The organism is Kitasatospora sp. NPDC048365 (genome assembly GCF_043200835.1).
GTDB lineage: Bacteria > Actinomycetota > Actinomycetes > Streptomycetales > Streptomycetaceae > Kitasatospora > Kitasatospora terrestris.
In genome coordinates this window covers 1-113,498 of record NZ_JBICYJ010000027.1, presented here as the reverse complement: position 1 = coordinate 113,498, position 113,498 = coordinate 1, and the positions used below count along the sequence as shown (strand labels likewise).

Sequence of the window (113,498 nt, the reverse complement as noted above, 5' to 3'; positions counted from 1 at the left end):
CCACCGGGTGGTGCCTCAGCTTCACCCTGGAGGCGAACCGGCCGCCGTCCTCCGGCTCCGACGGGGTTTCCAGGACCCGGCCGGAGACGTCGAACTTCCAGCCGTGGTAGATGCAGCGCAGCGCGCAGTCCTCGTTCCGGGCCAGCGCGAGCGAGGCGCCGCGGTGCGGGCAGGCCTCGTCGAAGCAGCCGATCCGGCCGTCCGCGCCGCGGAACAGGACGTACTTCTCGCCCAGCAGCTCCACCGTGAGCGGTGCGCCGCCCGGCTCGGCCAGGCGTTCCGCGCGCATCACCGGGAGCCAGTACTCGCGGAGCAGCCGGCCCATGGGCGTGCCCGGTCCGACCCGGGTCAGGGATTCGTTGACCTTCCGCGTTGCCACTGCGGGCCTCCGTCTCGATGGGTCGCGATGCGCCGATCGCGATGACCGGTTTCCACTCCTGAGACGATTCGGCCGCCGCGGATGTGACACCCCACGTCACCGGTGGTGGTGAACCGGCGTTCGGCATACGGTGATTGACGGTCCGTCCGGGAACGGTCCAAGATTGAACCGCCGCGAGCCCCGGCGCCGACCGCCGGGTGCTCCGCAGAGCCGCGACGAGACGCCCGGCCGTTGGCCGGCGGTGCGCCCGTTCGGGCCGTCGTCCCGGAACACCCCCCGTCACCCGAGTTCCGCGTGCGACCGGCCATGTCCGCGACCGCGCTCGACGATCAACCGGAGGGCTCACCATGGCACTTGACCCAACCGGCCGGGGCCGCGCCGTGCACGTGTCGGCCCCGGCCCGGCTGAGCTTCACCCTGATCAGCCTCGACGCCTCCTCGCAGCGCCGCAACGGCATCGCCGCGATGGCCGTCGACCGGCCGGGCCTGAGCGCCGAGGTCCGGGAGGCGACGGACGGGATCGTCGCCGTGACCGGCACCGCGGAGGAGACCGCCCGCGAGGTGTCCGCCGCGCTGGAGACCCTGCGCAAGCTCTGGGACGGGCCGCCCGCCCGGGTGGACGTCCTGGAGGCGCTGCCCCAGCACAGCGGGTTCGGCTCCAAGACCAGCACGCTGGTGGCCGTCGGAGCCGCCTACGGCCGGCTGTGCGGGGTCGAGCCCGACCTGCGGGAGCTGGCCCGGACCCTCGGCCGCGGCCGGACCTCGGGCGCCAGCACCGGGCTGGCCGCGTACGGCGGCTTCCTGGTCGACGGCGGGCACGTCAACCCGCCGGACTTCGCCGACGAGCCGCGCAAGTACCTGCGGCCGAGCCGCTTCGCGCAGCAGGAGGCGCCGCCCCGGCCGGTGGTGCGGCTGGACTTCCCCGACTGGCCGGTCCTGGTGCTGCTGACGCACGGGCGGCACCTGGGCGGGCAGCAGGAGCTGGACTGGTTCCACTCCGTCACGCCGATCCCCGCCGAGGAGTCCTGGCGCACCTCGCACCTGGTGTTCATGGGGCTCGCACCGGCCGTCCTGGAGCAGGACTTCGACGCGTTCTGCGCGGCCGTCAACGAGATCACCTTCACCGGCCACTTCAAGCAGGCGCAGATCGCCTTCCAGGGCGAGGCGGTCGCGGGCGTCCTGGCGGCCGGCCGGGCCGCGCCCTCCGTCGACGCGATCGCGCTCAGCGTCACCGGCCCCGCCTGCTTCGCCTTCACCAGGCGCCCGCAGGCCGCCGAACGCTGGGCCTGGGACCTCAAGCGCCGGGGCGCGATCCGGGACTTCTGGTTCACCCGGGCCAACAACCACGGCCTCACCACCACCGCCGCCTCCTGACCCACGCCACCCCACCGAATCGGAGAACAGGGCCATGAAGACCGAGATCCCCGACGTGCTGGCCGCGCGCTACGCCTCGCCCGAGCTGGTCGCGCTCTGGTCGCCGGAGCACAAGATCCTCCTGGAGCGCCGGCTCTGGCTGGCCGTGCTGACCGCCCAGCGCGACCTCGGCATCGCCGTGCCGGAGGGCGTGGTGGCCGACTACGAGAAGGTCCTCGACCGGATCGACCAGGCCTCCATCGAGGCCCGCGAGCGGGTCACCCGGCACGACGTGAAGGCCCGGATCGAGGAGTTCAACGCCCTGGCCGGGCACGAGCACATCCACAAGGGAATGACCTCCCGGGACCTCACCGAGAACGTCGAGCAGCTCCAGGTCCGGGACAGCCTGGTCCTGGTGCACGGACGCTGCGTCGCGCTGCTCTCCCGGCTCGGCCGGCTCGCCGCCGAGCACACCGGGCTGGTCATGGTCGGCCGCTCGCACAACGTCGCCGCCCAGGCCACCACCCTCGGCAAGCGCTTCGCGACGGTGGCCGACGAGGTGCTGGCCGCCGTGCAGCGCCTGGACGAGCTGATCACGCGCTACCCGATGCGCGGCATCAAGGGCCCGATGGGGACCGCCCAGGACATGCTCGACCTGCTGGGCGGCGACGGGGCCCGGCTGGCCGAGCTGGAGGACCGGGTCGCCGCCCACCTCGGGTTCGCCCACCGGCTCACCAGCGTCGGCCAGGTCTACCCGCGCTCGCTCGACCACGAGGTGCTGAGCCTGCTGGTGCAGCTCGCCGCCGGACCCTCCTCGCTCGCCAAGTCGATCCGGCTGATGGCCGGGGACGAACTGGTCACCGAGGGCTTCGCCGAGGGGCAGGTCGGCTCCTCGGCCATGCCCCACAAGATGAACTCCCGCTCCTGCGAGCGGATCAACGGCCTGATGATCGTGCTGCGCGGCTTCGCCTCGATGGCGGCCGAGCTCTCCGGCGACCAGTGGAACGAGGGCGACGTCTCCTGCTCCGTGGTCCGCCGGGTCGCCCTCCCGGACGCGTTCTTCGCGCTCGACGGCCTGCTGGAGACGATGCTCACCGTCCTGGACGAGTTCGGCGTCTTCCCGACCGTGGTCGGCGCCGAACTGGAGCGCTACCTGCCGTTCCTGGGCAGCACCAAGATCCTGATGGCGGCGGTGCGCGCGGGCGTCGGCCGGGAGACCGCGCACGAGATCATCAAGGAGCACGCCGTCGGCGCGGCCCTGGCCATGCGGTCGGACGGCGGGGGCAACCTGATGCTCGACCGGCTCGCCGCCGACGAGCGGCTGCCGTTCGACCGGGCCGCACTGGACGCCCTGCTGGCCGACCGGATCGGCTTCACCGGCGCCGCCACCGACCAGGTCGCGACCCTGGTCGGACGGATCGCGGAGCTCGCCGCCCGCCACCCGGAGAGCTCCGGCTACCGCCCCGCCCCGCTGCTCTGAGCCGCTCCCGTTCCAGGGCCCGACCGACTTCGAGGGATTGGACTCCCGTGCGACAGGTTGAAACCGACTCTTTGGTGATCGGCTCCGGCGGCGCCGGGCTGCTGGCGGCCTGCCGGGCCGCCGACGCCGGGCACCGGGTGCTCGTCCTCGAACGCACCCCGGAGCTGGGCGGCACCACCGCCGTGTCCGGCGGCATGGTCTGGGTGCCCGACAGCCCGGTCATGCGCGAGCACGGCATGCCCGACTCCGCCGAGGACGCGCTGCGCTACCTCGAACTCGTCACCGAGGGCGAGACCGACCGCGGACGGCTGGAGCAGTACGTCGGGACGGCCCGCGAGATGGTCGACTACCTGCACGCCGAGACGCCCGTCCGGCTCTTCCCGATCGACCGGCCCGACTACCACTCCGACTGGCCCGGCGCCCGGGACGTCGGCCGCACCCTGGACAACGTGCCGTTCCCGACCGCCGACCGGCCCGGCCTGGTGGACCGGATCCGGCGCGGCAGCCACTTCGACGCCGTCACCTACGACGAGCGGCACCGCTGGCAGATCCCCGGACGCTACGACCACGCCCTGGTCGCCCGCCGCCGGGCCGAGGGCGTGCTCACCGTCGGCGCCGCGCTGGCCGCCGCCCTGGTGGCCGCCTGCGACGACCGCGGGGTCGCCTTCGAGACCGGCGTCCGGGCCCGCGGACTGCTGCGGGAGGACGGCCGGGTGGTCGGCGTCCGGGCCGACACCGCCGACGGCCCGGCGGAGTACCGGGCGCGCGCCGGCGTGGTGCTCGCCACCGGCGGCTTCGAGTGGAACGAACGGCTCAAGCGGGCCCACCTCGGGATCCCCGGCACCCGCCCGGTCAGCCCGCCCTGGAACCACGGCGACGGCCTGCTGATGGCGACGGAGGCCGGGGCGGCGCTCGACGGCATGTCGCAGGCCTGGTGGGTGCCGGCGGTGTCCGGCCGGGGCGAGGAGTACGACGGCGTGCCGCTCTCCCGGCACCTGGTCGGCGAACGCTGCCTGCCCGGCTCGATCATGGTCAACCGGCACGGCCGGCGCTTCGTCAACGAGGCCGTCAACTACAACGACGTCACCAAGGCCTTCCTGGCCTTCGACCCGACCCGGCACGAACGCCCCAACCTGCCCGCCTGGCTGGTCTTCGACGAGGGCTTCCGCCGGCGGTACCCGATCGCCGGCGAGCAGCCCGGCGCCGCCGCGCCCGGCTGGTACACCAGCGCCGGCACGCCCGCCGAACTGGCCCGGCTGATCGGCGTGGACGAGCAGGGCCTCACCGAGACCCTGGCCGCGTTCAACCCGGACGCCGCCCGGGGCGTCGACACCGCCTTCGGCCGCGGGACCACCAGCCACGACCGCTACTACGGCGACCCGCTGCACGGGCCCAACCCCTGCCTGGGGCCGCTGGTCGAACCGCCGTTCCACGCCGTCCGGGTCGAACCGGGCATGCTCGGCACCAAGGGCGGCCTGGTGACCGACGGGCGCGGCCGGGTGCTGCGCCACGACGACAGCCCGATCCCCGGGCTGTACGCCTGCGGGAACGTCGCCGCGACCGTGATGGGCCCCGGCTACCCCGGGTCCGGGGGCACCCTCGGCCCGGCCCTGGTCGGCGGGTACCTCTGCGGCACGGCCATCGGCAAGGAGGAGCAGCGGTGACCCGGATCGTCGTCGTCGGAGCCGGTTCGATCGGCAGCTGCGTCGCGCTGCGCCTGGCCCGCCGGGGCGCGGACGTGGTGCTGGTGGACGCCCGGGAGCCCGCCGAGGGGCTCTCCGCGCACGGCTTCGGCTGGGTGAACGCCGTCGACAACGGCTCCGACCCCTACTACCGGCTCTCCGCGGAGAGCCTGCGGGCCCACGAGCGGCTGGCCGCCGAGACCGCGGACGGCGCGCCGTGGTTCTTCCGGCACGGCAACCTGCACTGGGCGGACAGCCCCGAGGGCGCCCGGCGGCTGGCCGCCGTCGCCGACGGGTACCGGGCCAAGGGCTACCCGGTCGAGGAGGTCGACGCCGAACGGGCCCGGCGCGAGCTGCAGCCCGGACTCGCGCTCGACCGGCTGCACGGGCCGCTGGTGCACTACCCGGCGGACGCCCACGTGGTGGCCGACCGGTTCGTGGCGGCGGTCCAGGAGCACGGCCGCCGGGCCGGCGTCCGGCTGCGGATCGGGAGCGCCGTCACCGGGCTGCTCGGCGGGCAGCCCGGCGGCGGCCGGGTGCGCGGCGTCGAACTCGCCTCCGGGGAGCGGATCGAGGCGGACACCGTGGTGAGCTGCGCCGGGCGCGGGACCAGGGCCCTGCTCGGCCGGGCGGGCGCCGACGTGCCGATGGTGGAGCCGGGGGACGGCTCCGGGGTGACGGTGGTGGGACTGCTGGTGCGGACCACGCCGCTGCCCGTCCGGGTGGACCGGGTGCTGCACGCGCCCCACCTGAGCATCCGTCCGCACAGCGGCGGCCGGGTCGTGCTGCACTGCCACGACGTGGACGAGGAGCTGACGCACGTGCGGCAGGGCCCCGCGGCCGCCGAGCGGGTGCTGGCCCGGCTGGCCGAGGTGCTGCCCGGGACGGCCGGGGCCGGCGTCGCGGTGGAGGACGCGTACGTCGGGGTCCGCCCGATGCCGGTCGACGGGATGAGCGTGGTCGGGCCGGTGCCCGGCGTCGAGTCGCTGTACGTGGTGGTGACGCACAGCGGGCTCACCCTGGCGCCGGTGCTCGGGGAGATCGTCGCGCAGGAACTGCTGGACGGACCGTCGCCGCTGGCGGCGGCGTTCCGCCCCGAGCGATTCGCGGCGGTGTGACGGTGCGGACGGAGGAGCCGAACGTGGGAACCCTGGCGGTCACCGGAGCCGGATGCCTGCTCTCCGGCGATCTCGCCGCACCGGTGGTCGACGGCGCGGACACCGTCGTCTGCGCCGGCGGCCGGATCACCGCGGTCGGCCGCGCCGCCGACCTGGCCGGCGAACTCGCCGCCGCCGACCGGGTCCTGGACGCGGCCGGGGCGACGGTGGCCCCCGGGCTGATCGACTCGCACGGGCACGTCACCTTCGGCGACTACTCGCCCCGGCAGAAGGCCGTGGACTACCTGGAGGGGTACGTGCACGGCGGCATCACCCGGACGATCTCGGCCGGGGAGGTGCACGTCCCCGGGCGGCCGCGCGACCGGGACGGCGTCAAGGCGCTGGCGGTCGCGGCGCGGGCCTCCTTCGACAACTTCCGCCCCGGCGGGATGCGGGTGCACGCCGGCAACGTCCTGCTCGAACCCGTGCTCGACGAGGCCGACTTCGACGACCTGGCGCGCTGCGGGGTGTGGCTGGCCAAGTTCGGGTTCGGCGCCTACGAGAAGGCGGCGGACGGCGTCGAGCAGATCCGCTGGGCCCGGGAGCGCGGCCTGGTGGTGATGTGCCACGCCGGGGGTGCCAGCGCCGCCGGGTCCGCCTCGCTGACCGCGGACGACCTGCTGGCCCTCGCGCCGAACGTCTGCGGGCACGCCAACGGCGGCCCGACGGCGCTGCCCGACCACGACGTGGACCGGCTGCTGGCGGAGAGCCGGATGGCCCTGCAGGTCGTCCAGGCGGGCAACCTGCGGGCCGGGCTGCGGATCGTCCGGCGGGCCGTGGAGGAGGACGCGCTGGACCGGATCGTGCTCGGCTCGGACACGCCGTCCGGGTTCGGGGTGATCCCGCTGGCGGTGCTGAAGACGGTGGTGGAGCTGTCGGCGCTCTCCCCGGTGGACCCGGCCCGGGTGTGGGCGCTGGCCACCGGCAACGTCGCGGACGTGTGGGGGCTGCCCGCCGGCCGGCTGCGGGTGGGCCAGGAGGCCGACCTGCTGGTCCTCGACGCCCCGCGCGGCTCGGCGGCCGGCACCGCGCTGGAGGCGCTGGCGATCGGGGACATGCCCGGGATCTCGGCGGTCGTGACCGCCGGCGAACTGCGCTTCCTGGCCAGCCGCAACACCCCGCGGGCCGCCCGCCCGGCGGTCCTGGTCCGCTGACCGGCCGGGCCCGTCGTCGATCACCGGGTAAGGTGGAACCGCCCTGTCCGGGAACCGACGACGGGCCCAACGGCCGTGCGGAACAAGGCCGGTGACCTGGCCCGACGGAACGAGGAGTGCTGATATGACGAGCGGGACGCAGACCCCCGGCCTGGCCGAACTGCTCGGCCGGTACCGGCCGCAGGGCCCGGTGGAGACCGCGGACCACGAGCGCCTGCTCGGCCTGGTCGGCGCGTCCGACGCCTGGGACCGCTCGACCCCGCTGCACTTCACGGCCTCCGCGCTGATCGTCCACCCGAAGACCAAGCGGGTGCTGCTGCGCTGGCACGTCAAGCAGCAGGCCTGGCTCCAGGTCGGCGGGCACGGCGACCCGGGCGAGACGCTGCCGCTGGACATCGCGCTGCGCGAGGGTCGGGAGGAGACCCACCTCACCGACCTGGTGCCCTGGCCCGACGCGTCGCTGGTGCACGTCACCGTGGTGCCGGTGCCCGACTCGCCGCGCGAGCCCGCGCACGAGCACGCCGACCTCCGGTTCCTGCTGGCCACCGAGTCGCCCCAGGACGCGCGGCCGGAGAACCCCCAGTCGCCGCTGGAGTGGCTGACCCTGGCCGAGGCCCGGGAGCGCACCACCGAGGAGAACTTCCGGGAGACCCTGGACCGCGCGGGCCGGCTGCTGGACGCGGTCTGACCCGCGCCCCGCACGCCGTTCGCCGTCAGGCCGGATCGAACCCCAGGGTCCGCCCGTAGAGGGCGAGTTCGGCCTCCAGGCAGCGCACCACGGTGTCGCTGCGGCGGAAGCCGTGCCGCTCGCCGGCGAAGAGCAGGTAGCCGTGCGGGACGCCCGTCCCGCGCAGCCGCTCCACCAGGCGCTCGGCCTGGGCGGGCGGGCAGATCGGGTCCAGTTCGCCCTGGAGCAGCACGATCGGCACGGACAGTGCCTCCGCCCGGTTCAGCGGGGAGCGCTCCTCGTAGCGGGCGCGCTGCTGCGGCCAGGGGCCGATCAGGGCGTCCGCGTACCGGGCCTCGAAGTCGTGGGTGCCGCCGGCCCGCCAGCCGACCGGGTCGAGCACCGGGAAGTAGAGGCACGCCGCCCGGTACAGCCCGGGCTCGGCGATCGCGGACAGGACGGCCGTCCAGCCGCCCGCGCTGCCGCCGCGGATCGCGATCCGGCCGGGGTCGGCCAGCCCCTCGGCGACCAGGGCGCGGGCGACCGTCGCGCAGTCCTCGACGTCCACCACGCCCCAGCCGCCCCGCAGCCGTTCCCGGTAGGCCCGGCCGAAGCCGCTGGAGCCGCCGTACTGGACGTCCACCACACCGATGCCCCGGCTGGTGAAGTACGTGATCTCCTGGTTGCGCACCGGCTGGCTGCGGCTGTTGGGGCCGCCGTGGACGAAGACCAGGTACGGGGGCAGCTCGCCGGGAGGGCCGGTGACCTCCGGGTGGTGCGGCGGGTGCAGGTAGGCGTGCACGGTGGCGTCCGGCCCGTGGAAGGCGCGCACGACCGGGGCGGACGCGTACTCCTCGTGGGCCCGGTGCGGGGCCCGGACCACCGTGGTCGAGCCGTCGGCGGGATCGATCAGCAGGACGCCGCGGCGGTGCTCCGGCCCGGCCGCCACGGCGGCGATCCGGCGGCCGTCGGTGGCGACCGAGGACCACTCGGTGTACGGGAGGTCGAGGTCGGTGAGCCGGCCGTCCGGGGTGAGCAGGCCGAGCCGGCGCCGGCCCGTGCCGTGCACGGTGGCGAGGGATCCGTCGCGCAGCGGCAGGCACCAGCGCAGGCCGATCCGCCACAGGGCCTCGCCGAACTCCTCCTCGGCGGGGCGCAGGTTGCGGACGGCGCCGTCGGGGCCGATCTCGTGGACGTTCCACCAGCCGTCCGGGTCGCCGACGGCGTAGAGCCGGCCGGAGCCGTCGGCCGCCCAGTCGGCCTGGACCACGGACTCGCGGTCGCCGCCCATCAGCCGGACCGGTTTGCCGGGGATGCCGTCCGGACCGATCGCGGCGGCCATCAGCTCGGTGCCGTCCCAGGGCATGTTCGGGTGGTCCCAGCCGATCCAGCAGACCCGGGTACCGTCGGGCGAGATCCGAGGACCCGTCAGGAAGTGGTGGCTGCAGGCGAGTTCGCGGACCGCGGCGGGATCCTCGGCCGCGCCGCCGTCCAGCGGCAGGGCCACCAGGTGGCGCTCGACCCGGGTGCCGGCCTCGTCCAGGACCCGCTCGCGCAGGCACCAGACCTCGCCGCCGCGGACGGCGAAGTCGCAGTAGCGCAGCTGGACGCCGGCCGGTGCGGTCGGGCTCAGCGGCACGGGGTCGCGCCCCGGGCTCCACCGGTAGGCCCGCTGGTCGCCCCGGTGGCTGAAGACCAGGCCGTCCTCGGCCCGGTCGGAGAGCGCGGCCCACGGCCGGCCGCCGTACTCGATGACGCCGCTGCGGACGTCCCAGCCGGGCGGCAGCAGTTGGGCGGGTTCGCCGTCCGGGCCCTGCCGCATCAGGGCGTTGCGCCCGCCGTCCTCGGGCAGCGCCTCGGTCCAGCAGGGATCGGCCCCCAGGAAACCGACCCATTCGACGAGGGCCCCGCCGCGCGCCGCCTCGGCGGGGGTGACGGGGGAGGGCCAGGTGCCGTACGGGGCGGTCCGGGCGCGGTCGGCCATGCGTTCTCCTCGGCGGTCGTGGGGCCGGGCGGGTCGCGGGAGGTGCGGGCGCGCAGGGTCGAACCCGCCCGCGGTGCGGGCGGGTCGACGGGTGGGAGCGGGACGGGGGTGCCGGCGGGCCCGGGGCGGCGGACGTCGGGGCCGGACCCCTCCCACGTGGTCATCCTGCCACGGGCCGGTCGCTCGTGGCGGTTGTCCGGACGGCTTCCTCCGGACACGGAGGATTTCGGCCACGCCGCCACGGGCGCGCGGGCGGCCGAGTGTTGACGGTTGAACAGCAGGTTCCCCGGGAGCTCCGACATGACGAAGTGCGCCCGGAGGTGACCTGAAGTGACCGGTTGACATGTCCTTGAGGGCAAATCATGCTGGTGATGAGCCAGGGGGCAGCGGTACTGACGGTGCCCCTGTCGTTGGAGAGTCACCGCTGTCAGGCGCGGTTTGTTGTCTCCGTCCTTTCTCCGTGCGCGTTCATGCCGCGGGAGTTCCTCGTACACATGATTGACGGCCGCTCGGGCGGTAATGGATCTGCACGGCCATTCATCCGGCAAGGCAACACTGGAGGAGTCCTGTGGCGAAGCGCCATGTGCTTTTCGTGAACCTGCGGAGGATTCAGCGGGAGGGCCTGGAGTCCCTCCTCGCGGCCCGCCGTCTCGGTTATGGTGTGGTGTTCCTCGGACGATCCATCCCGGAGTTCGCGAAGCCCCTCGTGGACGAATTCCACCAGGTCGACACCTACGACCGGGAGGCCTCGCTGGCGGCCGCCAGGGAGCTCGCCGGGCGGTACGATTTGGCCGGCGTCGCCAACTTCACCGAGGTCGACGTGCAGCTCGTCGCGGCGATCGCGGCCGACCTCGGCCTGCGCGGCATGTCCGCGAGCGCCGCGCTGCGGGCCCGCAACAAGTACGCGATGAAGGGGGCGCTGCGCCACCTCGGCGACGTGCTGCCGCGCTTCGCCCGGGTCACCGGCCTGGACGAGCTGCGCAAGGCGCTGGAGGAGGTCGGGCTGCCCGCGGTGGTGAAGCCGACCGGCGCCTCCGGCTCCAAGGGCATCTTCGAGCTGCGCGCGCCGGAGGACCTGGAGCCGGCCATGGAGCGGCTGGCGGAGATCGCCCGGCCGGACTTCGACCCGGTGTTCCGGCAGTTCGGCGCGGAGTTCATCGTCGAGGAGTACCTGGAGGGCGACGAGCTCAGCGTCGAGGGCTTCGTCGCGGGCGGCGAGGTGCACGTCGTCACCGTCACCGACAAGGCCACCAGCGTCCCGTACCACCTGGAGCTGACGCACAAGGTGCCCAGCGCGCTGCCCGCCGACGCCCGGGCCGAGATCGCCGCCACCACCAAGGACATCGTGGCGGGCCTGGGCTTCGACCACTGCGCCTTCCACCTGGAGGCCAAGTGGGGCGGGCAGGGGCTGAGGTTCATCGAGATCGCCGCCCGGCCGGCCGGTGACTACATCGGCTCGCACCTGGTGCCGCTGGCCACCGGTGTCGACTACTTCGAGAACGTCGTCCGGGTCGCCACCGGCGACCCGCTGCGGCTGGAGCACGACCGGGAGCTCAACGCGGGCCTCGCGTTCGTGCTCGCCGAGCACGCCGGGCGGTTCGAGGAGGTCGGCGGGCTGGCCGGGATCTGCGAGCAGGCGGGCTTCGACCACGTCTTCGTCGAGGTTCCGGCCGGCACAGAGGTGGCGCTGCCGCCGCAGAACTTCGGGCAGCAGCGGGTGGCCGCGGTGATCGCCCGGCACGTCGAGCGGGCCGGGCTGGACGCCCTGCTCGGACGGGTGTCCGCCGAGGCGGTCGCCCGGGTGACCGCGACCGACGGCGAGTAGCGGGTGACCACCCGACAGCGGGGAGGCCGCTCGTGAAGGCGGCCCTGGTGGGCTGTGGGCAGATGGGCCGGGCCGCCGCCTACGCACTGGCCACCGCCCCCGGCACCACCGGGCTGACGGTGTGCGACCGGGACCGCGGGCGGGCCGCCGGGCTGGCCGACTGGCTGGCCGGCTCCGGCGGCTGCCCGGTCCGGGTGGTGGAGGACCCGGCGGCCGCCGTCGCCGGGGCGGACGCCCTCGCCACGGCGCTGCCCTGGGCGGCGACCCGGGCGGTGATCCGGACCGTGGTGCGCACCGACCCGGCGGTGCCGGTGGCCAGTATCACCCGGCCGCCGACCGAGGAACTGCCCGACCTGGACGCCTGGTTCGTGGCCGCCGGCGTCACCGTCCTGCTGCCGCTCGGCCTCGAACCGGGCCTGACCGAACTGCTCGCCGTGCACCTCGCCGAGCGCCTGGACACCGTCGAGTCGCTGGAGATCTGCTGCGGCGGCGTGCCCGAGCAGCCGCGCGACCCGCTCGGCTACACCGCGTTCTTCGGCGGGGAGAACGAGCACCACCTGCCGATCGCCCAGCGCGAGGCCCTGGCGCTGAGCGGCGGACGGCGGGTGCGGCACGCCCGCTTCTCCGGCGTGGAGACCCGCGAGGTGGAGGGCGTCGGCCTGCTGGAGGCCTACCACGACGGGATGGCCCCCTGGCTGGGCGAGCACCCGCTCCTGCGCGGCGCGGACTGCACCCAGAAGACCCTGCGCTGGCCGGGTTTCGCCCGGACGGTGTCCGACCTGGCCAGGCTCGGCCTGCTGGCCGAGGACGCGGTCGAGGTGGACGGCGTCCTGGTCCCGCCCAAGCGCGTCGTCGAACGGGTGCTGGCCCCGCAGGTCAGGGCCCGGGCCGGCGACCGCGACCTGGTGGTGCTGGAGGTGACCGCGCACGGCCGCCTGGGCGGCCGTCCGGTGAGCCTGCGCAGCACCGTGCTCGACTCCGCCGACGAGGCGACCGGCCTGTCCGCGATGGCCCGCACCACGGGCTTCGCACTGGCCGAGGCGGCCCGGTTGCTCGCCGACCGGGACGTCACCGGGCCCGGCTGGCGAAAGCCGCACCGCGCCCTGTCCGCAGCACATTTCGAACAGCTGATGGAATCACTGACCGCTCGCGGAGTGACCTGGGTACCGGCCCACGAGATCAGCTGACAATCGCCCTAGTGGCAACGGGAGAGAAAGCATGAGTGAACTGCCGGAGACTTTCGATCTGCTGGGTGTCGGTATAGGTCCCTCGAATCTGAGTCTCGCGGCACTGACGTCGGGGGAGCGGGGCCTGTCGACCGTGTTCCTCGACAGCAAGGACCGATTCGAGTGGCACCCGGGCCTGATGCTGCCGGACGCCGAGATGCAGGTCCATTTCCTCAAGGACCTGGTCACCCCGGTCGACCCGACCAACCCGTTCTCCTTCCTCGCCTTCCAGGTGGCCACCAAGCGGCTCTACCGCCTGCTGGTGACCGGCCGTTCCAAGGTGCCGCGCCGGGAGTTCGAGCAGTACTGCCAGTGGGTGGCGGCCGGCCTGGACAACCTGCGCTTCGGGCTGCGGGCGGAGAACGTCGAATGGGACGGCAGCGCGTTCGTCGTGCACACCGGCGAGGGCGTGCTGCAGGCCCGCAACATCGTGGTCGGCACCGGCCTGGCCCCGCGGCTGCCCCGCAGTGCCCGCGGCCACGACCCGGAGAAGGTCTTCCACACCGACCAACTGCTGCGGCGGCCGAGGGACTTCGCGGGCAAGCGGGTGGCCGTGGTCGGCGGCGGGCAGAGCGGCGCCGAGGTCGTCAACTACCTGCTGGGCGGCGAGGGCCGGCGCCCCGAGCGGATCCTCTGGGGCACCCGGCGCAGCAACCTGCTCCCGCTCGACGACAGCCCGTTCGTCGACGAGCTCTACCTGCCCGACTACAGCCACCACTTCTACGCCCTCCCGGAGGAGGAGCGCGCGGAGACCGTGGAGCGGCTGCGCCTCACCAGCGACGGCATCTCCATCCCGCTGCTGGAGGACCTCTACCGGCGGCTGTACGACCTGGACCTGCTGGAGGGGCGGGAGCGCAGCTGCCGCATCCTGCTGGACCACGCCCTGGAGGACCTGGAGGAGACGGCCGACGGGCTGGTCATCGGCTGGCGGCCGACCCGCGGCGGGGAGGTGGTGCGCGAGGCGGTGGACATGGTCATCTGCGCCACCGGCTACGAGCACGGCATGCCCGACCTGCTGCTCGGACTGAAGGACCGGCTCGCGATCAGCGACGGACTGCCGGTCGTCCGGCCGGACTTCAGCCTCCGGTGGGACGGCCCGGCGGAGCACCGGATCTACGTGCAGAACGCCGCGCGCCGCGAGTACGGCGTGGCGGACCCCAACCTCAGCCTGCTCGCCTGGCGCAGCGCCGTGATCACCAACAGCCTGCTCGGCCAGGGGCGTTACGACACCGGCTCGGTCAGCACCGCCCTGGACTGGGCCGGACCCGGCCCGCAGGAGGCTCCGGACGGGCCCGCCGGACTCGCCCTGAACACCTCGTACTGACGGTTCCCTTCGCGCACACCGACGTTCCGACGACGACCTCGGGAGAGGAGCTGGGGGGCGGATCCGCCCCCCACCACAGCATGGACATCGTGACCGTTCCGCGCACCGTCGACGACCTGGACCTGCCGGACTTCGTCCGGAGCGTGCAGCCGGCCTGGGCGCAGGATCCCGAACTGCCGGTCAACGTCCGCCGGGTGACCCTGCGCCCGGGCGAGACCACGGCCCCGCACAACCACCACGACGTCGAGGTCTGGGTGGTCCTGGACGGCCGGGGCGAGGTCACCTCGGACGGCCGGACGGCGCAGCTGGCGGCCGGTGACGCGGTCCGCCTGCCGCCGCTCGGGGTGCACACCCTGCACAACCCGGCCGCGGACCGGCCGCTGTCCTTCCTCACCTTCTGGTGGGAGGACCTGGCGGCGCTGGAGGCCGAGCACGACCGGCGCTCGGAGCAGGCCGGGGAGGAGGGCCGCCCGGTCCTGCTGCTGCCCTCCTTCCCGACCCCCAACGGCGAGCTGCACCTGGGCCACCTGGCCGGCCCGTTCCTCAACGCGGACCTGCTGCGGCGCGGCCTGGCCGCCCGGGGCACCCCGGTCGGGCTGCTGCTGGGCACCGTCGGCCACCAGAGCCAGGTCGCGGCCGCCGCGCAGGACCAGGGGCTGACCTTCTACGAGCTGGCCGAGCGGAACACCGACGCGATCCAGGAGGCGCTGGCCGCGGCCGGCGTCGCCTGGGACGTCTTCGTCCGGCCGTCCTCCCCGCGCTACCCGGAGCTCGCGCTGGAGGTGTTCGAGCGGCTGCGCGCCGACGGGACCGTCACGGCGAAGACCGTCCGGTCCAACTACTGCGTGCCGTGCGACAGCTGGCTGTTCGAGGCGTTCGTCGCGGGGGCCTGCCCGCACTGCGGCTCGTACGACACCGCCGGCATCGAGTGCGAGGCCTGCGCGCTCCCGTTCGCCGACCACGAGCTGCTGGAGCCCAGCTGCCGCAGCTGCGGCACCCCGGCCGAGCAGCGTGAACTCACGCGCTACTACATGCCGTTGGAACCGCTGCGGAAGCGACTGACCGACTACCTGCGGTCGGTCGCGATGAGCGCGCGGCTGCGCTCGTACGTCGACCGGGTGCTCGCGGCCCCGCTGCCCGACCTGCCGGTGAGCACCGTCGCCGCGGACGGCATCCTGCTGCCGGCCGACCCGTCCGGGGCGACCGCCGGCCAGCGGATGTACTCGGCCTTCGAGCTGGCCGCCCGGTACCTCACGGCGGTCGACGACCTGGCCGGGCAGCAGGGGATGGCGGGCTGGGAGGAGTACGCGCAGGCCGTCCGGCCACGCACCGTGCTCTTCTTCGGCTTCGACAACGCCTTCCTGCGCGCCGTGGTCTTCCCGGCCGTCCTCGGGGCCTTCACCGACCGGCTGGAGCTCGCCGACACCATGGTGTGCAACGAGTTCTACCTGCTCGACGGGCAGAAGTTCTCCACCGGCCGCAAGCACGCGATCTGGGGCCGGGACGCCTTCCGGCCCGAGACCCGCGACCAGCTGCGGCTGTACCTGGCCGCCACCAGTCCGGACATCCGGCGCCGGGACTTCTCCCTCGCCCAGTACGAGCGCTTCGTCCGCGAGGAGCTCTGCGGGCAGTGGGAGGGCTGGCTGGCCTCGGTGGACGACCGGCTGCGCAAGTCCTTCGACGGCCGCGCCCCGGAGGCGGGCAGCTGGAACCGCGAGGCCGAGCAGTTCTACGGCCGGATCAAGGCCTTCGCCTCCCGGCTCGCCAAGGCCCTCCGGCCGGAACGGTTCTCCGCCCGGGCGGCGGCCCGGGAGGTCCGCGACTTCGTGGCCGAGGCCCGCCGCTTCACCGAGGTCTGCGAGGACGTCCTCGCGGTGCAGCCGGTCTCGGCCACCGCACGGACCTGCATGGCGCTGGAGCTGATGGCCGTCCGGGCCCTGGCGGAGGCGGCCGGACCGCTGCTGCCGGAGCTGGCCGCCCGCCTCCGCGGGAAGCTCGGCGCACCCGCCGGCGGCACCCCGGCGAGCTGGGTCGCACCCGGCACCGCCGTCGACCTCACCGGGCCGTACTTCGTGCCGGACGCGCTGATCCGCAGCGCCGGCTGACCACCCGAGCACCGTTCTTCCACCCGTTTCCCGCGGCCGAGAGGCCCGTCCCGAGGGGCTACCCGTGAACACCGAGAAGTCCGCCGCCCTGTACGCCCGCGCGGTCGAGGTCATGCCGGGCGGCAACAGCCGCACCGCCGTCTACAGCTCGCCCTACCCCGTCTACGTCCGGTCCGGCAGCGGCGCCCGGGTCACCGACGTCGACGGCGTCGAGCGGATCGACTTCCTGAACAACAGCACCACGCTGATCCACGGCCACGCCCACCCCGAGATGGTCGAGGCCATCGCGGCGGCGGTCGGCCACGGCACCAGCTTCGGCATGCCCACCCCGGTCGAGGTCGAGTACGCCGAGGCGCTCTCGGCCCGCAACGCCACCTTCGAGCACGTCCGCTTCACCAGCTCCGGCACCGAGGCCGTGATGATGGCCGTCCAGGCCGCCCGCGCCCACACCGGCCGCCCGAAGATCGCCAAGATCGCCGGTGCCTACCACGGCGCGTACGACGCCGTCGCGGTCAACAACGACGGCTCCGGCAACCTGATCAGCCACGCCGTCACCGGCAACCCCGAGGGCGTGGTCTCCAACACCGTGGTCATCCCGTTCAACGACCCGGAGGGCTCGCTGGAGGTGCTGCGCCGGCACGCCGACGAGCTCGCCTGCGTGCTGATCGACCCGGTGCCGTGGCGGATCGGCCTGCTGCCCGCGAGCAAGGAGTGGCTCGACGCACTGCGCGAGTTCTGCGACACGACCGGTGCGGTGCTGATCTCCGACGAGGTCGGCTCCTACCGGGTCGGCTACCACGGCGCGATGGAACTGCTCGGCGCCGAGGCGGACATCACCGTCCTCGGCAAGGTCATCGCCGCCGGCATGCCGATCGGCGCGGTGGCCGGCCGCCGCCGCTTCATGAGCGTGTTCGACCCGAGCAAGGGCAAGCCGGCGCTGCCGCACTCCGGTTCCTACAACGCCAACCCGGTCAGCATGAGCTCCGGCCTCGCCTCGCTGCGCCTGCTGACCCCCGAGGTGCACGAGCGGATCGGCCTGCTGGGCGAGCAGGCCCGGGTGGCCATGCGCGGCGCGCTCACCGACGCCGGGCTGGACTGGGAGGTCAACGGCCTCGGCTCACTGTTCCGGGTGGTCGCGACCAGCGCCCCCGCCGGCTACGACAGTTCGGCCGCCGCGATGAAGGCCCTCTACTGGAAGCTGCTGGAGAACGGCATCCACGTCGGCGACAGCGGCCTGGGCTGCATCTCCACGCCGATGGGCGAGGAGGAGGTCGCCGAGTACGCGGCGGCCTTCAGCACCAGCCTCGACCAGGTCCTGGCCGAGGGCCGGGCCTGACCGCGCACGCGAACCTGCTTCCGGTGCGGGGCCGCCGTCCCGGCCCCGCACCGGAACAGCCCTGGGAGGCAGCACCGTTGTCCGGCCCCGTCCTGGAACACCCGCAGCAGCACGAGCGGGAACACGAACACGTCCCCGCCCCCGACGAGCAGTTCGAGCGCCAGCGTCCGCGGCTGCTGGCACTCGCCTCCCGGCGGGTCGGCTCCGCCGAGGAGGCCGAGGACATCGTCTCCGAGGCCTGGCTGCGCTGGTCCGCCGCGACCGGCGTGGAGAACCACGCCGCGTTCCTGGCCACCGTGGTCAGCCGGCTGTGCGTCGACCACCTGAAGTCCGCGCACACCCGGCGGGTCTCCTACGTCGGCGCCCTGGTGCCCGAGGAGGTCCTGCCCGTCGGCGGCGAACCGCACGAACTGGTCGGCGACGAGGACGAGTTGCGCGGCCGGATGACCTGGCTGCTGGAACGCCTCTCACCGGCCGAGCGCGCCGTCCTGCTGCTGCGCCGCGCCTTCGACTACAGCCACCGGGAGATCGCCGCCGCGCTCGGCATCAGCGAGGCCTACAGCCGCAAGCTGTACGGCCGGGCCTGCGGCCGCCTCACCGCCGACCACTCCCGCTTCACCGTCGCGCCCACCGAACGCACCGAGCTGACCCGGCGCTTCCTGGCGGCCAGCCGCGGCGGCGAACTCAAGCCGCTGGAAGACCTGCTCGCCGCGGCGATGGCCGCGTGACCCGCCACCACCACGACCACCCCCCGCACCTGGAGGAACCCGCCATGCGACCCACCGTGCTCCTGATCGGCTCGATGTACGCCGCCGAGGCCGAGGAACTGCTGGAGCAGCACGCCGACGTGCGCCGAGTGGACGACCAGGACCGGCCCGCGATCCTCGCCGCCGTCGCCGAGGCGCACGGCATCGTCGCCCGCTACCCCGCCCGCATCGACGCCGAGCTGATCGCCGCCGCCCCGAACCTCGTCGCGGTGCTCTCCAGCGGCCGCGGCGTCGACAACATCGACCTCGACGCGGCGACCGAGGCCGGCGTCGTCGTCGCCAACAACCCGGGCCTGGGCGGCAAGCCGGTCTCCGAGCACGCCCTCGGCCTGCTCCTGATGGTCACCCGCGGCCTCACCGCGATCAGCCGGGACGGGATCGAGAAGGCCTGGGAGGACCGCCTCACCACCCACCGGGTGGAGCTGACCGGCAAGGTGCTCGGCATCGTCGGCCTCGGCAACGTCGGCGGCTGGATGGCCCGCCGGGCGCACGGCGGCTTCCTGATGCGGGTGCTCGCCTACGACCCCTACGTCCCGGCCGAGAAGATGGCCGAGGTCGGCGCCGAGAAGGTGGACACCCTGGAGGAACTGCTCTCCCGGGCCGACGTGGTGACCTGCCACCCGGAGCTCAACGACGAGACCGAGCAGATGTTCAACGACAAGACCTTCGCGCAGATGAAGGCCGGCGCGTACTTCATGAACACCTCGCGCGGCCGGGTCGTCGACGGCGAGGCACTGGCCCGCGCACTGCGCAGCGGCCACCTCGGCGGCGCCGCGCTGGACGTCTACGAGGACGAGCCGCTGCCCGCCGACAGCCCGCTGCTGGGCATCGGGAACCTGGTGCTCAGCGCCCACATCGCGGACTTCACCGTCGAGACCAAGCGGGCCCTCGCGCTGTCCGCGGCGACCCAGCTGGCCGGCGCGCTGGCCGGCAAGCAGCCGCCGGCGGTGCTCAACCCCGACGTCTGGGGCCGGGCCGCCGAGCGCCGCCGCGCCCTGCTGGCCTGAGACCGACCGACCGGCCTGAGACCGACCGACCGCGAGAACGAGGAGTGCCGCCGTGCTGAAGGCGATCGTGGGCCTCAACTGGGGCGACGAGGGCAAGGGAAGAATGGTCGACAACCTGTCCGCGGAGGCCGACTTCACCGTCCGCTACCACGGCGGCAGCAACGCCGGCCACACGATCCACACCGACCGGGGCAGGTTCAAGCTGCACAGCCTGCCCAGCAGCGTGCTGCGCCCCACCGTGACCGGCGTGCTCGGCCCCGGGATGACCGTCGACGTCGAGGGCTTCCTCGCTGAGTTCGAGGCGCTGCGCGAGCACGGGGTGCGGGCCGACCGGCTCCTGGTCGCGGGCGCGGCCTCGGTCTGCTTCCCCTTCCACCGCGACCTGGACGGCGCCGAGGAGGAACGCCTCTCCGACGGCCGGTACGGCTCGACCCGGCGCGGCATCTCGCCCGCCTACGGGGACCGGGTGATGAAGAAGACCCTGCTCGTCCGGGAGCTGTTCGACCGGGCGAACCTGCCCGGCCGGCTCGCCGCCGTCCTGGACTGGGCGAACCAGCGGACCGAGCGGATCTACGGCGGCGCCGCGCTCGCCCCCGACGAGGTCCTGCGCTGGGCCTCGGACGTCGCCGAGCGGCTGGAGCCGCACGTCGTCGACGCGACCGCGCTGCTCGGCAAGGCCCTCGACGAAGGGGCCACCGTCATCGCGGAGGGGCAGCTCGGCGCCCTGAAGGACCTGTACTACGGCATCTACCCCTTCACCACCTCGTCCACCTGCCTGGCCGGCCACGCGCCGGTGGGCATCGGCGTCCCGTGGGCGCGGGTGGACCGGACGGTCGGCGTCACCAAGGCGTTCTCCTCCTGCGTCGGGGCGGGGCCGTTCGTGACGGAGTTCGACGAGGAGCGCGCCGACCGGCTGCGCCGGCAGTGGGGCGAGTACGGGGCGACCACCAACCGCCCGCGCCGGCTCGGCGCGTTCGACGCGGTGGCGACCCGCTACGGCGTGCGCGTGCAGGGCGCCGACGAGGTCGCGATCACCAACCTCGACCAGCTGAGCGGCACCGGCGAACTGCAGCTGTGCGTGGCCTACGAGCAGAACGGCCGCACGGTGCGCGAGTTCAGCCCCGTCCCGGCCGACCTGGCCGCCGCCACCCCGGTCTACGAGACCCTGCCCGGCTGGGACGAGGACCTCACCGGCATCCGCACGTACGAGGAACTGCCCGCCGGTGCGCGGGAGTACGTCGAGGCGATCCAGGACCTGCTCGGTGCGCCGGTGCGCCACGTGTCGGTCGGCTCGCACCGCGACGCCCTGATCGAGATCAAGTGAACCGGCTCAAGGAGGAGCGCTGACATGCTGGCCGTACTCGCGGTGAGCGACAAGCGGAACATCGAGCCGCTGGCCGCCGGACTCGTCCGGCTCGGCTGGCGGGTCGCGGCCACGGAGGGCACGTACCGGCTGCTGCGGGACGCGGGCCACCCGGTGGAGGGCATCGCCGACCTCGCGGGCGTGCCGACCCTGCTGGGCGGCCGGGTCAAGACGCTCACCGTCTCCGTGATGGGCGGCATCCTGGCCCGGGAGACCGAGTCAGACCTGCGCGAGATGGCGGAGCACGGCATCCCGCGGATCGACCTGGTGTGCAACAACTACTACCTGCTGCCCGAGCCGGGGCAGGAACCGGCCGCCTTCCGCGAGAAGGTGGACGTCGGCGGGCCCGCGATGCTGCGCGGCGCCGCGAAGAACTTCGAGCACGTCATCCCGCTCAGCGACCCGGACGACTACGACGAGGTGCTGAAGCTCCTGGAGGAGGGCGGCGGCAGCCCGTCCGCCGTCCCGGTGGAGTGCCGGCTCGCCCTGGCGGAGAAGGCGTTCCGGATCAGCAGCGCGTACGACGCGTCGGTCGCGGAGCTGTTCGGCGCCCGCGGGGGCCGGCCGTGACGGGCCGCGCCGGGCTCTTCCTGGCGTACGAGCTGCCCGACGCGGTGTCGGCCGGCCGGCCCGCCGACGTGGTCGCGGCGGCCGAGCGGGCCGAGGCGGCCGGGGTGCACGCGCTGCTGCTGAGCGACCGCCCGGCCGCCCGGCCGGGGCGACCCGCCGCGCCGGCCGCGATCGTCACCGCCTCGGTGCTCGCGGTGCGCACCCGGCGGATCGGCCTGGTCGTGGACGCCGCACCGGCCTACCACGAGCCGTACAACCTGGCCCGGACGGTGGCCTCGCTGGACCACGTCAGCGCCGGCCGGGCCGGCTGGCGGGTGGTCACCGGACCCGACCCGGAGGCGGACGCCAACCACCGCCGCGAGGGCGCCGACCCGGTGGACGGGCGGGCGGCGCGCGAGGCGGAGTTCGTGCCGCTGCTGCGCGACCTGTGGGACACCTGGGAGGACGGCGCCTTCGTCCACGAGAAGGACACCGGGCGGTTCATCGACCCCGGCCGGGTCCGGGTGCTGGACCACCGGGGCCCGGCGCTGCGGGTGCGGGGGCCGCTCAACCTGGTCCGCCCGCCGCAGGGCCACCCGGTGGTGCTGGCCCCGGCCGGCCACCCGGTGCTCGCCCGGGAGGCGGACGTCCTGCTGGCCGGCAGCCCCGAGGCCGCGGCCGCCGCCGACCGGCCGGTGCTGGCGACGGTCACCCCGTTCGTCGCCGGGACGGAGGCGGACGCCCAGGAAGTGCACGCCCGGGCGGGCGCGCCGCGGTCGGACGCGGACGCGGCGGTGCTGGTCGGTGACGGACCGTCCGTCGCGCGGCGCCTGCTCGAGTGGGCCGACCGCGCGTCCCTGCACGGCTTCACCCTGCGCTTCCCGCAGCCCGAGGGGGTCGAGGCCTTCACCGCCCTGGCACTGCCCGCGCTGCGGGCCGCCGGAGGGCTCGTCGACGGGCACGGGCCCGCGACGCTGCGCGGACACCTGGGACTGGCCAGGCCCGAGAACCGGATCGTCGCCCGGCTGACGGCCGCCGGCACGGAGAGGAGCCGACCGCGGTGAACGAACGGGAACTGCACCTCGGACTGATGTTCTGGGCGACCGGCACGCACGCCGCCGGGTGGCGCCACCCCGACGCGGTCGCCGACGCGGCCTACGACATCGAGCTGATCCAGGAGGTCAGCCGGAGCGCCGAGCGGGCCAAGCTCGACTTCGTCTTCCTCGGCGACCGGCTCGCCTCCGACCCGGCGCTGCAGCACAGCAACCCGGCGCAGATCTCCCGGCTGGAGCCCTTCGCCACCGCCGCCGCGATCGCCGCCGCCACCACGCACATCGGGGTGGTCGTCACCGCGAACCCCACCTACTCCGACCCGTACGGCATCGCCCGGCTGCTGGCCTCGCTCGACCACCTCAGCGAGGGCCGCGCGGCCTGGAACCTGGTGACCGGCGCGGACCCGGCCGCCGCGCTCAACTTCGGCCGGGACGCGCACTGGGACACCGAACGGCGCTACGACTGGGCCGAGGAGACCCTGGCGGTGGTCCGCGGGCTGTGGGACGCGGCCCCGGACCCGGACGGCACCGGCTCCCGCCGGATCGACCACCGCGGCCGGTACTTCTCGGTGGACGGACCGCTGGACGTCGCCCGGCCGCCGCAGGGCCACGTGGTGGTGTTCAGCGCCGGCACCTCCGACCGCTCCCGCGAACTCGGGGCCCGGGACGCCGACATCGTCTTCGCCGGGCCGCAGCCGACCTTCGCGAAGCGCAAGGAGTACTACGCCGACATCAGGGCCAGGGCGGCCCGGCACGGCCGCGCGGACCGGGTGGCGGTGCTGCCCGGGCTCACCCCGATCGTCGCCCCCACCACCGAGGAGGCGGTCGCCCTGCACGACCTGCTCAACGCGCTGCTGGTGCTCGACCCGGAGCGGGAGGTCGGCGACATCGTGCGGGCCGGCGGCATCGGCGAGGGCCACCGGCGCAACCTCACCTCCGCGTCCGAGGTGTTCGGCGTGGACGTGCGCGGCCACGACCTGGCCGACGCGGTCCCGGCCGACGTCCTGGCGGGCGTCTCGGAGGAGGGCGCCCGGCGGCTCGCCGAGATCACCCGGCTCACCCGGCGCACCGTCGGCGGGCCGGTCCCGATCACCTACGGCGACCTGGTGCACGCCACGCCCGCCCAGCTCTCGCACGTGGTGGTCGGCAACCCCGAGGAGGTGGCCGACATGATCCAGGAGTGGTTCGAGGAGGGCGCCGCGGACGGGTTCAACATCTACCCGGCGTACGTGCCGGGCGCGGTCACCGCCTTCACCGACCTGGTCGTCCCGGTGCTGCAGCGCCGCGGGCTGTTCCGCAAGGAGTACCGCGGACGGACGCTCAGGGACCACCTGGGGCTGGCCCTTCCGCCGCGCTGAGCAAGGACCGACGGCGACGGCCCCCGGAACCGCCCGGTTCCGGGGGCCGTCGCCGTTCGCTCAGTGCGGTGCGGCCGCCTCCGCCGGAGCGGGCGCGGCCGCCGGGGCGGCCGTGAAGCCCCGCCGGCCGAGCGCGAGGATCGTCAGGGTCACCAGGGCGCCCGCGGTGCCGCACAGGGCCGCCCAGTGCGCGTCGGCGTGCGCCAGCACGGTACCGACCGCCGCCGAGCCCAGCGAGGTGCCGGCGGCGAACAGCGTGACCAGCCAGGCGAAGGCCTCCGTGGTGGTGCCCGGCGGAGCCAGCTCGCCGACCAGCACGAAGGTGACCGTCAGCAGCGGGGCGAGGAACGCCCCGGTGAGCAGCATCAGCCCGGCCATCCAGCCCGGCGGGGGCAGCAGCACCAGCAGGCCGTACCCGACCACCAGACCGCCGGCGAACAGCAGCCCGCGGCCGGCGAGCGTGCCCGGCCAGCTGCGCGAGCCGTACACCAGCACACCGGCGAGCGAGCCGAAGGCGTTGAGCGCCAGCAGGGTGGGCGCGCCGCCGGGCACGTGCCAGTGCTCCGCGTACGAGACCACCAGGACGTTCAGCGAGCCGATCGCGAAGCCCACCCCGATCATCGCGCTCAGCAGGGTGACCAGCCGCCCGCTGCGCAGCGGGCCCAGCCAGTCGCCGGACCGGGTCTCGGCCCGCCACTCGCGGGACGGCCGCGCGCTCGCCACCACCGCGACGCCGAACAGGCCGAGCAGCGCCTGGACGTACAGCGCGGCGGTGGGGGACCAGATCGCGACGCTGCCGGTGACCACCAACGGACCGGCGACGAAGACGAGTTCCTGCGCGCTGGAGTCCAGCGCGTACGCCGATTCGAGCTTCCCCTCGGGGGCGATGGCCGGCCACAGCACCCGCAGACAGGGCTCCAGCGGGGGCGTCATCGACCCGGCGAGCACGGCGCCGACCAGGACGGCCACGGGCTCGCGCGGTGCCAGCGCGATGGCGAAGAAGCCGGCGGCGGCGAGCAGCGCGGTCGGCACCAGGATCCTGGTCTGCCCCCAGCGGTCGACCAGCCGGCCGAGCAGCGGGGAGCCGACCGCCGCCGCGATCGCGTAGGCACTGGCCGCCGCCCCGACGAAGCCGTACCCGGACCCGGCCTCGCGCAGCGCCAGCGGGATGGTGAGCGCGGCCATCGCGGAGGGCAGTCTGCCGACCCAACTGCCCAGCAGCAGACGGGTGACGAAGGGGGACCGGAGTAATGCCAGGAAGCTCATGAGCTCTACCTTAAGAGGATCTACGCGCGGATACACCGCGATTCATCGGTTGGCCTGTACATGAAGTCTGAGGATCGCCGGACGGTCCGCGCGGGTGCCGACCTCGATGTCCGCGGCACCCACCACCCGGTGGTGGGCCAGGCCCGGCGCGGTGGTGATCCAGACGTGGCAAGTGGCGGGGTCCGCCCACCACGCCATGCCCGCTCCGCGGGCCGTGCTGTGCCAGAAGTACCGGTGCTGCTGGCCGGGCGGGAGGACGGCGACCAGGGCCGCCGGCGCGTCGTACAGGTCGATGCCGAGCAGCCGGTCCCGGTCGTCGAAGGTCAGCCAGACCGTGCCGCGGTAGCCGATCCGGACCAGCGGCCCGGCCGCGGGACCGCCCGTCGCGGCGTGCAGGAAGCCCGACTTGGGATCCCAGCTGACCCCGGGGGCGGCGGTCGGGGCCGGCCCGGCCTCTGCCGGGTGCCGGCCCAGCTCGGCCTCCGCCCGGTAGTCGGCGGCCAGCCGGTGGACCAGGTCCATCCGGTCCGCGGCCAGCCGGCGGGCCGGCTCGGTCAGCAGCTCCCGCTCGGTCCGGACCAGCGCCTCGTAGAGCTCCGGCAGGGCCGGGCGCGGGTGCCGGCCGGCCGGGGCGTGCCAGCGCGGCCCGCCGCCGGCGAGCGTCCGGTGGAGCCCGGCGGCGCCCATCGCGTCGATCCGCTCGGCGTCCAGCACGGCCGCGCCGTACGGCACTTCGGCGGCCGGCGGGTCGGGGTCGAGCAGCGTCAGCAGGTCCCGGTGCAGCGCGTCGGGCACCCCGGAACGGCTCAGGAAGTCGACCGCGTCGGCCCGGCTCGGCGCCACCGGGCCGTCGGGGCCGGCCGGGCCGTGCGGGGCGTCCGGCAGGCCGAAGCGGTGGTAGAGGTAGGCGGCGCAGCGGGCGGTGCCCGCGGCGAGCCCGGACTCCTCGGCGATCCGGCCCGCCAGCTCGGCGGTCCGGGCCAGGTGTCCGGAGTCGTGGGGCGCGGCGAGCGCGGCCAGGTCGGTGAGGGTGTGGTCGTGCAGGCGCTCGATCATCGACGTCACGGCCTTCGGACTCCTCGGTCCGTACGGGTGCGGGGCGTGGGGGCGACCTGTGGGCGGCGGCCGGTCCGGCCGGACCGGACCGCGCCGGGGCGGAGAGGCGGAGGGGCCGGCTTCTCTCCTGGGCCGTCCGTCAGCATCGTTCGCGCAGAACCGACTGTCAAGGACGCGTCGCGGCCCGGCCCGGAACGGACTGACGGACCGTCAGGAAAGGCGCCCCCGGCCGGAATCGACCCGGAACACCGCCGCCACGTCCGCCGCCAGCGCCGGAATCTCCGGCAGGGCCAGGCCGGAGACGGTCACCCGCAGCCCCGGCGCCGACTTCAACCGGAACGGCGTGCCCGGGGCCACCGCCCAGCCCCGCTGCAGCAGCGCCACCACGGCGGAGGTCTCGCTCCGCGCCGGGATCCAGACGTTGAAGCCACTGCGCCCCCGGGCCGGGACGCCCTGCGCCGCCAGCGCGCCGATCAGCGCGCCGCGCCGCTCGGAGTAGTGGGCGGCCACCCGCGCCCGGTCCACCGACGGGTCGGTGAGCAGCCGGGCCGCCGCCCGCTGGAGCACGTGGCTCACCCAGCCGGTGCCCAGTCGCTGCCGGCCGCGCAGCCGGTCCACGGTGTCGGCGTCGCCGCTCAGCACGGCCAACCGCATGTCGGGGCCGAGGAGTTTGGTGACCGAGCGGATCACCGTCCAGCGGTCGGTGACCGGGCGGCCGTCCGCCGCGCACACCGCCCGGTACGGGCTGTCCGCGATGGCGTGGCCGAAGTCGTCCTCGACCAGCAGGACGTCGGGGTGGGCGGCCAGCAGCGCGCGCAGTTCGGCGGCCCGGGCCGCGCCGATCGACGCGCCGGTGGGGTTCTGCGCGCGGGAGGTGACCACCACGGCGGCGGCGCCGGCTGCCAGGGCCGCCGCGACGTCCGCCGGGAGCGGCCCGTCGTCGTCCACCCCGATCCCGGTCATCCGCAGGCCGAGTGCGGGGAGCAGGTCGTGCAGGCTGCCCCAGCCCGGGTCCTCGACCGCGACCAGGTCGCCCGGGCGCAGCCGGGCCTGCAGCACCCGCTCGATCGCGTCGAGGGCGCCCGAGGTGACGGCGACCGACTCGGCGGGCACGCCGTCGGCCGTGAACTCCCGCCGGGCGACGGCCAGCAGGCCCGGGTCCAGGGCCGGTCCGCCGTAGAGGATCGGGGTGCGCAGCTGCTCGTCGGCGGCGAAGGCGAGCGCGTCGGCGAGCGGGGGCAGCAGCTCGCGGGCCGGGTTGCCGTCGGTCAAGTCGCGCACACCGTCCGGGACTTCGAAGCGTAGGTGGTCGCGCGGCGTGTGGGCGGGCCGGGCCAGGACGCGGGTGCCGCGCCGCCCGTCGGTCTCGATGACGCCCCGGTCGCGCAGCAGCCGGTACGCGGCCGCCGCGGTGTTGGGGTTCACTCCCAGATCGGTGGCCAGTCGGCGGAGCGAGGGCAGTGCGCTCCCGGGGCCGAGGCGGCCGGAGGTGACCGCCTGCTCGATGTCGGCGGCGATCTCCGAGGCTCGACGCCCACGAATCTGATGCTGCTCTGGCATGATGAACATTCTGCACGACCGCAGCCCCGCACGGAGGTTGTCCGCCCACGTCCGAGAACGGCGGGCCGGGGTCGGGTGCGGTCTTCGGTGCAGCCTTCGGCGCACTCACGTGAGGTGGATCAGATGCTCATGGGCCAGACGCTCGTCTTCGACGCCGACGACACACTGTGGGAGAACAACGTTCTCTTCGAGCGCGTCATCGACGGCTTTCTGAACTGGGTGTCGACTCCGGAGGAACGGACCCGTACCCGGACCCTTCTCGACGAGATCGAGGCGAAGAACGCGGTCACCCTCGGGTACGGCGCGGAGATGTTCCGGCAGAGCCTCGCGGACTGTCTGGAAGAGGTCACCGGGCGGACCCCCGCGGCCGAGGACCGGGCGCGGATCGAGGAGCTCCTCTCCCCGCTCACCAACCGCGGGGTCGAGCTGATCGAGGGCGTCGAGGAGGTCCTGCCGGTGCTCGTCGGCCGGCACGACCTGCTGCTGCTCACCAAGGGGAACCTGGCGGAGCAGCAGCGGAAGGTGGACGCGTCGCGGATCGCCCACCACTTCCGCAGCATCCACATCGTCGCCGAGAAGAACGTGGACACCTACCGGCAGCTCGTCGCCGAGCTCGGGCTCGACCCGGAGCGGACCTGGATGATCGGCAACTCTCCCAAGTCGGACATCCTGCCCGCGCTGCGGGCCGGCCTGAAGGCCGTCTACATCCCGCACGAGCACACCTGGGTGCTGGAGCACGAGGTGTTCCGGCCCGAGGAGGCGACGCTCGCGCTGGGCCGCTTCGCGGAGCTGCTGGAACACTTCTGACCCCCCGTCAGTCATGTCATGTCCACTTCTAAACCTCTCGACGGCCCTTTCTTTCCGGTGATGCCCGTGCAAGACTTGCCGCACCGCTGATCATCAAGTCCTGGCACGGATTCGTGCCCGATCTCATGAGAGCGACCCGTGGCTTCCTTGAACGTGGATAACGTGACTTCCCGTACTCCGGACATCGAGGGCCGTAGCAAGAAACTCTGGCATCTCGACGACGGCCGCTGCCTGATAGAGATGATTCCGTCGCTGCGGAGTTTCACATTCGATCGCGACGAGCTCGTCGACGGCACCGCCGAGTTGCGCCTCGATTTCTTCGAGTACGTTTCCGCCCGGCTCGCCGAATACGACGTCCACACCGTATTCGGCGAGCGCGTCGGCCCGACCACCTACATCGCGGACTACCGGCCGGCCCCGCCCTTCGAGGTCATCGTCAAGAACCGGGCCACCGGCTCCACCATCCGCAAGTACCCCGGACTGTTCGAGGAGGGCCAGGTCCTCGACCGCCCGGTGGTGAAGTTCGACTACCGGACCGACCCCGAGGACCAGCCGATCGGCGAGGACTACCTCCGCCTCCTCGGCGTGGACGTCGAGCACCACCGGAAGCTCGCGCTGGACTGCAACGCCGCCCTGCGCAAGCTCCTCGACCCGCTCGACCTCTGGGACTTCTGCCTCGTCATCGCGCCCGACGAGACGCACGGACTGGTCGTCAACTCCGAGATCTCACCGGACTGCATGCGCCTCAAGGCCGCCGACGGGCGCCCGTACGACAAGGACATGTTCCGCGAGGGCGCCGGCCGCGAGGACATCCTCGCCCGCTGGGCCGAGCTCATCGCGATGGTCTCCGGTGCCTGATCTCCCGGGCCCCCTGGCCCTGGTGACCGGCAGCAACCGCGGCACCGGCCGGGCCATCCGCAGCCGGCTGCTGGCCGACGGCTACGCCGTCCGCTGCCTCAACCGCACCTCGTGCGCCGACCACACCGACCCCGTCACCGCGGACTTCGCCGACCCCGACGCCGCCGCCCGGGCCGCCGTCCTCGCCCTGGCCGGGGCCCCGCGCCTGGACCTGCTCGTGGTCAACGCGGTCACCCGCGGCTTCGGCACCGTCGCCGAGGTCGGCGCGCGGGACTGGGACGAGGCCGTGGCGGTCAACCTCACCACCCCGGTCCGCGTCGTCCAGGCCGCACTCCCGCTGCTGCGCCGCAGCGAGGGGCACATCGTGCTGATGGGCTCGCACGCCGGCTCCCGCCCGTTCGAGGGCGGGCTGGCCTACTGCGCCACCAAGGCCGCGCTCAAGCAGGTGGCGGAGGTGCTCCTGATGGAGGAGCGGCGCCACGGGGTGCGCACCACCCTGCTCAGCCCCGGGGCGATCCGCAACCTCGACGACGACGACTCCGCCTACAAGATGAGCGTGGAATCCGTCGCCGACGTGGTGTCTTGGGCGGCCGCCACACCGCGGGACACCGTCCTCGGGGAGATCGAACTCCGACCCGGCCGGCTGGACCGGCCGCCGGTCGTCGGGCTCGACCGTCTCCAGTACGTCTGAAGGTGCATCGATCACGACCAACGGGGGTTGATCCGTGGAAGGACACGCCGGCCCGGCGGGGCTCCGCAGCGTGCAGGCCGAGTGGGACGAGGAACGGCACCGGGTCCGGGCCGAGCTGCGGGCCGACCCGGACGCGCCGGACGCGGCGCCGATGTCCTTCCGGAGCATCGGCTGGGTCGCCTTCGGGGCGTCGGGCGAGGTCTCCTCGATCAACGTCCACGACATCCCCGTCGAGGTCTCCGACCGGCTGCCCCGGGTGGACGGCGACGACGTGATCGGACGCGGGGTGGTGGACACCCAGTGGCTCTGGGTGCCGCTCGGCACCGGGCCGACCACCCGGCGGTGCGCGGGCACCGCCGACGTCGAACTCGTGCTCACCGCCGAAGGGTTGGCCCGGCTGACCCTGCGATTCCTGGAACCCCCGGCGGAGGACTGGCCATGGCCGACGGCTATCGGCTGCTAGCCTGCGACCTCGACGGCACGCTGCTCGATTCCCGCGGCGAGCTGCCCGCCGCGGTGTCCGCGGCACTCGACCGGGCCGCGGCGGCCGGCATGGCCGTCGCGGTGATCACGGCGCGGCCGCCGCGCGACGTCCCCCCGCGGGTCCGGGCGGGGATCCCGGCGGCGGCCTACTGGGCGCACGGGAACGGCGCGCTGGTCTTCCGGCCCGGGCAGCGCCTGCCGAGCCGCCAACTCGTCTTCGGGGCGGGCGCGGTGGGCCGGATCCACGCGGTCCTCGGCGCGCGGCGTCCTGGCTGGGCGCTGGCCTTCGACCTGCTCGACGGGACGGTCGTGCAGCCGGGCTTCCCCGCGGAGCTGACCCGCGGCTGGGCCGGGGTCGAGTGGCGCGGCGGGGCCGAGCTCGCGCGGGCCGTGGTGAAGGTGCTGGCCTGCCCCTTCCTCCCGTGCGACGCCGAACTCGTCGACACGGTGCAGGACATGGTGGGCGAGGAGGCCGAAGTCACCGCCTCCGGCGAGCACTTCCTGGAACTCGGCCCGCGCGGCACCGGCAAGCACGGCGTCCTCGCCTGGATCGCCGCCGACCTCGGCCTGCTCACCGCCCAGACGGTGGCCGTCGGCGACGGGCTCAACGACCGCGACATGCTCCGCCTGGCCGGCCTCGGCGCGGCCCCCGCCAACGCCGGAGCCCCGGTCCGCGCCGCGGCGGACCGCATCCTGCCCAGCAACGACGAGCACGCGGTCGCCCACCTGGTCGACCAGCTGCTCGGCTAGGTTTCAGGCGCCCTTGCCGGCCTCGGCCAGGGCGTCCAGGGTGCGGGTGAGGGAGGTGCCCAGGCCCCAGCGGGTGGAGAGCGACTCCAGGGTCATCGGGTCGATCGGCTCGGCGGGCAGGGCCGGGTCGAAGGCGGGCAGCGGGACGTCCCGGGCGACCTCGACCACGGTGGGGGCGACGTCCAGGTAGGCGGCGCCGTCCAGCAGGTTCTTCCGGCGGGCCGGGGTGATCTTCGAGGCGGGGTCGAGCGCCGCCGCCCGCACCCCGGCCAGGTCGCCGTAGGTCTGCAGCAGCTGGGCGGCGGTCTTCTCGCCGATCCCCTTCACCCCGGGCAGCCCGTCGCTGGTGTCGCCGCGCAGTGCCGCGAGGTCGGCGTACGAGGCGGCGCCGACGCCGTACTTCTCCTCGATGTACGCGTTGTCGACGACCTGCGGGTGGCCGACGCCCTTCACCGGGTACAGCACGGTGACCGCCCGGGCGTCGTCGACCAGCTGGAACAGGTCGCGGTCGCCGGTGACGATCTGCACCGGGCCGGTGGCCGCGGTGGCGAGGGTGCCGATCACGTCGTCCGCCTCGTAGCCGGCGACGCCGACCCGGGCGATGCCGATCGCGTCCAGCACCGCCTCGATCACCGGGACCTGCGGGGCGAGGGTGTCGGGGACCTCCTCCTCGCCGTCGGCGGCCTCCTCGGCGAGGCGGTGGGTCTTGTAGGAGGGGATCAGGTCGACCCGCCACTGCGGGCGCCAGTCGGCGTCCATGCAGGCGACCAGCTGGTCGGGCCGGTGGTCCTGGACCAGCCGCGTGATGAAGTCGAGCAGGCCGCGCACGGCGTTCACCGGCTGCCCGTCGGGGGACTTCATCGACTCCGGCACGCCGAAGTAGGCGCGGAAGTAGAGGCTGGCGGTGTCGAGCAGCATCAGGCGCGGTGCGGTCACCTTCCGAATCATGCCCTACCGGGCTGACAACGCCTCAGTGCCGGTGCGGACCGGCGCGGTGGACCGGGCCGTGGGCGTCCGCGCAGTGGTCGCGGTCGTCGTCGTCGCCGGGGCGGGTGATCTGCAGCAGCCCGTCGACCTCCTCCTCGCCGACGTGGTCGACCTGCAGGGTGGAGTGGCTGATCCGGTAGTCGTCCCGGAGCTGCCGCTGCAGGTCCCGGCGGACCGCGTGGCAGTCCCCGCCGGGGGTGACCAGGATGTGCGCGGAGAGCGCGGGCTGGCCGGAGGTGATCTCCCAGATGTGCAGGTCGTGGATCTCTTCCACCAGCGGGGCGGCGACCAGCTGGTCGGCGACCGTGTCCGGGTCGATGCCGGCCGGGGCGGCCTCCAGGAAGATCCGCCCGGAGTCCCGGACCAGCCCGATGCCGGCCCGGAGCATCAGCACCACCACGACCAGCGAGGCGATCGCGTCCGCCTCCACGAAGCCGGTGAGCATCACCACCGCACCGGCCACCGCGGTCGCGATGAACGCGTACAGGTCGGTCAGCACGTGCTGGAAGGCGCCCTCGACGTTCAGCGAGCTGCGGTTCGCCTTGGACATGCACCAGGTGGCGGCCAGGTTGACCACGATCCCGACCAGCGCGGTCACCAGCACCAGCGAACCGGTCACCTCCGGCGGGTCGATCAGCCGCTGCACCGCCTCGTAGCCGAGCCAGGCCGAGAGGACCAGCAGCGTCACGCCGTTCGCCTGTGCCGAGAGGATCTCGGCCCGCTTCAGCCCGTACGTGTAGCCGCCGCGCGCCGGACGGGCCGACAGCCGCATCGCGACCAGCGCCAGGGCGATCGAGGCGGCGTCGGTGAGCATGTGCGCCGCGTCCGAGATCAGTGCCAGCGACTGGGCGGCGAAGCCGACCACCACCTCGCCCGCCATGAACACCAGGATCAGCAGCAGCGCGCTGACCAGCCAGCGGCGGTCCGCGTCGGCGGAGACAGCGTGCGAGTGCCCGCCGTGCCCGCCGTGCCCGCCGTGCCCGCCGTGCCCGCCGTGCCCGTGGTCGTGGTCGTGCTGGGCGCCCATCGAGATCCTCCCGGTCGAGGTGGAGTCCGCACCGGAAGTGAACCCCAGATCGGACGAAGATCCAAAGGCTGCACTGGTGACCGTTGTCGTTCGCACGAGTGACCACTTGCTCCGATAGGGTCTGCGCCGGTCGAACGAGGGAGGACGCAGTGCAGGAGCGGGTCGGGCTGGTCACCATCGCCCGGGAGTGGGGGCGGATCGGGGTCACCGGGTTCGGCGGACCGCCCGCGCACATCCTGCTGCTGCGCCGGCTCTGCGTGGAGCAGCGCCGCTGGCTGAGCGCCGCCGAGTTCGAGGACGGCATCGCCGCCACCAACCTGCTGCCCGGCCCGGCCTCCACCCAGCTGGCGATCTTCACCGCCTGGCGGCTGCGCGGGACGGCCGGCGCCCTGGTCGGCGGGGCCGCGTTCATCGTGCCCGGCCTGGTGCTGATCCTGCTGCTCTCCGCCCTCTTCCTGGCCGGCGACCCGCCGCGCTGGGTGCTCGGTGCGGCGGCCGGCGCGGGGGCCGCCGTCCCCGCGGTCGCCCTGCAGGCGGCCACCGCCCTCGTCCCCGCCAGCCGGCAGCGCGCGGGCGGCGGCGCGGCCCGGTGGCGCTGGTACGGCTACCTCGCCGCGGGGGCGCTCGCCGCCCTGCTCACCGGGCCCTGGCTGGTGCTCGTCCTGATCGCCACCGGAATCACCGAGATCGCCGTCCGCCGTCCGGGTGGCGGCACCCCCGGACGGCGTCCGCGCGGGCTGCTGCCGCTGCTGGCTCCCGCCGCCGGCGCCACCGGCGGGATCGGCGCGCTCGCCTGGGTGGCGCTCAAGGTCGGCGCGCTCTCCTACGGCGGCGGGTTCGTGATCATCCCGCTGATGCAGCAGGACGCGGTGCACCGCTACCACTGGATGACGGACGGCCAGTTCCTGAACGCCGTCGCGCTCGGCCAGATCACCCCCGGCCCGGTGGTGCAGACCGTCGCCGTGGTCGGCTACGCCGCCGCCGGGGTGGCCGGCGGGCTGCTGGCCGCCGGCGTGGCCTTCGCGCCGTCCTTCCTGTTCGTGCTGTTCGGCGCCGCGCACTTCGACCGGCTGCGCGCCGACCGGCGGGTGCAGGACTTCCTCACCGGCGCCGGGCCCGCCGTGATCGGCGCGATCGCCGGCTCCACTGTCCCGCTCGCGTTCGGCCTGCACGCCTGGTGGCAGGCGGTGGTGCTGGCCCTCGCGCTGCTCTGGCTGCTGGCGCTGCGCCGCTCCGTCGTCCCGTGCCTGCTGGCCGCCGGCGCGCTCGGCACCCTCGCCGTCACGGCCGGCCTCCCGCTGCCCTGACGCCCCGTCGGGCCCGGCCCGCGTCGGGCCCGAGAATCCCGTCGGGCTTCAGCCGGCCGCGGTGATCAGGGCCGTCTCCCGGACCAGCGAGGCGGCGCGGACCAGGGCTTCGGCGAGGCGGAGGTCGGCGGGGTCCTGCTCGGGGTGCCACTGGACACCGAGGACGAAGCCGGCCGGGGCCTCGATCGCCTCGACCGTGCCGTCCGCGGCGTACGCGCCGACCGTGAGCCCCTCGCCCAGCCGGTCCACGGCCTGGTGGTGGAAGGTCGGCACCACCACCTCGGCCTCCGGCAGCAGTCCGCCGAGCAGGGTGCCCGGCACCGGCCGCACCGGGTGCCGCCCGTACGCGTTGGGCGGGCCGACGTGGCCCTCGTGGCCGACCACGTCCGGCAGGTGCTGGATCAGCGTGCCGCCGAACACCACGTTCAGCAGCTGCATGCCGCGGCACACGCCGAGCACCGGCTTCCCGGCGGCCAGCGCCGCCCGCAGCAGCGCGGCCTCCCAGGCGTCGCGCTCCGGCGCGTTCGCCACCGTCAGGGGGTGCGGCCGGGCACCGTACAGCTCCGGGTCCACGTCCTCGCCGCCCGCGACCACCAGGGCGTCCAGCCGCTCGACGGTCTGTGCCGCGTACTGCGGGGCGTCCGGCGGCAGCAGCACCGCGACACCGCCGGCGGCCCGGACCATCGCCGGGTACCGCTCCGGGAGCAGTACGGCGCGCTGCCGGTCCCAGCGGCCCCAGGCGGCGTCGAGGAGTTGGGTGGAGATGCCGATCACCGGGCGGTTGTCCATGGCGCGCATTCTGCCGTGCGCGGGGCCGGGGCAACGACTCGGTTCGGCCGTTGGGAGTTCTCACCGGAATCTCATCGAATCCCGGGCCGTTTCCGGGCCGCGCTGATATCCCGCTTATCCGCGTGCCTTTAGATTCTTTGACGTGAGCGAGCAGCAGATTCCCGCCGGGTGGTACCCGGATCCGAAGGACACCACGAGCGACCCCCGGCCCGAGCGCTGGTGGGACGGCACGGGCTGGACGGGCACCACCCGGCCCGCCCCGGAGTCCGCCGCGCAGCCGTCCGTCGAGGACACCGCCGTGCTGGAGGGCACCGTGCTCGACAGCGGCCCGGCGGTCCGCTACCCCGAGCTGCCGCCGGTGACCGACCAGGTGCCGGCCCCGGCGGGCGCGGTGCGCAAGCCGGCCCGGCCGGTGCTGGTCGCCGCGGCGGTCGCCGCCCTGATCGGCCTCGCGGTCGGCTCCGGCGTGACCTACCTGGCGATGGACGGGCGCGGCGACTCCGCGGCGAGCGACCGGCGCGGTCCGCGCCTCGGCGGTGGCTACGGCCCGGGCAGCCAGGACGGCCAGAACGGCCGCGGCGGGCAGAACGGCGGGGGCCAGAACGGCGGCGGCGGGCAGAACGGCGGCCAGAACGGCCAGGGCCGCGGCGGCCAGCAGGGCAACGCCGCGCTCGACCTGGTCAACGGCCTCAGCCTGCCGGTCCCGTCCGGCTGGGAGGCCGGCACCACCAAGGACGGTTTCGCCGTACTCTCCATCGGCCAGTACACCTGCGCCGACGGCAAGAGCAGCTGCACCCTCGGCGGTGCGGTCACCGGCCGGCTCCAGGGCACCGACGCCAAGCAGGCCGCCCTGGAGGACATCGCCGCCGCCGCGAAGGAGTCCTACAACCAGGTCAACGGGCACGAGGAGCTGAAGTCCGAGGCGGTCAAGGTGGCCGGCCGGGACGGCTACCTGGTCCGCTGGAAGGTCGATGCCGCCCAGGGCAACGACGGCTACGTGGAGACCGTGGTCTTCCCGAGCACCGACGGCAAGGCGCTGGTCTCCGTCCACCTCGGCTTCGACATCGCCGACAAGGCCCCCGACGTCGCCCAGATGGACACCATCGTCAGCGGCATCGCCGAGGCCAAGGGCGGCCCGCTCGGCAGCGCCGGCGGCGGCACCCGCACCTGATTACAGGTACGTCCGGCCCTCGCCGCGGTAGGTGGGGACGGTGCGCACCACCCGGTCGCCCTCGACCAGGTGCAGCTCCGCGAACCGCTCGCACAGCTCGCCCGCCTTGGCGTGCCGGAACCACACCCGGTCGCCGATCAGCAGGTCGTCGGCGGCCGAGCCGATCAGCGGGGTCTGCACCTCGCCGGCGCCCTCCTGCGGGTCGTAGGACAGCCCGGCCGGCAGGTACGGCACGGGGGAGCGGTCCGCCCCGGCCGCGCCGGAGGCCGGGTACCCGCCGCCCAGCACCGTCACCACGCCGACGCCCGGACGCCGGACCACCGGCTGCGCGAACAGCGCGGCCGGCCGGCCGGTGAACGAGCGGTAGTTGTCGAACAGCCGCGGCACGTACAGCCCCGAGCCGGCGGCCACCTCGGTCACCGCCCGCTCGGCCACCGTGGACTCCACGCTGCCGGTGCCGCCGCCGTTGACGAACTCCAGGTCCGCCACCTGCCGCAGCCGGCGCACCGCGGCGGCCCGGCGCTCCGCGAGCTCGGTCCGCGCCTTCGCCTGCATCAGCCGGATCGCCGCCGAGCGCAGCGGCCGGCCGCGCACCGCGTCGCCGACGCCCGCGATGTGGCCCTCGTACGCCATCAGCCCGACGACCCGGAAGCCGCGCCGGGTCTGCACCAGTTCCGCCAGCGCGCCGAGTGCCTCGGGGGTGCGGAGCGGGGAGCGCCGGGCGCCGACCCGGACCCGGCCGCCGAGCAGGTGCAGCGAGGTGTCCAGCTCCAGGCAGACCCGGACCTCGGCGGAGCCCTCGCGGGCCTTGTCGATCAGCTCCAGCTGCGCCGGGTCGTCCACCAGCACGGTGATCGCCCGAGCCAGTTCGGGGTCGGCGGTCAGCTCGGCGAAGGCGGCCCGGTCGGCGGAGGGGTAGGCGAGCAGGATGTCGTCGAAGCCGGCGCGGGCCAGCCAGATCGACTCGGCCAGGGTGAAGCTCATGATCCCGGCGAAGCCGTCCGTCGCCAGCACCCGCTCCAGCAGGGCCCGGCAGCGCACCGACTTGCTCGCCACCCGGATCGGCTTGCCGGCCGCCCGCCGCACCAGGTCGGCCGCGTTGGCGTCGAAGGCCGCCAGGTCGACGATGGCCAGCGGGGCGTCGAGGTGCGCGGTCGCCCGGTCGTAGCGGGCGCGGTCGGAGACGGTGCCCGTGCCGGTGGCGGGGGCGAGGTCGAGGGCCATGGGCGCAGACTGCCACATCGGACTACCCGTGGGTAGAGGCGAAGGCCCGCACCGCGGCGGACGCCACCGACTCGACCAGCGCGATGCCGTCCTCCTGGGTGGCCGAGCCGTCGCTCACCACCGAGACCAGCAACTCCCGTCCGCCGTAGTCGATCCGCCCGATGCTGTTGACCACCCACAGTCCGGTGGAGGTCCGCGGCAGCCAGCCGTTCTTCAGCTGCGCGGCGCCGCCCTGGTCGGCCGCGGAGACGCCCCAGTCCTGACCGTCCACCACCTGACCCATCAGCTGCCGGAGGTACGTCCGGGAGTCCGAGGTCAGCGGCGAGTCCTCGGTGAACACCGCCCGCAGCAGCCGCACCTGGTCGGCGGCGGTGGTCGAGGTCAGCCCCCAGTAGCCGTCCGTCCCCGCGACCGTCGCGGTCAGGCCGAAGGCCGCGTTGGCCTCGTCCAGCCCGGACGCCCCGCCCGCCGCCTCGAACAGCGCGGTCGCCGCGTCGTTGTCGCTCTGCTCGATCATCAGCGCGGCGGCGCTCCGCTGGCCGTCCGTCAGTTCGCCGCCGGTCCGCAGCAGCAGCGCCGCCAGGATGTCCACCTTGACGATCGACGCGGTGACGAAGGAGTCCTCGCCCCAGACGGCGTCGGTGCCCGCCGCCGGGTCCGTCACCGCGACCGCGAAGTGGCCGACCAGCCCGCTCACCGCCGCGCCCAGGACGGCGTCCAGGTCCACCGCCGGCGCCGAGGCCACCGCGGAGGCCGAGGTGGCCGCCGACGCGGCGACCGGCACCGGCGTGCTCGTCGCGGGCCGGGAGAACACCAGCCAGGACCCCAGGACCGAGAGCGCCACCACCAGCACCACCACCCGCCTGATCCGCCTCGTACGGCGCCGACGCCTGCGTACGGTCGCCCGCGAACTCGATGGTGCCATCATGCCCACGATGCTCGGCCGCACCCCTTGGACCGCGATGAGCTGCGGATGAGCCCGCGCTGAGAAGCCGCCGCCGCCCGGTGGCATACCCTCACGGGGTGGAGCGCAAGAACATTCCGAACCCCGGATTCGCCGAGGACGACGGCACCGCCGACCCCAGGCTCGCCGCCGCCCTGGCCGCCTGGGCGGCCGACGGCGCCGCCGCCGAACCCGAACTGCTCGCCGCCCTGGCCCCCGGCCGGCTGATGGTCCCGATCGTCGCCCTGCTCGGCGAGGTCGAGGTCGACGCCAACGGGCACAAGCACGAGAAGACCAGCGACATGGCCGTCCCGCTGGTCGAGGCCGCGGACGGGCGCCGCGCCCTGCCGGCCTTCACCTCACTGGAGACCCTCGCCCGCTGGCGCGCCGACGCCCGGCCGGCGCCGGTCGCCGCGCCGCAGGCCGCGATGGTCGCCTACTCCGAGCAGGCCGACACCCTGCTGATCGACCCCGCGGGGCCGGTCGCCTTCCAGGTCACCGGGGCCCGGCTGCGCGCGCTCGCGGAGAACCGGCCCTACCTGCCGCCGCTCACCGACCCCGCGGTGCACGAGGCGCTGCGCGGGCTGCTCGACACCACCGGTGTCGTCACCCATGCCTACCTGGCCCCGGCGGACGACGCGGACGGCACCCTCGCCGTCGTCCTCGTCCCGGACGCCGACCCCCGCCCGCTGATCGGCGCCCTGTCGAGCGACCCCGTCCTGCGGGTCCGCCTGGACACCGGTCTCCAGCTGGCCGTCCTGCGCGAGCCGCTCCGCGGGGAGCCCTTCTACACCGCGGGCTGAAAACGCCCGGGGGCGCGGCCGAGCCGCGCCCCCGGGTCCCGCCGCCGTGCGGTGCTCAGCTGTAGACCGGGCCGGTGAACTTCTCGCCCGGGCCGGTGCCCGGCTCGTCCGGGACGACGGAGGCCTCGCGGAAGGCGAGCTGCAGCGAGCGCAGCCCGTCCCGCAGCGGCGCGGCGTGGAAGTTGGAGATCTCCGGCGCGCCGGCGGTGACCAGGCCGGCCAGGGCGGTGATCAGCTTGCGGGCCTCGTCGAGGTCCTTGTCGGCCTCGCCGCCCTCGGCGAGCCCGCACTTGACGGCGGCGGCGCTCATCAGGTGCACCGCGACGGTGGTGATCACCTCGACGGCCGGCACCTCCGCGATGTCGCGGGTCAGGTCGTCGAAGCCGATGGCGTCGTCGGTGTTCTCGGGCTGGCTGGTCAAGGTGGACTCACTCCGTCGTGCCGGTGGACGTACAACAGGGAGAGTACAAGGAGCGCTCGCGCGGGCCGGAATACCGGTCGGGTGGGGAACGCTGCTATGCTTCGAGACTGACCGGCCAGGTGTTCCGTATGGGCGCCCGGCCAGCAAGTGGAGGCTCCACACAGTCTCCCACCCGCTTCGTCCCACGGGTCGACGGGTCCGGTCGCGGCAGTGTCCTCGTCGACACACGCCGCCTGTGACGCCAGTCCGCTGGTGTCCCGGTTGTGGAGCCCCGCATGCGCGGGGCTTTTTTCGTTCGTCCGGTGCACACACCGGCAGCGGAGGAGCGAATGAAGCCCCGCACTGTGATCCAGAATGGTCACTACGTGCGACCGCCGTCCGACGGCCGCATCGAATGAAGGTGCAACCGAGGAGGCCCCATCAGCACCGAGCCCCGCATCAACGACCGGATCCGCGTCCCCGAGGTGCGACTCGTCGGTCCCAGCGGCGAGCAGGTCGGCATCGTCCCGCTCGCGAAGGCGCTGGAGCTTGCGCAGGAGTACGACCTCGACCTGGTCGAGGTCGCGGCGACCGCTCGGCCGCCGGTCTGCAAGCTCATGGACTACGGCAAGTTCAAGTACGAGTCGGCGATGAAGGCCCGTGAGGCGCGCAAGAACCAGGCGCACACGGTCATCAAGGAGATGAAGCTCCGGCCGAAGATCGACCCGCACGACTACGACACCAAGAAGGGTCACGTCGTTCGGTTCCTCAAGCAGGGCGACAAGGTCAAGATCACGATCATGTTCCGTGGTCGTGAGCAGTCCCGTCCCGAGCTGGGCTTCCGACTGCTCCAGCGGCTCGCCGACGACGTCCAGGACCTGGGCTTCGTCGAGTCGGCGCCGAAGCAGGACGGCCGCAACATGATCATGGTGCTTGGCCCGCACAAGAAGAAGACCGAGGCGATGGCCGAGGCCCGCGCCCTTGCGGACGCCCGCAAGGCGGAGCGCCAGGGGCGCACGGCCACCGACTCCGCCGAGGAGCAGGACGAGATCGAGGCCGACGAGGCCGCGGTCGAGACCCTGGAGGCCGACGAGGCCGACGAGGCTGCGGAGGCCATCGAGGCCGACGAGGTCGTCGAGGTCGTCGAGGTCGAGCAGCCGGCCGAGACCGCTCAGGACGCCTGAGCCCTCGGGCTCAGGGCGGATCCGAGCGGATCGGCCCCGTGGTACCGGGGCACCCGCCCCGGAAACCGAGATCAACCCGGTTCCGGCCCGCGTCGCAAGGCGCGGGCCGGGACGGACCGACGAGGAGAAACGGCGACATGCCGAAGCAGAAGACCCACAGCGGCGCCAGCAAGCGCTTCAAGATCACTGGCTCCGGCAAGGTGCTGCGCGAGCGCGCCGGCCGTCGGCACCTGCTTGAGCACAAGCCCTCGACGCTGACCCGCAAGCTCGCCGGCACCGTCGTGCTGGCCGCGCCGGACGCCAAGAAGGTCAAGAAGCTTCTCGGCAAGTGATCGCAGCCCGCGGCCCCGGCCGTGGGACCCAGCTGATCCTTCCCGACCGAATCGAATAACGGACCGCCGGCACGAACCGCGGTCCGGAGCCAAGGAGTAATCAAGTGGCACGCGTCAAGCGGGCAGTCAACGCCCACAAGAAGCGCCGGGTCATCCTCGAGCGGGCCAGCGGTTACCGCGGCCAGCGCTCCCGCCTTTACCGCAAGGCCAAGGAGCAGGTCACCCACTCGCTCGTCTACAACTTCAACGACCGCAAGAAGCGCAAGGGCGACTTCCGTCAGCTCTGGATCCAGCGCATCAACGCTGCGGCCCGTGCCAACGGCATGACCTACAACCGCTTCGTGCAGGGCCTGAAGGCCGCCAGCGTCGAGATCGACCGCAAGATGCTCGCCGAGCTGGCCGTCAACGACTCCAACGCGTTCGCCGCCCTCATCGAGGTCGCGAAGAAGGCGCTGCCGGAGGACGTCAACGCCCCCAAGGTCGCTGCCTGATCCAGGCCCACGCCTTGACTTCCCGGACCCGCAGGCAGGCAACTGCCTGCGGGTCCGTCGCGCATTCCACAGAGAACGAGAGCATGCAGAGCACCGACACCCCCCTGCTCACCTCCGTCCGCTCCCCGCGCGTCGTGGCCGCCCGCCGGCTGGCCAAGCGCAACCAGCGCAGCAAGGAGCGCCGCTTCCTCGCCGAGGGTCCGCAGGCGGTCCGGGAGGCCGTGGCGTACGGGCGGGCGCCGGGCTCGGACGAGCACGCGGTGGTGGAGGTCTACCTCACCCAGGAGGCCGCCGGGCGGCATGCCGAGATCGTGGCCGCGGCGCGCGCGGAGGGCCTGCCGGTGCTGACCGCCACCGACGAGGTGATCGCGGAGATCTGCGACACCGTCACCCCGCAGGGCATCGTGGCGCTCTGCCGCTTCATCGACACCCCCTTCGAGGACGTGCTGGCGGCCCGCCCGCAGCTGGTCGCCGTGCTGGCGCACGTGCGCGACCCCGGGAACGCCGGCACCGTGCTGCGCACCGCCGACGCGGCCGGCGCCGACGCGGTGATCCTCACCGACGCCTCGGTCGACCCGTACAACCCGAAGGCGGTCCGGGCCTCGGTCGGCAGCCTGTTCCACCTGCCGTTCGCCACCGGGGTGCCGGTCGAGGAGGCGGTCCGGCGGCTGCGCGAGGCCGGGGTGCGGGTGCTGGCCGCCGACGGCGCGGGGGAGCGCGACCTGGACCAGGAGCTCGACGAGGGCACCCTGGGCGCGCCCGGCGCCTGGGTGTTCGGCAACGAGGCCTGGGGACTGCCGGAGGAGACCCGCGCACTCGCCGACGAGGTGGTGCGCGTGCCCATCCACGGCCACGCCGAGAGCCTCAACCTCGCCACGGCCGCCGCCGTGTGCCTCTACGCCTCCGCGCGCGCCCAGCGCTCCCCGGGAGGCTGTCGCGCGGCAGGGGACGAGCGCTAGGGTCTGCTGCGGGGAGGGACACGGCAGGGGGAGGACGTTGCCGATGAGTGGCGGATGGGCCGGGCTCGACCCGGACGACGTGCCGGACGGGCTGGTGGTCGCGGACGCGGACGGCCGGGTCGTGGTGTTCAACCGGGCCGCGGCCCGGATCACCGGGATCGGCTCCGGGGCCGCCCTCGGCCGCCCGCTGGAGCAGGCGCTGCCGCTGGAGGACCTGGACGGCCGTCGCTGGTGGCAGCTGACCGACCCGTACGGCGGCCTCGCCACCCGCACCGGGCAGCCCGAGCGCAACCTGCTGCTGCCCGGCGGCCGCGAGGTGCTGGTCTCGGCCCGGTACGTCCGCGAGCGGCCGCTCGGCCCAGTGCGCCGGGTCGTCGTCGCGGTGCGCGGCACCGAGGCGCGCCGCCGCACCGAGCGCAGCCACGCCGAGCTGATCGCCACCGTCGCGCACGAGCTGCGCTCCCCGCTGACCAGCGTCAAGGGTTTCACCGCGACCCTGCTGGCGAAGTGGGAGCGGTTCAACGACGGGCAGAAGCGGGTGATGCTGGAGACCGTCGACGCCGACGCCGACCGGGTCACCCGGCTGATCGCCGAACTGCTGGACATCTCCCGGATCGACGCCGGCCGCCTGGAGGTCCGCAAGCAGCGGATCGACATCGCCGCCGCGGTGCGCCGGCACGTGGAGGGCAAGGTCGCGGCCGGGATCGCCCCCGAGCGCTTCGACATCCGGATCACCGAGCCGCTGACCGAGCTGTGGGCCGACCCGGACAAGGTCGACCAGGTGCTCGCCAACCTGCTGGAAAATGCGGTGCGGCACGGTGAGGGAACTGTCACGATCGAGATCGCGCCCGCCAAGGAAGTGGTGGAGGCGGCCGGCTGGGAGCCGGCGGGCACTCCGCCCCGGGTACTGGAGGGCACGGCGGTCACGGTGAGCGACGAGGGCAGCGGCATCCCGGAGGAGTCCATGCCGCGCGTCTTCACCCGCTTCTGGCGCGGCTCCAAGCGCGGCGGCACCGGCCTCGGCCTCTATATCGTCAAGGGCATCGTCGAGGCCCACGGCGGCACGATCCGGATCAGCCGCGCGCCCGGCGGTGGCGCCCAGTTCCGATTTATCCTGCCCGCCGGGATTCCGGACTTCATGCTCTGAGAGCAGGGTTCGAAGCACCCGAGCGGGCCACCAGACGGTCACCCGCCGTAGGCGCCTGCGCGCTGCGACTACACTCGTCCTTTGGCGTTGTGGGACGGCCTGCGGCGAGCAACACCCCCTGATCACGAGCAGGAGCACGGGAAAGATAGAGATGTCGGCACCCAACAAGTCGTACGACCCGGTCGAGGTCGAGGCACTCAAGCCCGAGGTGGTGGAGCAGGCCCGCGACGAGGCGCTCGCCGCGTTCGCCGCCGCCACCGGTCTCGACGAGCTGAAGCAGGCGAAGGTCGCGCACACCGGCGACCGCTCCCCGCTCTCCCTCGCCAACCGGGAGATCGGCGCCCTGCCGCCGCACGCCAAGGCCGCCGCCGGAAAGCTGATCGGCCAGGCCCGCGGCGCCGTCAACCAGGCGCTGGCCAAGCGCCAGACCGAGCTGGAGGCGGAGCGCGACGCCCGCGTGCTGGTCGAGGAGGCGGTGGACGTCACGCTGCCGTACGACCGCGTGCCGCGCGGCGCCCGGCACCCGCTGACCACCCTCGCCGAGCGGATCGAGGACACCTTCGTGGCCATGGGCTACGAGGTCGCCTCCGGCCCCGAGGTGGAGGCGGAGTGGCTGAACTTTGACGCCCTCAACCTGCACCAGGACCACCCGGCCCGCTCGATGCAGGACACCTTCTTCGTGCAGGCCCCGGACGGCTCGCCCGACTCCGGCGTGGTCCTGCGCACCCAGACCTCCCCGGTGCAGATCCGCACCATGCTGGACCGCCAGCCCCCGCTGTACGCGGTCAGCCCGGGCCGGGTCTACCGGACCGACGAGCTGGACGCCACCCACACCCCGGTGTTCCGCCAGGTCGAGGGCCTCGCGGTGGACGAGGGCATCACCTTCGCCGACCTCAAGGGCACCATCGAGGTGCTGGTCGAGAAGCTGATCGGCACCGGCCTGGAGCTGCGCTGGCGCCCCTCGTACTTCCCGTTCACCGAGCCGAGCGCCGAGATCGACCTGCAGTGCTTCGTGTGCCGCGGCGAGTCCGTCGGCAACCCGGACCGCCCCTGCCGCACCTGCTCCTCCGAGGGCTGGATCGAGCTCGGCGGCTGCGGCGTGGTCAACCCGCGGGTGCTGGTCGCGGCCGGTGTGGACCCCAACCGCTACAGCGGATTCGCCTTCGGCCTGGGCCTGGAGCGAATCCTGATGAACCGCCACAACGTCGCCGACATGCGCGACATGGTCGAGGGTGACGTCCGCTTCACCCTCCCGTTCGGGATGGAGATCTGATGCGCGTCCCGCTTTCCTGGCTGCGCGAGTACGTCGACCTGCCTGCCGGGGAGACCGGCCGCGACGTGGCGGCCCGGCTGGTCCGCGCCGGCCTGGAGGTCGAGACCGTCGAGCAGCTCGGCGGCGACCTCAAGGGTCCGCTGGTGGTCGGCCAGGTCCTCTCCATCGAGGAGCTCAGCGGCTTCAAGAAGCCGATCCGGCACTGCTTCGTCAACGTCGGCGACGCCAACGGCACCGGCGAGCCGCAGGAGATCGTCTGCGGCGCGACCAACTTCGCCGTCGGCGACAAGGTCGTCGTGGTCCTCCCGGGCGCCGTGCTGCCCGGCCCGTTCCCGATCGCCGCGCGGCAGACCTACGGCCACACCTCGGCCGGCATGATCTGCTCCGCCCGCGAGCTCGGCATGGGCGACGACCACAACGGCATCATCGTGCTGCCGCCGGAGATCCAGCCCGGCACCGACGCGATCGAGCTGCTCCAGCTGGTCGACGAGGTCCTGGACATCGCCGTCACCCCGGACCGCGGCTACTGCCTGTCGATGCGCGGTGTGGCCCGCGAGGCCGCCGCCGCGTACGGCCTGCCGCTGGCCGACCCGGCGCTGCTCGACGTGCCCCCGGCCAACTCCTACGGCTACCTGGTCAAGGTCGCCGACCCGGCCGGCTGCGACCGCTTCGTCGCCCGCACCGTCACCGGCATCGACCCGGGCGCCAAGTCGCCGATCTGGCTGCAGCGCCGCCTGCAGAAGGCCGGCATCCGCCCGATCTCGCTGACCGTCGACATCACCAACTACGTGATGCTGGAGGTCGGCCAGCCGCTGCACGCCTACGACCGCGGCCGCGTCGACGGCCCGATCCAGGTGCGCCGCGCCGAGGCCGGCGAGAAGATCACCACCCTCGACGGCGTGGAGCGCAAGCTCTCCGCCGAGGACCTGCTGATCTGCGACAACTCCGGCCCGATCGGCCTGGCCGGCGTCATGGGCGGCTCCACCACCGAGATCCTCGACCCGGTCCTGGACCCGGAGACCGGCCTGACCGCCGGCTCCACCGAGGTGATCATCGAGGCGGCGCACTTCGACCCGATCGCGATCGCCCGCACCGCCAAGCGGCACAAGCTGCCCTCCGAGGCGTCCAAGCGCTTCGAGCGCGGCGTCGACCCGGAGGCCGCCCGCGCCGCCGCGCAGCGCGCCGTCGACCTGCTGGTCCTGATCGCCGGCGGCACCGCCGAGGCCGGGGTCACCGACATCGCCGCCCCGCACCCGGTGCGCACCATCGCCATCGCCGCGGACCTGCCCGACCGGGTGGCCGGCACCGAGTACGGCCGCGAGACCGTCACCCGGCGCCTGCAGGAGGTCGGCTGCTCCGTGGTCGGCGCGGACGTCCTGGAGGTCACCCCGCCGTCCTGGCGGCCCGACCTCACCGACCCGTACGACCTCGCGGAGGAGGTCATCCGGCTCGAGGGCTACGACAACGTGCCCGCCCGGATGCCCACCGTCCCGCCGGGCCGCGGCCTGACCGAGACCCAGCGCTTCCACCGCCGGGTCGGCGTGGCGCTGGCCGGCGCCGGCTACGTCGAGATCAACGCGTACCCGTTCCTCGGCGACGCCGCGTTCGACGCCCTCGGCCTGGAGAAGGACGACGAGCGCCGCCGCACGGTCAAGCTGGTCAACCCGCTCAACGACGAGGAGCCGGCGCTGCGCACCACGCTGCTGCCCGGCCTGCTCGGTGCGCTGCGCCGCAACATCGGCCGCGGCAACACCGACCTCGCGCTGTTCGAGACCGGCACCGTCTTCCTGCCGAAGGCCGAGCTCAAGGTCGCCCCGCGGCTGTCCGTCGAGCGCCGCCCCAGCGAGGAGGAGCTCGCCGAGCTCAACGCCGCGCTGCCCGAGCAGCCGCGCCGGGTCGCCGTCGCGCTGGCCGGCGAGCGGCTGCCGTCCGGCTGGTGGGGCAAGGGCTCCGGCGCGGTCTGGGCCGACGCGATCGAGGCCGCCCGTACGGTGGCCGCCGCCGCCGGTGTCGAGCTGACCGTCCGCCAGGCGCAGCACGCGCCGTGGCACCCGGGCCGCTGCGCCGAGCTGGTGGCCGGCGACGTGGTCGTCGGGTACGCCGGTGAGCTGCACCCGCGGGTCATCAAGGCGATGCACCTGCCGGAGCGCACCTGCGCGATGGAGATCGACCTCGACCTGGTCTTCGAGGACGGTCGCCGGGTGCACGGCCCGACCGTGTCCGCCTACCCGGTCGCCACCCAGGACGTCGCGCTGATCGTCGACTCCTCGGTGCCGTCCGCGGCCGTGGAGGACGCGCTGCGCGAGGGCGCCGGCGAGCTGCTGGAGTCGATCCGGCTGTTCGACGTCTTCACCGGCGAGCAGGCGGGCGAGGGCAAGAAGTCGCTGGCGTACTCGCTGCGCTTCCGCGCCACCGACCGGACGCTGACCGCCGACGAGGCCACCGCCGCCCGCGAGGCGGCCGTGGCCCTGGCGGCCAGCCGCACGGGTGCCGCGCTCCGCGCATAAGCAGCGGACAGGGGCGCGAGGAACCGCGCGACCGGCCACGCTCCACGTGAGCGCACGGCCGGACGCCCGGTTCCTCGCGCCCCTTCCGTTTTCCCGCGGCCGACCGCCGCGCCGTGCCCTTCGGGGCACCGGGGTCCAGGCTGGAGGGTGGGTCCACCCGGTCACACTCCCGGAGGCGACGGCGCCATGAACATCCACCGGATCGGTCGCGACATCAGCGTCCTCGGCGACTGCCTGGAGGTGCCCGGCCTGGGGTTCCTCCCGGTGAACGCCTTCGTCCTGCGGGCGGCCGAGCCGGTGGTCGTCGACACCGGGCTCGGGCTGCCGGACCGCGACTTCGTGGCGACGGTCGGCGAGGTGCTCGACCCGGCCGACGTCCGCTGGATCTGGCTGACCCATCCCGATCGCGACCACACCGGCGGCCTGTTCGCCCTGCTGGAGGCCGCCCCGCGGGCCCGGCTGGTCTCCACCTTCGCGGGCGTGGGCATCATGTCCTGCGAGCGCCCGGTGCCGCTCGACCGGGTCTTCCTGCTGAATCCGGGCCAGTCGCTGGACGTCGGCGACCGGACGCTGCACGCCTTCCGCCCGCCGCTGTTCGACAACCCGGCGACGGTGGGCTTCTACGACGACCGCTCGCGCACCACCTTCAGCTCGGACTGCTTCGGTGGCGTGATGCCCAGTGCCGAGGTGGCGGCCGGGCCCGACGTCCGGGTGCTGCCCGCGGACGAGCTGCGCGCCGCGCAGCTGCTCTGGGCGTCGGTGGACAGTCCGTGGCTGGCGGCGGTCGACGCCGAGCGGTTCCAGACCTGGGTGGAGCCGGTGCGCGCGCAGGGTGCGGAGACGGTGCTGTCCACCCATCTGCCGCCGGCGCAGGGCATCCTGTCGGCCCTGCTGGACACGGTCGGCGGCGCGCCCGGGCTGGAGCCGTTCGTCGGCCCGGACCAGCAGGCGCTGGAGCGGATGCTGGCGGGCTTCGAGCCCGCTGTTTGACGTCGGTTCGTCAGACCCCTTGCGGTGGGTGGGCGTTCGGCGCTTCAATCTGGTTAGGAAAGTTTCCTAACAGCTTTCGCCCGGGCACCCCCTTGCCCGCGCCCCGAAGCAGCCGGAGCGTCACATGCGTCCTGCCCTGCACCGCACCGCCCGTACCGCCCTCGCGGTCCTGCTCACCGCGATCCCCCTGACCGCCGTCACGGCCGGCGTCGGCCACGCCTCGACCGACACCGCGGCGGTCGCCGCCGTCGGCCTGGACGACGCGAAGAAGAAGGAGATCGCGATGGAGCTGGTCTCCAGCGCGGAGAACTCCTCGCTCGACTGGAAGGCCCAGTACAAGTACATCGAGGACATCAAGGACGGCCGCGGCTACACCGCCGGCATCGTCGGCTTCTGTTCCGGCACCGGCGACATGCTGGACCTCGTCGAGCACTACACCGACCTCAAGCCCGGCAACATCCTCGCCAAGTACCTGCCCGCCCTGCGCAAGGTCAACGGCACCGAGTCGCACTCCGGCCTCGGCTCGGCCTTCACCAAGGACTGGGCCACCGCCGCCAAGGACAGCGTCTTCCAGAAGGCCCAGAACGACGAGCGCGACCGGGTCTACTTCAACCCGGCCGTCAAGCAGGCCAAGGCCGACGGCCTGCGCGCGCTCGGCCAGTTCGCCTACTACGACGCCATCGTGATGCACGGTCCGGGCGACTCCTCGGACAGCTTCGGCGGCATCCGCAAGGCGGCCATGAAGAAGGCCAAGACCCCCGCCCAGGGCGGCGACGAGGCGGCCTACCTCAAGGCCTTCCTGGACGCCCGCAAGGTGATCATGAAGCAGGAGGAGGCCCACGCCGACACCAGCCGGGTCGACACCGAGCAGCTGGTCTTCCTCAACGCCAAGAACTTCGACCTCAACCCGCCGCTCAAGTGGAAGGTCTACGGCGACCCGTACCAGATCCTGAGCTGACCGCCGGCCCGCCGGAGCACCGTCACCCGTGGCAGCGGCCGCGGGTGACGGCGCGTCGGATAATCGGGTGACAGTCGCGAGCGGGTGCCGATAGCGTCCGCGTCGTGGCGAAACTCAATCAGATCATCGCGGTCGAGAAGGGCGTCAAGTCCAAGTCCTTCCAGGAGCTGACCCAGGCGCACCACGGCCTGCAGAAGCCCGCACTGCTCGCCGGCATCTCCCGGACCTACCAGCCGAAGGACGAGGAGGGCGAGCAGCTGCCGCCCGAGTCGACCCGGGTGCAGGTGCGCGCGGAGGACATCCTGCGCGACACCGCGGCCTCGCTCGGCAAGCTGTTCGACGTCACCGCGACCAAGGACTGGGCGAACTGCTCGGCCCGCGCCGACGTGGTGGTCGACGGCAACCCGCTGCTCAAGGACGTGCCGGTCACGTACCTGCTGTTCCTGGAGAAGCAGCTCACCGACCTCTACACCTTCGTGCGCAAGCTGCCGGTGCTGGACGCCTCCGAGGCCTGGAGCCCGGACCCGTCCACCGACGCCTGGAAGACCGAGCCGGTGCGCACCATCCGGACCAAGAAGGTCCCCCGCAACCACGTGAAGGCCGAGGCCACCGAGAAGCACCCGGCGCAGGTCGAGGTGTACTACGAGGACGTGCCGGTCGGGTACTGGACCACGGTGAAGTTCTCCGGCGCGCTGCCCGCCCGCCGGGTCAACGAGCTGGTCCAGCGCGTGGAGAAGCTGCAGCAGGCCGTGCAGTTCGCCCGCGAGGAGGCCAACGGCGGCGAGATCACCGACCGCCGGGTCGGCGACGCGGTCTTCGGCTACCTCTTCGGGTAGCCCAGAGACGCCCCTCGCGCGAGCGGAGGGGTGCGCCGGGGAAGCCCGGCGCAAAGCTGAAACTGACAGTTGAAGCTGAACCGAGGCAACGGTGGAGGTTCGAATCCTCCCCCCGGCACCACCGGCCGGGGTGGCCCAAACGGCAGAGGCAGCCTCTCAGACTCAGACTCTCGCTCCAGTCTCAGTATTCGCCGCCGAGTGCCGGATCGACCGGACGCGGACCTCCAGCGTCGGATGCGGGTTCAAGTCCCGCCTGTGCCTCTGCCCTGGCACGGTAGTTCAAAGGCAGAACACGACGCTCTGACACTGATCCACGTCCTTAAACGTGCCGGTGCGAGCAATTGGGTGGCATCTCAGGGGCCCGGGAGCTGGATACTGCTCCCGGGCCCCGTCACCGTTGCGCCCGTGCCCCGCCCCGCCCCGCCCGGTGCCCCGCGGCACCTGTGCCGGTCCGGCGTGCCCGGGGGCGGCGGGAGCGCGGACAATGGAGGGGCCATGGACGCGGTCGGCGTACTCGTCGCGGCCCGGCGGTCCCATCGCCGCCAGGCCTGGGCGGACGCGTGCGCCGGGTTCGCGGAGGCGGACCGGACGGCGCCGCTGGGGACGGCGGACCTGGAGGCGTACGCGGAGGCCTCGCACATCCTCGGCCGCGGTGAGGAGGCCGCCGGGCTGCTGGCCCGGGCCTACCGGGCCAACACCGACGCGGGGCGGACCGGCGCCGCCGTCAAGTGCGCGTTCTGGCTGGCCGAGGTGCTGATGATGCGCGGGGAGCCGGCCGGCGCCGGCGGCTGGCTGGCCCGCGCCGCCCGGATGGCGGCGGACGAGCCCGCGTGCCCGGAGCGCGGCTGGCTGCTGCTCCCCGAGGCGGACCGGCAGCTGGACGCCGGCGACGGCACGGCCGCGTACGACACCGCCGCCCGGGCCCTGGCCGCCGGAGGCGGCGCCGACCCCGACCTGGCCGCGCTGGTCGCGCAGCTGCAGGGCCGGGCGAGGATCCGCCAGGCCCGGGTCGAGGAGGGCCTGGCGCTGCTGGACGAGGCGATGCTCGCCGTCACCACCGGCGAGACCTCGCCGCGGACCACCGGCTGGGTGTACTGCGTGGCCATCGCCGCCTGCCGCGAGCTCCAGGAGCTCCACCGGGCCCGCGAGTGGACCCGGGCCCTCGACGGCTGGGCCGACGCCCACCCGCAGTTCACCGGCGGCTACTCCGGGATCTGCCTGATCCACCGCTCCGAGCTGTGCCGGCTCGGCGGCGACTGGCCGACCGCCGTCGTCCAGGCCCGGGAGGCGTGCGAGCGGCTCACCCAGGGCTACGCCGAGTTCCTGGCCGGCGAGGCGTACGCGCAGCTCGGCGAGGTGCACCGGCTGCGCGGCGAGTCGGCCGCCGCCGAGGAGGCGTACCGCACCGCCGCCCGGTACGGCTGCGACGCCCAGCCCGGACTGGCCCTGCTGCGCCTGGCCCAGCACCGCGCCGAGGCCGCCGCGGCCGGCATCCGGCGCGCCCTCGCCGAGGCGGTGGAACCACTGGCCCGCGCCCGCCTGCTGCCCGCGGCCGCCGAGATCGCCCGGGCCACCGGCGACCTGGCGGCCGCCCGCGCCGCCACCGAGGAGCTCGGCGAGATCGCCGCCGCCTACGGCCGCCCCGCGCTGCAGGCCCAGGCCGCCGCCGCCCGGGCCGCCTGGCAGCTGGACGACGGGAACCCGCAGGCGGCGCTCACCGACGCCAGGGCCGCATGGCGGTTCTGGCGCGAGCTCGGCAGCCCGTACCCGGCGGCCCGCGCCCGGCTGCTGGTGGCCCGGGCGTGCCGGGCGCTCGGCGACGAGGAGGGCGCCGCCACCGAACTCGGCGCCGCCGCCGAGGCCTTCGAACGGCTCGGCGCCGCCCCCGACCTGGCCGCCGTCCGGGCCCTGGCGCCACCCGCCCGCACCGGCGCCGGACCGCTGACCGCCCGCGAGGTCGAGGTGCTCGGGCTGGTCGCCGAGGGCCGCAGCAACCAGGAGATCGCCCACGCCCTGGTGCTCAGCGAGAAGACGGTGGCCCGGCACCTGAGCAACATCCTCGCCAAGCTCGACGTCCCGTCCCGGACCGCCGCCGCGGCCTGGGCCTACGAGCACGGGTTGGCCCGCGCCTGGACATAACCACCCACGCGAGGGCCGGCCCGGATGGGCCGTTCTCCCGACGCGGCGGCCGCCGGGCGCCGCGTAGCGTCGAAGACGGGTCCGAGAAGACACCGGGGGACGCACGGAGCGGAGGCACCGGCGATGACCACCGACAGGCAGACCACCGCAGGACAGGGCGCCGCAGGACAGGGCGCCGCAGGACAGGGCACCGAACGGCACGACACCGTCGTGATCGGCGCCGGGCAGGCCGGACTCAGCACCGGCCACCACCTGGCCCGGCGGGGCCGCGAGTTCCTGATCCTCGACGCCAACGAGCGGATCGGCGACAACTGGCACGCGCACTGGGACTCGCTGCGCCTCTACACCCCCGCCCGCTACGACGGGCTGCCGGGCATGCGCTTCCCGGCGCCCGGCTGGTCGTTCCCCGGCAAGGACGCGGTCGGCAACTACCTCGCCACCTACGCCGAGCACTTCCGGCTGCCGGTCCGGCTCTCCACCCGGGTCCGGCGCCTGGCCCGGGACGGCGCCGGCTACCGGCTGACCACCGACCGCGGCGACCTGCTCGCCGACAACGTGGTGGTCGCCACCGGCACCTTCGGCCGGACCCCGAAGCTGCCCGCCTTCGCGCCCGAACTCGCGTCCGGCATCCACCAGCTGCACTCCACCGAGTACCACGGCCCGTACCAGCTGCCGACCGGCCCGGTGCTGGTGGTCGGCGCCTCGCACTCCGGCGCGGACATCGCGTACGAGACCGCGAAGGCCGGGCACCCCACCGTGCTGTGCGGCCGGGACACCGGGAAGATCCCGTTCCCGCTGGAGGCCCGGGCGTCCCGGGCGGTCCTGCCGCTGCTCTGGCTGGTCGCCCGCCACCTGCTCACCGTCCGCACCCCGCTCGGCCGCCACGCCCGGCCGGAGATCCGCGAACACGGCGGCCCGCTGCTCCGGGTCAAGCCCGCCGACCTGGCCGCCGCCGGCGTGGAGCGGACCACCGAACGGATGGCGGGCGTCCGCGACGGCCGCCCGGTGCTGGACGGCGGACGCGTCCTGGACGTCGCCTCGGTCGTCTGGTGCACCGGCCTGCGCCAGGACTTCGGCTGGATCGACCTGCCGGTGTTCGACCCCGACGGCTGGCCGCGCGAGCGCGAAGGCGTGGTCGCCGACGCCCCCGGGCTCTACTTCACCGGTCTGGCCTTCCAACGGGCCTTCAGCTCCATGCTGATCGGCGGTGCCGGCCGCGACGCCGAATTCGTCGTCCGCCACCTCTGCGCCCACCGCCCGGCACCCGACCGGGATGTCCCGAAATCCCCGGACATGCGCCCCCACCAGCGAAAACTCCTTGGCACACGGTGAACGGCAGGCGCTAGGTTGGCCGACCGTACCCCACTGGTCCAGACCTGGAGCCTGCCTCGATGCCCTCGCCGGCCACCTACAACCCGCCGCGTACCCCCGCCACCGTCGCCGTGGTCCTGCTCTCGGTCTGCGCCGCCGCCGCGCTGCTGAGCCTGGCCGCCCTGGTCAACCAGTACGGCCTGCTCGGCGACCTCGCCGCCGGGGCCTCCGCGGTCTCCGACGACGCGGTCGACCGGTCGGACCGGATGGTCGCTGCAGCGAGCTTCCTCGAACTGGCCACCATGCTGGCGACGGCGGTGGCGTTCATCATCTGGTTCCACCGGGTGCGGGTGAATGCCGAGCTGTTCGACCCGAGCGGGCACCGGCGCGGGCGCGGCTGGGCGATCGGCAGCTGGTTCACGCCGTTCGTCGCGCTCTGGTTCCCCCGGCAGATCGCCGGCGACATCTGGCAGGCGAGCATCACCCCGGACGAGCGGGGCGTGCGCGCCCGGGAGTCCCAGGCGCTGCTCAGCCTCTGGTGGGCAGCCTTCATCGGCTTCAACGTGCTCAGCCGCCTGGGCTCCAAGACCGGTGACACGGGGGCGGACATCGAGTCGCTGCGCACCGGGACGGCCCTCCTGATCGTCTCCGACGCGGTAGAGCTCGCCGCTGCCGTGCTGGCGATCCTGGTGGTCCGGAAGCTGACGGCCATGCAGGAGCAGCAGTACGGCACCGTGATGGCCCGCGCCTACGGGATGCCGCCGGCCGGCGTCCTGGGCTGACGGCCGAACGCCCGCGCGCCCCGCCCCCCGGAGACCTCCGGGAGGCGGGGCGCGCGGGCGTCCGGCGGCGGGGTCAGGCCGTCGCGGTGTAGTCGTAGAAGCCGCGGCCGGACTTGCGGCCGAGCAGGCCCGCGTCGACCATCCGGGAGAGCAGCGGGGGAGCGGCGTACAGCGGCTCCTTGTACTCCTCGTACATCGACTCGGCGATGGAGACGATGGTGTCCAGGCCGATCAGGTCGCACAGGCGCAGCGGGCCCATCGGGTGGGCGCAGCCGGCCTCCATGCCCTTGTCGATGTCGGCGGCGGTGGCCACGCCGGACTCGAACATCCGGACCGCGGAGAGCAGGTACGGCACCAGGAGGGCGTTGACCACGAAGCCGGCCCGGTCGCGGGCGCGGATCGGGTCCTTGCCGAGCACCTGGACGGCGAACTCCTCGGCCCGGGCGGTGGTCTCGGCGGAGGTGGTCAGGGTCGGGATGACCTCGACCAGCTTCTGCACCGGTGCCGGGTTGAAGAAGTGCAGGCCGATGACCTGCTCCGGGCGGGAGGTGGCGGCGGCCAGCTTCACGATCGGGATCGAGGAGGTGTTGGAGGCCAGGATCGCGTCGCGGCGCTCGACCACCCGGTCGAGGGTCTCGAAGATCTTGATCTTGATGTCCTCGCGCTCGGCGACCGCCTCGACCACCAGGTCGCGGTCGGCGAAGTCGGACAGCTCGGTGGTGAAGGACAGCCGGGCCAGGGCCGCGTCGCGGTCCTCCTCGGACAGCTTGCCGCGCTTCACCGCCGTCTCCAGCGAGTTGGTCAGCCGGGTCCGGCCGAACTCCAGGGCCTCGCCGGTGGCCTCGGCGACCAGGACGTCCAGGCCGGAACGGGCGAAGACCTCGGCGATGCCCGACCCCATGAGGCCGCAGCCGATCACTCCGACGCGCGCGATGTCACTCACTCAGTTGCCCTTCACGGTGGTGCTGGGGGTGGCCCAGCGGGGTGTCTCGGCGTGGCACCGGCAGTGGTGTCCGGTGCCGCGCCCCGGACGACGGTACTACTCCGCTTAACGCCCGTTCACCACCGCCCGCTCCCCGGACGCTCCCCGAATGTCCGCGGACCGCCGGAACCGCGCGTTCTCCGTCACCTTCGGCCGAACGGGTGACACTCCCCGGGCCGCGTGTGAGCCCCGCCCGGGCTGGAGACGGACGGGGAGAAGGCGCGCGCAGTCGAGGAGGGAGCACGGGACATGGGCACGGGATCGCTGACCGGCCAGGTGGCACTGATCACGGGGGCGGGTCGCGGCATCGGCCGCGAGATCGCGATCGGACTCGCCGCGGAAGGCATGGCCGTCGGACTGATCGGCCGCAACCACCCGCCGCTGGTCGAGACGCTCCGCACCTGCGTGCGGCACGGCGCGCGGGGCGTCGCGGTCGCCGCCGACGTCACCCGGCCCGGCAACGTCCGCGAGGCCGTCCGCGCGGTGGAACGCGACCTCGGGCCGGTCGACCTCCTGGTCAACAACGCCGGCCAGGTCGACCGGGACGAGGTCCCGCTCTGGGAGACCGACCCCACCCAGTGGTGGCAGGTCGTCGAGACCAACCTGCGCGGCCCCTACAACCTGCTGCGCAACGTGCTGCCCGGCATGGTCGAACGCGGCCGCGGCCGGGTGATCAACCTCAACAGCGGCTTCGCGCTCCGCCCGGACGGCAACTACACCGCGTACGCCACCTCCAAGGGCGCCCTGCTCAAGCTCACCGACAACATCGCCGACTCGGTCGGCGAGCACGGCGTCGTGGTGCTCGACATCAGCCCCGGCGCGGTCGCCACCGACATGACCGCCGGCATGCCGATGTTCCACGACATGAAGGCCTGGGGCTCGATCCCCTACATGGTCGCGGTCACCGTGGACGCCGCCCGCGGCCGCTTCGACGCGCTGCACGGACGGTTCATCCACGTCGGGCGGGACAACCTCGAGCAGCTGGTCGACCGCGCCGCGCAGATCCGCGAGTCCGACGCCCGGACGCTGCGGCTGCGCCCGTACGGCCCGGACGACCCGATGGCCTGAGAGGTCTGAGCGGTTGAGAGGCCTGAGAGGCCTGAGAGGCCTGGGTGGCATGAGTGGCCGACCAGGGAGGTCGGGCAGGGCGGTCAGAGGTCGAGCAGGGCGGCCAGCTCGGCCTCCGGGAGGCTGCCCGGGGCGCGGCCGGTGCGGGCGAACTCGTTGGCGAGCCGCTGCAGCGCCGCGTTCACCGGCGTGGGCACCCCGTGCAGACGGCCCAGCAGCACGATCTCGCCGTTCAGGTGGTCCGCCTCGATGTCACCGGTGCCCCGGGCCAGGCTCTGCCACGAGGAACCGCCGCCGCGCTCCTCGCCCGGCAGCGGCAGCAGGGTGATCCGGTCGCCGCGGGTCGCCCGCTGCTGCTCGGCCCCGACGGACGCGATGCCGGCCGCCGCCAGCGCCGCCCGGCCCTCCTCCTGCACCCGCCGCCAGACCGCCGTCCGGGTGTCGCCGTCGATCGGACCGGCCACCGCCTCCAGCGCGTTGCCGAGGTTGCCCAGCAGCTTGGCGTACTTCCACGCCATCACCTCGGCGGTGACCGGCGCGTCGAAGTGCGAGGCCGCCAGGTCGGCGGCGATCGCCGCGGCGGTGTCATCGGTGCCGGACGGGAAGCGCCCCAGGTGCAGCATGCCCGAGCACGGCGAACCCGCCGCCGACACCCGGCCGGGCGCCAGGTGGGTGGACGGCAGCCACACGCACATCGCGTACACCCGGCGGAAGCGGCGCAGCGCGAGCCGCTCGTTCTCCACGCCGTTCTGTGCGCACACCAGCGGCAGCAGCTCGCCCGCCGTCCCGGCCGGACGCCCGTCGGGGCCGGACACCGGCTGCACCGACCACTCGTCCAGCAGCGCCTGCGAGTGCTGGGTCTTCACCGCCAGCACCAGCACGTCCTCGGTGGTCAGCGTGACGTCCGCCGGACCGCCCACCGCCGGGACCGGCAGCAGCCGGGTGCCCTCCGGCGTGGTGAACCGCAGGCCCTCGCCGCGCAGTGCCGCAAGGTGCTCGCCCCGGGCGACCAGCACCACCGGGTGGCCGCTCTCGTACAGCCGGCCGCCGATCGTCCCGCCGACCGCGCCGGCGCCGATGATGAGATAGCGCATGCGCCGAGCATGCCACGCCCGCCGACCGGATCCGGGGTTGGGCCCGGGTGTCCGTCAGGAGCAGAGCTGGCTGGCCGTCACGGCCTGCAGGCCGCGCCCCGCCAGGCCGTCCAGGATCGCGGGCAGCGCCTCGACCGTCCCCGGGTGCCCCATGTGCAGGGCGACGACCGAGCCGCCGGACACCCCGCCCAGCACCCGCTGCTGCACCGCGTGCGCGCCCGGGTCGGCGTAGTCGTGCGGATCCACGTCGAAGGACAGACAGTGCTGGTAGCCGACCTGCCGCGCCTGCTCGCGCACCATCGCGTTGGCGAACTGCGCCGCCGAGGGCCGGAACCAGCGGCCGATCGAGCCGGTCAGCCGCTGCAGCCGCTCCGCGCACTCGGCTATCTCGGCCCGCGCCCGGTCCGCGCTCATCGAGGAGATGTCCCGGTGGTTCTGGGTGTGGTTGCCGAGCTCGTGACCGCCCGCCAGGATCCGCTGCGCCATCTGCGGCTGCTGGTCGAGCCAGCTGCCCACCACCATGACCGTCAGCCGTGCCCCGTGCTTCTCGGCCGCCTCCAGCACCGCCGTGGCCAGCGCCGGATCGCCCTGGCCGTGGAAGGTCAGCGCCACCATGGTGCGGTCACGCGGGCCGTTGACCACCTCGGCGGGCGTGGACGCCGCGAGCGGCGGAGCGGCCGGCGGCGTGGTCGGGGCGATGCTCGGGGTGCTGCCCGGCGTCGCGGCCGCGGAGCTCGGCGCGCCGCCGGTCTCGGGCACCGTGCCGGCCGCCGGGTCGGTCCCCCCGGTGGTGGTCAGCTGGGTCGGCTGCGGACGGGCGGCCACCGAGGTCGGCTCGGCCGATCCCGGCTCCAGGGCGGAGGCACAGGCGGCGAGCAGCCCGCCGGAGGCGGTCAGCGTGGCCAGGCGGGCCGTGGAACGCAGCACGGTGCGTCGGTCGACAGTCATCGCCGCTCAGCCTATGCGGAGCCCGAACCCCCGGCGATCCGGTCTACGCCCCTGCGGGTTGCTGCTGGGTGGCGCGCCAGGCGAGGTGGGCGGTGTGGAGTTCGGACCAGAGCCTGCTCCGCTCGGCCGGGCCGAGCTCGGGGAGGGGCAGGTCGAAGCGGTCGGCGAGGGCGGCGAACCACTCGTGCTCGCTGGTCAGCTCGCGGGTGGTTCGCTCCTCGGCGTCCTGCTCGGTCAGGACGAGGCCGATGAGCGCGCGGTAGCTGTCGGGAGTGCGGCGGATGGCCAGCGGCACCTGGGTGAAGAGGGAGTCGGGGGAGGTGGAGAGGCGTCGGTGGTTGGGCAGGAAGTCGCCGGTGGTGACGGGGCGCGGGTCGAAGTCGAGCCCGGCCGAGCAGGCCCGGTCGTCGTGGTCCAGCCGCCATCCGCCCGGGACCGCGTCGGACGGCCGCAGCCGGTAGCTGAACGGACCCTGGCGGTGGGTGACCGACCGCTCGGCCGGGGCGGCGTCGGGGTGGGGGAGCGGCAGCGGCTCGGACGGGCCGTCGCCGAGGCCGACGTCCACGTACCAGTGCCTGCCCTCGCAGTGGACGGTGAGCACCATGTGGTCGCCGGTGGCGCCGCGCGGCCCCGCGTCCCGGCGGGACTGGATGGCTCCCCGGTGGAGTTCGACCCGGTAACCGAGGCTCCCCAGCAGGGCGGCGAATGCCCCATTGAGGTGGTAGCAGTATCCGCCGCGCCCGTTGACGATCCGTTCGACCGCGGCCGCGGGCTCGATCAGGGTCGGAGTTCCGCGCCAGACGTCGACCGTCTCGTACGGTATGCGTTCGACGTGGGCACGGTGCAGGGCGCGCAGGGCGGCCAGATCGGGTGCCGCGGGGCGGGGGAGGCCGAGGCGGGCCAGGTACCGGTCGACGGTGGTGGGGTTCAACATGGGTGGGAGGCCAGTTCGTATGAGTGGCAGTCAGCAGGGGATTTCTCAGTTGCCGGAGCGTCTGCCGGAGCGTGTGGCGGGGCTGCTGGAGCGGGTGGGGGCGCAGCCGCGGCTGGTGGCGCACCTGGAGCTGGTGCACGGGGTCGCCGTGGAGCTGCTGGCGGCGGTGGGCCGGCGGTGGCCGGGGGTCGAGGTGGACGAGGCGGCGGTGCGGTTCGGGGCGGCCACCCATGACGTCGGCAAGGTCAGGCACCCGGAGGAGCTGACCGGGCCGGGCCACGCGCACGAGCCCGCCGGGTACGCGTTGCTGGTGGAGCTCGGGGTCGACCCGGCGGACGCCCGCTTCGCCCGGACCCACGCTTCCTGGGGCCTGCCCGGGATCAGTCTGGAGGAGCTGCTGGTCAGCCTGGCGGACAAGGTGTGGAAGAACCGCCGGGAGGAGGAGCTGGAGGACCTGGTCACCGGGCGGATCGCGGAGGTCTGCGGGCTGGAGCGGTGGGAGGTCTTCCTGGAGCTGGACGAGGTGCTGACGGCGATCGGGGAGGGGGCGGAGGGACGGCTGGCGTACCAGTCGTCCTTCCCGGTGGTCGGCTGAGGGGTACGGGCGGCCGGGGTCAGTCGGCGGGGCCGGCGAGGAGGGAGGGGCCGGCGGTGCGGTGGTCGCCCGCGAGGAGCGGGCCGCCGACCAGGTCGAGGACGGCGGTGACGGTGGCGCCGAGGGGCTCGGCGGGCCCGCCGGCGGCCAGGGCGCGGTAGTCGGCGAGCAGGCGCCCGCCGAGGTCGGGGGCGGCGGCGCGCAGACGCCGGGCCAGCCACTTGCCCTTGCCGCTCCAGGCGCCGGCCGCGGCGAGGAGCAGCTCGCCCGCCGCGACGTGCAGCAGGGCGGCGACGGCGAGCCGCTCGTCCGCGTCCCGGCAGTCGAGCAGGTCGTCGCGCAGGTCGGTGACGGTGTACCGGCGGAGGGCGAGCGCGTCCGCGCCGAGCGGGCGGGGGCCGGCCCGGAGGGTGTCCTGAGCCCAGCCCGCGACCTGCTCGGCGGCGCCGCCGACCGAGCGCAGCACCAGGCTGTCGGCGCAGAGCGAGGCCATGGTGGGCACGCCGTTCGCCCGGTCCCAGGCGAACATGGTGCGCACCGACTCCGGGGTGTGGGCGAAGACCTCGGCCGGCCGGCCGCGCCACACCAGGGTCTCCCGGTACACCTCGGCCGGGGCGGGGCGGATCACCACCACGTCCAGGTCCGAAGTGTCGGTGCCCTCGCCGCGGGCGAGCGACCCGCCGAGGAAGGCTGCCACCGCCCCGGGGAAGCGCTCGCGGACCAGCGCCTGCGCGGCATCGACCGCCTCGGTGATCTCCATGGTCGCCACCCTGCCCGACGACCTGCGGATTTCCCACCGATTTCCCACCAGGCCCTGCACCGGATCTCGCACCGGGTCTTGCATGGGGTCTACCCCTTCCCCGGCTCGGCCGGGCAGAGCACGTCGCCCGCGGGGCGCCGACCGGTGGTCAGGAAGCGCGTCACCAGCGCGTCGCCGCAGCTGTTGCCGTTGGCCGCGTAGGCGTCGTGGCCGCCGGAGTCGACGGCGACCATCCGGGCCCGGCCGCCGAGCGCCGCCCGCAGCTTGAGGGCGCCCGCGTAGGGGGTCGCGGGGTCGCGCAGGTTCTGCACCATCAGGACGTTCGACGGGCCGGCCGGGGTGACCCGGACCGGGGGCTCGGCGGGATCGGACGGCCAGAAGGCGCAGGGCATCACATTGACCGGCATCCCGGCGGTCAGCGGGTGCTTGATCCGCTCCGCGGCGGTCTCCCGGCGGTACTGGTCGAGCGAGCGGGGCCAGGAGACGTCGTTGCAGAGGGTGCCGACCGACACCGCCAGCGCGTTCTGCAGGGCCTGGTCGGGCGGGGTGGCGGCGGCGGGCAGCGGACGCTGGCCGTCGGCGGCGAGCATCAGCCGGGCGACCGCGGGGAAGCGGCTGTCGGCGTACATGCCGTCGAGCAGGGTCTGGCGCAGGGTGTTGCCGTCCAGCCGGGGAGGGTTGGCGCCGGGCCAGGGGAGCGGTGCGGTGTCCAGCCGCGCGGCGAGGGCGAGGAACTGCGACCGGACCTGCTCGGGGGTGTCGGCCACCCGGTCCGGGTTGGCCGGGTCGGCGGCCCAGGCGGCGAAGTCGGGGAAGCGGTCCTCGACGCCCGGGCCGTACGCGGCCAGCCAGCCGCGCTCGACCCGGGTCGGATCGGGGTCGTCGTTGCTGTCCAGCACGATCCGGTCGGTGTGCCTGGGGAACATCGTGGCGTACACCGCACCGGCGTAGGTGCCGTAGGAGACGCCCCAGGCGGAGAGCCGCTGCTCGCCGAGGGCCTGGCGGATCCGGTCGATGTCCCGCGCCTCGTTGGCGGTGGACAGGCTGCGCAGCACCGGCCCGCCGTTCGCGACGCAGGCCTCGGCGACCCGCCGGGCGGTCGCCTCGTTCTCCGCCGTCGAGCCGTCGGCCGCGGGCCACGGCAGCATCCGGACCAGGGTGAGGTCCTCGTGCGCCAGCCCGCAGGAGACGGGGCTGGAGCGGCCCACCCCGCGCGGGTCGAAGCCGACGATGTCGTACCGGTCCAGCACGGACTGCGGCAGGCGCTTGAGGGCGCTGCTCGGACCGTCCAGCCCCGGGTTGCCCGGGCCGCCGGGGATCATCAGCAGCACCCCGTGCCGCAGCTCGGGCCGGGCGGCCGCTATCCGCGAGACGGCGAGCGGGATCGAGGGGCCGGTCGGATCCCGGTGGTCCAAGGGCACGGTGACGGTGGCACAGCGCTGGGCGGCGGCGGCCGCCGGACTCGGGCAGGCACCCCAGACGAGCGGCGGCGGGGAGGCGGAGGCCGGCGGCGCGGCGGAGGCCAGCGGCGCGGTGAGGGCGAGGACGGTGGCGGAGGCGGCGGCAACGGCCGCGCCGCGGTGAAGGGTTCGCATGGCGAGAAGTCTTCTCCGCCCGCGCTTCGCGCACGATCCTGCCAGCTTCCGACTTCTCCCTGGTGCTGGCACCACCCCCGAACCGGCAGCTGACTACCCTGCCGCGTAGGCGGACTGACGCTTCCTCACCCGCGGGTCCGGGCCGGTCAGCCCCACGCCCACGCCCAGCCCGACCAGCGCCGACCCCGCCAGTGCCGCCGGATGCGGAACCCCGGCGCCCAGCACCGCGCCCGACAGCGCCGCCGAGACCGGCACCAGCCCGGCGAACAGCCCCGCCCGCTCCGCGCCCAGCCGGCCCAGCGCCCCGTACCAGAGCAGGAACGCCCCGCAGGTCAGCACCGCCCCCAGGTACAGCAGCGCGAACAGCTCCGCCCCGCTCGGCAGCCGCAGCGCCGCCCGCCCGTCCAGCACCAGCGCCGTCACCACGAACATCGGCACCGCCAGCGCCGTCGCGTACGCGGACACCCGCACCGCCCCCAGTCGGGGCAGCAGCGGCACCGCCAGCAGCGAGAACCCCACCTCGCACAGCAGCGTCCCCACCGCGCACACCAGCCCCACCGGATCGCCCGAACCGAACCCCTGGGTGACCGCCGCGCCCGCCACCACCGCGACCCCCGCCAGCAGCAGCCGCGCCTGCGGCCGCCGGCGCTCCAGCAGCGGCCCGACCACCCCCATCAGCAGCGGCGCGCAGCCCAGCACGCTGCCCACCACCGCCGGCTCGGTGTGCCGCAGCGCCGTCACCATCAGCAGGTTGAACGCGTAGAGGCCGACCGCCGCCAGCGCGAGCAGCAGCAGGACCTCCCGGCGGTCGAGCCGGGGACGCGGACCGCCGGCGCGGCGGGCCAGCGGCAGCAGCAGCGCCGCCGCCAGGACGTACCGCACCGCCTGCCCGCCCGCCGAGGGGAAACCGGCGAGCAGCGCCGTCACCCCGGCCGAGCAGCCCAGCACGGTCATCGCGGCGGCGGCGCGCAGCCCGCCGGAGAAGGAGTCGGAGAGAGCCATGCCGCCACGCTAGGGTCGCAGGTGGTCCGGTCTGAAGGACCACTTCGACCACCGAAGAGAGGACCACTCGGGTGCGAGAGCTGCTGATCACCGTGGACCACACCGCGGGCGACCTCACCGGACAGCTCACCCGCGCGGTCCGCGCCGCCGTCCAGGACGGGCGGCTCGCCGCCGGCACCCGGCTGCCCGCCACCCGCGCCCTCGCCGCCGAACTCGGTGTCTCCCGCGGCGTCGCCGTCGAGGCCTACGCCCAGCTCGTCGCCGAGGGCTACCTGGTCGGCCGGCACGGCTCCGGCACCCGGGTCGCCGACGGCGTCACCCCGCCCGGACCACCCACCCCGCCCCCGCCGGCCGCCGCCGAACCCACCCACGACCTCAAACCCGGCACCCCCGACCTGGCCGCCTTCCCCCGGGCCGGCTGGGCCGCCGCCGTCCGCCGCGCCCTCACCGAGGTGCCCCACACCGACCTCGGCTACGGCGACCCGGCCGGCCTGCCCGCCGTCCGCGCCGAACTCGCCGGCTACCTCGGCCGGGTCCGCGCCGCCGCCGCCACCCCCGACCGGGTCATGGTGGTCAGCGGCGTCGGACAGGGCCTCGCCCTGCTCGCCCGCGTCCTCACCCGGCGCGGCCACGGCCCCTTCGCCGTCGAGGACCCCTGCTCGCCCGGCACCCTCGGCCTGCTCCGCGCCCACGGCGTCGAGCCGGTCGGCGTCCCCGTCGACGACCACGGGCTGGACGTCGCCGCGCTCACCGCCAGCGGCGCCGGGACGGTCCTGGTCACCCCCGCGCACCAGTACCCCACCGGCGTCGTCCTCTCCCCGGGCCGGCGCGCCGAACTCGCCGCCTGGGCGCACCGCACCGGCGGCGTGGTGATCGAGGACGACTACGACGCCGAGTTCCGCTACGACCGCGAACCCGTCGGCTGCCTCCAGGGCCTCGCCCACGACCGGGTCGTCCACCTCGGATCGGTCAGCAAGTCGCTCGCGCCGGGGCTCCGGCTCGGCTGGGCGGTCCTGCCGCCGTGGCTGGCCGCCGACTTCCGCGAGGCCAAGCGCTACACCGACCTCGGCACCGGCGTCGTCGACCAGCTCGCGTTCGGACGGCTGCTCGCGGACGGGGCCTACGACCGGCACCTGCGCGGCCTGCGGGCCCGCTACCGGGCCCGGCGGGACGCGCTCGTCGCCGCGCTCGCGGCGGAACTCCCCGCCGCACGCGTCCGGGGCGTGGCCGCCGGGCTGCACCTGTACCTGGACCTGCCGGTCGGCAGCGACGAGGCGGCGGTGGTGGCCGCGGCGGGGGAGCGGCGGCTGCGGGTGGAACCGGTCGCGCCCATGCGGCTCGCCCCCGGCGGGCCCGCCCTCGCCCTGGGCTACGCCGGCCTCCCGGAACACCGCCTCCGCGAGGCCGCCCACCTCCTCGCCACCGCCGTCGCCGCAACCGGCTGACCTCGGTCACCACCTGCCGGCGGTGGGGTCCGGCCGCTGTGCACGACGGCTGTCCGGGGGCCGCCCGTTGGACCCGGGCGATGGGCCCGCACGTGTCAGGGGATCAGGTCGGTGGGGAGGAGGTCCATCAGGAGGCCGTCGTGCCAGCGGCCGTCGAGGCCGCGCTCGTAGGCGCGCATGGTGCCGACGGGGTGGAAGCCGACCCGGCGGTAGCAGGCGATGGCGGCGGTGTTGTCGGCGGCGGGGTCGATCACCAGGCGGTGGTGGCCGCGGTCGGTGAGCAGGTGGTGCGCGAGGGTGCGGACGGCGTCGGTGCCCAGGCCCCGGCCGTGGACCGAAGGGTCGAGGTAGAGGTCGATGCCGGCGTGGCGGTACTCCGGGTCGGTCTCCTCGTACCACTGGATCTGGCCGACCACCCGGCCGTCGAACTCGACGGCGTACACCCGGGTGGTCGGGTCGTCCAGGTCCTCGCCGACCTCGGCCTCCAGGTCGGCGGTGGACTCCGGGCCGCGCCACCAGCGGCGCACCTCGGGGGTGGCGCGGATGGCGGCGAGCGCGGGCACGTCCCGCTGCTCGGCGCCGCGCAGGAGCACGGCGCGGCCGGTCAGTGCGGGCAGTTCGGTGTCCGCGTCCGCATGAGCTCCGGTACCGGGAACTGGGGGCATGGGGCGAACGCTACGCGCTCCACGGCATCGACGCCGTGATGTCGGCGGTCCGCACCGCCACGAGCACGATCAGCAGTCCGACCAGCGCGACCACCCCGACGGCCTGCACCGCGCCCTGGACGTCCCGGCGCCGCCGGGGCGCGTAGGCGAACACGGAGCCGACGGCGAGTCCGGTGAGGAGTCCGCCGAGGTGTCCCTGCCAGGAGGTGAATCCGGCGGAGATGACCATCCAGATCACGAAGGTGATCAGCAGCTGCTTGCCGCCCAGGGGGTCGTGGTGCAGGCGCCGGCTGAGCACGAAGTACGCACCCGCCAGTCCGAAGATCGCACCGGACGCGCCGACCGCCGACTGCCCGGGGGAGTTCAGCAGGTAGACCGCCACCGACCCGCCGAGCGCGGACGCCAGGTACAGCGCCAGGTAGCGGACCGCGCCCAGCTGCTGCTCGACGACCCGGCCGAGGATCCACAGCCAGTACATGTTGAAGAGGATGTGCAGGATCGCGGTCGGCCCGCCGGTCAGCGGCAGGTGGAGGAAGGCGCCGGTGATCAGCCGGTACCACTCGCCCTGCGCCACGCCGACCCCGTCGAACCCGGGCGGCAGCGCGGTGCTGTGCACCAGGTAGTGGCCCCCGTCGGGGCCGATCACGGTCTGGCCGACCATCTCGAAGCTGTCCACGAACGCCGGGCGGACCAGCTCGATCACGTACGCGATCAGGTTGACCGCCATCAGCACGACGGTCGCCACCGGGGTCACCGCCGTCGGCCCGCCGAACACCGAGCGGGCCTGCCGGACACCGGCGTTGCCCTCCCGGACGCACTCCACGCACTGGTAGCCGACCGAGGCCTCGCGCCGGCACTCCGGGCACGCGTACCGGTCGCAGCGCGCGCACCGCACGTACGACTCGCGGTCGGGGTGCCGGAAGCAGACGGCGGGCGCCGGGGGCTCGGTGCCCGGCCCGGGATCGGCGGTGTGGTCGGCGTCCATGGACTCGGTTCTCCCCCTCGGTCGGTGCCCGCCGCCGGACACCCGGCGGCGCGCCCAACCCTACGGCCTGTCGTGCGGTCCGCGACGGACAGGCCCCGGGCCTCAGCGGCGTACGACCCGCAGAGCCCGGGCCTCGGCGGTGCACGGCCCGCAGAGCCCCACGCCTCAGTGGCGCACGGCCCGGAGGATCACGAACTTCGGGTTGGCGGCGACGGTCTCGCAGCCGCCGAAGATCTTGCGCAGCTTCACGTGGTAGCCGAGGTGCCGGTTGCCGACCACCCACAGCTCGCCGCCCGGGCGCAGCACCCGGCGGGCACCGGTGAACATCCGCCAGGCGACCGCGTCGGTGGTCGCCTGGTGGGAGTGGAACGGCGGATTGTTCAGCACCAGGTCCGCCGAGCCGGACGGGACGCCGTCCAGGCCGTCCCCGACCCGGAACTCGGCCGCCCGCTCCGCGCCCAGCGCGGCCCGGAAGGTCGCCTCGGCGGAGGCCACCGCCTGGAAGGACTCGTCGACGAACAGCGGTTCGGCCGCCGGGTTCGCCAGCGCCGCCGCCGTACCGAGCACGCCGTTGCCGCAGCCCAGGTCGACCACCCGGTCGGGGCCGCTGCGCTCCGGCAGGTGCCCGAGCAGGAAGCGGGTGCCGATGTCCAGGCGCTCCGCGCAGAACACGCCGGCGTGGTTGACCACCGTGCGGCCGGACACCGGGCCGACCCCGTCCGGCAGCGGGTAGCTGTGCGGCCACGGGTTGGCGGGCCGGACCAGCGCCGGGTCCGGGGTGGCGAGGATCAGCCGGGCCTTGCGGACCGCCAGCGAGGTACGGGTCGGGCCGACCAGCCGCTCGAAGAGCTCCAGCGTCGAGGTGTGGATCTCGGTCACCATGCCGGTGCCGACCACCACCGTGCCCGGGTGCAGGGCCGGGGCGAGCCGGTGCAGCTGGTCCTCCAGCAGCGCCAGGCTCTTCGGCACCCGGACCAGCAGCACGTCGATCCGCGCCGGCACCGGATCCCGGGTGGTGAGCAGCCGGACGGCGTCCGCGGCGACGCCGTTGCGCGCCAGGTTCGCGGCGGTGGCGCTGCGGCCGAGGAAGGAGTCGACGATCTGCGTCGGCCGCCGCTCCGCCAGTGCGACCGCCAGCGCCCCCCAGCGGTCCCCGACCACCACCACCTCGCCCGAGAGGTCGACGGCTGCGGGGTGCTCGATCCCCTTCAGCTCCTCCCCGGCCAGGTACCGCAGCAGGTACTCGTCGGATGCGTCCCAGGCACGGAGCTGGTCGCGGGGGTCCTCGGGGAAGCGGGCGAGCGCGAGCTCGCCCCACGGCGTGGCGAAGCGGTTCATCGTCCCCTCAGGCTATCGGAGGCCCCACCCCGCTACGCTGCCCGCCATGATCGACACCACCTGCGCGGAGCGGGCGGCGGGCGCCATCGTCGGCTCGGCCGTCGGCGATGCGCTCGGCGCCCCTTTCGAGTTCGGCCCGGCCGGCGCCTTCGGCGCGCGTTTCCCGGTGCCCGGCGCGGGCGGCGAGATGTGCGGGGGCGGCGGCTGGGACCCGGGCGAGGCCACCGACGACACGCAGATGGCCGTCCATGTCGGCGAGTCCCTGCTCGAACGCGGCGGACTCGATCTCCCCGACGTCTTCGACCGCTTCCGCCGCTGGGCGTTCGACCAGCCCAAGGACATCGGCCTGCAGACCGAGGCGGTGCTCACCGCCGACCTGCCGTGGGACCTCGCCGCCGCGATCCACTTCCAGACCAACCTCCGCGCGGCCGGCAACGGCTCGCTGATGCGAGCAGTCACCGCCGCCGTCCGCTTCGCCCCCGCCGGGCGGAACGCCACCATGGACGCTGCCCGGCGGATCGCCGCGCTCACCCACGGCGACCGGGCCGCCTGGGAGGGCACCGCGATCCAGCACGAGCTGATCCGGGTCGCGCTGGACGGACGGGACCCGATCGCCGCGCTGCCCGCCACGCTCGACGCTGTCCACCCCGACCACCGCGAGCGCTATGCCGCCGTCCTCGCCCCCGGGTGGCACCCGGAGCTGGCCACCGAGTTCAACGGCGCGGTCTGGCCGTGCCTCGGCTCGGCGGTGTGGGCGCTGCGCACCACCGGCAGCTTCGAGGACGCGCTGCGCGCCGCCGTTGATCTCGGCGGGGACACCGACACGGTCGCCGCCGTCACCGGCGCGCTGGCCGGGGCGGTGTACGGGCTGGGCGCCGTGCCCGAGCGGTGGACCGTCCCGCTGCACGTGCCGCTGCCGGGCGGTGGCGGTCGGACGCTGCACCTTGCCGATCTGGTGGGGTTGGCCGAGCGCCTCGCCGCGGCGTGACGGGGCCGACCCGGTCGGTCGTGCGGGCCGGGCCGGCCGGGGCGGGCACGTGGGTCAGGCCGCCACCCGGGCGGAGCCGAGGGAGTCGGCGGCCAGGATGCGTGGGGCGCCCGGTTCGTAGAAGACCTCGAGGTCGGTGACGGTGAACCCGGCGTTGGTGATCATCGGCACGATCGGCCGGTCGAGGTGGCAGCCGGCGAAGGCCCGCTGCTGGATCGGGTCGAGCCGGTGCTGCCAGCGGCGGACGCCCTGGTCGGCCTCGGGCGCGAGGCCGTGCTCGACGAAGCGCAGCACGCCGCCGGGCCGCAGCACCCGGCGGATCTCCCGCAGCGCCGCCTGGGCGTCCGGGATGGTGCACAGCGTCCAGGTGGAGAGCGCGGAGTCGAACGAGGCGTCGGCGAAGGGCAGCCGCTGCCCGTCCCGCGCGGCCAGCCGGACCGGTGCCCGGGAGCCCGCCACCCGGTCGGCGGCCATCCGCCACGCGACGTCGGACGGTTCGACGGCGGCGACGGAGTCGACCTCGGGCGGGTAGAACCGGATGTTGAGCCCCGACCCGAAGCCGAGCTCCACCACCTCGCCGGTCAGGCCCCGGCAGGCCCGCTCCCGGATCGGCTCGCCGGTCTTCATCCCGCACGCCCAGTCGATGAGCCGCGGGACGACGTGTTCGCTGTAGTAGCCCATGGCGCTCTCCCGTACCCCCTGGACCGGCCCGGCCCGCGGCGCGCTCGCACACACCCGTGCGCCGACGGGCGACCCGGTCGGCCGACCAGGTCCTCCTTCCAGGATCGCCGCCCGGCCGACCGGTGTCACGCCTGTACGGCGGCGCCGGGGCCCGGCCGTCGGACAGGCCTCAGGGCGCCACGGTGAACAGCAGCGAGGCGTTGTGGCCGCCGAAGCCGAACGCGTTGGTCAGGGCCGCCTCCGCCAGGACCTTGCGCGGTTCCCCGGCCACCACGTCCAGGGCCACCTCCGGGTCGAGGGTGTCGAGGTTGAGGGTCGCCGGGACGAGGCCGTCGCGCAGGGCGAGGACCGTCGCCAGCGCACCCAGCGCGCCGGCCGCGCCGAAGAGGTGACCGGTCATCGACTTGGTGGCGGTGACCGCGGGGTGGGTGCCGATCGCCGCCGCGACCGAGCCCGCCTCGGCCAGGTCGCCGAGCGGCGTCGACGTGGCGTGCGCGTGCACCACCCCGACCGCCTCGGGCGGCAGCCCGGCCGCCGCCAGCGCGAGCCGCATCGCCCGGACCTGGCCCTGCGGGTGGGCCGCGGTGATGTGGTGCGCGTCCGAGGTGACGCCCGCGCCCGCGAGCACCGCGTGCACCCGCGCCGCCCGCGCCGCCGCCCGGGAGGCACGCTCCAGCACGACCACCGCCGCGCCCTCGCCGATCACGAACCCGTCCCGGTCGACGTCGAACGGCCGGGACGCGGCAGCGGGCGCGTCGTTGCGCGTCGAGTGTGCCCTGGCCTGCGCGAAGCCCGCCAGCGGCAGCGGATGGATGCACGCCTCGGCGCCGCCCGCGACCACCACGTCCGCCCGGCCCAGCCGGATCAGGTCCAGCCCGAGCGCGAGGGCCTCCGCCCCGGACGCGCACGCGGAGACCGGCGTGTGCGCCCCGCCGCGGGCACCGAGTTCGATCGACACCCAGGCCGCCGGACCGTTCGCCATCAGCATCGGCACCGTGTGCGGCGACACCCGGCGGAAGCCCGACGTCTCCAGCACGTCGTCCTGCCCCAGCATGGTGTGCGCCCCGCCGGTGCCGGTGCCGATCACCACCGCCAGTCGCTCCGGTGCGACGTCCGGCGCGCCCGCGTCCGCCCACGCCTCCCGCGCGGCGACCAGCGCCACCTGCTCGCAGCGGTCGAGCCGGCGGGCCTGCACCCGGTCCAGCACGGTGGTCGGCTCGACCTTCAGCCGCCCGGCGATCCGCACCGGCAGGTCCGCCGCCCACCCCTCCGTGATCGCGCCGATCCCGGACTCCCCGGCCAGCATCGCCGCCCAGGTCGACGCGACGTCGCCGCCCAACGGCGTGGTGGCGCCCAGTCCGGTGACCGCCACGGCTTCGGTGACCATACCCACGACAACCCGCTCCCTCTGTGGACAAGTGACAGCACACAGGGTCGGCCACACCTCGACCGGCCGCCCCGATGGCCACCCTGCCAGTGCAGTTGCCGATCACGGGGGCTATCACCCACCGTGTCGCGCCCGCGAAATCTGTAGGGTCTCGATGCATGAATCCGTGATCACCGGATATTGCCTCGCCCCGCGCCCGACACCGCGCCAGGATGGCGCGGTGACTGCGACGAGCGAGCTGCTGACCGCCCTGGCCGACAACCCGGCACTCCCCAGCGAGCTGATCGACCGCCTGACCGCCCTCGCCGACCAGGACACCGCCGACGCCCTGGCCGGACGCACCGACCTGACCCGGGCCCAGGTCCGGGCCCTGCTCGCCGCCAGGCCGTCGACCGACGTCTGCCTCGCATACGCCGGCACACTGGCCGCCGACGACCTCGACCCGGACGCGCTGCCGGACGCCGCCGTCGCGCTGCTCGACCTCGGTGCCGGACGCCCGGAGTGGGCCGACCGGCTCGCCGCGGATCCCGACCCCGACCGGCGCGAGCGGCTCGCCGACTGCTCGGACCTTCCCGCGGCCGCGGCGGCCGTCCTCGCCGCCGACCCCGAGCCGCAGGTGGCCGCCGCCCTCGCGGCCCGGACCACGCACCGCGAGCTCCTCACCCGCCTCGCCGCCCACCCCTACCAGGACGTCCGCGCCGCCCTCGCCGGAAACCCGGCAGCACCGCCGGACGTGCTGGCCGCCCTGCTGGACGGCGAACGCCTCCCGGCGGCCGAACGCTGCACCGTGTGCGAGCGCGAAGCCGTCCCGTTCGAGCACGACCCGTCCTGCCCGCGGACCGACTGCGCCCTGCCGCCCGGCGCCGCGTGCGACGGCGGCCACCAGTCGGTCACCGAGAAGCTGCGCCTGCAGGCCGTGGAGAACCCCGCGACCCCCGCGGACGCGGCCGCCCGGCACGCCGACTCCCCGTCCGCACTGCTGCGCGCCGTCCTCGCCGAACGGGCCGACCTGCCCGCCGCGACCGCCCGGCGGCTGGCGGCGGACCCGATCCCGATGGTCCGCGCCCACCTGGCGGCCAACCCCGCAGCCGGGGCGGACCTCCTGCGGCGACTGGCCGACGACGGCTACGACGAGGTCAGACGGGCGGCGGCGCACAACCCGGCCGTGCCGCTGGACGTCCTCGCCGCCGTCGCCACCACCACCCGGCTCGGGCCCGGGGCCGCACCGGCCGCCGCCCTCGCCGGCCCGGACGAGCTGCGAGGCCTGGCCACCCACCGGCACCCGGCCGTCCGACGGCTCGCCGCCCAGCGCACCGACCTCCCCGACACCCTGCGGGACGCGCTCGCCGCCGACCCCGACGCCAAGGTGGCCGCCGCCGTCGCGGCCCACCCGGGCCTGTCCGACGCGCAGCTACGAGCCCTCGCGGACCGCTTCGGCGCCCAGGTCGCGGCCGGGATCGCCGCCAACCCGGACGCCCGACCGGATCTGCTCACCGAACTCGTCCACCGCCGGCCCGCCGCCCGCAAGGCGCTGCGCGCCGTCGCCCGCCGCCCGGACGCACCGGCCGACGCCCTGCGCGCCTGCCTCGACGACCCGAAGGCCGGCCCCCTCGCCGCCGCCCACCCGGCCCTGCCCCCCGACCTGGTCGTCACCCTCCTCCACGGCCCCGACCAGGCGCTCGCCGAAGCCGCCGCAAGCAACCCGGCCCTGCCGCCGGCAGCCATGGCCGCCCTCCTGCCCCCACCCTGACCCGCCACCGGATGCCCGCCGCAGAGCAACCGCTGCCCCGAGCCCGACCGCCTGCCGGAGCCCGACCGCCTGCCCGAGGTCGAATCCGCGGTTGCGACGGCGGCACCGCCACCCACCGCCCGGGACATGCAGGCGCACGAGTGTCCGAGGCATCCGCCGGGCGCAGCCGCCACCGGCGGCTACGGGACTCCCGGCCCCGTCGGTGCCGCCCGCCGTCCATCGGGCCGGTCGGCGTCTGCCGCAGGGGCGGGTGAGGCAGCGGGACGTGTGGCGCGGGGTGGCCGACAGGAGCCCGTGGCCGCGTGCGGGTCAGCCGCGGCGGCGGGGCTTGCCGGGGCGGGCGGGGGCGCCCTTGCGGGGTGTGGAGCCCTGGCCGGTGCGCTTGGCGCCGGCGGCGGAGCGGTTTCCGGTCGCCTTGCCCTTCGCGGGCTGCTGCGGCTTGCGCGGCTGCTTGGTGGCGGCCTGCTGCTGCCGGTCGGCGCCGGCGACGCCGCGGGAGCTGTTGACGGTGCGGCCGCGGACGATGCCGATGAGCTCCTCGACCAGCACGGGGGTGTCCTCGCCGGTCGGCCAGGACAGCGCGACCCGGGACTCGGGGGCGTCGGCGACCGTGCGGTAGGTGAGGTCGCGGCGGTGGTGGAGGCGGGCCAGCGACTGCGGCGCGACCAGGACGCCGATTCCGGCGGCGACCAGCTCGACGGCGTCGCCGGTGGTCGCGGGCCGCTCGAACGCGGGCTCGCCGGGCAGCTCCTCCCAGCCGAGGGTGTCGTCGAGCGGGTGGAGCACGACCTCGTCGGCGAGGTCGGCCAGGGTGATCTCCTCGGCCGCGGTGATCACGTGGTCCTTGGGGACGACGGCGACCGTGGTCTCGGTGTACAGCGGGATGGCGTTGAGCACGGTCCTGTCGACCGGCAGGCGCAGCAGCGCGGCGTCCGCGTCGCCGCTGAGCAGCAGCCCGGCGGCCTCGCCGGGGTCGGCCGCCACCAGGGTGAGCGGGATGTCGGGGAGCCGCTCGGACCAGATCCGCACCCACTTGGTGGGCGTCACCCCGGGCACGTAGGCGAGCCGGAACTCGGCGGGCAGGTCGGCGCTGATCGGGCTGGTCACCGGCTCAGCGTACCGGCCGCGGGGGGTCGGCCGAGGTCGTGGTCGGGGCGGGGGCGCGCGCTCGTTACCCTTGACACCATGACGTCCCACCAGACCGCCCAGACGATGAAGCCCGCCACCGCGGCGAAGAAGCTGGGTGTGTACCTGCCCGCCACGCCCGCCGAGTTCCAGGAGGGTGTGGTTTCGCGTGCCGAGCTGAACTCCCTCCAGGCCGACCCGCCCGAGTGGCTGCGCGAGCTGCGCCGCACCGGTCCGCACCCGCGTCCGGTGGTGGCGGCGAAGCTGGGCGTGTCGATCGCGGGTCTGGCGCGTGGCGGGGTCACCGAGGCGCTGACCACGGAGCAGATCGAGGCGCTGAAGGACGAGAACCCGCTGTGGCTGCAGCACGAGCGCGCCACCCAGGTCGATGTTCGCAAGGAGGCGGTCCGGATCAAGGAGAAGAACCGCCAGAAGGACGCGCAGAAGGACGCCCAGAAGTAGCCACGGGCGACGGCGGTCGGCCGACCACGGCCCGGACCGGGTTGTGGTCGGAGAGGCCGTGCACGTCCCGTACCGCCGCGTCGCGCCCGGCGAGGCCGCCCCGGACCACCACGTGGTCGATCCACTGGGATTTGGGCGCCCCGGGTTCGCGCGGCCGGGTCGGCCCGGCGCCGGCCGGCAGCGCGGTGACCGTGAAGTCCGGGCCGAGTTCGGCCGCCACCACGGTGCGGTCGGCGTTGAAGTCGCCGAGCAGCACCGCGGGTCCGTCGCCCGCGGCCTCGGCCACCACCCGGGCGAGGTGGGCGAGCTGGCCGGGCCGCCGGTCGTCGCCGGTGCTCACATGGGTGGCGACCACCAGCAGGTCGGGGGTGCGGACGGCGAGCAGGCCCTTGCCGGGTGCGTCGGCGAACGCCTCGGCGGCCACCGCCTCGCCGGGTCCGTCGAGGAGCAGCACCAGGTGTTCGGCGCGGTCGTCGAGCTGGGTGGGGATCCGTCGGGGTTCGGGGGTTCGCGGGTAGCGCAGCAGGTGGACGGTCCGTCCGCCGGGCAGGGCCGCGCGCAGGGCGGCGAGTTGGTCGCCGCTGACCTCCTGGAGGGCGATCACCTGCTCGGTCATCGCGGCGATCTCGGCGGTGACGCCGGTGATCCGGTCGGCCTCGGCGGGCCAGCGGTCGAGCATCGCGCTGGCGTAGTTCTCGGCGTGGACGCGGTGCAGCACGTTCCAGGTGGCGACGGCGGTCATGGGCCGATGGTACTGACGGAGAGTCAATCCGTTGTCACGGAGGCGAGTTTGTTCGGTTCCCGAGTGGACGTGCGGCGGGAGCCTCATTACGGTCTGGTATCGAACCTGTATTCCGGACCTTCACCCGTGGGGGTGAGTCCGCAGGAAGAGGAGCCCGCCTTGGCCACGCACCGCCGCCCCAAGCAGCCGAGCCGCGCACGGCTGACCGTGTTCACGGGTGCTGCCGCGACCGCGGTCGCGCTGACGGCCCAGCTGGCCGCGCACGCCGACCCCGCCCCGACCAAGGACGAGGTGAAGGCGCAGGTCGACAAGCTGGCCCAGGAGCAGGAGCAGGCGGCGGAGCGGTACAACGGCGCCAAGGAGCGGGCCGACCAGCTGCGCAAGCAGGCCGACCAGCTGCAGGACCAGATGGCCCGCAGTCAGGCGCAGCTGACCGAGCTGGCCTCCGGGCTGGCCGAGGTGGCCGGCGAGGAGTACCGGCAGGGCGGGGTCGACCCGTCGATACGCCTGATGCTGTCCAGCGACCCGGACGGGTACCTGGCGCAGGCGTCCAGCTACGAGCAGGCCGCCAACACCCAGGCGGACTCGCTGAAGGCGCTCAAGGACCAGCAGCGCCGGCTGGATCAGCAGAAGCAGGAGGCGACCGCGGTCCTGGCCGAGCTGGACGGCTCGACCAAGGTCCTGAACGAGGCCAAGAACGAGGTGCAGTCGAAGCTCCAGGAGGCGACGCGGCTGCTGTCCAGGCTCAGCCGGGCCGACCAGGCCGCGATCCGGGCCGGCGGCGACGGTACGGCCTCGCGGAGCGCCTCCCGGGTCGACCCGGCCACGCTGCCCCCGGCCAGCGGCGCCGCCGCGATCGCGGTGAAGACCGCCCTGGAGCAGCAGGGCGACCCGTACAAGTGGGGTGCGACCGGCCCGGGAAGCTTCGACTGCTCCGGCCTGATGGTGTTCGCGTACGCGAGCGCGGGCGTCTCGCTGCCGCGCACCTCGCAGTCGCAGGGCAGTGTCGGGACCAACGTCGGCACCGACTGGCACAACGCCCAGCCCGGCGACCTGGTGGTCTACCACTCCGACCGGCACCACGTCGGGATGTACATCGGCAACGGCCTGGTGGTGCACGCGCCGCAGAGCGGCGACGTGGTGCGGACCATGAAGGTGGACGCCATGACGATCTCCACCATCCGCCGGATCTGACCCGCGGACCCGCCCGCCGATCCCATCTGAACGTCAGGAGCCGGTCCGGAAACGGGCCGGCTCCTGGCGTTCACCTTGAGCTCCTTGCATGAATGTTCCGTGCTGCGTATATTCATGCCAAGCTTCAAGGAGGGAACGTCATGGCATTGCGAGTCGCCGTCGCCGGCGCCAGCGGGTACGCGGGGGGCGAGGTGCTGCGCCTGCTGCTCGGCCACCCGGAGGTGGAGATCGGCGCGCTCACCGGCGCCTCCAACGCCGGGACGAGGCTGGGGCTGCTCCAGCCGCACCTGCTGCCGCTGGCCGACCGGGTGCTGGAGCCGACCACGGCCGAGACCCTGGCCGGCCATGACATCGTCTTCCTCGGCCTGCCGCACGGCCAGTCGGCCGCCGTCGCCGAGCAGCTCGGCGAGGACGTGCTGGTGGTCGACCTGGGCGCCGACCACCGGCTGACCTCGGCCGCCGACTGGGAGCAGTTCTACGGCTCGCCGCACGCCGGCACCTGGCCGTACGGCCTGCCCGAGCTGCCCGGCCACCGGCAGGCGCTCAAGGGCGCCAGGCGGATCGCGGTGCCGGGCTGCTACCCGACCGCCGTCTCGCTGGCGATGTTCCCGGCGTACGCGGCGCAGCTGGTCGAGCCGGAGGCCGTGATCGTCGCCGCGTCCGGCACCTCGGGCGCGGGCAAGGCGGTCAAGGCGCACCTGCTGGGCAGCGAGGTGATGGGCTCGATGAGCCCGTACGGCGTGGGCGGCGGCCACCGGCACACCCCGGAGATGGCGCAGAACCTCACCCCGCTCGCCGGGGAGCCGGTCACCGTCTCCTTCACCCCGACGCTCGCCCCGATGCCGCGCGGCATCCTGGCCACCTGCAGCGCCAAGGCGAAGCCGGGCGTGACGGCCGAGCAGCTGCGCGCCGCCTACACCGAGGCGTTCGCGGCCGAGCCGTTCGTCCGCCTGCTGCCCGAGGGGCAGTGGCCGCAGACCAGCTCGGTCTACGGCTCCAACGCCGCGCTGGTCCAGGTCGCGCTGGACCCGCACGCCGGGCGCCTGATCGCGATCAGCGCGATCGACAACCTGGTGAAGGGCACCGCCGGCGGCGCGGTGCAGAGCATGAACATCGCCCTGGGCCTCCCCGAGGAGCTGGGCCTCCCGCTGAACGGAGTCGCACCGTGACCACCCCCCAGGCTGTGTCCGATCCCAAGAACGTCGGCGTGACGGCGGCGAAGGGCTTCCGCGCGTCGGGCGTCACCGCCGGCATCAAGGCTTCCGGCACCCCGGACCTCGCCCTGGTCGTCAACGAGGGCCCGTCCTTCGCGGCGGCCGGCGTCTTCACCTCCAACCGGGTGAAGGCCGCGCCGGTGCGCTGGTCGGAGCAGGTGCTGAAGGCCGGCGAGCTGGCCGCGGTGATCCTCAACTCCGGCGGCGCCAACGCCTGCACCGGCCCGGAGGGCTTCCAGGACACCCACGCCACCGCGGAGAAGGTGGCCGCCGAGCTGAACGTCGGCGCCGGCGAGGTCGCGGTCTGCTCCACCGGCCTGATCGGCCAGCGGCTGCCGATGGACATCCTGCTGCCGGGCGTGGAGACGGCCGTCGCGGCGCTCTCGCCGACCGGCGGCGAGCAGGCGGCGATCGCCATCAAGACCACCGACACCGTGCACAAGACCGCCCAGGTCACCCACGCGCAGGGCTGGACGGTCGGCGGCATGGCCAAGGGCGCGGGCATGCTCGCCCCGGGCCTGGCCACCATGCTGGTGGTGGTCACCACCGACGCCCAGGTCTCCGCCGCCGAGCTGGACGCCGCGCTGCGCGGTGCCACCCGGACGACCTTCGACCGGGTCGACTCCGACGGCTGCATGTCCACCAACGACACCGTGCTGCTGCTGGCCTCCGGCGCGGCCGGGGTCGCCCCGGACGCCGCGGAGTTCGCCGAGGCGGTCCGCACCGTCTGCGACGACCTGGCCCGGCAGCTGATCGGCGACGCCGAGGGCGCGTCGAAGGAGATCCGGATCGACGTGGTCAACGCCGCGAGCGAGGACGAGGCCGTCGACGTGGCCCGCACCATCGCCCGCAACAACCTGCTGAAGTGCGCCATCCACGGCGAGGACCCCAACTGGGGCCGGGTGCTGGCCGCGATCGGCACCACCGCCGCCGCCTTCGACCCGGACCGGCTGGACGTCGCGATCAACGGGGTCTGGGTCTGCCGCGACGGCGGCGTCGGCGAGGACCGCGACCTGGTCTCGATGAAGGACCGCGAGGTGGTCATCACCGCCGACCTCAAGGCCGGCGCCGAGAGCGCCACGGTGTGGACCAACGACCTCACCGCCGACTACGTCCACGAGAACAGCGCCTACTCCACCTGATCCCGGGGGAACAGAGACCGTGAAGATCGCACCCAAGGGCGAACAGGCCCGCAGCAACGCCGCGTTGCCCAAGGCCCGCACCCTCATCGAGGCGCTCCCGTGGCTGGAGCGCTTCCACGGCAAGACCGTCGTGATCAAGTTCGGCGGCAACGCCATGGTGGACGAGGAGCTGAAGTCCGCCTTCGCCCAGGACGTGGTCTTCCTGCGCTACGCCGGCCTCAACCCGGTCGTGGTGCACGGCGGCGGCCCGCAGATCAGCGCCCAGCTCGACAAGTTGGGCCTGGAGTCCTCGTTCACCGCGGGCCTGCGGGTCACCACGCCGGAGACCATGGACGTGGTCCGGATGGTGCTGGCCGGGCAGGTGCAGCGCGAGCTGGTCGGCCTGCTCAACGGCCACGGCCCGTTCGCGGTCGGCATGACCGGCGAGGACGCGCACACCATGACCGCGGTCAAGCGGTACGCGGTGGTGGACGGCGAGCAGGTCGACATCGGCCTGGTCGGCGACATCGTCAACATCGAGGCCGGCGCGGTGAAGGCGCTGATCGCGGACGGCCGGATCCCGGTGATCTCCTCGATCGCCCGCGGCGCCGACGGCCACGTGTACAACATCAACGCCGACACCGCCGCGGCCGCGCTGGCGGTGGCGCTGGGCGCGGAGATGCTGGTGATCCTCACCGACGTCGAGGGCCTGTACCGGGACTGGCCGAACTCGGACGACGTGATCAGCCAGCTGAACGCCTCCGAGCTGGACGCCATACTGCCCACCCTGGCCAGCGGCATGCTGCCCAAGATGGAGGGCTGCCTGCGGGCCGTCCGCTCCGGCGTGGGCACCGCCCGCGTGCTGGACGGGCGGGTGCAGCACTCGCTGCTGCTGGAGATCTTCACCGACGAGGGAATCGGCACCATGGTCGTGCCGGACGACGAACCGACCGTGACCGGGGGACTGGCATGAGCGACAACACCCAGATGACGCAGCGGTGGCAGCACTCGCTGATGGACAACTACGGCACCCCGCGGCTCCCGCTGGTCAGGGGCGAGGGCGCCACGGTCTGGGACGCCGACGGCAACGCGTACCTGGACCTGGTCGCGGGCATCGCGGTCAACGCCCTGGGCCACGCCCACCCGGCGATCGTGGAGGCGGTCACCGCCCAGATCACCACGCTCGGCCACGTCTCCAACCTGTTCATCGCCGAGCCGCCGGTCGCGCTCGCCGAGAAGCTGCTGGAGCTGGCCGGCCGGCCGGGCCGGGTGTTCTTCTGCAACTCCGGCGCCGAGGCCAACGAGGCCGCCTTCAAGATCGGCCGGCTGACCGGCCGGACCCACGTGGTCTCGCTGCAGGGCGGCTTCCACGGCCGGACCATGGGCGCGCTCACGCTGACCGCCCAGCCCGCCAAGCAGGACCCGTTCAAGCCGCTGCTCGCGGACGCCACCTACGTGCCGTTCGGCGACATCGAGGCGCTGCGGGCGGCCGTCACCACCGAGACCGCCGCGGTCTTCCTGGAGCCGATCCAGGGCGAGAACGGCGCGATCCCGCTGACCGGCGAGTACCTGCGGGCGGCCCGCGAGATCACCCGCGCCACCGGCACCCTGCTGGTCCTGGACGAGGTGCAGACCGGCATCGGCCGGACCGGCCACTGGTTCGCCCACCAGGCGTTCGAGGGCGTGGACCCGGACATCGTCACGCTGGCCAAGGGCATCGGCGGCGGTCTGCCGATGGGCGCCGTGCTGGCCTTCGGCGAGACCGGCGACCTGCTCCACCCGGGTCACCACGGCACCACCTTCGGCGGCAACCCGGTGGTCGCCGCCGCGGGCCTCGCGGTGATCGACACCATCGAGGGCCAGGGCCTGCTGGACCACGTCCAGAAGCTCGGCGAGCGGCTCAAGGCCGGCATCGAGGCGATCGGCGACCCGCTGGTCAGCCACGTCCGGGGCGCCGGTCTGCTGCTCGGCATCGTGCTCACCGAGCCCGTCGCCGCCCAGGTCCAGGCCGCCGCCCAGCAGGCCGGCTTCCTGGTCAACGCGGCCGTCGCCGACGCGGTCCGGCTGGTGCCGCCGCTGGTGCTCACCGAACAGCAGGCGGACGCCTTCCTGGCCGCGCTGCCCGGCATCCTCCGCTCGGTCCGCGAGGCCGCCCCCGGCGCGACCGCCTGACCCCAGTCCGGGAGAATCTTCATATGACCGCACCTCACGCCGACCAGCCCGCCGCCGGTCCGACGCCGCAGGTCCCGCAGACCCGCACCGCGCGCCACCGGCGGATCGTGGACCTGTTGACCCGTCAACCCGTCCGTTCGCAGAGCCAGCTGGCCAAGCTGCTCGCCGACGACGGGCTGGTGGTCACCCAGGCCACGCTCTCGCGGGACCTGGACGAGCTGGGCGCGGTGAAGATCCGCAACCGGGACGGCGCGCTCATCTACGCCGTTCCGGCCGAGGGCGGCGACCGCACGCCGCGCGCACCGATGGGTGAGTCCGCCAGCGAGGCCCGGATGGCCCGGCTGGCGGGCGAACTCATGGTCTCCGCCACCGCCTCCGGCAACCTCGTGGTGCTCCGCACCCCGCCGGGCGCGGCCCAGTTCCTGGCCTCCGCGATCGACGCGGCCGAGGTCTTCGAGGTCATCGGCACCATCGCCGGCGACGACACCGTGCTGCTGATCAGCCGCGACCCGGCCGGCGGCCAGGCACTGGCCGACCACCTGCTGCAGCTCGCCCAGGCCAAGGCCCAGTAGCGCTTCCCCGCCTTGCTTGTGGAAGTCATACGCACTGGTGCATACTTATGCCGATCGCTGTATGGATACCAAGGGAGCTCCCGCGATGACTGCCGACCGGAACGCCGACGTCCGACTCTGGGGAGCGCGCTTCGCCGACGGCCCCTCCGAGGCGCTGGCCAAGCTCTCCGCCTCGGTCCACTTCGACTGGCGGCTCGCCCCGTACGACATCGCCGGCTCCAAGGCCCACGCCCGCGTCCTGCACAAGGCCGGCCTGCTCACCGACACTGAGCTCGACGGCATGCTGGCCGGCCTCGACCAGCTGCTCGCCGACGTCGAGGCGGGCAGCTTCGTCGGCACGGTGGCCGACGAGGACGTGCACACCGCGCTGGAGCGCGGCCTGCTGGAGCGGCTCGGCGCCGACCTCGGCGGCAAGCTCCGGGCCGGGCGCTCGCGCAACGACCAGATCGCCACGCTCTTCCGGATGTACCTGCGCGACCACGCCAGGACCATCGGCGGCCTGGTCCTCGACCTCCAGCACGCCCTGGTCGGCCTCGCCGAGGCGCACCCCGACACCGCCATGCCGGGCCGCACCCACCTCCAGCACGCCCAGCCGGTGCTCTTCGCCCACCACGTGCTCGCCCACGTCCAGGCCCTCGGCCGGGACGCCGAGCGGCTGCGCCAGTGGGACGCGCGCACCGCGGTCTCCCCGTACGGCTCCGGCGCGCTGGCCGGCTCCTCGCTCGGCCTGGACCCGCAGGCGGTCGCCGCGGACCTCGGGTTCGAGGGCGGCTCGGTCGGCAACTCCATCGACGGCACCGCCTCGCGCGACTTCGTGGCGGAGTTCGCCTTCGTCACCGCGATGATCGGGATCAACCTCTCGCGGATCGCGGAGGAGATCATCATCTGGAACACCAAGGAGTTCGGCTTCATCACGCTGCACGACGCCTTCTCCACCGGGTCGTCGATCATGCCGCAGAAGAAGAACCCCGACATCGCCGAGCTCGCCCGCGGCAAGTCCGGCCGCCTGATCGGCAACCTGACCGGCCTGCTCGCCACCCTGAAGGCGCTGCCGCTGGCCTACAACCGGGACCTCCAGGAGGACAAGGAGCCGGTCTTCGACTCCTGCGACACGCTCGAGGTCCTGCTGCCCGCCTTCACCGGCATGGTCGCCACGCTCACCGTCCACCGCGAGCGGCTGGAGGAGCTGGCGCCGGCCGGCTTCTCGCTGGCCACCGACATCGCCGAGTGGCTGGTCAAGCAGGGCGTGCCGTTCCGCGTCGCGCACGAGGTCGCGGGCGCCTGCGTCAAGGTCTGCGAGGCCCAGGGCATCGAGCTGGCCGACCTCACCGACGAGCAGTTCGCGGCCATCTCCGAGCACCTGACGCCCGAGGTGCGGTCGGTGCTCAGCGTCCACGGCGCGATCGCCTCCCGCAACGGCCGCGGCGGCACCGCCCCGTCGGCGGTCGCCGTCCAGCTCGCCGAGATCAAGGCCGACCTGGCGGTCCAGGAGACCTGGGTGAAGTGAGCGGCCCCTTCCGGGGCTCCCCGAGCCCCGGTGGCACTTCGCCGTAATACTGGAACGGTGAAGGCTGCGGACGCCCTCCGTGAGGGCTTTCGGGGGCAGGTGGTGGTGCCCGGCGACGCCGGGTACGACGCGGCGCGCGCGGTGTGGAACGGCGCGATCGACCGCCGGCCCGAGGTGATCGCCCGCTGCACCGGCACCGCCGACGTCCTGCGGGCCGTCACCGTGGCCCGCGAGCACGGCCTGCTCACCGCCGTCCGCGGCGGCGGCCACAACATCGCGGGCCTGGCGGTCTGCGACGGCGGCATGGTGATCGACCTGTCCGCGATGCGCGGGGTCCGGGTCGATCCGCAGCGCCGGATCGCCCGGGCGCAGCCGGGCACCACCTGGGGCGGTTTCGACCACGAGACGCAGGCCTTCCGGCTGGCCACGCCGGGCGGTCTGATGTCCTCGACCGGCATCGCGGGGTTCACCCTCGGCGGCGGTTTCGGCTGGCTGAGCCGCGCGTACGGGCTGGCCTGCGACAACCTGCTGGAAGCGGATGTGGTGACGGCGGAGGGCCGGGTGGTCACCGCGAGCGCGGCCACCCACCCGGACCTGTTCTGGGGTCTGCGCGGCGGCGGCGGCAACTTCGGCGTCGTCACCACCTTCACCTACCGCCTGCACCGGATCGGCCCGGCGGTGCTGTGCGGCGGGCTGTTCTTCCCGGCCGAGCACCTGGCCGCCACGGTGCGTGCGGTCCGCGACCTGATGGCGGACGCCCCGGACGAGCTGTTCGCCTCCTGTGTCTTCGGCCGGGCGCCGGCCGCGCCGTTCCTGCCGACCGAGTGGCACGGGCGGCCGATCGTCCGGGTCGGGGTCTGCTGGGCGGGCCGCGCGGACCGCGGGCGCGAGGTGGTGGCGCCGCTGCGGGCGCTGCCGCACCTGGTGGCGGACGCCGTGCAGACCCGGCCGTACACCGTGTGGCAGCAGATGCTGGACCCCGGTTGGGGGCCGGGCGCGCACAACTACTGGAAGTCGGAGTACCTGTCGGTGCTGGACGACGCCGCGATCGACACGGTGGCCGCGTACTTCGCGACCGCCACCTCGCCGCTCTCCGACGTCAAGCTCGCCTTCCTCGGCGGCGCGATCGCCCGGGTCGGTGCGGAGGACACCGCGTACACCCACCGTGCGGCGCCGTACCTGCTGAACATCAACAGCCGCTGGGAGTCGGGCGAGCCGGATCCGCACGTGGCGTGGACCCGGGGGTTCTGGAACGCGATGCGGCCGCACTCCTCGGGCGGGGTGTACGTGAACTTCCTCGGGCAGGAGGGGCCCGGCCGGGTCCTGGAGGCGTACGGCAGGGCGAAGTACGAACGGCTGACGGCGCTCAAGGACCGCTGGGACCCGGAGAACTTCTTCCGCGTCAACCAGAACATCCCGCCCAGCGTCTGACCGTTACCTCGGGCCGCGCCGGGCCGTCATACCGGGCGTGCTCCCCGTGACCGAGCTGCGGCCCGCGCTCACCGCCTTCCTCTCCGTCCTCGCGGCCGGCACCGGCGTGGACGCCGACGACCTGGAACAGTCCGTCTGGCTACGTGCGATGGAACGCTCGCGGACCTCCGGCCTGCCGGCCGACGCCCGAAACTGGCTCCGCGGCCTCGCCGTCCGCGAGGCGCTGTCCGGCCGCGGGGGCGGCCCGGAGACCGCGGTGGCACGGGTGACGCAGCGTCATCGCGGGCCGGAGGAGGAGCTGCTCCGGGCGGAGCGGAGCGAGTCCCTCCGGCGCGCGCTCGACCTGGTGCCGAGCCGGTGCCGGGAGCTGCTGGAGGAGCTCGCGGCCTCGCCGGACCTCACCTACCGGCAGCTGGCCGACCGGCTGGACCTGCCGCGCGGCTCGATCGGGCCGCTCCGCTCGCGCTGTCTGGGGCGGCTGCGGTCGCTGGTGGCGGCGGTGCGGGAGGAGTGACGCTCGCCACGTCGGGCGTCCGGAAGGTTGAGATCACCCATATGGCGGGTAGAGCGGTGGCGAACGTCTCCCTTGACGGTCGCTCGACTGCCCGGATACTGAGCGTAAGCACAGTGTCGGCTCCCGTGAGCGGTACCACCGTCGGGCGGGGGCGTCGCTGCGCTTCTCCCGGACCGGGCAGATCCCCGTCCGGGCACACCTCGGACAGGGCGGGTGCGAGACCCTCACACGCGCGCCGGCCACGACGATGGGGAGGCCCCCGCACATGGGCATGAGTGTGATCATCTCGACGGCACGCCAGGACGAGGCGGAGCAGATCCTGAAGCTCCAGTACCTCGGTTACCAGGGCGAGGCCGAGCTGTACGCGGACTGGACGATCGATCCGCTGACGCAGACCCTGGAGAGCCTGCGCGAGGAGCTGGCGGAACGCCACGTCCTGGTCGCCAGGCTCGGCGACGAGGTCGTGGGCTCGGTCCGCGGCTGGGTGGACGAGGAGGGCGTGGGCCGGATCGGCCGCCTGGTGGTCCACCCCCGGATGCAGCGCCACGGCCTGGGCCGGCGGCTGCTGGCCGGGATGGAGGCGCAGCTGGCCGAGGCCGGCGCGGTGGGCGGCTTCGAGCTGTTCACCGGCCACCGCAGCCTGGCGAACCTGCGTCTGTACCAGCGTCAGGGCTACCGGCAGACCGGGGTCCGCGAGGTGTCCCGGCAGCTGTCGATCGTCACCATGGCCAAGCCCGTCGCGGCCTCCCTGGCGGCCTGAGAAGCCCGTCGCGGCCACCACGGCGCCCGCCCCATGACCGGGGGCGGGCGCCGTTCGCCTTGGTGCGCCCGTGTCGTGTCCACATATCGGACGCCGTCTCCTGATAATTGGGACCGTGTCCATATGTCTGATTTACTTGCTTCCATGACTGCGACGACGAACTGCACCCCCACCGGCACCGTGCCGGCAGGTGAGCGATGCATGTGTCGTCGAATGTGTCGCCGCTGAGCGCCTCTTCTTCTTCCCGCCCAGCCTTCTCCTCCTGTCGCCGCTGATGACTCGTTAGGGCCATGCCCGCGAGCATCCCCGCCGCCCACCGGCCACGATCGACACAGCGACAGGAACTGATTCCCTTTCACAGGCGCGGACCGCCACGAGTCGTCCGCCCCCGAACAACGGAAGCAGCTGTGATCACCACCAAGGACCTGACGAAGGTCTACCGCTCCCGGGGCCGCGAGGTCACCGCCCTGCACGGCGTCGACCTGCACGTACGCGAGGGCGAGGTCTACGGGGTCGTCGGCACCAGCGGCGCCGGCAAGTCCACCCTGATCCGCTGCGTGAACCTGCTGGAGCGCCCCAGCTCCGGCAGCGTCACCGTGGACGGCGTCGAGCTGACCGCGCTGCCCGGCGGCGAGCGGGCGGGCCGTGAACTGCGCGAGGCCCGCCGGCGGATCGGCATGGTGTTCCAGCACTTCAACCTGCTGTCCTCGCGCACCGTCCAGCAGAACGTCGAACTCCCGCTGGAGATCATCGGCCTGGACCGCACCCAGCGCCGCCGCAAGGCCGCCGAACTGCTCGACCTGGTCGGCCTCGGCGACCGCGCCCGCAGCTACCCGAGCCAGCTCTCCGGCGGCCAGAAGCAGCGCGTCGGCATCGCCCGTGCGCTGGCCGGCGACCCCAAGGTGCTGCTCTCCGACGAGGCCACCAGCGCCCTCGACCCGGAGACCACCCGCTCCATCCTCAAGCTGCTGCGCGACCTCAACCAGCAGCTCGGCCTGACCGTCCTGCTGATCACCCACGAGATGGACGTGATCAAGTCGGTCTGCGACTCGGCGGCGCTGATGCGCGGTGGCCGGGTGGTGGAGTCCGGCGGCCTCACCGGGCTGCTCGCCGACCCGAACTCGCAGCTTGCCCGCGAGCTGTTCCCGCTCGGCGACTTCGGCAGCGGCCACCCCGGCCGGACCGTCCTGGAGATCACCTTCCAGGGCGACGCGCCCGCCCAGCCGTTCGTCTCCCAGCTCGCCCGCACCTACCAGATCGACATCAACATCCTCGGCGCCGCGGTGGAGACCATCGCCGGCCTGATGGTCGGCCGGATGCGCGTCGAACTGCCCGGCAGCCACCAGGACAACGTGGTGCCGATCGGCTACCTGCGCGAGCAGGGCCTGCAGGTGGACGTGCTGGACGTGAACGGAGCCGCGGCATGACCTGGGACCAGATGCAGGAACTGATGTGGCCCGCCACCTGGGAGACCCTGGGGATGGTCGGCCTCAGCTCGGTCATCACCATCGTGGTCGGCCTGCCGGTCGGACTGCTGCTCGTGCTCACCGACAAGGGCGGGCTGCTGCAGAACCTGGCGGTCAGCCGGGTGCTCGGCATGATCGTCAACATCGGCCGCTCGATCCCGTTCATCATCCTCGTGGTCGCGCTGATCCCGTTCACCCGCTGGGTCACCGGCACCACCCTCGGCTGGCAGGCCGCCAGCGTGCCGCTGGCCGTCGGCGCGATCCCGTTCTTCGCCCGGCTGGTGGAGACCTCCGTCCGCGAGGTCGACCCCGGCCTGGTCGAGGCGGTGCAGTCGATGGGCGGCTCCACCCCGACGATCGTCCGCAAGACCCTGCTGCCCGAGTCGTTGCCCTCGCTGATCGCCGCCGTCACCACCACGGTCATCGCGCTGATCGGCTACTCGGCGATCGCCGGCGCGGTCGGCGGCGGCGGCCTCGGATCCCTCGCCATCACCTACGGCTACCAGCGCTTCGAGACCGCCTTCATGTGGGTGATCGTCGCGGAGATCGTGGTCATCGTGACCGTGCTGCAGACCATCGGCGACTACGCCGCCCGCAGGCTCTCCCACCGCGGCGACTACGCCAGCCCGCTCGCGTTCTTCCGCAGCGCCAGTGCCCGGCCCACCGAGGCCGAAGAGGACACCCTGTCCGTCCACTGAACTTCCGCTCCCACCAGGGGCGGTCCGCAAGAAACCCGCAGAAAGGCACTTTTCGTGCGTAACGTTCTGAAGACCACCGTCGTCACCGCCACGGCCGCCGGCCTCGCCCTCACCCTCGCGGCGTGCGGCAGCGACAGCTCGACCGGCGGTGCCTCCGCCGACCCCAACAAGGCCCTCACGGTGGTCGCCAGCCCCACTCCGCACGCCCAGATCCTCCAGTACGTGAAGGACAACCTGGCGGCGTCGGCCGGGCTGAAGCTCGACATCAAGGTGGTCAACGACTACGTGACCCCCAACACCTCGGTCCAGGACGGCTCCGCGGACGCCAACTACTTCCAGCACGTGCCGTACCTGGAGGAGTTCAACAAGAAGAACGGCACCAACGTGGTCTCGGTGGAGACCGTCCACCTGGAGCCGCTCGGCCTCTACTCCAAGAAGGTCAAGGCCGTCACCGAGCTGGCCGACGGCGCCCAGGTCGCGCTGCCCAACGACGCCACCAACGAGGGCCGGGCGCTCAAGCTGCTCGCCGACAACAACGTCATCACCCTCAAGTCCGGCGCCGGCGTCACCGCCTCCGTCCAGGACATCGCCTCCAACCCGAAGAACCTCAAGTTCAAGGAGCTGGAGGCGGCCCAGCTGCCGCGCGCCCTGCCGGACGTGGACGCCGCCGTCATCAACGGCAACTACGCCCTGGAGGCCAACCTCAAGCCTGCCACCGACGCGCTGATCCTGGAGAAGGCCGAGGGCAACCCCTACGCCAACATCCTGGCCGTCAAGAAGGGCGACGAGAGCGACCCGCGGGTCAAGAAGCTCGCCGAGCTGCTCCACTCCGACCAGGTCAAGAAGTACATCCAGGACACCTTCCAGGGCTCCGTCATCCCGGCGTTCTGACACACCGTCGACCGGCCCCCGGCGTGACCGCGCCGGGGGTCGGTCGTGCAGTATGCAACTCCACGGGTCCGGGGCGTACGGTGTGTCAACGACCCGGCGAGGAGATGACGGCATGGCAGCGAGCTTCCCCGAGACAGCCATCAGCACCGACCAGTTGCTGCTGCGCCCGCTTGCGGACGAGGACGTGCCCAGCCTGGTCGCGATGTTCGACGACGAGCCGGTCCGCACCTGGACCGACTACCCGCAGCCCTACACCGAGGCGCACGCCCGCGAGTTGGTCCGCCTGCTCGCCCCCGCCAGACGGGCCGACGGGCGCGGAATCGTTTTCGCCGTCACCGAGCACCTCACCCAGCGCGTCGTCGGCCTCGCCGAACTGCGCCGCACCGACTGGCGGCTGCGCGCCACCGAGGTCCGCTTCCTCACCGCCTCCTGGGCCCGCGGCGAGGGCTACGCCCCCGAGGCGGTGCTCGGCGTCGCCCAGTGGCTGTTCGAGGACCGCGACTTCCAGCGCCTCGAACTGCGCACCGCCGCCGGCAACGCCGCCGCCCAGCAGGTCGCCCAGAAGACCGGCGCGATCAGCGAGGGCGTGCTGCGCAACGCCGCCACCGTCCGCGGCGACTGGGGCGACGCCGCCGTGGAGCGCACCGACCTGATCGTCTGGAGCCTGCTCCCCGAGGATCTCGACCCCACCGGCGGCTCCGACCGGGCCGAACGCCCGTACGCCCTGCGGGACTGATACCCGCCGCCCCCACCGATCGCGTGCCAGTGCGGCCACGGCGGCGGCACAACCGGTAGCCTCTGGTGCTGGACGCGCCGGTGCCGGCGCGGCCGACCACGGGGCGGACCAGGCGAGGGAGAGCGGCCGGGATGGCTGACCGGATCACGGTCATCGGGTGGGACGGAACGCCGCTCACGGAGGCCGCCGCCGGCGCGCTCGCCGGAGCGACACTGGTGGCCGGGGCGCCCTACCAACTCAACGCCCTGCCGGTCCCGGCGACCGCCGAGCGGATCGGCCTCGCGGACCTGCGCACCGCCGCCCGCCGGCTGGCCGAGCACCGCGGCACCGCCGTCGTCGTCGCCGAGGGCGACCCCGGCTTCTTCGGCGTCGTGCGCACCCTGCGCCGCCCCGAGTTCGGCCTCGAACTCGAAGTGCTGCCCGCCGTCTCCTCCGTCGCCGCCGCCTTCGCCCGGGCCGGCATGGCCTGGGAGGACGCCCAGGTGGTCTCCGTGCACGGCGGCCGGCTGCGCCGCGCCGCCAACATCTGCCGCGCCCACCCCAAGGTCGCCGTCCTCACCACCGCCGACGCCGGCCCCAGCGAACTCGCCCTGATGCTGCGCGGCGTCCCACGCACCTTCGTGGTCTGCGAGGGGATCGGCACCCCCGAGGAGGACGTCACCGTCCTCGACTCCGAACGCGTCCCCGACCACGACTGGCGCGAACCCAACGTCGTCCTGGTCATCGGCGGCGGCCCGCAGCCCGGTGAGGAGGCGGCCGGCTGGCTGGCCGGCCGACCGCTCGGCTTCCCCGGCCCCGACCGCGGTTGGGCGCTGCCCCGCGGGGCGTACGCGGGCGCGGACGCCGGTGCCCGGCGCGCCACCGCCCTGCCCTCGCACGTCCGCGCGCTCGCGCTGGCCCGGCTCGCGCCCGTCCCCGGCGACCTGGTCTGGACGGTCGGCGCCGGCGACGGCGCACTCGCCGTCGAGACCGCCGGCTTCGGCGCCGCCGTGGTCGCCGTCGAACCCGACCGCGCCGCCTGCGCCCGGATCTCCGCCAACGCCCGCCGCCGCGGCGTCGAGGTGGAGACCGTCCCCGGCGAACCCGCCGACGTGCTCGGCGGCCTGCCCGAACCCGACGCCGTCGCCGTCGAGTCCGGCGGCGCCGACGTGGTCCGCGAGGTGGTCGCCCGCCGCCCCGAACGCCTGGTCGCGGTCGCCGGCTCGCTGGCCGAATCCGGCGAGATCCACCGCATCCTCACCTCCGCCGGGTACCGCACCGACGGCGTCCTGCTGCAGTCCGCGCCGCTCACCGCCGACCCCGACGCCGCCGCCGGAGCGACCCTCGGACGCGCCGACTACACCCTCCTGATCTGGGCCGAGCAGCCCGACTGAGCCCGGCCGCCGCACCCTACCGACCACGCCTTGGACAGCCACGGTGATCCCGGTCGCATCCGGACACGGTTTCGAGAACGCGTCCGCCGCGGCCGGTAGGGTTGGGCCCCTGGGTTGCGCTCGCCGATCCGGTGCATCGTGTCCGATCCGGCACGGTTGTCCCCTTTTTGACGCGTTGCAATCCGAAATGACCCGGATTGCGGGCATTCGACGCGCTGCGCACCGGCCCGGAAGAATGCCCACGGGCCCCGGAGCGGTCGTGCCGCTTGCCCGGGGTTGTCGTTGTTTCAGATGGCGCGCCACCCCGACGGGTGACGCCCGTCCGGTGCTCGACGCCGGACGGTCCGGCCGCAGGTGCTAGTGCTAGGTGCAGACAGGGGCGGGTCGGTGCGAACCCGCTCCCGGCGGAGGTGGGTGCGGCGGTCGGCGACCGCGGCACCGAGGGCGCGCAAGCGGCCCGGAAGGAGCTTTTGACATGACCGATGGCGGCCACGTCCCCAACGGCGGCCCGCTCGCGCCCGAGCCCGGCGACCCCGGGCACGCGCCCGGCGCGCCGCTCGGCAGCCCCTGGTCCACCGAGCACCGGCCCGCGTACACCTTCCTCGACCAGCCCGACCAGCTGGACGAGGAAGAGGACGTCCTGCTGATGCCCGGCCCGCAGGCCGCCTGGGGCGAGCCCATCCACGGCGCCGTCGAGACCGTCAACGTCGACCCCACCGCCGCCGACCTCCCCGTCGGCGACACCATGCCGCTGCGCACCGTCGACGACCCGGCCGCCGCCACCCCGCCCGCCGGCACCCCGGTCGCGCCCTCCTGGCCGCCGCTCACGCCGCCCGCCCCGGCCGCCGCGGAACCGGTCGCGCAGCCCGCGTCCGCGCCCGCGCCCGTCGTCGAACCGCTGACGGCCGCTCAGCCCCAGCCGCGCCGCCCCCTGCACGCCGGCCCGCCGATCCCGGACCCCTCCCTGATGACCGGGCACGTCCCGGTCCGCTCGCTCGCCGACCGCGGCCCCTCCACCACCCCCGGCGGCACCCCCGCCTACGGCGTCCCCGTCCCGCCCGCGCCGCCGCTCACCCCGCTCTTCAGCGACGCCCAGCAGCCCGCACCTGCGGACGCCCCCGCGGCAGCCGCTGCCCCCGCCACCGCACAGCCGGTGCCCGCGGACGCCACCGTGCAGCCCGTGCCCGTGCCCGCGGACGTCGCCGCGCAGCCGGTGCCCGGCGACGCCCCCGCCCAGCTCGCGGACGTCGCCGCGGCAGCCGTTGCCCCCGCCGCAGCAGCGCCCGTCGCCGCGCAGCCCGTGCCCGCCGCCGATCCCGCGCTCGCCACCGCGCAGTCGGTGCCCGGCGACGCCTCCGCCGCAGCGGCGCCCGCGCCCGCGCCCGCCGCCGTGCAGCACCTGCCGGTCGACGCCGTCGCCCAGCCCGTGCCCGCCGCCGATCCCGCGCTCGTGGACCCGGCCGCGGCAGCCGTTGCCGCCGCCGCGCAGCCCGTTCCCGCCGAGGTCGCCGCCGCAGCGCACCTCGCCCAGCCCGCGCCCGAGGCCACCGTCGCAGCGCCCGTCGCGCAGCCCGCGCCCCTGGACGCCACCGCTCAGCCCGTGCCCACGGAGGCGCCCGTGGTCACCGCGGAGCAGCCCCTGCCCGGCGACGGCATCGCCGTCCAGCCCGCGCCCCTGGACGCCACCGCGGCAGCGCACGTCGCCCAGCCCGTCCCGGCAAACACCGTCCCGGCCATGCCCGTTGCGCAGCCCGCCCCCGCCGACGCCCTCCAGCCGGCTCCGGCGGAGGCGGCGTTCCCCGGTCACCTGTCGCCCGCCGACGCACCGCACCCGGGCGTCGGCGGCCAGGACGGTCAGCCGCTCCCGGTCGGTCCGGACGGTCTTCCGCTTGCCCCCGCGCAGCCCCTCGCGGTCGGTGCCGACGGCCAGGTCCTGGCCCAGGCGCAGCCGTTCGCGGTCGGCCCGGACGGTCAGCCGCAGGTCCTCGCCGCCGAGCCGGTCGCCCAGCTCGCCGCTGTCGGTCCCGATGGCCAGCCGCTCCCGGTGGGTCCGGACGGTCTTCCGCTCGCCCCTGCGCAGCCCCTGGCCGTCGGTGTCGACGGCCAGGTCCTGGCCCAGGCGCAGCCGTTCGCGGTCGGTCCCGAGACGCTGCACCTCGCCGCCCCGGTCGCCGCGCTGCCCGTCGACGCCCAGTTCGCCGCTGTCGGCCCGGACGGACAGCCGCTCGCTCCGGTCGGCGCCGAGACCCTGCACCTCGCCGCCCAGGACGCCGCGCCCACCGCGGATGCCCAGGCTCCCGCAGCGGAGGCCGACCCCGCGCCCGCCGACGTCGCCCCGGCGCAGCCGCTGGACGCCGCGGCCGCGGCCCCTCAGCCGCCCGTCGCCGACCCGGCGCAGCCCGTCCACGCGGCGGCGGGGGAGCCCGCCGACGCAGCCCAGCCCGCCCCTGCCGAGCTCGTCGCACCCGAGGCCGTCGCCGCGGTCCCGGCCGACGCGACGATCTCGCTGTCCGCGGACACCGCGCTCGCGCAGGCCCCCGCCGAGTCCCCGCTGGAGCCGGCCGCCGCCGTGCAGCCCGTCGCGGCCGCCGTCGCCGTCGCGGAGCCGGTGGAGGCCCCGGTGGAGGCCCCTGAGGAGGCCCCGGCCCAGGGGGCGATCCCGCCGCAGCAGAGCAGTAGAGGCGGCCAGCACCGCCGGATCTCGGCCTTCCTCGCCGACCCGGCTCCGGTCCTCACGGACCTCGTCCCGGCCGACCTCGCCCCGGTGGAGGCCCCCACCTCCGCCGACCTTCCCCAGGCCGACGCCCCCACCCCCACCTTCGAAGAGCCGAGCGCCACCGTGTCCACCGCAGAGCCCACCCCGATCGCCGCCGACCTCCCCCCGGTCGACGCGTCCACCCCCACCCCCGACGCCCCGGCCGCCGAGCAGACGACCGCCGCCGAGGCCGTCGCCACCGAGGTCACCGCCGAACCCGTCACCGCCGAGCCGGTCACCGCCGAGGCCGTGACCGTTGAGCCGGTCACCGCCGAGGCCGTGACCGCCGAGCCGGTCACCGTCGAGCCCGTCGCCGCCGAGCCCGTGACCGCCGAGGACGCCGACGCCGAGCGTCCGCCGGCCGCCCCGGGCTTCGACGACGCCGGCCGCGACGCCGTGCACCAGGTGATCCGCGAGCGCCGCGACATCCGCAACGGCTTCCGCGGCGACCCGATCCCGCACGAGGTGCTGATCCGCGTCCTCGAAGCGGCGCACACCGCGCCGAGCGTCGGCTACTCGCAGCCGTGGGACTTCGTGGTGATCCGCTCGTCCGAGACCCGCCGCAAGATGCACCAGCTGGCGATGCGTCAGCGCGACGAGTACGCGGACTCGCTGCCCAAGGGCCGGGCGAAGCAGTTCAAGGAAATCAAGATCGAGGCGATCCTCGAGACCCCGGTCAACATCGTGGTGACCGCCGACCGCACCCGCGGCGGCCGGCACACGCTCGGCCGGCACACCCAGCCGCAGATGGCCCCGTACTCGGCCGCCCTGGCCGTGGAGAACCTGTGGCTCGCGGCCCGCGCAGAGGGCCTGGGCGTCGGCTGGGTCAGCTTCTTCGACGAGGAGGAGATGGTCCGCGAGCTCGGCCTGCCCGAGCACCTGGACGTGGTGGCGTACCTGTGCGTCGGCTACGTGGACTCCTTCCCGGACGAGCCGGAGCTGCAGCAGCAGGGCTGGGCGAAGAAGCGCCCGCTGTCCTGGGTGGTGCACGAGGAGCAGTACGGCAACCGCGCGCTGCCCGGCGAGGAGCCGCACGACCTGCTGTCGGACACCCTCCGGGGCATCCGTCCGCTGGACGCGAAGGCGCTCGGCGAGGCGTGGGACCGGCAGAAGCGGATGACCAAGCCGGCCGGTTCGCTCGGCATGCTGGAGATCATCGCGGCGCAGCTGTCCGGCCTGTCCCGGAAGTGCCCGCCGCCGATCCCGGAGCCCGCCTGCGTGGCGATCTTCGCGGGTGACCACGGCGTGCACGCCCAGGGCGTGACCCCGTGGCCGCAGGAGGTCACCGGCCAGATGGTGGGCAACTTCCTGGCCGGGGGAGCGGTGGTCAACGCCTTCGCCGCGCAGGTGGGCGCCGAGGTGTGCGTGGTGGACGTCGGCGTGAAGGTGGACCTGCCGGAGGCGATCCAGCAGGGCCGCACCACCGGTCTGCTGCCGCGCAAGGTCAAGCCGGGCACGGACGACATGACCCAGGGCCCGGCGATGAGCCGCGACGAGGCGCTGCGGGCGATCGAGGTGGGCATCGAGACCGCCCGCGACCTGGTCGCGGCCGGCAACAAGGTGCTGATCACCGGTGACATGGGGATCGCCAACACCACCGCGTCCGCCGCGCTGATCTCGGTCTTCACCGGTGCCGACCCGGTCGAGGTGACCGGTCGCGGCACCGGCATCGACGACGAGACGCACGCCCGCAAGGTGGACGTGATCCGCCGGGCGCTGGCCCTGCACCGGCCCGACCCGGCGGACCCGATCGGTGTGGTCGCCGCGGTCGGTGGCCTGGAGCACGCCGCCCTCGCCGGCTTCCTGCTGGGCGCGGCGTCGCTGCGCACCCCGGTGATCCTGGACGGCGTGATCGCCGGCTCCGCCGCGCTGGTCGCCAAGGCGATCGCCCCCGAGGTGCTCGCCTCCTGCATCGCCGGCCACCGCTCCGCGGAGCCGGGCCACCAGGCGGCGCTCGCCAAGCTCGGCCTGCGTCCGCTGATCGACCTCGACCTGCGACTCGGGGAGGGCACCGGCGCCCTGCTGGCCCTGCCGCTGGTGCAGAGTGCCGCCCGGGCGATGCACGATGTAGCCACCTTCGACTCCGCCGGGGTCACCGAGAAGGCCTGACCCTCATCAGGACCCCCACCCCGCACCGGCCCGAGGGCGCGCCGGTGCGGGGTCGTCCCCTGCCCTTGAGAACCCGCCCACCCAGGAGCTCCCGCCGATGACCGCGCCCACCCCCCACCCCAGCACCGAGGGCCTCACCCCGTACCCGGTCGGCCTGCTGCTCGCCGGCCGCCGCGTCGTCGTGGTCGGCGGCGGCCAGGTCGCCCAGCGGCGCCTGCCCGCGCTGATCGCCTCCGGTGCGGACGTCCAGCTGATCTCGCCGACCACCACGCCCGCCGTCCAGGCGATGGCCGACGCCGGTGAGCTGACCTGGCACGAGCGCCGCTACCAGGACGGCGACCTCGCCGACACCTGGTACGCGCTGGTCGCCACCGACGACCCGGCCGTCAACACCGCCGTCTCCGCCGAGGCCGAGCTGCGGCGGGTGTTCTGCGCGCGCAGCGACGACGCCTCCGCCGCCACCGCGTGGACCCCCGCCTCCGGCCGCGACGGCGGCGCCACCGTCGCCGTCCTGACCGGCGACCCGCGGCACTCCGCCGCGCTGCGCAACGCCATCGTGGACGGGCTGCGGGACGGTTCGCTGGCGGCCCGGCAGTACCGCGAGCGGACCCCGGGCGTGGCCCTGGTCGGCGGCGGCCCGGGCGACCCGGACCTGATCACCGTCCGCGGCCGCCGACTGCTGGCCGACGCCGACGTGGTGGTCGCCGACCGGCTCGCCCCGCGCGAGCTGCTCGCCGAACTGCCGCCGCACGTCGAGGTGATCGACGCCTCGAAGATCCCGTACGGCCGGTACATGGCCCAGGAGGCGATCAACCACACGCTGGTCGAGCACGCCAAGGCCGGCAAGTTCGTGGTCCGGCTCAAGGGCGGCGACCCGTACGTCTTCGGGCGTGGCGGCGAGGAGCTGCTGGCCTGCGTGGAGGCCGGCATCCCGGTCACCGTGGTGCCGGGCATCTCCAGCTCGATCTCGGTGCCCGCCGCGGTCGGCATCCCGGTGACCCACCGGGGGATGACCCACGAGTTCACGGTGATCTCGGGCCACGTCGGCCCGGACGAGCGCTCGCTGACCAACTGGGACGCGCTGGCGCAGATGACCGGCACCCTGGTGCTGCTGATGGCCGTCGACAAGATCGGCGCGATCGCCGCCCGCCTGATCGCCGCCGGCCGCGCCGGGGACACCCCGGTCGCCGTGGTCCAGGAGGGCACCACCGCCGCCCAGCGCCGGGTGGACGCCACCCTCGCCACCGTCGCCGACCGGGTCGCCGCGGAGGGCATCAAGCCCCCGGCGGTCATCGTCATCGGCGACGTGGTGAACGTCCTCGGAGGCTGACCACCGCCAGGGGCCCGGGCACCCGCCGGGCCCCTGACCGGCCCTCCCCACGTGCGAAGATGAGCCGGTGTCCGAGCCACTCACCGTCACCGATCCCGCCGACCCCCGCCTCGCCGACTACACCGGCCTGACGGACGTCGAGCTGCGCCGCCGCCGCGAGCCCGCCGAGGGCCTGTTCATCGCCGAGGGCGAGAAGGTGATCCGCCGCGCGCTCGCGGCCGGGTACCGGATGCGCTCGATGCTGCTGACCGCCAAGTGGCTCGGGGTCATGCAGGACGTGATCGACGCGGCCGAGGCCCCCGTCCACGTCGTCGAACCGGACCTCGCCGAGCAGGTCACCGGCTACCACGTGCACCGCGGCGCGCTCGCCTCGATGGAGCGCAAGCCGCTCCCGGACGCCTCCGAGCTGCTGATCGACGCCCGCCGGGTGGCGGTCCTGGAGGGTCTGGTCGACCACACCAACCTCGGCGCGATCTTCCGTTCCGCCGCGGCGCTCGGCATGGACGCCGTGCTGCTCTCGCCGGACTGCGCGGACCCGCTGTACCGGCGGGCCGTCAAGACCTCCATGGGCGCGGTGTTCTCCGTGCCGTACGCGCGCCTCGACCCGTGGCCGGGCTCGCTGGCGACCGTCCGCGACGCCGGGTTCGAACTGCTCGCCCTCACCCCGTCCGGTGCGGTCGACCTGGCCGTCGCCCGCCCGCACACGCTGCCCCGGGCGGCGCTGATGCTCGGCGCCGAGGGCGACGGCCTGACCGCCAAGGCGCTCGCCGCCGCCGACCGGCGGGTGCGCATCCCGATGGCGCACGGCATCGACTCGCTGAACGTCGGCGCCGCGGCCGCGGTCGCCTTCTACGCCGTCAACGCGGGCTGAACCGTCCGGTTCTGCGTCGCCCCCGCGGGCCGAACCGGCCGGCCCGCGCCCGCTCAGACGTGCTCGACCACCATCGTCGCGGTGGTGTTCGGCTCCAGCGCGGTGAAGATGTGCTTGGCGTCCCCGGCGTAGCTCACGTAGTCGCCGGGGAGCAGCTCGACCGGCTCGTCGACCGGCCCGACCAGGGCGCGGCCGCTGCCGAGCACCACGTGCTCGACCGTGCCGGGCATGTGCGGGTCGGAGATCCGTGACTCGCCGGGCTGGCTGTCGATCCGGTAGACGTCGCGCCGCGCGTTCGGCGGGCAGGACGCCAGCAGGGTCGCCGAGTACGTCGCCTGCTCGGAGTGCATCACCGGGCCCTCGCCCGCCCGGACCACCCGGACCTGCGGGCGCGGCGGGTCGACCAGCCGGCTGAACGGCACGCCCAGGGCCGCCCCGATCGCCCACAGCGTCTCCACGCTGGGATTTCCCGAACCCGACTCCAGCTGCGAGAGCGTCGACTTGGCGATGCCCGCCCGCTTGGCGAGCTCGCTCATCGACACCCCGGCGCGCTCGCGCTCGCGCCGGATGGCGGCGGCGATCAGGCCGATCAGGTCGGTCTCCACGTGTTCGCTCCAGGAGTCGATTCGTTCGCCTTGACGAACGCGGGCTGGGGTGTTCATTCTAATGGACATGCGTTCGTCATTGCGAACATTGGATCGCTCAACCATCCGCGCCATCGCCCTGGTCTGCCTCGCCGACGCCGTGGTCGGTGCCTCCTTCGGCGCCATCACCGTCTCCGGCGGCATGGACGCCTGGGTGCCCGTCCTGCTCTCCGTCGTCGTCTTCGCCGGCGGCTCCCAGTTCGCCGCCGTCGGCGTGCTGCTCGCCGGCGGCAGCGCCCTCGCCGCCGTCGCCGCGGGCCTCGTGCTCAACACCCGCCTGCTCCCGTTCGGCTTCGCCGTCGCCGACGTCCTCGACGGCCCCCGCTGGAAGCGCCTGCTCGGCGCCCACCTGATCACCGACGAGGCCACCGCCTTCGCCCTCCAGCAGCCCGACCGCGCCCGGCGGCGCGCCGCGTACTGGGTCAGCGGGCTCGGGCTGTTCGTGATCTGGAACGTCGCGGTCGTCCTCGGCGCCCTCGCCGGCGGCGCGATCGGCGACACCGACGCCCTCGGCCTGGACGCCGCCTTCCCCGCCGTCCTGCTCGCCCTCGTCCTCCCCGCCGTCACCACCGACCGCCCGACCCGCCGCGCCGCCCTCCTCGGCGCAGCCCTCGCGGTGGCCGCCACCCCCTTCCTCCCGCCGGGCATCCCCGTCCTCCTCGCCCTTGCCGGCCTGGCCCTCGCCACACCCAGGAAGACCCCCACCCCCGACCCGGCCGAGGCGCCGCACACCGCCGTGGCCCGGACTCCCGCAGACCGCTGACACCGCCCGCGGCAGCGCCCCCGAGCCTGCCGCGAAGTTTCGCCGGGTGCCCTGCGTCCCGACGGCCCCGCCCCGTCAGGGGTGCGGGGAACTGCGCGCAGCGGCAGGCACTGAGCCGCACCGTCCCGGGTACCTCCGGCCCGGTGCCCGGCCCGCTTCGTCCTCCACCGACCCGCCCCCGGCCACGTCCTCCTGAAAGGAGCGCCCCCATGTCCCTGTTCGCGATCCTCGCCCTCGCCGCCGGCACCTTCGCCCTGCGCCTGGCCGGTCCCACCTTCCGTACCCGCTTCGAGCTCCCGCCCCGCCTGGAGCGCCTGTTCGCGGTCGCCGCGACCGTCCTGCTGCTCGCCCTGGCCGCGACCGCCGCCCTCACCCAGGGCCCGGAGTTCGCGGGGTGGGCCCGCCCCGCGGGCGTCGCGGTGGCCGGCGTCCTCGCCCTGCGCCGCGCGCCGTTCCCGCTCGTCGTCCTCGCCGCGGCCGGCACCACCGCCGCCCTCCGCGCCTGCGGAATCAGCTGAGGCGCGGCCCGCCGACGGCACTAGGCTGGCGATCATGGGAATCGAGCTCGAACTGCACTCCGTCCGACCGGCGCGCAGGAACTACGAGAAGTCCAGGGCCTCGCTCCTGCGGGCTTCCTACGAGCACGGCGAGGCGCTCGCGGCGGCGCTGGCCAACCTCGACGTCAGGGAGCCGGGCCGGCTCCCGCAGGTGGACCCCTACGGCGACACGCAGTTCAACGAGCAGGAGGCGGAAGTCGCGCTGGGGGAGATCCCCGGGCTGCTGAAGCGGTGCACCAGCGAGTGGCAGAAGGCGGCCGTGGCCGACCTGGCGTCGCTGCTGAAGTCCTGCGCGACGACGCCCGGCAGCTACCTCTGGTTCATCGGCGACTGAGCGGACCCGGCGGGCCCGCCCGGCCCGCTCGGTGCGCTCAGTGCGCCGTGACCGTCCCGGAGACTCCCGCTCCGGGCCAGGACTCCTCGATCCCGCCGTCCGCCCGGACGATGTACCGGGTCGAGGAGCTCGCCCCGGTCTGGGTCACCCGCTCCTCGCGGATCAGCGCGCCGTTCTCCACCCGCCAGGCCGCCGTGGCCCGCGGATCCGCGGCCGACGTCCGGGAGGCGAGCAGCACCGGCGCGTCCGCGTTGAAGCCGAACAGCTGCACCAGGTCGACCGGCACCGCGCCCTCCAGGCGCCGCAGCACCACCACCTCGGCCTGCGCGTCCCGGTAGTGCGCGGGCAGCACCGCGGTGAGCGACACCGGCGCCCCGGCCCCGGAGGCGGCCTGCCCGTCGCGCAGCTGGATCGCGGGGCCGCCGGCCGGGTCGCCGTACGTGCGGTTCGTCCAGTCCACCACCGGCATCGAGCCGACCGCCGGGCCGAGCCCGCCGCCCGCGACGCCGTCCACCCGCGGCCGGACGTCCTCGCCGCCCGCGGCCGCCGCCCCGTCGATCGACAGCGGTGGCACCGGCGGCATCGCGTGCGCCGAGACGCCCGCTGCGGGGCCGAGGCCCCGCGCGTCTCGGTTCTCGCAGCCCTGGGCCGCCGCGATGGCGAGCGCCACCCCGACGGTGACGGTGACGAACACCACGACCCGCTGCCGCAGCAGCCGCCGCCGGGCGGCGGGGGAGCGGCCGGAGAGCGTGCTGTGCTGCCGTTCCCGCCCGGGCACCGGGGTCCGCTCCCGGACCTCCCGCCCGCCCCGGGTGTCCCGGCCGTCCCGTGCGCCCTCGCGGGTGCCGCCGCGGGTGCCGTCCCGTCCGGCCTCGACGAACTCCTGACGCGGCATCGGCGCCGTCGGCGCCTGCCCGTACGGCCGCGCCGGTCGCCGCGCACCGGGTCCGGGTCCGGCGCCGGGCCGCGGGCGGCCCCCGGCCTGCCCCGGACCGGCCGCCGGTCGCGGCGCCGACTCGCCACCCGGCGCCGCCCCGCCGCGCCCGGCGACCCGCGAGGGTCCGCCGCGCCCACCGGCCACCGCGCCGTGCGGTCCGTGCTGCTGCCCGGGTTGCTGTCCCTGCTGCTGTCCGTGCTGTGCGGGCAGCACCGCCTCGCCCTCGGCGGGCCCCGCGCCGGCCGCTGCCTCGGCCGCCGGTCCGGCGCCCGCGCCGCCGAAGCGCCCGCGCCCGAACGCGCCACCCCCGGTCTGCGGCCCGAGCGCGGTGCCGCGCGCCGCCAGCTCCGCCAGCCGCTCGTGCAGCGCGGCGGCCGGCGGCCGCTCGGCGGACTCCTTCGCCAGGCACGCCCGGACCAGCGGTGCCAGGGCCGGCGGCACCGCCGCCAGGTCCGGCTCCTCGTGCACCACCCGGTAGAGCATGACCTCGGAGGAGGCGCCCGACCCGAACGGCGAGTCGCCGGTCAGTGCGAACGCCAGGGTCGCGCCGAACGCGAAGACGTCCGTCGCCGGGGTCACCGCGGCGCCCCGCACCTGCTCGGGCGCGAGGAAGCCGGGCGAGCCCACCGCCGTGCCGACGTGGGTGAGCGTGCTGGCCCCACGGGACCAGGCGATGCCGAAGTCGATGATCCGCGGGCCCTTGGGGGAGAGCAGGATGTTGGACGGCTTCAGGTCGCGGTGGACCACCCCGGCCTCGTGCACCTTGACCAGGCCGTCGGCCAGGGCGGCGCCGATCCGGGCGGCCTCCGGCCAGGGCAGCGGGCCCTCGTCGCCGACCCGCTTGTAGAGCGAGGGCCCGGGGACGTAGGTGGTGGCGAGCCAGGGCCGGTCGGCCTCGATGTCGGAGCCGACCACCCGGGCCGTGCAGCCGCCGCGGATCCGCGAGGCGGCGGCGATCTCGCGGGCGAACCGGGTGCGGAACTCCGCGTCCTCCGCCAGCTCGGCGCGGATCAGTTTGAGCGCGACCCGCTGCCCCTTGCGGTCGGATCCCAGGTAGACCACGCCCATTCCGCCGGCCCCCAGCCGCCGGTGCAGACGGTAGGGGCCGACGATGCGGGGGTCCTCACGCCGCAGCCGCATCATCGCCATTGCTCGCTCTGTTCCCGTCAGCCTGTGGGGTGAGGCCCCGTCGGAGGTGGGGCGCCGTCAAATACTGTCCCGGCACAGCTTACGGACCGCGAGTACCGCTCCGCTGGTTCGCAACACGCGAAGCGCCGGTCCGATTGTCAGATATTCGTCGACCGCTTTCCCGTGCACCCGCGCCGACCGGCCCGGCAGCCCCTCCTCGGGGTCCCTCTCAGGGTTCCCTCGGGGATCGGCTCGACCCCGTGTCCACCCTTGGTAGTACGCGCCACGGACCGGCGTCATCCTTCGGGAGGCCCGGCGAACGGTACGCGGGCATGACGCCCCGCGGCCGCGGTGGCCATAGCGTTGTCATCAGCGGTGGGCGGCCCACTCGTCCCCCGAGGTCAACCGCCCCCGCTCCCCTCCGTATCGACCGAATATCGACCGCCGACCGACAGTGTCGGCACGGTCGCTACGACTTCCACCCCCACGACAGCCAGGCAGGAGCAGAGGATCATGGCACCGCAGCAGCTCGTCCGAGCCGCCCGTCGGCGCAGGCCGTCCACCGCGCACGCCGCGGCGGACACCCGGCATCCGGCCGTGGCGATCGCGATCGCCCTGCCGATAGCGGTCCTGCTGCTGTCGCTGTTCGGTGGTTGGGAGCAACTGGCGACGCAGACCAAAGCGGTCGCCGATCTGATCGCGCGCTGACCCCCGGGGTAGGGGTCGGCGCCGGCCGGGGCCGCGCGCCGCACGGACATGGACGGGCGAGGGCGGTCGCAATCAAGCAGCTCCGGCAGCGCGGTGGCCGGGTGCAGGACGTCGGTGAGGGCGTCCCGCACCCGGCGCCGTAGCCATGCCCGGAAGCTCCTTCAATCTGCCCACAACGCAGCGGAGCCGTGGTCCGAGGACCACGGCTCCGCTCTGCTTCTGTGCGCGATACTGGGATTGAACCAGTGACCCCTACCGTGTCAAGGTAGTGCTCTCCCGCTGAGCTAATCGCGCGGGGTTGTCAAGACCCGAAGGCCCTGCGTGCGCGATACTGGGATTGAACCAGTGACCCCTACCGTGTCAAGGTAGTGCTCTCCCGCTGAGCTAATCGCGCTGGGATGCCAAGCCCCGAAGGCCCTGCGTGCGCGATACTGGGATTGAACCAGTGACCCCTACCGTGTCAAGGTAGTGCTCTCCCGCTGAGCTAATCGCGCGGGGAGGGCTCCTGGCGAACCAGGGGCACCTCTTGGAGGTGGAGACGGGATTTGAACCCGTGTACACGGCTTTGCAGGCCGTTGCCTCGCCTCTCGGCCACTCCACCAGGCAACTTCGAAGAACGATCTTACCTGTTCTCCATCGAGCGGACGACGAGATTCGAACTCGCGACCCTCACCTTGGCAAGGTGATGCTCTACCAACTGAGCCACGTCCGCCTGTCTCCCGGCTGCTTCCCCGTTTTTCTTCGGTTCCGCGTCCCGGCGACGTGTTGAACTCTAGCGGATTCCAGGGCCAGCTGAAAAATCCGTTCCCGCAGCGTGGCGCGGGGATGGCCGTCGACCGCCGCCCGGCGCGCCCGCCCCGCCCGCTCCGCCCGGCCCTCCGGCCCTGCTCCGACCTAGACTTTTCAGCACCGGGGCCGAACCCCGAGCAGGACCCAGCACCACCGAAATCGCGCAGGAGAACCGTGTCCGGCCGCACCACCCCGCTCAGTCCGCACCAGCCGATGGCCCGCTTCGGCGGCCGCCTCGCCACCGGGCTGCGCGAGGTCAGCTCCGACCCGGCCGTGCTCGACACCGAGGGCTTCTGGGCGGTCGCGTACGACTTCGAGGGCCGGCTCACCTGCGCCCGGTTCGACGAGGTCCGCCCCGACCCGGTGCCGCCGGCCGGCGACGGCTGGCTCGGCCCGGGCCCGGACCGCTGGCACAGCTCCCTGGACCGCGAGGCGTACGTCGCGGGCGTCCGCGCCGTCCGCGCGCACATCGCGCGCGGCGAGGTCTACCAGGCCAACCTCTGCCGGGTGATGAGCGCCGAGCTCCCCGATCCGGACCGCTGCGACATCGACGCGCTCACCGGACTGCTCGCGCACGGCAACCCCGCGCCCTACGCAGGAACGATTCGCCTTCCCCAGCACGGCGTGGAGATCGCCACCGCCTCGCCCGAGCTCTACCTGCGCCGCAGCGGCCGCACCGTCCTCTCCGGCCCGATCAAGGGCACCGGCCGCACCGAGGACGACCTGCTGGAGAAGGACCACGCCGAGAACGTGATGATCGTCGACCTGGTCCGCAACGACCTCGGCCAGGTCTGCGGCACCGGCAGCGTCACCGTCCCCGACCTGTGCGTGGTGGAGAAGCACCCCGGCCTGGTCCACCTGGTCTCCACCGTCGAGGGCACCCTGCGCGAGGGCGCCGGCTGGCCCGAGCTGCTCGCCGCCACCTTCCCGCCCGGCTCGGTCACCGGCGCCCCCAAGTCCAGCGCGCTGCGGATCATCGACTCCCTGGAGACCGCCCCGCGCGGCCCCTACTGCGGCGCCGTCGGCTGGGTCGACGCCGACCGCGGCGAGGGCGAACTCGCGGTCGGGATCCGGACGTTCTGGATCGACCGGACGGCAACCGGCGCCACCTTGCGGTTCGGCACCGGCGCCGGCATCACCTGGGGCTCGGACCCCGAGCGCGAATGGGCCGAGACCGAGCTCAAGGCCGCCCGGCTGGTCGCGATAGCGTCGGGAACACCCCTGCACTGAACGACCCTCGAAGGAGCAACACGTGATCTGGGTCAACGGAGCCCTGGCCGACACCGACGCCGCCACCCTGCCCGTCCTCGACCACGGGATCACCGTCGGCGACGGCGTCTTCGAGACGGTCAAGGCCGAGCACGGGCAGCTCTTCGCGCTCACCCGCCACCTCGACCGGCTCACCCGATCCGCCCGCGGCCTCGGCCTGCCCGACCCGGACCACGACCTGGTCCGCGCCGCGTGCGCCGAGGTGGTGGCCGCCAACCCGATGCCGCTCGGCCGACTGCGGATCACCTTCACCGGCGGCACCGCCCCGCTCGGCTCCGAGCGCGGCGACTCCGGTCCCAGCCTGGTGGTCGCCGTCGGCACCGCCGCCCGCCGCCCCGACACCACCGCCGTGGCCACCGTCCCCTGGCGCCGCAACGAGCACAGCGCGGTGGCCGGCCTGAAGACCACCTCCTACGCGGAGAACGTGGTCGCACTGGCCGCCGCCCACCGGGTCGGTGCCTCCGAGGCGCTGTTCGCCAACACCGCGGGCCTGCTCTGCGAGGGCACCGGCTCCAACGTCTTCCTGGTCCTGGACGGCCGGCTGATCACCCCCACCCTGGCCTCCGGCTGCCTGGCCGGCATCACCCGCCGGCTGGTGATCGACTGGACCGGCGCCGAGGAGGTCGACGTCCCGTTCGACGCCCTGCAGCGCGCCGAGGAGGTCTTCCTGACCTCGACCCTGCGCGACGTCCAGGCGGTCACCCGGATCGACGACCGCGAGCTCGCCGGCCCCGGCCCGGTCACCCTCAAGGCGATGGCCACCTTCGCCGAACGGGCCGCCGTCGACGCCGACCCGGTCGCCGCCCGCTGACGGTGCGATAGAACCGGCCCCGGACTGGGCACCGTAGCCACATGACCACCACACTGCGCCCGGCCGGCCCCGAGGAGGGCCTCCCCGGCGGCGGCCGCAGCCGGCGCTGGCTGATCCGTGTCAACGGCCGCCCGGTGGGCGCCCTGCGCACCACCGCCGCCCCGCGCGGCGACCAGTGGTGGGGCGAGATCTCCGAACTCGAGGTCGCCGAGAGCGGCCGCCGCCGCGGCCGCGCGACGGTCGCCGCGCTCGCCGCCGAGGAGGTCCTGCGCGGCTGGGGCTGCACCCGGCTGGACGTCACCGTCCCCGCCGGGGCCCCGGCCGCCCTGGGGCTGGCCCGCACCCTCGGCTACACCGAGCGGATGCGCAACCTCGCCAAGACGCTCGAAGAACCCCCGGAGCTGCCGGGCGATGTGACGGTCCGTCCGATCGGCGCCGCCGAGTACGGGGAATGGCTGGAGCAGGCCAAGGCGGGCTACCGCGCGGACCTGGAACGCTCCGGGCTCAGCCCCGCCCAGGCCCGCGCCAAGTGCGAGACCGACCACCAGCACCTGCTGCCGCGGGGCCACGCCACCGACGGCGTGGCCCTGCGCCGGCTGCTCGACCCCGAGGGCACCGAACTCGGCACCCTCTGGCTCAACCTGCGCGCCGAACTGCTGCCCGACGGTCCGCTCGCCTGGGTCATGGTGGTCGCCGTCCACGAGCCGCACCGCGGCCACGGCCACGGGCGCACCCTGATGCTGCTCGCCGAGCGCGAGTGCCTGGCCGCCGGCGTCCACCGGCTCGGCCTCAACGTCTTCACCGGCAACCGGGTCGCGATCGGCCTCTACGAGTCCCTCGGCTACCGGGTCACCCGCCGGGTGCTCGGCAAACCGCTGATCTAGACGGCTCTAGGCCGCGCCCTTGGCCGCCTCGATGATCGCGACGATCCGCTCGCGCAGGCCGTCCTGGCTCTGGCCGCCGTCGAGCCGCTGCCCGGCGATCACGTAGGTCGGGGTGCCGGTCACGCCGATCGCCCGGCCCTCGGCCACGTCGGCGTCGACCAGCAGCGTGTGCCGGCCGTCGATCAGGGCGGTGTCGACCTCGTCGGCGTCCAGCCCGACCTCGGCCGCGACCTCGACCAGCACCTTCTGGCCGCCCCGCTCCAGGTCCTCCAGCCGCGCCAGCACGGCCTCCACGTACGGCCAGCCCCGGCCCTGCTCGAAGGCCTCGGACGCCGCCTCCGCGGCCGCGTACGCGTGCTTGTGCTTCTCCAGCGGGAAGTGCCGCAGCTCGACGGTCAGCGCGTCGCCGTACTGCTCGCGCAGCGCCCGTACGTCGTCCAGGGCGGTGCGGCAGTCGGGGCACTGGAGCTCGCACCAGAGTTCCAGGCGGGGGAGGGGGGCATCGGTCATGCCCCCAGTCTCTCAGCCCGCGGCGGGGCTCAGGTGCCGGCGGGGACCTGGTCGGCCGAGCGCTGCCGGGCCCGGTAGGCGGCGACGTGCAGCCGGTTGCCGCAGGTCCGGCTGTCGCAGTAGCGGCGCGACCGGTTGCGGGAGAGGTCGACGAAGACCCGGGCGCAGTCCGGCGCCTCGCAGCGGCGCAGCCGCTCGCGCTCGCCGGCCATCACGATGAACGCCAGCGCCATGCCGAGCTCGGCCGCCAGGTGCGGCCCGACCGCGGCGTGCGGGGCGAAGTAGTGGATGTGCCACCCGTGGTGGTCGTGGTTGGTCAACCGGGGCGTCGTCCCGGCCTCGGCGACGATCGCGTTGACCAGCTCGGCGGCCTGCCCGGTGGAGTCGGCCGAGAACACCTCGCGCAGCCGGCCGCGGAGCGCCTGCACCGCCGCCAGGTCCTGCGGGCCGAGGGAGTCGATCTCGCTGATCTCCTGCCGGACCACGAAGGCACCGAGCGCGGTGACATCGGGCAGCTGTTCGCTGCCGCACGCCTCCGGAGCGGTGTTGAGCAGCTCGACCAGAATGCTCAGGGCGCACTCGGTGTCATGGGTGATCAGCACGTGGGGGCTCCTCACGCGGCGGGGGCCTGGGCCGCCCGCACCGGTCATCGGGCCCGACTCTACCGGCAGAGGCCGTCACGGCGTCGGGTCGATCGGATCGGGATGCGGCTGTGCCCCGGGCCGTCCTCCCGTGGGGGGAGGGCCCGGGGCGGTACCCCGAGGCCGCAGACTGCGCGGCTGATCAGTGCGACCGTGCCCCCGAGTAGGACGGACGCGTCGAGTCTCGCCCCGCCGCCGGGTGGCGGCGGGCAGCTCGTTCGGGGTCAGCTTTCGGCGAGGATGTGGGACAGCTCCCGGTCGAGGTCGAAGTGACGGTGTTCGGTGCCGGGGGGCACCGCGGCGTCCGTCCTCTTGAGGAAGGACTCTAGGGCGCGCGCCGGGGCCTCCAGCAGTGCCTCTCCTTCCGGAGAGCTCAGGGCGATGCAGACCACCCCCTGACCGTGGCTCCGCGACGGCCAGACCCGGACGTCGCCGGTACCGGTGGGTCGGTGCAGCCCCTCCGCCAGGAGATCACGGGCGAACACCCACTCGACGGTCTCGTCGGCTCCGGTGTGGAACGTCGCGTGGACGGCGTAGGGGTCGGCGGTGTCGTAGCGCAGGCCCGCGGGGACGGGCAGTGAGGACTCGCTGGACACGATGAGGCGCAGGTGCAGCTCGCAGCTGACCGTGGTGTTCATAAGCGCCAGGGCCTTTCGCTCAGTGTGCGCTCGGGGAATCGCACGTCGGCGAACGGACCATCCCACCTGAAAGCCCGGTGTAAACCCGTCTGTCCCGATTCCGGTGCGAGTCGTACCCCTTCCGGCGCATTGCGGAATCGCCCCGGAGGGGCGGACGGGCCCGGCGGGGGGCGGAACTCGGGTACTTTTCGAGGCATGGCTGTAGGAAGCGACGAAGAGTTGGTGGAGACCATGGGTGGCGACCGCGGGAGCGAGGACCCGGGCCGGCCGGTGGGCTCGCGGGCACCCCGGTTCATCCGGCGCTCCCGGCCGCTGCACCTGTCCTGGCAGGTGCTGATCTTCCTGGTCGGGCTGGCCGTGGTGGTGCTCGGCGTGTTCATGCTGCCGCTGCCCGGTCCGGGCTGGGTGGTCATCTTCCTGGGCATGGGCATCTGGGCGACCGAGTTCGTCTGGGCCCAGCTGGCCCTGCGCTGGACGCGGCGCAAGGTCGCGGAGGCCGCGCAGCGGGCGCTGGACCCCCGGGTCCGCAAGCGCAACATCACGCTGACGGTGATCGGCCTCGCGGTGATCGCCGCGGTCGGCGGCTGGTACCTGTGGCGGTACGGGATGACCCTGCCGTGGGACGTGGGCTGACCGGGCCGGGTGCGGCGAGGGGTGTTCGGAGCACCCGCGCGGATGGGGTAATGTTTTCCCTGCACCCGGGCGATTAGCTCAGCGGGAGAGCACTTCGTTCACACCGAAGGGGTCACTGGTTCGATCCCAGTATCGCCCACCGGAATGCAATGACGTAGGGCCTCGATCAATTAATGATCGGGGCCCTGCGTCATTTCGGCGTGTTCTTCGAGTGGCGGCTGATGGCTATTCAGAAGGGGTGTGCCGGGGCGGAACTGCAGGGGCGTCGGCGGAACGGTTTTGAGCCCCGGGCCCAAGTGGTGCTACAGTTCTTCTCGTTGCCCGGGCGATTAGCTCAGCGGGAGAGCACTTCGTTCACACCGAAGGGGTCACTGGTTCGATCCCAGTATCGCCCACCGAGCACAACACGCAGGCCCCGACGGAGAGTCGGGGCCTGCGGCGTTTCCGGGGCCGGTCGTGGCCGGCGTCGGCGGTCGGCCTCAGGCGGCCAACTCGCAGCGGTGGTGCGGGCCGAGGCGCTCGCCGCAGGAGCAGCGGGCCGGGCGCAGCGGCCAGGAGAGGTCGACCCGCTCCGGCGTCCCCGAGCGGTCGAACCAGCGCTGCAGCCCGCGCGCCTGCGCGATGTGCCAGACGGTCTGCCGCAGTTGGAGCTCGGCCGGGGTGAGCGCGCCGAGCCGCTCCGGGTGGCGGGCGCCCAGCACCCGGACCAGCTCCAGCGAGGCCGCCGCGTCCGCCGAGGCGTCGTGCGCGCCCTCCAGGTCGACGCCGTAGTGCAGGCAGAGGTCGGTCAGCGTGCGCCGGCCGCGGCGGTAGCGGTCGACGTACTTGTCCATCACCCGGGGGTCCAGCACCAGCAGCTCGGCGCCGGCCAGGTGCTCGTCGAGCGAGCCGGCCCGGTGCCGGCGCAGCTCGCGGTCGAGCAGGGTCAGGTCGTACGGGGCGTTCATCACGACCACCGGGACGGCCTCCCGGGCGAGCGCCGCCAGCGCGGCGGCGAGCTCGGTGACCACCGCGCGGGCCGGGCGGCCGTGGGCGCGCACCCGCTCGTCGCTGATGCCGTGGACGGCGCGGGCCTGCTCGGGGATCGGCACCCCGGGGTCGGCCAGCCAGGTCACGGCCTCGGCGGGCGCCCCGGCGGACGGCTGGCGGACCAGGGCGGCGGAGACGATCCGGTCGGACTCCACGTCCACGCCCGTGGTCTCGGTGTCGAAGGAGGCCAGCGGGCCTCGGTACCAGTCCATAGGTCACACCCCCTGGGCCCGGGAGTGCGGCGCGCCGCCGAGGACCGGTGGTGCGCCGCACGCTGCTCTGGTGATACCGCAGTTGACGGCCGCTCAACCGTGTCCGCGACGCTCTGTTGCGGGGAGTGGACCCGAGGGTCACCGGAGCCGCCGGTCCGGCGGGTACGCGCGTGCGCGCCCGGGGCGCGCGGCTCGGTACCATGCACAGGCAGCGAAGTGTTGCGCAAACGGTAGCCAGAACGTCAGGAGAGACCGGTGACGGACGTCCGGATCATCATCAACCGCGAACCCGATCGGGAAGAGCGCGTGGTGACCACGGGCACGACGGCCGCCGACCTGTTCGCCGACGACCGCTCGATCATCGCCGCCCGGGTCGGTGGCGTGCTCAAGGACCTCGCGTACGCGGTCCAGGACGGCGACGAGGTCGAGCCGGTCGAGATCTCCAGCAAGGACGGGCTGGACATCCTGCGGCACTCGACCGCGCACGTGATGGCGCAGGCCGTGCAGCAGACCTTCCCGGACGCCAAGCTCGGCATCGGTCCGCCGATCAAGGACGGCTTCTACTACGACTTCGACGTCGAGAAGCCGTTCCACCCGGACGACCTCAAGGTCATCGAGAAGAAGATGCAGGAGATCATCAAGCGGGGGCAGAAGTTCTCCCGCCGCGTGGTCACCGACGAGGCCGCCCGCGAGGAGCTGGCCGCCGAGCCGTTCAAGCTGGAGCTGATCGGCCTCAAGGGCTCCGCCGCGACCGCCGGCGACGGCGCCGACGTCGAGGTGGGCAGCGGCGAGCTGACCATCTACGACAACCTCGACCCGAAGAGCGGCGAGCTGTGCTGGGGCGACCTCTGTCGCGGCCCGCACCTGCCCTCGACCCGGCACATCCCGGCGTTCAAGATCATGCGCTCGGCCGCCGCCTACTGGCGCGGCAGCGAGAAGAACCCGCAGCTGCAGCGCCTCTACGGCACCGCGTGGCCGACCAAGGACGAGCTGAAGGCCCACCTCGACTTCCTCGAGGAGGCCGCCAAGCGCGACCACCGCAAGCTCGGCAGCGAGCTCGACCTCTTCTCCATCCCGGAGGAGATCGGCTCCGGCCTCGCCGTCTTCCACCCCAAGGGCGGCATCATGCGCCGGGTCATGGAGGACTACTCGCGCAAGCGCCACGAGGAGGCGGGCTACGAGTTCGTCTACACGCCGCACGCGACCAAGGGCACCCTCTTCGAGCTCTCCGGCCACCTGGACTGGTACGCCGACGGCATGTACCCCCCCATGCAGCTCGACGGCGAGACGGACTACTACCTCAAGCCGATGAACTGCCCGATGCACAACCTGATCTACCGCTCGCGCGGTCGGTCGTACCGTGAACTGCCGCTGCGGCTCTTCGAGTTCGGCACGGTCTACCGGTACGAGAAGTCCGGTGTGGTGCACGGCTTGACCCGCGCCCGCGGCTTCACCCAGGACGACGCGCACATCTACTGCACCCGCGAGCAGATGGCGGACGAGCTCGACTCGCTGCTCACCTTCGTGCTGGACCTGCTGCGCGACTACGGCCTGACCGACTTCTACCTGGAGCTCTCCACCAAGGACCCGGAGAAGTTCATCGGCTCGGACGAGGACTGGGCGGAGGCCACCGAGACGCTGCGGGCGGCCGCCGAGAAGCAGAACCTCGAGCTGGTCCTCGACCCGGCCGGGGCCGCCTTCTACGGCCCGAAGATCTCCGTGCAGGCGCGGGACGCGATCGGCCGCACCTGGCAGATGTCCACCATCCAGGTCGACTTCCAGCTGCCGCAGCGTTTCGAGCTGGAGTTCCAGGGCCAGGACGGCAACCGCAGCCGCCCGGTGATGATCCACCGCGCGCTGTTCGGCTCGATCGAGCGCTTCTTCGCGGTGCTGCTGGAGCACTACGCCGGCGCCATGCCGCCGTGGCTCGCCCCGGTCACCGTGGTCGGCATCCCGATCACCGACGAGCACGTGGACTACCTGCGCGAGGTCGCCGCCGAGCTGAAGAAGCACGCCATCCGGATCGAGGTCGACGCCTCCGACGACCGCATGCAGAAGAAGATCCGCAACGCCCAGAAGGCGAAGATCCCGTTCATGCTGATCGCCGGCAACGACGACGTCGAGGCGGGCGCGGTCTCCTTCCGCTACCGCAACGGCGAGCAGAAGAACGGCGTCCCGGTGGCCGACGCGGTCGCCGAGATCGTGGACGCGGTGCAGCGCCGCATCCAGGTCTGACCGGAAACGCACACCGGGGTGGGGCGGGCTCGTACGAGTCCGCCCCACCCTTGGTTGAACGGGTACCCGGCCGAATATGCTGGCGAGCATGATGAGTGAGCCGGAACTGCAGCAGGGCGTGGGCGAACCGGACGGCTTCCGGCGCCTGTGGACACCCCATCGGATGGCGTACATCCAGGGCGAGAACAAGCCCACCGGACCGGCTCCCGACGACGGCTGCCCGTTCTGCTCGATCCCGAAGCTCGGTGACGAGGAGGGGCTGGTCATCGCGCGCGGCACCTCGGTCTTCGCGGTGCTCAACCTCTACCCGTACAACGGCGGCCACCTGATGGTCGTCCCGTACCGGCACGTCGCCGACTACACCGACCTGGACGAGGCCGAGACCGCGGAGCTGGCGGACTACACCAAGCGCGCGATGACCGCGCTGCGGGCCGCCTCCGGGGCGCACGGCTTCAACATCGGCATGAACCAGGGCGCGGCGGCCGGCGCCGGCATCGCGGCGCACCTGCACCAGCACGTGGTGCCGCGCTGGGGCGGGGACACCAACTTCATGCCGGTGGTGGGGCACACCAAGGTGCTGCCGCAGCTGCTGGCCGACACCCGCAAGATGCTCGCGGACGTCTGGCCGCAGGGGGGGGGGGGGGGGGGGGGGGGGGGGGGGGGGGGGGCGGCCGGGCGCGCGGGCGCGGGCCGGGGGGGGGGGGGCCGCCACGCCGGC

At 74.2% G+C, this 113,498-nt stretch carries 103 protein-coding genes, 8 tRNA genes and 1 pseudogene (1 of these 112 running past the window's edge); 76 read left to right on the top strand and 36 right to left on the bottom strand.

What is annotated here, in order from left to right; genetic code table 11:
• A protein-coding gene (locus tag ACGFX4_RS26060; protein ID WP_393078912.1) for a Rieske 2Fe-2S domain-containing protein crosses the window boundary here: on the bottom strand, positions 1-379 show its 5' portion. 848 nt of this gene lie to the left of the window's left edge; the window shows 379 of its 1,227 coding nt (coding positions 1-379); the start codon lies at positions 377-379; its stop codon lies beyond the left edge, outside the window.
• Between the two features lie 347 nt (positions 380-726).
• On the opposite strand from ACGFX4_RS26060, the gene ACGFX4_RS26055 reads away from it, so the two are divergent.
• From ACGFX4_RS26055 to ACGFX4_RS26030, 6 genes are all read left to right on the top strand, one after another.
• On the top strand, positions 727-1,752 hold the full coding sequence (locus ACGFX4_RS26055) for a beta-ribofuranosylaminobenzene 5'-phosphate synthase family protein (protein WP_393078910.1): 1,026 nt from the start codon (positions 727-729) through the stop codon (positions 1,750-1,752).
• A 34-nt stretch (positions 1,753-1,786) separates the two neighbouring features.
• Positions 1,787-3,211, top strand: a complete 1,425-nt coding sequence (gene purB, locus ACGFX4_RS26050) for an adenylosuccinate lyase (protein ID WP_393078908.1) — start codon at positions 1,787-1,789, stop codon at positions 3,209-3,211.
• A gap of 47 nt (positions 3,212-3,258) precedes the next feature.
• Positions 3,259-4,875 carry an FAD-dependent oxidoreductase gene (locus ACGFX4_RS26045; protein ID WP_393078905.1) on the top strand — a complete coding sequence of 539 codons (1,617 nt, stop codon included), beginning with the start codon at positions 3,259-3,261 and terminating at the stop codon, positions 4,873-4,875.
• A complete protein-coding gene (locus ACGFX4_RS26040) occupies positions 4,872-6,011 on the top strand; it encodes an NAD(P)/FAD-dependent oxidoreductase (protein ID WP_393078903.1) in 1,140 nt (379 codons plus the stop codon). Before ACGFX4_RS26045 ends, ACGFX4_RS26040 begins: the two co-directional genes overlap by 4 nt.
• Positions 6,012-6,034: 23 nt before the next feature.
• The gene (locus ACGFX4_RS26035; RefSeq protein WP_393078900.1) at positions 6,035-7,204 is read left to right on the top strand and encodes an amidohydrolase family protein; all 1,170 of its coding nucleotides are present in this window, start codon (positions 6,035-6,037) and stop codon (positions 7,202-7,204) included.
• A 124-nt stretch (positions 7,205-7,328) separates the two neighbouring features.
• A complete protein-coding gene (locus ACGFX4_RS26030) occupies positions 7,329-7,892 on the top strand; it encodes an NUDIX hydrolase (RefSeq protein WP_393078898.1) in 564 nt (187 codons plus the stop codon).
• 25 nt (positions 7,893-7,917) lie between these two features.
• On the opposite strand, the gene ACGFX4_RS26025 is transcribed toward ACGFX4_RS26030, so the two are convergent.
• The gene (locus ACGFX4_RS26025) at positions 7,918-9,855 is read right to left on the bottom strand and encodes an alpha/beta hydrolase family protein (RefSeq protein ID WP_393078895.1); all 1,938 of its coding nucleotides are present in this window, start codon (positions 9,853-9,855) and stop codon (positions 7,918-7,920) included.
• 568 nt (positions 9,856-10,423) lie between these two features.
• Here ACGFX4_RS26025 and ACGFX4_RS26020 point away from each other — a divergent pair.
• The 11 genes from ACGFX4_RS26020 to ACGFX4_RS25970 all read left to right on the top strand — a co-directional run bounded on the left by ACGFX4_RS26020 (position 10,424) and on the right by ACGFX4_RS25970 (position 23,767).
• Positions 10,424-11,680, top strand: coding sequence for an acetyl-CoA carboxylase biotin carboxylase subunit family protein (locus ACGFX4_RS26020; protein ID WP_393078892.1), 1,257 nt, complete (start codon positions 10,424-10,426; stop codon positions 11,678-11,680).
• Positions 11,681-11,712: 32 nt separating this feature from the next.
• On the top strand, positions 11,713-12,867 hold the full coding sequence (locus tag ACGFX4_RS26015) for a saccharopine dehydrogenase family protein (protein ID WP_393078890.1): 1,155 nt from the start codon (positions 11,713-11,715) through the stop codon (positions 12,865-12,867).
• A 31-nt stretch (positions 12,868-12,898) separates the two neighbouring features.
• A complete protein-coding gene (locus tag ACGFX4_RS26010; protein WP_393078888.1) occupies positions 12,899-14,230 on the top strand; it encodes a lysine N(6)-hydroxylase/L-ornithine N(5)-oxygenase family protein in 1,332 nt (443 codons plus the stop codon).
• 89 nt (positions 14,231-14,319) lie between these two features.
• A complete protein-coding gene (locus tag ACGFX4_RS26005) occupies positions 14,320-16,335 on the top strand; it encodes a class I tRNA ligase family protein (RefSeq protein ID WP_393078885.1) in 2,016 nt (671 codons plus the stop codon).
• 64 nt (positions 16,336-16,399) lie between these two features.
• The gene (locus ACGFX4_RS26000) at positions 16,400-17,671 is read left to right on the top strand and encodes an aspartate aminotransferase family protein (RefSeq protein WP_393078883.1); all 1,272 of its coding nucleotides are present in this window, start codon (positions 16,400-16,402) and stop codon (positions 17,669-17,671) included.
• Between the two features lie 77 nt (positions 17,672-17,748).
• Entirely contained in the window at positions 17,749-18,399 is a 651-nt protein-coding gene (locus ACGFX4_RS25995; protein WP_393078880.1) for a sigma-70 family RNA polymerase sigma factor, read from the top strand.
• A gap of 44 nt (positions 18,400-18,443) precedes the next feature.
• The gene (locus tag ACGFX4_RS25990) at positions 18,444-19,445 is read left to right on the top strand and encodes a hydroxyacid dehydrogenase (RefSeq protein ID WP_393078877.1); all 1,002 of its coding nucleotides are present in this window, start codon (positions 18,444-18,446) and stop codon (positions 19,443-19,445) included.
• A gap of 52 nt (positions 19,446-19,497) precedes the next feature.
• On the top strand, positions 19,498-20,769 hold the full coding sequence (locus tag ACGFX4_RS25985) for an adenylosuccinate synthase (protein ID WP_393078874.1): 1,272 nt from the start codon (positions 19,498-19,500) through the stop codon (positions 20,767-20,769).
• 24 nt (positions 20,770-20,793) lie between these two features.
• Positions 20,794-21,378, top strand: coding sequence for a hypothetical protein (locus ACGFX4_RS25980; RefSeq protein ID WP_393078872.1), 585 nt, complete (start codon positions 20,794-20,796; stop codon positions 21,376-21,378).
• Complete coding sequence (locus tag ACGFX4_RS25975; RefSeq protein WP_393078869.1) at positions 21,375-22,421, top strand: LLM class flavin-dependent oxidoreductase; 1,047 nt, start codon at positions 21,375-21,377, stop codon at positions 22,419-22,421. Before ACGFX4_RS25980 ends, ACGFX4_RS25975 begins: the two co-directional genes overlap by 4 nt.
• A complete protein-coding gene (locus tag ACGFX4_RS25970) occupies positions 22,418-23,767 on the top strand; it encodes an LLM class flavin-dependent oxidoreductase (protein ID WP_393078867.1) in 1,350 nt (449 codons plus the stop codon). The genes ACGFX4_RS25975 and ACGFX4_RS25970 overlap by 4 nt, the downstream gene beginning before the upstream one ends.
• A gap of 60 nt (positions 23,768-23,827) precedes the next feature.
• On the opposite strand, the gene ACGFX4_RS25965 is transcribed toward ACGFX4_RS25970, so the two are convergent.
• From ACGFX4_RS25965 to ACGFX4_RS25955, 3 genes are all read right to left on the bottom strand, one after another.
• Entirely contained in the window at positions 23,828-25,033 is a 1,206-nt protein-coding gene (locus ACGFX4_RS25965; protein ID WP_393078864.1) for an MFS transporter, read from the bottom strand.
• Positions 25,034-25,075: 42 nt separating this feature from the next.
• Positions 25,076-26,098 (bottom strand): hypothetical protein, encoded by a 1,023-nt coding sequence (locus ACGFX4_RS25960; protein ID WP_393078862.1) that lies wholly within the window; start codon positions 26,096-26,098, stop codon positions 25,076-25,078.
• A 201-nt stretch (positions 26,099-26,299) separates the two neighbouring features.
• On the bottom strand, positions 26,300-27,649 hold the full coding sequence (locus ACGFX4_RS25955; RefSeq protein WP_393078860.1) for an aminotransferase class I/II-fold pyridoxal phosphate-dependent enzyme: 1,350 nt from the start codon (positions 27,647-27,649) through the stop codon (positions 26,300-26,302).
• A gap of 123 nt (positions 27,650-27,772) precedes the next feature.
• On the opposite strand from ACGFX4_RS25955, the gene ACGFX4_RS25950 reads away from it, so the two are divergent.
• The 5 genes from ACGFX4_RS25950 (at position 27,773) to ACGFX4_RS25930 (ending at position 31,238) form a co-directional block, all read left to right on the top strand.
• Positions 27,773-28,456 carry an HAD family hydrolase gene (locus ACGFX4_RS25950; RefSeq protein ID WP_393078857.1) on the top strand — a complete coding sequence of 228 codons (684 nt, stop codon included), beginning with the start codon at positions 27,773-27,775 and terminating at the stop codon, positions 28,454-28,456.
• A 162-nt stretch (positions 28,457-28,618) separates the two neighbouring features.
• Entirely contained in the window at positions 28,619-29,314 is a 696-nt protein-coding gene (locus ACGFX4_RS25945; RefSeq protein ID WP_393078854.1) for a phosphoribosylaminoimidazolesuccinocarboxamide synthase, read from the top strand.
• Positions 29,315-29,336: 22 nt separating this feature from the next.
• On the top strand, positions 29,337-30,005 hold the full coding sequence (locus tag ACGFX4_RS25940) for an SDR family oxidoreductase (RefSeq protein WP_393078852.1): 669 nt from the start codon (positions 29,337-29,339) through the stop codon (positions 30,003-30,005).
• Positions 30,006-30,039: 34 nt separating this feature from the next.
• A complete protein-coding gene (locus tag ACGFX4_RS25935) occupies positions 30,040-30,468 on the top strand; it encodes a hypothetical protein (protein WP_393078849.1) in 429 nt (142 codons plus the stop codon).
• Positions 30,444-31,238 (top strand): HAD family hydrolase, encoded by a 795-nt coding sequence (locus tag ACGFX4_RS25930; protein ID WP_393078846.1) that lies wholly within the window; start codon positions 30,444-30,446, stop codon positions 31,236-31,238. The genes ACGFX4_RS25935 and ACGFX4_RS25930 overlap by 25 nt, the downstream gene beginning before the upstream one ends.
• A 3-nt stretch (positions 31,239-31,241) precedes the next feature.
• On the opposite strand, the gene ACGFX4_RS25925 is transcribed toward ACGFX4_RS25930, so the two are convergent.
• Together ACGFX4_RS25925 and ACGFX4_RS25920 are read right to left on the bottom strand one after the other, a co-directional pair.
• Positions 31,242-32,156 carry a 5'-3' exonuclease H3TH domain-containing protein gene (locus ACGFX4_RS25925; RefSeq protein WP_393078934.1) on the bottom strand — a complete coding sequence of 305 codons (915 nt, stop codon included), beginning with the start codon at positions 32,154-32,156 and terminating at the stop codon, positions 31,242-31,244.
• 52 nt (positions 32,157-32,208) lie between these two features.
• Positions 32,209-33,252 carry a cation diffusion facilitator family transporter gene (locus ACGFX4_RS25920; RefSeq protein ID WP_393078844.1) on the bottom strand — a complete coding sequence of 348 codons (1,044 nt, stop codon included), beginning with the start codon at positions 33,250-33,252 and terminating at the stop codon, positions 32,209-32,211.
• Between the two features lie 149 nt (positions 33,253-33,401).
• On the opposite strand from ACGFX4_RS25920, the gene chrA reads away from it, so the two are divergent.
• Entirely contained in the window at positions 33,402-34,559 is a 1,158-nt protein-coding gene (gene chrA / locus ACGFX4_RS25915) for a chromate efflux transporter (RefSeq protein ID WP_393078842.1), read from the top strand.
• Positions 34,560-34,607: 48 nt separating this feature from the next.
• Here the strand turns inward: chrA and ACGFX4_RS25910 are convergent, their stop codons facing one another.
• A complete protein-coding gene (locus ACGFX4_RS25910; protein ID WP_393078839.1) occupies positions 34,608-35,348 on the bottom strand; it encodes a gamma-glutamyl-gamma-aminobutyrate hydrolase family protein in 741 nt (246 codons plus the stop codon).
• A gap of 142 nt (positions 35,349-35,490) precedes the next feature.
• On the opposite strand from ACGFX4_RS25910, the gene ACGFX4_RS25905 reads away from it, so the two are divergent.
• Positions 35,491-36,519: a DUF2510 domain-containing protein gene (locus tag ACGFX4_RS25905; RefSeq protein ID WP_393078836.1), complete on the top strand. Its 1,029-nt coding sequence runs from the start codon at positions 35,491-35,493 to the stop codon at positions 36,517-36,519.
• On the opposite strand, the gene ACGFX4_RS25900 is transcribed toward ACGFX4_RS25905, so the two are convergent.
• The gene (locus tag ACGFX4_RS25900; protein ID WP_393078834.1) at positions 36,520-37,743 is read right to left on the bottom strand and encodes an amino acid deaminase/aldolase; all 1,224 of its coding nucleotides are present in this window, start codon (positions 37,741-37,743) and stop codon (positions 36,520-36,522) included. It lies immediately after the preceding gene.
• Between the two features lie 22 nt (positions 37,744-37,765).
• Positions 37,766-38,527 carry a serine hydrolase gene (locus ACGFX4_RS25895; RefSeq protein WP_393078831.1) on the bottom strand — a complete coding sequence of 254 codons (762 nt, stop codon included), beginning with the start codon at positions 38,525-38,527 and terminating at the stop codon, positions 37,766-37,768.
• Here ACGFX4_RS25895 and ACGFX4_RS25890 point away from each other — a divergent pair.
• Positions 38,502-38,720, top strand: coding sequence for a hypothetical protein (locus ACGFX4_RS25890; protein WP_393078828.1), 219 nt, complete (start codon positions 38,502-38,504; stop codon positions 38,718-38,720). The genes ACGFX4_RS25895 and ACGFX4_RS25890 overlap by 26 nt on opposite strands.
• 46 nt (positions 38,721-38,766) lie before the next feature.
• Positions 38,767-39,489 (top strand): SseB family protein, encoded by a 723-nt coding sequence (locus ACGFX4_RS25885; RefSeq protein ID WP_393078826.1) that lies wholly within the window; start codon positions 38,767-38,769, stop codon positions 39,487-39,489.
• Between the two features lie 55 nt (positions 39,490-39,544).
• Here ACGFX4_RS25885 and ACGFX4_RS25880 read toward each other — a convergent pair whose 3' ends face one another.
• Complete coding sequence (locus tag ACGFX4_RS25880) at positions 39,545-39,910, bottom strand: DUF1844 domain-containing protein (RefSeq protein WP_393078823.1); 366 nt, start codon at positions 39,908-39,910, stop codon at positions 39,545-39,547.
• Positions 39,911-40,329: 419 nt separating this feature from the next.
• Between ACGFX4_RS25880 and infC the strand changes: the two genes are divergently transcribed.
• The 14 genes from infC (at position 40,330) to ACGFX4_RS25810 (ending at position 54,798) form a co-directional block, all read left to right on the top strand.
• Complete coding sequence (gene infC, locus ACGFX4_RS25875) at positions 40,330-41,073, top strand: translation initiation factor IF-3 (RefSeq protein WP_393078931.1); 744 nt, start codon at positions 40,330-40,332, stop codon at positions 41,071-41,073.
• A gap of 137 nt (positions 41,074-41,210) precedes the next feature.
• A complete protein-coding gene (gene rpmI, locus ACGFX4_RS25870) occupies positions 41,211-41,405 on the top strand; it encodes a 50S ribosomal protein L35 (RefSeq protein ID WP_345700178.1) in 195 nt (64 codons plus the stop codon).
• A gap of 104 nt (positions 41,406-41,509) precedes the next feature.
• Positions 41,510-41,896, top strand: a complete 387-nt coding sequence (gene rplT, locus ACGFX4_RS25865; protein WP_393078820.1) for a 50S ribosomal protein L20 — start codon at positions 41,510-41,512, stop codon at positions 41,894-41,896.
• An 83-nt stretch (positions 41,897-41,979) separates the two neighbouring features.
• On the top strand, positions 41,980-42,855 hold the full coding sequence (locus ACGFX4_RS25860) for a TrmH family RNA methyltransferase (RefSeq protein ID WP_393078817.1): 876 nt from the start codon (positions 41,980-41,982) through the stop codon (positions 42,853-42,855).
• Between the two features lie 43 nt (positions 42,856-42,898).
• Positions 42,899-44,002 carry an ATP-binding protein gene (locus ACGFX4_RS25855; RefSeq protein ID WP_393078815.1) on the top strand — a complete coding sequence of 368 codons (1,104 nt, stop codon included), beginning with the start codon at positions 42,899-42,901 and terminating at the stop codon, positions 44,000-44,002.
• Between the two features lie 151 nt (positions 44,003-44,153).
• On the top strand, positions 44,154-45,275 hold the full coding sequence (gene pheS, locus ACGFX4_RS25850) for a phenylalanine--tRNA ligase subunit alpha (RefSeq protein WP_393078812.1): 1,122 nt from the start codon (positions 44,154-44,156) through the stop codon (positions 45,273-45,275).
• The gene (pheT, locus tag ACGFX4_RS25845) at positions 45,275-47,782 is read left to right on the top strand and encodes a phenylalanine--tRNA ligase subunit beta (RefSeq protein WP_393078809.1); all 2,508 of its coding nucleotides are present in this window, start codon (positions 45,275-45,277) and stop codon (positions 47,780-47,782) included. The genes pheS and pheT overlap by 1 nt, the downstream gene beginning before the upstream one ends.
• Before the next feature lie 186 nt (positions 47,783-47,968).
• On the top strand, positions 47,969-48,772 hold the full coding sequence (locus ACGFX4_RS25840; RefSeq protein ID WP_393078807.1) for an MBL fold metallo-hydrolase: 804 nt from the start codon (positions 47,969-47,971) through the stop codon (positions 48,770-48,772).
• A 124-nt stretch (positions 48,773-48,896) separates the two neighbouring features.
• Positions 48,897-49,730 carry a chitosanase gene (locus ACGFX4_RS25835; protein ID WP_393078805.1) on the top strand — a complete coding sequence of 278 codons (834 nt, stop codon included), beginning with the start codon at positions 48,897-48,899 and terminating at the stop codon, positions 49,728-49,730.
• A gap of 104 nt (positions 49,731-49,834) precedes the next feature.
• A complete protein-coding gene (locus ACGFX4_RS25830; RefSeq protein ID WP_345700186.1) occupies positions 49,835-50,566 on the top strand; it encodes a hypothetical protein in 732 nt (243 codons plus the stop codon).
• 34 nt (positions 50,567-50,600) lie between these two features.
• Positions 50,601-50,687: transfer RNA gene (locus ACGFX4_RS25825), tRNA-OTHER, on the top strand.
• Between the two features lie 374 nt (positions 50,688-51,061).
• Positions 51,062-52,705 carry a LuxR C-terminal-related transcriptional regulator gene (locus ACGFX4_RS25820; protein WP_393078803.1) on the top strand — a complete coding sequence of 548 codons (1,644 nt, stop codon included), beginning with the start codon at positions 51,062-51,064 and terminating at the stop codon, positions 52,703-52,705.
• Positions 52,706-52,828: 123 nt separating this feature from the next.
• Entirely contained in the window at positions 52,829-54,037 is a 1,209-nt protein-coding gene (locus ACGFX4_RS25815) for a flavin-containing monooxygenase (RefSeq protein ID WP_393078800.1), read from the top strand.
• A 59-nt stretch (positions 54,038-54,096) separates the two neighbouring features.
• On the top strand, positions 54,097-54,798 hold the full coding sequence (locus ACGFX4_RS25810; RefSeq protein ID WP_393078798.1) for a DUF4328 domain-containing protein: 702 nt from the start codon (positions 54,097-54,099) through the stop codon (positions 54,796-54,798).
• Between the two features lie 73 nt (positions 54,799-54,871).
• Here the strand turns inward: ACGFX4_RS25810 and ACGFX4_RS25805 are convergent, their stop codons facing one another.
• Complete coding sequence (locus tag ACGFX4_RS25805; protein ID WP_393078795.1) at positions 54,872-55,741, bottom strand: 3-hydroxybutyryl-CoA dehydrogenase; 870 nt, start codon at positions 55,739-55,741, stop codon at positions 54,872-54,874.
• Between the two features lie 288 nt (positions 55,742-56,029).
• On the opposite strand from ACGFX4_RS25805, the gene ACGFX4_RS25800 reads away from it, so the two are divergent.
• Positions 56,030-56,848: an SDR family NAD(P)-dependent oxidoreductase gene (locus ACGFX4_RS25800; RefSeq protein WP_393078792.1), complete on the top strand. Its 819-nt coding sequence runs from the start codon at positions 56,030-56,032 to the stop codon at positions 56,846-56,848.
• A gap of 83 nt (positions 56,849-56,931) precedes the next feature.
• On the opposite strand, the gene ACGFX4_RS25795 is transcribed toward ACGFX4_RS25800, so the two are convergent.
• From ACGFX4_RS25795 to ACGFX4_RS25785, 3 genes are read right to left on the bottom strand one after another with little or no spacing between them, the layout of a single operon-like run.
• The gene (locus ACGFX4_RS25795; protein WP_393078789.1) at positions 56,932-57,942 is read right to left on the bottom strand and encodes a ketopantoate reductase family protein; all 1,011 of its coding nucleotides are present in this window, start codon (positions 57,940-57,942) and stop codon (positions 56,932-56,934) included.
• Between the two features lie 54 nt (positions 57,943-57,996).
• Complete coding sequence (locus ACGFX4_RS25790; RefSeq protein WP_393078786.1) at positions 57,997-58,890, bottom strand: polysaccharide deacetylase family protein; 894 nt, start codon at positions 58,888-58,890, stop codon at positions 57,997-57,999.
• 43 nt (positions 58,891-58,933) lie between these two features.
• Positions 58,934-59,824, bottom strand: coding sequence for an arylamine N-acetyltransferase (locus tag ACGFX4_RS25785; protein WP_393078783.1), 891 nt, complete (start codon positions 59,822-59,824; stop codon positions 58,934-58,936).
• Between the two features lie 49 nt (positions 59,825-59,873).
• Here ACGFX4_RS25785 and ACGFX4_RS25780 point away from each other — a divergent pair, with 49 nt between their 5' ends.
• Entirely contained in the window at positions 59,874-60,419 is a 546-nt protein-coding gene (locus tag ACGFX4_RS25780) for an HD domain-containing protein (RefSeq protein WP_393078780.1), read from the top strand.
• Positions 60,420-60,438: 19 nt separating this feature from the next.
• Here the strand turns inward: ACGFX4_RS25780 and ACGFX4_RS25775 are convergent, their stop codons facing one another.
• The 3 genes from ACGFX4_RS25775 to ACGFX4_RS25765 form a co-directional block, all read right to left on the bottom strand.
• Entirely contained in the window at positions 60,439-61,179 is a 741-nt protein-coding gene (locus ACGFX4_RS25775) for a nucleotidyltransferase domain-containing protein (protein ID WP_393078777.1), read from the bottom strand.
• 89 nt (positions 61,180-61,268) lie between these two features.
• Positions 61,269-62,774 (bottom strand): alpha/beta hydrolase, encoded by a 1,506-nt coding sequence (locus ACGFX4_RS25770; protein ID WP_393078774.1) that lies wholly within the window; start codon positions 62,772-62,774, stop codon positions 61,269-61,271.
• A gap of 93 nt (positions 62,775-62,867) precedes the next feature.
• A complete protein-coding gene (locus ACGFX4_RS25765) occupies positions 62,868-63,776 on the bottom strand; it encodes a DMT family transporter (protein WP_393078771.1) in 909 nt (302 codons plus the stop codon).
• 71 nt (positions 63,777-63,847) lie between these two features.
• On the opposite strand from ACGFX4_RS25765, the gene ACGFX4_RS25760 reads away from it, so the two are divergent.
• Positions 63,848-65,221 carry a PLP-dependent aminotransferase family protein gene (locus ACGFX4_RS25760; RefSeq protein ID WP_393078768.1) on the top strand — a complete coding sequence of 458 codons (1,374 nt, stop codon included), beginning with the start codon at positions 63,848-63,850 and terminating at the stop codon, positions 65,219-65,221.
• A gap of 95 nt (positions 65,222-65,316) precedes the next feature.
• Here ACGFX4_RS25760 and ACGFX4_RS25755 read toward each other — a convergent pair whose 3' ends face one another.
• The 3 genes from ACGFX4_RS25755 to ACGFX4_RS25745 all read right to left on the bottom strand — a co-directional run bounded on the left by ACGFX4_RS25755 (position 65,317) and on the right by ACGFX4_RS25745 (position 68,209).
• Positions 65,317-65,886, bottom strand: coding sequence for a GNAT family N-acetyltransferase (locus ACGFX4_RS25755; RefSeq protein ID WP_393078767.1), 570 nt, complete (start codon positions 65,884-65,886; stop codon positions 65,317-65,319).
• Between the two features lie 10 nt (positions 65,887-65,896).
• Positions 65,897-66,871, bottom strand: a complete 975-nt coding sequence (locus tag ACGFX4_RS25750) for a rhomboid family intramembrane serine protease (protein WP_393078764.1) — start codon at positions 66,869-66,871, stop codon at positions 65,897-65,899.
• Between the two features lie 165 nt (positions 66,872-67,036).
• Complete coding sequence (locus ACGFX4_RS25745; RefSeq protein WP_393078761.1) at positions 67,037-68,209, bottom strand: methyltransferase; 1,173 nt, start codon at positions 68,207-68,209, stop codon at positions 67,037-67,039.
• Positions 68,210-68,255: 46 nt separating this feature from the next.
• On the opposite strand from ACGFX4_RS25745, the gene ACGFX4_RS25740 reads away from it, so the two are divergent.
• On the top strand, positions 68,256-69,197 hold the full coding sequence (locus ACGFX4_RS25740; RefSeq protein ID WP_393078758.1) for an ADP-ribosylglycohydrolase family protein: 942 nt from the start codon (positions 68,256-68,258) through the stop codon (positions 69,195-69,197).
• 54 nt (positions 69,198-69,251) lie between these two features.
• Here ACGFX4_RS25740 and ACGFX4_RS25735 read toward each other — a convergent pair whose 3' ends face one another.
• Complete coding sequence (locus ACGFX4_RS25735; protein ID WP_393078755.1) at positions 69,252-69,878, bottom strand: methyltransferase domain-containing protein; 627 nt, start codon at positions 69,876-69,878, stop codon at positions 69,252-69,254.
• 169 nt (positions 69,879-70,047) lie between these two features.
• Complete coding sequence (locus ACGFX4_RS25730; RefSeq protein ID WP_393078928.1) at positions 70,048-71,265, bottom strand: beta-ketoacyl-[acyl-carrier-protein] synthase family protein; 1,218 nt, start codon at positions 71,263-71,265, stop codon at positions 70,048-70,050.
• Between the two features lie 220 nt (positions 71,266-71,485).
• Here ACGFX4_RS25730 and ACGFX4_RS25725 point away from each other — a divergent pair, with 220 nt between their 5' ends.
• Positions 71,486-73,015, top strand: a complete 1,530-nt coding sequence (locus ACGFX4_RS25725) for a hypothetical protein (RefSeq protein ID WP_393078752.1) — start codon at positions 71,486-71,488, stop codon at positions 73,013-73,015.
• 309 nt (positions 73,016-73,324) lie between these two features.
• Here the strand turns inward: ACGFX4_RS25725 and ACGFX4_RS25720 are convergent, their stop codons facing one another.
• A complete protein-coding gene (locus ACGFX4_RS25720) occupies positions 73,325-74,122 on the bottom strand; it encodes a LysR family substrate-binding domain-containing protein (protein WP_393078749.1) in 798 nt (265 codons plus the stop codon).
• A 78-nt stretch (positions 74,123-74,200) separates the two neighbouring features.
• Here ACGFX4_RS25720 and ACGFX4_RS25715 point away from each other — a divergent pair, with 78 nt between their 5' ends.
• Positions 74,201-74,602, top strand: a complete 402-nt coding sequence (locus tag ACGFX4_RS25715) for a DUF5997 family protein (protein ID WP_393078746.1) — start codon at positions 74,201-74,203, stop codon at positions 74,600-74,602.
• On the opposite strand, the gene ACGFX4_RS25710 is transcribed toward ACGFX4_RS25715, so the two are convergent.
• Positions 74,553-75,344 carry an endonuclease/exonuclease/phosphatase family protein gene (locus ACGFX4_RS25710; protein ID WP_393078743.1) on the bottom strand — a complete coding sequence of 264 codons (792 nt, stop codon included), beginning with the start codon at positions 75,342-75,344 and terminating at the stop codon, positions 74,553-74,555. The genes ACGFX4_RS25715 and ACGFX4_RS25710 overlap by 50 nt on opposite strands.
• 159 nt (positions 75,345-75,503) lie before the next feature.
• Here ACGFX4_RS25710 and ACGFX4_RS25705 point away from each other — a divergent pair, with 159 nt between their 5' ends.
• The 18 genes from ACGFX4_RS25705 to ACGFX4_RS25620 all read left to right on the top strand — a co-directional run bounded on the left by ACGFX4_RS25705 (position 75,504) and on the right by ACGFX4_RS25620 (position 98,058).
• Positions 75,504-76,538 carry an NlpC/P60 family protein gene (locus ACGFX4_RS25705; RefSeq protein WP_393078740.1) on the top strand — a complete coding sequence of 345 codons (1,035 nt, stop codon included), beginning with the start codon at positions 75,504-75,506 and terminating at the stop codon, positions 76,536-76,538.
• 140 nt (positions 76,539-76,678) lie between these two features.
• On the top strand, positions 76,679-77,707 hold the full coding sequence (gene argC, locus ACGFX4_RS25700; RefSeq protein WP_393078738.1) for an N-acetyl-gamma-glutamyl-phosphate reductase: 1,029 nt from the start codon (positions 76,679-76,681) through the stop codon (positions 77,705-77,707).
• A 14-nt stretch (positions 77,708-77,721) separates the two neighbouring features.
• On the top strand, positions 77,722-78,894 hold the full coding sequence (gene argJ, locus ACGFX4_RS25695) for a bifunctional glutamate N-acetyltransferase/amino-acid acetyltransferase ArgJ (protein ID WP_393078925.1): 1,173 nt from the start codon (positions 77,722-77,724) through the stop codon (positions 78,892-78,894).
• A 19-nt stretch (positions 78,895-78,913) separates the two neighbouring features.
• The gene (gene argB / locus ACGFX4_RS25690; protein ID WP_393078735.1) at positions 78,914-79,846 is read left to right on the top strand and encodes an acetylglutamate kinase; all 933 of its coding nucleotides are present in this window, start codon (positions 78,914-78,916) and stop codon (positions 79,844-79,846) included.
• Complete coding sequence (locus ACGFX4_RS25685; RefSeq protein ID WP_393078732.1) at positions 79,843-81,045, top strand: acetylornithine transaminase; 1,203 nt, start codon at positions 79,843-79,845, stop codon at positions 81,043-81,045. The genes argB and ACGFX4_RS25685 overlap by 4 nt, the downstream gene beginning before the upstream one ends.
• A gap of 23 nt (positions 81,046-81,068) precedes the next feature.
• Positions 81,069-81,617: an arginine repressor gene (locus tag ACGFX4_RS25680; protein ID WP_393078729.1), complete on the top strand. Its 549-nt coding sequence runs from the start codon at positions 81,069-81,071 to the stop codon at positions 81,615-81,617.
• Between the two features lie 85 nt (positions 81,618-81,702).
• Complete coding sequence (gene argH / locus ACGFX4_RS25675) at positions 81,703-83,124, top strand: argininosuccinate lyase (protein WP_393078726.1); 1,422 nt, start codon at positions 81,703-81,705, stop codon at positions 83,122-83,124.
• Between the two features lie 57 nt (positions 83,125-83,181).
• Positions 83,182-84,555: an FAD-binding oxidoreductase gene (locus ACGFX4_RS25670; protein WP_393078723.1), complete on the top strand. Its 1,374-nt coding sequence runs from the start codon at positions 83,182-83,184 to the stop codon at positions 84,553-84,555.
• 37 nt (positions 84,556-84,592) lie between these two features.
• A complete protein-coding gene (locus ACGFX4_RS25665; RefSeq protein WP_393078720.1) occupies positions 84,593-85,069 on the top strand; it encodes an RNA polymerase sigma factor in 477 nt (158 codons plus the stop codon).
• 265 nt (positions 85,070-85,334) lie between these two features.
• Positions 85,335-85,829 carry a GNAT family N-acetyltransferase gene (locus ACGFX4_RS25660; RefSeq protein ID WP_393078717.1) on the top strand — a complete coding sequence of 165 codons (495 nt, stop codon included), beginning with the start codon at positions 85,335-85,337 and terminating at the stop codon, positions 85,827-85,829.
• 407 nt (positions 85,830-86,236) lie between these two features.
• A complete protein-coding gene (locus ACGFX4_RS25655; protein ID WP_345700214.1) occupies positions 86,237-87,256 on the top strand; it encodes an ATP-binding cassette domain-containing protein in 1,020 nt (339 codons plus the stop codon).
• Positions 87,253-87,993 carry a methionine ABC transporter permease gene (locus ACGFX4_RS25650; protein ID WP_393078714.1) on the top strand — a complete coding sequence of 247 codons (741 nt, stop codon included), beginning with the start codon at positions 87,253-87,255 and terminating at the stop codon, positions 87,991-87,993. The genes ACGFX4_RS25655 and ACGFX4_RS25650 overlap by 4 nt, the downstream gene beginning before the upstream one ends.
• Positions 87,994-88,047: 54 nt before the next feature.
• Positions 88,048-88,884 carry a MetQ/NlpA family ABC transporter substrate-binding protein gene (locus ACGFX4_RS25645; protein WP_393078713.1) on the top strand — a complete coding sequence of 279 codons (837 nt, stop codon included), beginning with the start codon at positions 88,048-88,050 and terminating at the stop codon, positions 88,882-88,884.
• A gap of 112 nt (positions 88,885-88,996) precedes the next feature.
• Positions 88,997-89,620, top strand: coding sequence for a GNAT family N-acetyltransferase (locus ACGFX4_RS25640; RefSeq protein WP_393078711.1), 624 nt, complete (start codon positions 88,997-88,999; stop codon positions 89,618-89,620).
• A 131-nt stretch (positions 89,621-89,751) separates the two neighbouring features.
• Positions 89,752-90,993, top strand: coding sequence for a precorrin-6y C5,15-methyltransferase (decarboxylating) subunit CbiE (gene cbiE, locus ACGFX4_RS25635; protein ID WP_393078708.1), 1,242 nt, complete (start codon positions 89,752-89,754; stop codon positions 90,991-90,993).
• Positions 90,994-91,468: 475 nt separating this feature from the next.
• Entirely contained in the window at positions 91,469-95,857 is a 4,389-nt protein-coding gene (cobT, locus tag ACGFX4_RS25630) for a nicotinate-nucleotide--dimethylbenzimidazole phosphoribosyltransferase (RefSeq protein ID WP_393078705.1), read from the top strand.
• Positions 95,858-95,954: 97 nt separating this feature from the next.
• Positions 95,955-97,187, top strand: a complete 1,233-nt coding sequence (gene cobA / locus ACGFX4_RS25625) for a uroporphyrinogen-III C-methyltransferase (RefSeq protein WP_393078702.1) — start codon at positions 95,955-95,957, stop codon at positions 97,185-97,187.
• Positions 97,188-97,254: 67 nt separating this feature from the next.
• Positions 97,255-98,058 (top strand): TrmH family RNA methyltransferase, encoded by an 804-nt coding sequence (locus ACGFX4_RS25620; RefSeq protein ID WP_393078699.1) that lies wholly within the window; start codon positions 97,255-97,257, stop codon positions 98,056-98,058.
• A gap of 53 nt (positions 98,059-98,111) precedes the next feature.
• On the opposite strand, the gene ACGFX4_RS25615 is transcribed toward ACGFX4_RS25620, so the two are convergent.
• Positions 98,112-98,663, bottom strand: coding sequence for an XRE family transcriptional regulator (locus ACGFX4_RS25615; RefSeq protein ID WP_345700222.1), 552 nt, complete (start codon positions 98,661-98,663; stop codon positions 98,112-98,114).
• 67 nt (positions 98,664-98,730) lie between these two features.
• Between ACGFX4_RS25615 and ACGFX4_RS25610 the strand changes: the two genes are divergently transcribed.
• The 3 genes from ACGFX4_RS25610 (at position 98,731) to ACGFX4_RS25600 (ending at position 100,356) form a co-directional block, all read left to right on the top strand.
• Positions 98,731-99,465, top strand: a complete 735-nt coding sequence (locus ACGFX4_RS25610; protein ID WP_393078696.1) for an AzlC family ABC transporter permease — start codon at positions 98,731-98,733, stop codon at positions 99,463-99,465.
• Positions 99,466-99,674: 209 nt separating this feature from the next.
• On the top strand, positions 99,675-99,983 hold the full coding sequence (locus ACGFX4_RS25605) for an AzlD domain-containing protein (protein ID WP_393078693.1): 309 nt from the start codon (positions 99,675-99,677) through the stop codon (positions 99,981-99,983).
• A 34-nt stretch (positions 99,984-100,017) separates the two neighbouring features.
• Complete coding sequence (locus tag ACGFX4_RS25600) at positions 100,018-100,356, top strand: hypothetical protein (RefSeq protein ID WP_393078691.1); 339 nt, start codon at positions 100,018-100,020, stop codon at positions 100,354-100,356.
• A 37-nt stretch (positions 100,357-100,393) separates the two neighbouring features.
• Here ACGFX4_RS25600 and ACGFX4_RS25595 read toward each other — a convergent pair whose 3' ends face one another.
• The gene (locus tag ACGFX4_RS25595; protein WP_393078688.1) at positions 100,394-102,442 is read right to left on the bottom strand and encodes a serine/threonine-protein kinase; all 2,049 of its coding nucleotides are present in this window, start codon (positions 102,440-102,442) and stop codon (positions 100,394-100,396) included.
• A 492-nt stretch (positions 102,443-102,934) separates the two neighbouring features.
• Between ACGFX4_RS25595 and ACGFX4_RS25590 the strand changes: the two genes are divergently transcribed.
• Positions 102,935-103,129 (top strand): hypothetical protein, encoded by a 195-nt coding sequence (locus ACGFX4_RS25590; RefSeq protein WP_393078685.1) that lies wholly within the window; start codon positions 102,935-102,937, stop codon positions 103,127-103,129.
• Between the two features lie 222 nt (positions 103,130-103,351).
• Here ACGFX4_RS25590 and ACGFX4_RS25585 read toward each other — a convergent pair.
• The 5 genes from ACGFX4_RS25585 to ACGFX4_RS25565 form a co-directional block, all read right to left on the bottom strand.
• A tRNA-Val gene (locus tag ACGFX4_RS25585) sits at positions 103,352-103,423 on the bottom strand.
• Between the two features lie 28 nt (positions 103,424-103,451).
• Positions 103,452-103,523: transfer RNA gene (locus tag ACGFX4_RS25580), tRNA-Val, on the bottom strand.
• Between the two features lie 28 nt (positions 103,524-103,551).
• A tRNA-Val gene (locus tag ACGFX4_RS25575) sits at positions 103,552-103,623 on the bottom strand.
• Between the two features lie 33 nt (positions 103,624-103,656).
• A tRNA-Cys gene (locus ACGFX4_RS25570) sits at positions 103,657-103,730 on the bottom strand.
• A gap of 38 nt (positions 103,731-103,768) precedes the next feature.
• Positions 103,769-103,841: transfer RNA gene (locus ACGFX4_RS25565), tRNA-Gly, on the bottom strand.
• Between the two features lie 251 nt (positions 103,842-104,092).
• On the opposite strand from ACGFX4_RS25565, the gene ACGFX4_RS25560 reads away from it, so the two are divergent.
• From ACGFX4_RS25560 to ACGFX4_RS25550, 3 genes are read left to right on the top strand one after another with little or no spacing between them, the layout of a single operon-like run.
• Complete coding sequence (locus tag ACGFX4_RS25560; RefSeq protein ID WP_393078682.1) at positions 104,093-105,148, top strand: chorismate-binding protein; 1,056 nt, start codon at positions 104,093-104,095, stop codon at positions 105,146-105,148.
• Between the two features lie 22 nt (positions 105,149-105,170).
• Positions 105,171-105,998 (top strand): aminotransferase class IV, encoded by an 828-nt coding sequence (locus tag ACGFX4_RS25555; protein WP_393078679.1) that lies wholly within the window; start codon positions 105,171-105,173, stop codon positions 105,996-105,998.
• A 41-nt stretch (positions 105,999-106,039) separates the two neighbouring features.
• Positions 106,040-106,882, top strand: coding sequence for a GNAT family N-acetyltransferase (locus ACGFX4_RS25550; RefSeq protein WP_393078677.1), 843 nt, complete (start codon positions 106,040-106,042; stop codon positions 106,880-106,882).
• Positions 106,883-106,888: 6 nt separating this feature from the next.
• Here ACGFX4_RS25550 and ACGFX4_RS25545 read toward each other — a convergent pair whose 3' ends face one another.
• From ACGFX4_RS25545 to ACGFX4_RS25535, 3 genes are all read right to left on the bottom strand, one after another.
• Positions 106,889-107,392, bottom strand: a complete 504-nt coding sequence (locus ACGFX4_RS25545; protein WP_393078674.1) for a DsbA family protein — start codon at positions 107,390-107,392, stop codon at positions 106,889-106,891.
• Between the two features lie 29 nt (positions 107,393-107,421).
• Positions 107,422-107,994: a CGNR zinc finger domain-containing protein gene (locus tag ACGFX4_RS25540; protein ID WP_345700231.1), complete on the bottom strand. Its 573-nt coding sequence runs from the start codon at positions 107,992-107,994 to the stop codon at positions 107,422-107,424.
• A gap of 263 nt (positions 107,995-108,257) precedes the next feature.
• Complete coding sequence (locus ACGFX4_RS25535; RefSeq protein WP_030056266.1) at positions 108,258-108,671, bottom strand: SsgA family sporulation/cell division regulator; 414 nt, start codon at positions 108,669-108,671, stop codon at positions 108,258-108,260.
• 195 nt (positions 108,672-108,866) lie between these two features.
• Here ACGFX4_RS25535 and ACGFX4_RS25530 point away from each other — a divergent pair, with 195 nt between their 5' ends.
• The 3 genes from ACGFX4_RS25530 to ACGFX4_RS25520 all read left to right on the top strand — a co-directional run bounded on the left by ACGFX4_RS25530 (position 108,867) and on the right by ACGFX4_RS25520 (position 109,699).
• Entirely contained in the window at positions 108,867-109,304 is a 438-nt protein-coding gene (locus tag ACGFX4_RS25530) for a TIGR02611 family protein (protein ID WP_393078671.1), read from the top strand.
• Between the two features lie 67 nt (positions 109,305-109,371).
• Positions 109,372-109,443: transfer RNA gene (locus ACGFX4_RS25525), tRNA-Val, on the top strand.
• A gap of 184 nt (positions 109,444-109,627) precedes the next feature.
• Positions 109,628-109,699 (top strand) — tRNA-Val (locus ACGFX4_RS25520).
• Between the two features lie 84 nt (positions 109,700-109,783).
• On the opposite strand, the gene ACGFX4_RS25515 is transcribed toward ACGFX4_RS25520, so the two are convergent.
• The gene (locus ACGFX4_RS25515; protein ID WP_393078668.1) at positions 109,784-110,545 is read right to left on the bottom strand and encodes an exonuclease domain-containing protein; all 762 of its coding nucleotides are present in this window, start codon (positions 110,543-110,545) and stop codon (positions 109,784-109,786) included.
• Positions 110,546-110,800: 255 nt separating this feature from the next.
• Between ACGFX4_RS25515 and thrS the strand changes: the two genes are divergently transcribed.
• Together thrS and ACGFX4_RS25505 are read left to right on the top strand one after the other, a co-directional pair.
• Positions 110,801-112,780 (top strand): threonine--tRNA ligase, encoded by a 1,980-nt coding sequence (thrS, locus tag ACGFX4_RS25510; RefSeq protein WP_393078666.1) that lies wholly within the window; start codon positions 110,801-110,803, stop codon positions 112,778-112,780.
• A 76-nt stretch (positions 112,781-112,856) separates the two neighbouring features.
• Positions 112,857-113,408: pseudogene (locus ACGFX4_RS25505) on the top strand (HIT family protein); the annotation flags it as partial.
• Positions 113,409-113,498 lie beyond the last annotated feature (90 nt).

Bases quoted from the DNA above. Each gene is read 5' to 3' on its own strand.
- ACGFX4_RS26055 (WP_393078910.1), top strand. From the start codon at position 727: ATGGCACTTGACCCAACCGGCCGGGGCCGCGCCGTGCACGTGTCGGCC.
- purB (WP_393078908.1), top strand. From the start codon at position 1,787: ATGAAGACCGAGATCCCCGACGTGCTGGCCGCGCGCTACGCCTCGCCC.
- ACGFX4_RS26030 (WP_393078898.1), top strand. From the start codon at position 7,329: ATGACGAGCGGGACGCAGACCCCCGGCCTGGCCGAACTGCTCGGCCGG.
- ACGFX4_RS26025 (WP_393078895.1), bottom strand. From the start codon at position 9,855: ATGGCCGACCGCGCCCGGACCGCCCCGTACGGCACCTGGCCCTCCCCC.
- ACGFX4_RS26010 (WP_393078888.1), top strand. From the start codon at position 12,899: ATGAGTGAACTGCCGGAGACTTTCGATCTGCTGGGTGTCGGTATAGGT.
- ACGFX4_RS25990 (WP_393078877.1), top strand. From the start codon at position 18,444: ATGCGACCCACCGTGCTCCTGATCGGCTCGATGTACGCCGCCGAGGCC.
- ACGFX4_RS25980 (WP_393078872.1), top strand. From the start codon at position 20,794: ATGCTGGCCGTACTCGCGGTGAGCGACAAGCGGAACATCGAGCCGCTG.
- ACGFX4_RS25965 (WP_393078864.1), bottom strand. From the start codon at position 25,033: ATGAGCTTCCTGGCATTACTCCGGTCCCCCTTCGTCACCCGTCTGCTG.
- ACGFX4_RS25955 (WP_393078860.1), bottom strand. From the start codon at position 27,649: ATGCCAGAGCAGCATCAGATTCGTGGGCGTCGAGCCTCGGAGATCGCC.
- ACGFX4_RS25950 (WP_393078857.1), top strand. From the start codon at position 27,773: ATGCTCATGGGCCAGACGCTCGTCTTCGACGCCGACGACACACTGTGG.
- ACGFX4_RS25930 (WP_393078846.1), top strand. From the start codon at position 30,444: ATGGCCGACGGCTATCGGCTGCTAGCCTGCGACCTCGACGGCACGCTG.
- ACGFX4_RS25925 (WP_393078934.1), bottom strand. From the start codon at position 32,156: ATGCTGCTCGACACCGCCAGCCTCTACTTCCGCGCCTACTTCGGCGTG.
- ACGFX4_RS25920 (WP_393078844.1), bottom strand. From the start codon at position 33,252: ATGGGCGCCCAGCACGACCACGACCACGGGCACGGCGGGCACGGCGGG.
- ACGFX4_RS25910 (WP_393078839.1), bottom strand. From the start codon at position 35,348: ATGGACAACCGCCCGGTGATCGGCATCTCCACCCAACTCCTCGACGCC.
- ACGFX4_RS25900 (WP_393078834.1), bottom strand. From the start codon at position 37,743: ATGGCCCTCGACCTCGCCCCCGCCACCGGCACGGGCACCGTCTCCGAC.
- rpmI (WP_345700178.1), top strand. From the start codon at position 41,211: ATGCCGAAGCAGAAGACCCACAGCGGCGCCAGCAAGCGCTTCAAGATC.
- ACGFX4_RS25860 (WP_393078817.1), top strand. From the start codon at position 41,980: ATGCAGAGCACCGACACCCCCCTGCTCACCTCCGTCCGCTCCCCGCGC.
- ACGFX4_RS25855 (WP_393078815.1), top strand. From the start codon at position 42,899: ATGAGTGGCGGATGGGCCGGGCTCGACCCGGACGACGTGCCGGACGGG.
- pheS (WP_393078812.1), top strand. From the start codon at position 44,154: ATGTCGGCACCCAACAAGTCGTACGACCCGGTCGAGGTCGAGGCACTC.
- pheT (WP_393078809.1), top strand. From the start codon at position 45,275: ATGCGCGTCCCGCTTTCCTGGCTGCGCGAGTACGTCGACCTGCCTGCC.
- ACGFX4_RS25840 (WP_393078807.1), top strand. From the start codon at position 47,969: ATGAACATCCACCGGATCGGTCGCGACATCAGCGTCCTCGGCGACTGC.
- ACGFX4_RS25835 (WP_393078805.1), top strand. From the start codon at position 48,897: ATGCGTCCTGCCCTGCACCGCACCGCCCGTACCGCCCTCGCGGTCCTG.
- ACGFX4_RS25820 (WP_393078803.1), top strand. From the start codon at position 51,062: ATGGACGCGGTCGGCGTACTCGTCGCGGCCCGGCGGTCCCATCGCCGC.
- ACGFX4_RS25815 (WP_393078800.1), top strand. From the start codon at position 52,829: ATGACCACCGACAGGCAGACCACCGCAGGACAGGGCGCCGCAGGACAG.
- ACGFX4_RS25810 (WP_393078798.1), top strand. From the start codon at position 54,097: ATGCCCTCGCCGGCCACCTACAACCCGCCGCGTACCCCCGCCACCGTC.
- ACGFX4_RS25800 (WP_393078792.1), top strand. From the start codon at position 56,030: ATGGGCACGGGATCGCTGACCGGCCAGGTGGCACTGATCACGGGGGCG.
- ACGFX4_RS25795 (WP_393078789.1), bottom strand. From the start codon at position 57,942: ATGCGCTATCTCATCATCGGCGCCGGCGCGGTCGGCGGGACGATCGGC.
- ACGFX4_RS25790 (WP_393078786.1), bottom strand. From the start codon at position 58,890: ATGACTGTCGACCGACGCACCGTGCTGCGTTCCACGGCCCGCCTGGCC.
- ACGFX4_RS25785 (WP_393078783.1), bottom strand. From the start codon at position 59,824: ATGTTGAACCCCACCACCGTCGACCGGTACCTGGCCCGCCTCGGCCTC.
- ACGFX4_RS25775 (WP_393078777.1), bottom strand. From the start codon at position 61,179: ATGGAGATCACCGAGGCGGTCGATGCCGCGCAGGCGCTGGTCCGCGAG.
- ACGFX4_RS25770 (WP_393078774.1), bottom strand. From the start codon at position 62,774: ATGCGAACCCTTCACCGCGGCGCGGCCGTTGCCGCCGCCTCCGCCACC.
- ACGFX4_RS25765 (WP_393078771.1), bottom strand. From the start codon at position 63,776: ATGGCTCTCTCCGACTCCTTCTCCGGCGGGCTGCGCGCCGCCGCCGCG.
- ACGFX4_RS25755 (WP_393078767.1), bottom strand. From the start codon at position 65,886: ATGCCCCCAGTTCCCGGTACCGGAGCTCATGCGGACGCGGACACCGAA.
- ACGFX4_RS25750 (WP_393078764.1), bottom strand. From the start codon at position 66,871: ATGGACGCCGACCACACCGCCGATCCCGGGCCGGGCACCGAGCCCCCG.
- ACGFX4_RS25745 (WP_393078761.1), bottom strand. From the start codon at position 68,209: ATGAACCGCTTCGCCACGCCGTGGGGCGAGCTCGCGCTCGCCCGCTTC.
- ACGFX4_RS25740 (WP_393078758.1), top strand. From the start codon at position 68,256: ATGATCGACACCACCTGCGCGGAGCGGGCGGCGGGCGCCATCGTCGGC.
- ACGFX4_RS25735 (WP_393078755.1), bottom strand. From the start codon at position 69,878: ATGGGCTACTACAGCGAACACGTCGTCCCGCGGCTCATCGACTGGGCG.
- ACGFX4_RS25730 (WP_393078928.1), bottom strand. From the start codon at position 71,265: ATGGTCACCGAAGCCGTGGCGGTCACCGGACTGGGCGCCACCACGCCG.
- ACGFX4_RS25715 (WP_393078746.1), top strand. From the start codon at position 74,201: ATGACGTCCCACCAGACCGCCCAGACGATGAAGCCCGCCACCGCGGCG.
- ACGFX4_RS25710 (WP_393078743.1), bottom strand. From the start codon at position 75,344: ATGACCGCCGTCGCCACCTGGAACGTGCTGCACCGCGTCCACGCCGAG.
- argC (WP_393078738.1), top strand. From the start codon at position 76,679: ATGGCATTGCGAGTCGCCGTCGCCGGCGCCAGCGGGTACGCGGGGGGC.
- ACGFX4_RS25685 (WP_393078732.1), top strand. From the start codon at position 79,843: ATGAGCGACAACACCCAGATGACGCAGCGGTGGCAGCACTCGCTGATG.
- ACGFX4_RS25680 (WP_393078729.1), top strand. From the start codon at position 81,069: ATGACCGCACCTCACGCCGACCAGCCCGCCGCCGGTCCGACGCCGCAG.
- argH (WP_393078726.1), top strand. From the start codon at position 81,703: ATGACTGCCGACCGGAACGCCGACGTCCGACTCTGGGGAGCGCGCTTC.
- ACGFX4_RS25660 (WP_393078717.1), top strand. From the start codon at position 85,335: ATGGGCATGAGTGTGATCATCTCGACGGCACGCCAGGACGAGGCGGAG.
- ACGFX4_RS25650 (WP_393078714.1), top strand. From the start codon at position 87,253: ATGACCTGGGACCAGATGCAGGAACTGATGTGGCCCGCCACCTGGGAG.
- ACGFX4_RS25640 (WP_393078711.1), top strand. From the start codon at position 88,997: ATGGCAGCGAGCTTCCCCGAGACAGCCATCAGCACCGACCAGTTGCTG.
- cbiE (WP_393078708.1), top strand. From the start codon at position 89,752: ATGGCTGACCGGATCACGGTCATCGGGTGGGACGGAACGCCGCTCACG.
- cobT (WP_393078705.1), top strand. From the start codon at position 91,469: ATGACCGATGGCGGCCACGTCCCCAACGGCGGCCCGCTCGCGCCCGAG.
- cobA (WP_393078702.1), top strand. From the start codon at position 95,955: ATGACCGCGCCCACCCCCCACCCCAGCACCGAGGGCCTCACCCCGTAC.
- ACGFX4_RS25610 (WP_393078696.1), top strand. From the start codon at position 98,731: ATGCGTTCGTCATTGCGAACATTGGATCGCTCAACCATCCGCGCCATC.
- ACGFX4_RS25605 (WP_393078693.1), top strand. From the start codon at position 99,675: ATGTCCCTGTTCGCGATCCTCGCCCTCGCCGCCGGCACCTTCGCCCTG.
- ACGFX4_RS25600 (WP_393078691.1), top strand. From the start codon at position 100,018: ATGGGAATCGAGCTCGAACTGCACTCCGTCCGACCGGCGCGCAGGAAC.
- ACGFX4_RS25595 (WP_393078688.1), bottom strand. From the start codon at position 102,442: ATGGCGATGATGCGGCTGCGGCGTGAGGACCCCCGCATCGTCGGCCCC.
- ACGFX4_RS25590 (WP_393078685.1), top strand. From the start codon at position 102,935: ATGGCACCGCAGCAGCTCGTCCGAGCCGCCCGTCGGCGCAGGCCGTCC.
- ACGFX4_RS25550 (WP_393078677.1), top strand. From the start codon at position 106,040: ATGACCACCACACTGCGCCCGGCCGGCCCCGAGGAGGGCCTCCCCGGC.
- ACGFX4_RS25545 (WP_393078674.1), bottom strand. From the start codon at position 107,392: ATGACCGATGCCCCCCTCCCCCGCCTGGAACTCTGGTGCGAGCTCCAG.
- ACGFX4_RS25535 (WP_030056266.1), bottom strand. From the start codon at position 108,671: ATGAACACCACGGTCAGCTGCGAGCTGCACCTGCGCCTCATCGTGTCC.
- ACGFX4_RS25530 (WP_393078671.1), top strand. From the start codon at position 108,867: ATGGCTGTAGGAAGCGACGAAGAGTTGGTGGAGACCATGGGTGGCGAC.
- ACGFX4_RS25515 (WP_393078668.1), bottom strand. From the start codon at position 110,545: ATGGACTGGTACCGAGGCCCGCTGGCCTCCTTCGACACCGAGACCACG.